Below are 113,450 nucleotides of genomic sequence, written 5' to 3' on the forward strand. Positions count from 1 at the left end.
TCTCGTGGTATGATACCCATCCGGTTTTGCCCCTCCGACGCGAAAGGCCCTCCACATGCATGTAGATATATACACCGACGGTGCGGCGCGGGGGAATCCGGGGCCGGGGGGCTACGGCACGGTGCTGCGCTTCGTCGATTCGAAGGGCGCCGTCCACGAGAAGGAGCTGTCGCAGGGCTACGAGCGCACCACGAACAACCGCATGGAGCTCATGGCCGTGGTGGCGGGTCTCGAAGTGCTCAAGCGCCCGTGCTCCATCACGTTGTACTCCGACTCGCAGTACGTGGTGAACGCCTTCAACCAGCATTGGGTTGACGGCTGGCTCAAGCGCGGCTGGAAGAACGCGCAGAAGCAGCCCGTGAAGAACGACGATCTGTGGAAGCGTCTGCTGGCGGCCAAGGAGCCTCACGACGTGACGTTCGTGTGGGTGAAGGGGCATGCGGGCCATCCCGAGAACGAGCGCTGCGACGAGCTGGCCACGACGGCCGCCGACGGCGCGGGGCGCATTCGCGACGAGGGCTTCAACGGATAAGCGAGGATTCCGAAGCTGCACCCGGCTCACCCGAGGTTCGTATGATGTTCCTGTTCGATTTCCAAGCTGTTTCGTAGGCGAGCCATGCGATCTGATACACTAGCTCGCAATGTATACGAGCATCTGAGCGCAGGTGGAGGTTCCCACATGCAACAGCAAGCAATGCGCGCCCGCAAGGGCGTGTTCGCGGGAGCAGTGGCTGCGGCCCTCGCGGCGACTCTCATGATCCCTTCGTTGGCGTACGCCGATCCGACTGCCAGCGAAAAGCAGGCTGAAGCTCAGGCCGCGCTCGCATCGCTCAACAGCATGCAGAGTACGCTCAACCGAACCTCCGTCGTCTACGATGAGGCCTTGGCCGCGCAGAGAGAAGCCGAGGCCAAGCGCGACGAGGCGCAGGCGCGCATCGACGAGGCGAACGGCCAGATCGCCGACCTTCAAACCCGATTGGGATCTCGTGCGCGCAGCATGTACCGCACGGGCGGAAGCTCGTTCCTCGACCTGCTGCTGGGCGCCACCACCTTCCAGGAGTTCTCGACGGGTTGGGATATGCTCAACACCTTGAACGAGAACGATGCCGATCTCGTTCAGCAGACGAAAGATCTGCGTGCCGAAGTGCAGGAGCAGCAGGCCGCCTATGCAGAGCAGCAGCGCGTAGCCGCCGAGAAGGCCGATGAGGCGCTGCGCTCCAAGCAGGAGGCGGCGTCCACGATGTCCGCCATGCAGGCTACCTACGACAGCCTGAGCGCCGAAGCGGCCGAGCTGCTGGAGCAGGAGCGCGCTGCGCAGGCAGCCGCCGATGCAGCTCAGGCCCAAGCCGTGGTGGAAGCGTCTGCGCGTCAGGCCCAAGAGAACGCGAACGCTTCGGGCAATGTTGCTCCGGGCAACGATCCCTCGCCTTCTCCGTCGCCCGCTCCGAGCGAGCCTTCCGGACCCTCCTACAATCCTGTGACGGGCAATGCTATCGTCGACCGGGCGTACGGTTGCATAGGATTGCCATATTCGTGGGGTGGGGTAGGACCGAGCTCGTTCGATTGCTCCGGCCTGGTAAGCTATGCCGTGACTGGAAGCTTCTCCCGATGGGGAACCACGAACACGTTCATGGGCATGTCGCAGGTAGGTGATCCTCAACCTGGCGATATCGCCACCAGCTGGGGCCACTGCGGTATCTACATCGGCAACGGCCAGATGATCCATGCTCCAACCTTCGGCCAGACGGTGTGCATCAGCCCGGTGCAGGGTGACATGATCATCGTTCGCCCGTAGCCCCGGATTCCTCAAGCGAAAGAAAACGGCCCTTCGGGGCCGTTTTCTTTCGGGTGCATGCTGTGGCAGCGCCTACCGCACGCTGTTCTTGATGAGCGAGCGCAGTTCGTCGATGCCGGTGCCCTTCTCCGACGAGCACACCACGAGCGGCACGTCGGCCCCCAGCTTCAGCTGCTTCTTCAGGGCGGCCTTCTGCTTCATCTGCTGCTGACGGCTGAGCTTGTCGGCCTTCGTCAGCACCACGGCGAACGGCAGCTCGGCCTCCTGCAAAAAGCCGATCATGTTCACGTCGAGGTCGGACGCCTCGTGGCGGATGTCCACGAGCGAAACCACGAGCGCGAGGTCGCGATCCTGGTTGAAGTAGCCCTCGATGAGCTCCGACCAGCGGCTCTTGTCCGACTTCGACACCTTCGCGTAGCCGTAGCCCGGCAGGTCGACGAAGCGCACGCCGTCGCAGGAGAAGAAGTTGATGGTGGCCGTCTTGCCCGGCGTCTGCGACACCTTCGCCAGCCCTTTGCGGTTGAACAGCTTGTTCAGCAGCGACGACTTGCCCACGTTCGAGCGTCCCGCAAACGCGATCTCGGGCATGGTCGAAGGCGTGAGCTGAGACGATACGCCGAATGATCGCTCGAATACCACGTTGTTGATGTTCATGGGACGCTCCTTGCGGCCGTGCTGTTCGTCATGCTCCTCATGGTACCCGAACCGCGTCGGGGATGCGGGCGGAACCCGGCAACCCCCTCGCATTCCCCACGGGATGCGTCAGACGCGCTTGCGTCCCGTGTACAGCGCCAGCGCCATGCAGGCGAGGCTCGCCCATGCCCAGAATCGATGCTGCTTCATGTCCGACCTCCTTCGCTTCGATGTCGACGATACTAGTTAATCATGATTGACTTTATCCGACAACCGCATTATCCTTGATAAGTTAGATTCGTGCAACTTCAAATCGAAGCGCGCGGATGGGGAACCAACGAGAGAGAGGCGAAGCGATGGGATTCAAGAAGAAGAGCGGGCTGCTGGTGGGCGCGGGCTTTCTGCTGGGCACGGTGGGCGTGAAGGCGCTGACCAGCACCACCGCCAAGAAATGCTACGTGCAGGGCGTCGCGCAGGGGCTGCGCGCGAAGGCGACGTACGAGAACATCGTCGAACAGGCGAAGGCCGAGGTTGACGACATCGTGGCCGAGGCCACCTACATCAGCGTCGTCGGCAAGGACGGGGAGCGCCCTGCCGAGCCCGCCGTCGAGGCCGACGACCAGCCGGCGAAGTAGAACGCGATGGACTACGTCATCGCGAGCGAGGTTCCCGGCCGCTTGCGCGTGCGGCTGGTCGGTCCCGTGCCCGCCGACGATCTCGACGCGCTCTACCGCGTGCTGGGCGCGTGCCCGGCGGTGGAGCGCGCGAACGTCTACCCTCGCATCGGCAGCATCGCCGTGCGCTACCGTGCGGCGGACGGCGCGCGGCAGCGGGTGCTCGATCACCTGGACGCCATCGACGCCGAGGCCATCGCCGAAGCCCGTTCGAGCTGCGGGCTCGAACTGGCACCGCGCACCCAGTCGCTGCTCATGGACATCGCGGTGCTCGTGGGGTCGTACTTCGCGCGCCGGTGGTTCCTGCCGAAGCCCGTCGCGGCCCTCGTCACCGCCTGGCGCTACCGCGGCTTCCTGGCGGCGGCGGTCCGCTCGCTCGGGCGGGCGCGGCTCGACGTGCCCGTGCTGGACGCTGCCGCCATCGGCATGTCGTTCGTCAAGCGCGACCCGCGCACGGCGGGTGAGACGATGCTGCTGCTGAACCTGGGCGAGACGCTGGAGGAGTACACGCGCTCGCGGTCGGAGGGGGCGCTCGTGAACGCGTTGCTCGACCTCCCGGAAACCGCGCAGCTCGTCGAGGGCGACCAGGAGGTCCAGGTGGCTGCGTCGGACCTCAAGCCGGGCGACTGCATCGCCGTGCGCACCGGCATGCCCGTGTGCGTCGATGGCGAGGTGGTGCGCGGCACGGCCATGGTGAACCAGGCCGCCCTCACCGGCGAGCCGCTGGCGGTCGAGCGCGGCGTGGGCGACAACGTGTTCTCGGGCACCGCGGTCGAGGACGGCGAGATCATCGTGCGCGTGACGGCGGACGCGGGCGAGACGAAGCTGCGCTCCATCGTGGCGCTCGTGGAGCAGGCGGAATCCTTCAAATCGGAAACCCAGTCGCGCATGGAGCAGCTGGCCGATCGCATCGTGCCCTGGAACTTCCTGCTGGCAGGCGCCGTGGCGCTCACCACGCGCAGCCTCGTGAAGACGTCGGCGGCGCTCATGGTGGACTACTCCTGCGCCCTCAAGCTCACCGGCTCCATCGCCGTGCTGGCGGCCATGAGCCAAAGCGCGCAGGCGGGCTTCACCGTGAAGGGCTCGAAGCACTTCGAGGCCATGGCGGCGGCCGACACCATCGTGTTCGACAAGACCGGGACGTTGACCGAGGCCACGCCCAACGTGGCCTGCGTGCTGGCGCTCGACGGGTGGAACCGTCGCGAGGTGCTGCGGCTGGCCGCTTGCCTGGAGGAGCATTTCCCGCACCCGGTGGCCCGCGCCGTGGTGCGCGCGGCCGCGGAGAAGAACCTTCGGCACCGCGAGCGCCACGCCGACGTGGAGTACCTCGTGGCGCACGGCATCGCGTCGTCGCTCGACGGCAAGCGCGTGGTCATCGGCTCGGAGCATTTCGTCGTGGAGGACGAAGGCGTGTCCCTCACCGAGGAGCAGAAGCGCCGCGTGGCCGACGAAACGGAGGGGCTGTCGCCGCTGTACCTGGCGGTGGACGGCGAGCTGATCGGCGTCATCGGCATCGAGGACCCGCTGAAGGCCGGGGTGCGCGAGGCCATCGCCGACCTGAGGATGCTCGGGTTCAAGCGCGTCGTCATGCTCACGGGCGACGGCGAGCGCACGGCGGCGCGCATCGCGGACGCCGCCGGCGTGACGGAGTACCGCGCCAACCTGCTGCCCGAGGACAAGTACGCCTTCGTGGAGCGGCTGAAGGCGGAGGGGAGCAAGGTGGTCATGGTGGGCGACGGCGTGAACGACGCCCCGGCGCTCTCGCTGGCCGACGTGGGCATCGCCATGGGGCAGGGCACCGCCGTGGCGAAGGAGGTGGCCGACATCACGCTGACGGGAGGGCACCTGAGCGCGCTCGTGACGCTGCGGACGCTGAGCGCGGGGCTGACCGCGCGCCTGAACGCATCGTTCAAGGAGGTCATCGCCATCAACTCGGCGCTGCTGGCGGCGGGCATCGGCGGCCTCATCACGCCGCAGACCTCGTCGCTGCTGCACAACGCGTCCACGGTGGCGCTCAGCGTGAGGAACGGCGGGACGTACCGCGCCTAGCGTCAGGCCGTCGGCGGCGCTGCGAACGCCTCCTCGAAGGCATCGCCGATCGACGCGAAGCCGTGCAGTACGGGCTCGTCCGAGAACAGGTCGAGCAGCAGGGAGCGCTGGGCGGCCGGGAGGTCGAGGTCGTCGAACCAGGGGAGCTTCGCGTGCCGCCTGCTGCGCACTGCGGCGGGGCTCGCGTACAGCAGGAACAGCAGCACGTCGGCGAGCCCGGCGCGATCGGATGCGGTCGCGGCCGGGCTCGCCGCGTTCCGGTCGAAGAAGCCGGCCAGCCCGAAGTCGACGAGCGACACCGTTCCCTCGGCGTCGATCAGCAGGTTCGCCGGCCGCACGTCGCCGTGCGCCACGCCGCGGCCCTCCAGGTGCGCGAGCGCGTCGATGACCTGGCGGCCGATGGAGGCGATCGCCGCTTGGTCGAACGACCGCCGTTGCCGGAACAGCAGGCGGTCGAGGGAGGTGCCGGGCATGAGGCTTTGCGCCATGAAGCAGCGCCCGCGGTCGCGCGCGTCGTCGCGCTCGCGCACGATGCCGAGCCAGCGGGGGACGGCGGGGTGCGCGCACAGCGACAGCGCCTTCGCCTCTCTCCAGAGGGCGTCGCGGTCGAGGGACCCCTGCTCGGGTTTGATCAGCTTGAGGGCCGCGCTGCGGGGCTCGCCGCTTGCGCGCGAGGCGCGAAAGCACGTGCCGAACCGGCCTTGGCCCAGCACGGCGTCGAGCCGCCATGCGCCGAACGTGCGGCCGACGAGCCTGCGGTCGCCGGCCGCGGTGGCGAAGCGCGCTAGCCGCGCGGCGTGCCGCATTCGGGGCAGAACTTCGCGCTGGGAGGCAGCGTCGCGCCGCATTGCGCGCAGAACCCGCCGCCCAGCTTCTCGCCGCATTCGAGGCAGAACTTGGAGCCCGCCGGCACCTGCGCGCTGCACTTCGGGCAGGAAAGGGCGCCTGCGGCCGAGGCGGCACGCGGAGCCTGCGCCTGCGCTTGGGGTGCGGCCTGCGCCTGGCCGGGGATGGGCTGCGCGTTCTGCTGGGGGTAGCCGTGGCCGTAGCGCTTGCGGTCCGAGCTGCTGAACGAGCCCACGAAGCCGCCGAGCTTGCCCATGAATCCTTGCGGTTGATAGTAGCCGCTGCCTTGGTTGGTGCGGTGCTTTTTGCGACCGCTCATGGAGAAGAGCCCCATCGGGTGGTCCTTTCGATCAGGTGGGTAGCTGCGCCCCAGGATACCGGATGCGATCGGGCTCCGCCGCTTCCGCCGCCGACTCCCGGAAAAAACCAAGGGGCACCGCTTCGCTTGCCCCAAGCCCGTCCCCAAGCTCCAACTCTCAATGCAACCAAGTATCTGTCAATGACAGCCGGGCATGCGAATTCGCCCATGCTAACCATTTTTTTCGTTTTGCGCGCGATTTGGCGCTTCGAAGCGTCCTTGGACACCGATCCTCGAAAGTGGTTTTTACGTTTCCGCAGGTCGCGTGATTCGTGTTCGATCGCTACGGGTCAGCATGTCCCCTAAACGGGACAACGCGCACCCCTGAACGAATGCAAAACGAAAAAAAATGGTTAGAACTCGACGTTTCGCGTGCCGCGCCACTATTGACGTGAACCGTCGTTCACCCGTTGATCAGTGTGCTCTATTTCGGGGCAACCCGTCCGCAAGCCTCTTCACCAAGCTAGAGCGTACCCGTAGGAGCCGCTTGGTATGCAGCCAGATACCCGTCAATGGTGGTTGAACGGCAGACCTTCGGCTGTATGACCGGAGCGTTGCGTGTTCGGAACGCTTCCGGGGCCGGCCTTTTCCGCCGCTACACTTGAAGCGTCCGTCGCCGCGCCGCGTCGGGCGCAACGAGGAAACGGACGAGGAAGGGCGGTCGGATGGGCAACGCGAAGAAGCGAAGCGGAAGCGTGGCGAGCATGCTGCCCGTGCTGCTGGCGTGCTCGTTCACGGCCTCGTTCGGCCAAAGCATGATGAACGTCGCCCTGCCCGAGCTGGCTGAGCGCTTCGGCGTCACGCTCTCCATCGCGAACTGGGTGATCGTGGGGTACATGGTGGTCGCGGCGACGGCCATCATGCTGTCGGCGTTCATGCTGAGGCGCCTCGGGCTGAGGCGCGTGTTCTTCGTCGGCGCGGGGGCGCTCGCGCTCGGCAGCGCGTGCGCGCTGCTCTCGCAGGACTTCCCGATGCTGTTCGCCAGCCGCCTCGTGCAGGCGGTGGGCACGGGCCTGTTCTTCCCGTCGGTGACGAGCGTCATCATGACGAACTCGCCGGCCGCGGTGCGCGGCACGCGCCTCGCGCTGAACAGCGGCGTCATCGCCGTGGGCCTTGCCATCAGCCCGACGGCCTCGGGATTCGCGCTCACGCAGTTCGGCTGGCGCGCCATGTTCGTCGTATCGCTCGCCATGTCCGTCGCGCTGCTCGCGGTCGGCTTCTTCCGCATCCACGGCGGCCCCTCGACGAAGCGCGTTCCCATCGACGCGCTCAGCGTGATGCTCGGGCCGCTCGGGTTGGCCGCGTTCCTGTACGGCTTGGGCGAGGTCACGCGCGATCTCGCCCCCTCCCTCGCGGCGCTCGCGGTCGGCGCGGTGCTGCTCGCCCTGTTCGCCTGGCGGCAGTTCGCGTTGGAGAGCCCGCTGCTCGACCTGCACCCCCTCGTCCACCCGCGGTTCGCCGTGGGCATCCTGCTCGTCATGGTGGGCATGCTCACGTCGTTCTCCATGAGCATCCTGCTGCCGCTGTGCTACGAGGGGGCGCTGGGGTACACGGCGTTCTTCGCGGGCCTGCTGCTGCTAGGCCCCGTGCTGGTCAACGCGGCGTTCACGTTTTTGGGCGGCCGGGTGTTCGACAGGCACGGCGCGTGGCCGCTCATACCGGCGGGCCTCGTGCTCGTGCTCGTCGGGCAGGCGACGGCGTTCTTCTCGGCCGAGAGCATGATCGCCATCCTGATCGTCCTGTCGTCGGCGGCCGTGTACGCGGGCGCCGGGTTCGTGGTGGCGCCGTCCAAGACCGCGGCGCTCGGCACGCTGCCGCCCGCGACGTACTCCGCCGGCGCGTCCATCAACTCCACGGCCGTGCAGATCGCCTCGGCCATCGGCTCGTCGCTGTTCGTCGGCGTGCTGTCGGCCGACGTGCTCAGGGACACGGCGGCGGGCGCGGCGAAGGCGTCGGCGTACGCCGCGGCGTTCGAGCACACCCTCTCGATAGCCGTCGTCATCGCGGCGGCGGGGCTGCTCGTCGCGTTCTTCTACGCCCGCGCCATGCGCAAACCGGCCGGTAAGCAGCGGTGACAACTTCCGGTTGTCGAGAAAAACCGTGAAAAGCATCCGAAAGTTGGTTGAGGGAACCGCGGTTTCGGTGCATGCTGTAGAGAGAAGGCAAGCGAGAGGAGAATCCTATGAGCTTCCGAGACAACCTCCAGCATCTGCGCGGAACGCGCGATTTGAGCCAGGCGCAGCTTGCGACGCTGCTCGGCGTGAGCCGTCAGTCCGTGGCGAAGTGGGAAGCCGAGAAAAGCTACCCCGAGATGGACAAGCTCATCAAGCTGTGCGACCTGTTCGAGTGCTCGCTCGACGACCTCGTGCGGGGCGACTTAACCGGCTGCGCGACGGCGAACGAGGCGATCGTGGAGGCCGAGCCAGCCTCCGCAGCCACGCCTGTCGATAAGGACGGCTACGACGAGCACATGCGCCGTCGTGCGTGGGACGTCGCTGCGGGCGTGGCGGTGATCGTCATGAGCTTCGGGGTGGCGATGTTCGTGACGGGTGGCGGTTACAACAGCACGACGGTTTCGGCGAACATCGTCGTCCACCTCGTAGGGATCGCGCTCGGCCTGTGCTTTTTCGTTCCGGCGTATCGCAGCCATGCGGCGTTTCGCAAGGAGTATCCGGTGGTCGAGGACTGCTACACGCCGGAGGAGAAGGCGGAAGCGCGCCGTCGGAAGCTGTTCGGCGTCGGCGGCGGTGTCGCGCTGCTCGTCTTGGGCATGTTCATGCCCGGCATGCTCCAATCGATTCAGATGTTCTCGTTCGTGCCGTTGGCGCTGTTCGCTTGCTTCGCCGCCGCGGCCGCTCTGCTCGTCCACTCCGTCATGATGGATCGCCGCGTCGACGTGTCCTTCTACAACGGCGCCCCCGATTTCACGATCCAATCCCTCCTTCGAGGGCGTCGTACTGACGCCTGATCTCGTCGCGCAGCTCGTCTTCGGCTTGAACGTGGGCGCCGCCGTCGGCCGGCCGTGAATTCGCCGTATCCGCTCGCAGTTGTGGGCAACCGCGCACAACTGCGTCCTTTTGCGCTTTCCGCTTGCAAACGCTCGGGGGCGTGGTATACTTCTGCAGTTTCTAAATACGCATGCTTGCGCGACCCGATCCGCTAGTGGCCAACTGAAAAAGGCTGCGGATCTCGGGGATGACCGCAAGCAGAGGACTAACGAATGGAGAGAGTCATGACGAAAGTCAGCATTACTTCGCTGCTCGATGCGGGCAGCCACTTCGGCCATCAGACGCGCCGTTGGAACCCCAAGATGAAGCCGTACATCTTCGGCAGCCGCGGGGACATCTACATCATCGACCTCAAGCAGACGCTCGTGGGCCTCGACCAGGCGTACACGTTCGTGTCCGAGCTGGCCAAGAAGGGCGGCACCGTGCTGTTCGTGGGCACGAAGAAGCAGGCCCAGGAGGCCGTCGCCGACGCTGCCAACAAGTGCGGCATGCCCTACGTGAACGCTCGCTGGCTCGGCGGCATGCTGACCAACTTCGTGACCATCCGCTCCCGCGTGAACCGCATGGAGGAGCTGGAGGCCATGGAGGCCGACGGCCGCATGGCCGTGCTGCCCAAGAAGGAGCAGATCCTGCTGCACAAGGAGCTGTCCAAGCTGCAGACGAACCTCAACGGCATCCGCAACATGAAGCGCACGCCCGACGCCGTGTTCGTGATCGACACGAACCGCGAGGCCATCGCCATCCATGAGTCCCGTCGTCTCGACATCCCCGTGGTGGGCACGCTCGATACGAACTGCGATCCGGACGACGTCGATTTCGGCATCCCCGCTAACGACGACGCCATCCGCTCGGTCCGCCTGCTGGCCGACTTCATCGCCGACGCCGTCATCGCCGGCGTGGGCGTGCCGGTGACCGCTGCCGACATGGCTGCGCCCGCCGAGGCTGCCGAAGCCGTCGCCGAGGCCGCCGTCGAGACCGCTGCCGCCGAGGTTGCCGTCGAAGCCGTCGCCGAGGCTGCCGTCGAGGCCGCTGCGCCTGCCACCGAATAAGCTGCTTCGCGCATCTACCGCACTGAACGCGCCGCCCCGCTCACCCAGCGCGGCGGCGCTTGACACCCCGCCGCGTCCCAAGGCCGCGGCATCGTGAGAGAAAGGATCAACGTGGCTGCTGTTACCGCTTCCATGGTCAAGGAACTCCGTGAGATGACCGGCGCTGGCATGATGGAGTGCAAGAAGGCGCTCGTCGAGGCCGACGGCAACATCGACCAGGCCGTCGACGTGCTGCGCACGCGCGGTCTCGCCGCCGTCGCCAAGAAGGCCGGCCGCGCCACCAACGAGGGCACCGTCATGGCCATCGTCTCCGACGACGCCACGTCCGGCGCCGTCGTCGAGCTCAACTGCGAGACCGACTTCGTGGGCATGAACGACAAGTTCAAGGCCTACGCCGAGAAGATCGCCCAGGCCGCCCTGGCCTCCAAGCCGGCCGACCTCGAGGCCCTCAAGGCCGCCGACGCCGCAGGCGAGACGGTCGAGGCCGTGGTGACCGACGCTATCCACACGCTGGGCGAGAACATCCAGCTCGCCCGCTTCGCGGTGGTGGAGGGCGGCGCCGTGTCGTCCTACATCCACGGCGGCGGCAAGATCGGCGTGCTCGTGCAGTTCGACGTCGAGGGCATCGACCCCGCGTCCGACGGCTTCAAGCAGTTCGGTCGCGACGTGGCCATGCAGGTCGCCGCTGCGGCTCCGGTCGCCGCGACGCGCGAGTCCGTCGACCCGGCCATCGTCGAGCACGAGAAGGCCATCTACATGGCGCAGGCCGCCGAGTCCGGCAAGCCCGAGGCCATCCAGGAGAAGATGGCCACCGGCCGTCTGGAGAAGTTCTTCAAGGAGAGCACGCTGACCGAGCAGCCCTTCGTGAAGAACCCGGACCAGTCCGTCAGCGAGTACGCGGCTGAGGTCGCCAAGAACCTCGGCGGCGAGATCAAGATCGTCGACTTCAAGCGCTTCGTGCTGGGAGAATAGTTTTGTTCCGGCGGCCTGACGGCCGTCGGAACCGCTCGACGCTGCGAAGCCCCCTCGCACCGATCCTCGGCTCTTTTCGCTTGTCTTCGCGTACCGAAGTACGCTCAGCCGCGAAACGAGCCGACTATCGGCACGAGGGGGCTTCTCGCTGTCTTGCTGCGCCAACCTGCGTTCTTCGTTTCGGTACCAGCAGCTATCGGCCCTTCTGCTTTCGTTGTGATGATGGTGGGCGCGCAGCCTCCCTGTTCTTATAATGGTGGGTACCGCGAAGGGCGCCTCGGACGGCGTCCGCCACCCAATGAAACCAACGCCCGGACCCTCGTCGTCGCGGGCGCGGAGGATGCTTCCATGGCTGAAGAGATCATCATCGTACAGGGCAACAACACGCTGGCCGGCGACGTCGCCGTGTCGGGCGCGAAGAACTCGGCGCTCAAGCTGATCGCCGCCGCGTTGCTGGGCCAGGGGGAAACGACCATCCATAACGTCCCGCTCATCTCGGATATCAGCATCATGTCCGACGTGCTGCGCTGTTTGGGCGCGCGGGTGGAGCGCGACGGCCATACGCTGACGGTGGACACCTCCGCCGTCGACAAGCACGAGACCCCCTACGAGCTGGTGTCGAAGATGCGTGCGAGCATCTCGGTGCTCGGCCCGCTCGTTGGCCGCTTCGGATGCGCCCGCGTGGCCATGCCGGGCGGCTGTCAGATCGGCGCTCGCAAGATCGACATGCATCTTGTCGGCCTCGAGGCTATCGGCGTGGAGTTCTCCATCGACCACGGCTTCCTTGAGGCCAGCACGCCCAACGGGCTGCACGGCGCGCACGTCGTACTCGACTTCCCCAGTGTGGGAGCAACCGAGAACCTGCTCATGGCCGCCGTGGCGGCCGAGGGCTCCACGGTCATAGAGAACGCCGCGCGCGAACCCGAGATCGTGGATCTTGCGAACATGCTCGTGTCCATGGGGACGCGCGTCACAGGCGCGGGCTCGGACATCATCGAGGTCGAGGGCGTGCCGCTTTCTTCGCTGCATCCTTGCGAGCACACGACGGTGGGCGACCGCATCGAGGCCGGCACCTTCCTGGCCGGAGGCGCGCTGACGGGCGGTCCCGTCACCGTGCACGGCATCGATCCGTCGTATCTGCGCGTTGCGCTCATGAAGCTCCGCGCCATGGGCTGCGACGTGGAGACGGGCGACGACTGGATCACCGTGGGCCGCACGCGCCCGCTGGCTCCCATCGACTTGCAGACGCTGCCGCATCCCGGGTTTCCCACCGACCTTCAGGCGCAGTTCATGCTGCTGGCCGCGTTCGCCGACGGCATGTCCGTCATCACCGAGAACGTGTTCGAGAACCGTTTCATGTTCGCCAGCGAGCTCATGCGCATGGGCGCGGACATCGCCATCGAGGACCATCACGCCCTCGTGCGCGGCGTGGACGTGCTGCAGGGCGCCGACGTGTCGTCCACCGATCTGCGCGCCGGGGCGGCTCTCGTGCTGGCCGGCATTGCGGGGGAGGGCGAGACTCGCGTGCACAACATCGGCCATATCGATCGCGGTTACGAGGACTACGTGGGCAAGCTGCGCGCTCTCGGCGCCGATGTCGTGCGCGCTGAAACCGAGCAAGCCCAGACGTCCCGGTAGCGAGCTCCCATGGTCAACAAACGCAAGCAGGGCCTGACGCAGGCTCGTGCGAAACTTACGTCGCATCGCATGAGGTCGGCAACGGTCGGCACCCATGTGCCGCGACGCTCGTCGCGTCATATGAACGGCGAGGCGGTGGGATTCTCCAGCCCGCGCAAAAGGAAGCGCGCGGCTCGCGGCATCGTGGAAACTATTCTGCCCGTCACATCGTCGGGCGAGAGCTCGTCGCAATACGCCCGTCGCGTCAGCCGTCGCGAATTCGCCCAGGACATCCAACGTAAGGCGCGCATCCGCCGCATCGTCGCGATCGCGGTCTGCCTGCTCGTGGCGGTTGCCGTCGCCGCCGCCGTCGGCGTGGCGACGTTCTTCGGGTCGCTCGATGCGAAGCTCGGGCTCAAGGATTCCGATGCAGCGTCGGCGCTCGTTGCTCCCAAGGCCGATGCGAAGGCGTTCTACACGGTGGTGTCGGCCGACCTCGATGCGCCGGGCTCGGCGAATGCGACGGACGGCCCCGACGCCATCGCGCTGGTGCGCGTCGACGAGGAGACCCGCGCCGTCACCGTCGTCTCGATTCCGCCTACGCTGCAGGTATCGCTGAAGGACGGCAAGAAGCACCCGCTGCGTGAGGCTTCGACGCAGGAGGGCGATGCCGCGCTCGTGTCGGCCGTGGCCGACTTCGCAGGGGTGAACGTGGCTCATTACGTGAAGACCGACGCCGAATCCATCGTGCGCCTCGTGGACGTCCTCGGCGGCGTCGAGGTGAACGTGGCCGAGGAGGTGGACGACCCGAACGCGGGCGATGCCTACCTGCCGGCGGGCGCCCAGACGCTCGACGGCGCGCAGGCGCTCACGTTTTTGCGCGCCAGCAACTTCTCGAACGGCCTCGAAGTCCAGGCGGCGAACCAGCGCGAGCTGCTCACGGCACTGTCGCTGCGCCTTCTGGGGGAAGGGCGGCTGAGCTTCCTCGCCACGCTCGACAACGTGGGAGGGTCGTTCCAGACCGACCTTTCGGCTGCGGCCGCGCTTTCCGTCGCCGATGCGCTTCGCGGTGTGGACTCTTCCTCGGTGTACGGGGCGCTTGTGCCCGGCTACGAGACCGCGCGCGATGGCGCGAGCTCGTATGCGGTGTCTTCCGATGCCTGGAAGAGCATGATGGAGCTCGTGGCGGCCGGTTCCGAGCCCGTGGTGGAGCAAACGGCGCCCCAGGTGGATCCGGGCAGCTTCACCATCACCGTACGCAACGGCTCGGGCGTGACGGGCGGAGCCGGCCAGATCGCCGACGCGCTGAAAGACCGCGGCTTCGACGTGACCGAGACGGGCAACACCGACACGTACGTTTACGACGAGACGCTCGTCGTGTACAACGACGACGCGTTCGAGGCGGCGGCGGAAACCGTGGTGGCATCGCTCGGCCTGGGCCGTACGGTGCCCGGGGCGGGTTTCTACACGTTCGATACCGACGTGTTGGTGGTTCTCGGCAAGGATTGGAAGCCCACATCGTAGACTGTGGTAGAATCGGCACCTGAAAGCAAGATGTTCAAGTTCAACGAAGGAGCTTTACCATGGTAGACAAGAACGATGTGGCGGCGGTGCTCGAGCTCATCCGCCCCAGCCTGCAGGCGGACGGCGGCGATGTGCGCCTCGTCGACGTGAACGAGGACGGCGTGGTGTCGGTGGAGCTGCAGGGTGCCTGCAAGGGCTGCCCCATGTCCCAGATGACGCTGGCCAACGGCGTGGAGCGCATCCTCAAGGAGCGCGTTCCCGGCGTGACGAAGGTCGTTCCGGCCGACCTGTAAACCGGATCGATTTCGAAGGCGAAGGAGGCGGATATGGCGCAGTGTTGGGAACGCCGCGGGTGCGACGAGGAGATGATGTCGCGCTGCCCGCACAACATCCCGGGCGAGCCGTGCCCTGCCGATTGCCGCTTCGCCGCATGCACGCGCTCGACGCACGAGGTGTGCCAGGATTTCAACAAGCTGCTGAATCCCGAGCGCGATTACGACGCGGCCGTCAAGGAGGTGTGTCGCTTCTGCGAGCACTTCCTGGAGCACGGCCCTGGCGTGGCCGAGCGCACTGGCGAAGTCACGAGGCAGGGCAATCCGAACCGGTTTCTGCTCTAGCAGGGCGAACCGGTTCGAAACGCGCGCATCCGCGAGGAGCGCGCGACAATCGCAGCGAGCAACCGCGGCCGTGCAGGACATCTGCGCGGCCGCGCGCTACCCCCATACCAGCAAAGAACCGACGAAAGGGAGACGATGGCAGAGCAGGCTCACGGCACGCTGAAGGTGAAGACCGGGTTCGCGGAGATGATGAAGGGCGGCGTCATCATGGACGTCGTGAACCCCGAGCAGGCGAAGATCGCCGAGGACGCGGGCGCGGTGGCCGTCATGGCTCTGGAGCGCGTTCCCGCCGACATCCGCGCGCACGGCGGCGTGGCCCGCATGAGCGACCCCACCATGATCGAGGGCATCGTGGAGGCCGTGTCCATCCCCGTCATGGCGAAGTGCCGTATCGGGCATTTCGTGGAGGCGCAGGTGCTGCAGAGCCTGGGCGTGGACTTCATCGACGAGAGCGAGGTACTCACCCCGGCCGACGACGAGTACCATGTGAACAAATGGGACTTCGACGTGCCGTTCGTGTGCGGCGCGCGCAACCTGGGCGAGGCTCTGCGCCGCATCGCCGAGGGCGCGGCCATGATCCGCACGAAGGGCGAGCCGGGCACGGGCAACGTGGTGGAGGCCGTGCGCCACATGCGCACCGTGACCACCGACATCGCCCGCATCAAGGGCCTGCGCGACGAGCAGCTGTTCACGGCTGCGAAGGACCTGCAGGCGCCCTACGAGCTGGTGAAGTGGGTGGCCGAGCACGGGTGCCTCCCCGTGGTGAACTTCTCGGCCGGCGGCATCGCCACGCCCGCCGACGCGGCGCTGATGATGCAGCTGGGCTGCGACGGCGTGTTCGTGGGCAGCGGCATCTTCAAGTCGGGCGATCCAGCCAAGCGCGCCCGGGCCATCGTGGAGGCCACGACGAACTACGACGACCCCGACACCATCGCCCGCGTCTCGCGCGATCTGGGCGAGGCCATGGTGGGCATCGAGATCTCGGACATTCCCGAGAACGAGCTCATGGCCGGCCGCGGCTGGTAAGGCGGGTTCCGGCGGCTTGCCAGCCGCCGGAACTGCTCGACGCTGCGGCGCACCGAGGTGCCCCGCCTTCGCGCGATGTCGAAGGTTTGCGTACCGAAGTACGCGGCGCCTCCGCCATCCCACGAATTCGGGGCGCCTCGGCGCCCCTCGCTGACTTACTACGCCAACCAGGGAGGTGTCAATGGAACCTGTGAGAAAGACGATCGGCGTCCTGGCCTTGCAGGGCGCCTTCCGGGAGCATCGGCGGATGCTGGAAGGCCTGGGGGCCGACACGCGCCTCGTGCGCTGGCCATCCGAGCTGGAAAGGCTGGACGGCCTGGTGATCCCGGGCGGCGAGTCCACGGCCATCGCGAAGCTTCTGGCCATCCACGGCATGTACGGGCCGTTGCGCGCCGCGCATGCGGCCGGCATGGCCGTGTTCGGCACGTGCGCCGGTGCTATACTCATGGCGCGCGACATCGAGGGGGCCCGCTCCGACCAGGAGCCGTTGGCGCTGATGGACGTGCGTATCCGCCGCAACGCCTATGGGCGGCAGATCGACTCGTTCGAGACGACGGTGCCGTGGGCGGGCATCGAGGGCGACCCGGTGAAGGGCGTGTTCATCCGCGCCCCGCGCTTCGCCGATCTCGGCGAGGGCGTGGAGGTGCTCAGCACGTCCGAGGACGGCGAGCCGCTGGCCGTCCGCGAAGGCCGCGCGCTGGCCGCGGCGTTCCATCCCGAGCTCACCGACGATTCCCGCGTGCATGCTTTCTTCCTGGAGCGCGTCGTCGGGTCGTGAGGAGCCTCTCCTGCGTTGCCGGGGCGTTTCCAATCGCGGGAGCGCGCTCGACGAGTTCTGCTACAATGAAGACGAAGGAAGGCGGGCGACGAAGCGAGAGGAGCGTGAACCTATGAGCAAAGGCGTGACCTGTCCTGCGTGCGGGGCGGTCGGTTTGGACGTGTGCCGTTATGAGTCCATGATGGTGGTGCGCGCCGATCTCGCGATGTTCACGCTGCGCTGCCCGCACTGCAAAGCCACCGTGTCCAGCATGCAGCCCATTCCGCCGCAGCTGTACGAGGAGGTGCGGTTCGCCGCCCTCGAAGTGGGCGCCGGCATGGGCCTTGAGTAGCGGTTCCGTCGGCATCGTGCCGGCGGAACTTTTTTCTATGCGGTTCGAACGACAACCGAATGCCCGTGCCGCGCGGGCTGCGAAGGAACGACATGCTCAACGACATCTACCAATCCATCGATCCCGTCCTGTTCGCGTTCGGCCCGTTCACCGTGCGCTGGTACGGCGTCGCCTACGTGCTGGGCTTCGTTTTCGCGGGCCTCGTCATCTGGCGCGTCGCGCGCCGCTGGCGCGTGCGCGTGGATGCGGATTCACTGCTGACCATCATGTTCTGCGTCATCATAGGCGTCATCGTGGGCGGACGGCTGGGTTACGTGCTGTTCTACGGCGAGGGGTACTATTTCCAGCATCCCGAGCAGATCCTCGCGTTCAACAAAGGCGGTATGAGCTTCCACGGCGGGCTTATAGGCGCGCTTTTGGCGGGCATCGCGGCTGCGAAGCTCACTCGTATCCCGTACCTCACGTTGGCCGACCTCGGCTGCATCGGCGCGCCGCTGGGCCTGCTGTTCGGCCGCTGCGCGAACTTCATCAACGGCGAGCTGTGGGGCGCGCCCACCGACGCCGCCTGGGGCGTGGTGTTCGGAGGCGCCGCGGGCACGATGCCGCGCCATCCGTCGCAGCTTTACGAGGCCTTTCTCGAGGGCGTCGTCATCTTCGCCGTGCTGTATCTGCTGTCGCGACGCATGCCGCCGCGTCCGCGCGGCACGTTTCTGGGCACGTTCCTCGTCATGTACGGATGCTTCCGCTTCCTCGTCGAGTTTGTGCGCGAGCCCGACGCGCAGCTGGGCTATCTATGGGGTGGCTGGCTTACCATGGGGCAGCTGTTATCGGTGCCGCTGATCCTCGTGGGCGCCGGCGTGCTGGTTTATGCGCTTGTCGTGAAAAAGCCCCAAAAAGGGCTTCCTGAAATGAAACAATCTGAGTAACATATAAGGGAATCGAACGCACGGCTCCTCGAGGCTTCGACTCGCTAAGCCGTGCGATTGGTTACGGTTCGGCGGCAACCTTGCCTGCGGTAACGGTTTGCTTGCCGGGCGAAGCTAAACTGGCAACAGATCATATTGGCTGCAAGTTTTATCAGACGACGAAGGGGGACTTCCCATGGATCTCAAGTTCTACAAGTGCATGCACTGCGGCAACATCGCCATCAAGCCGTTCGACGCGGGCGTGCCGCTGGTGTGCTGTGGCGAGAAGATGACCGAGCTCACTGCCAATACCACCGATGCCGCGGTCGAGAAGCACGTGCCCGTGGTGCGCGTCGACGGCTCGAACGTGCACGTCGAGGTGGGCAGCACGCTGCATCCCATGACTCCGGAGCACTACATCACGTTCATCTGCCTGGTCACGAAGAACGGCTACCAGATCGTCGAGCTGACGCCGGAGGATGCTCCCGTCGCCGACTTCGCCATTGCCGAAGGCGATGAGGCTCTCAAGGTGTACGAGTACTGCAACCTGCACGGCCTTTGGGTCGCTGAGGTGTAGACGGCCCTGCGTTTCGCGCATGACGCGCCCGTCCCGCTTCGCGGGGCGGGCGTTTTCGTTTGCGTTGCGGTCGGCGCGCGTGTTACCGCTGCGGATGTTTCACGTGAAACATTTGTGCTGAATGGGCGTTTAGGCACTCGTTCGGTCGCGTTTGGCGTTTTGCCCGCGCGGCGCGGCTGCGCGGGGTTCGCATCATGCGTCGCGCTTGCCGCCCGAGCGGCCCATCCCCGCATCCGTCTCGCCCGCGCGCCATGGCCTCCGAGCTTCCGACGGCTCCTCGGATGGCGAAAAAGCATCGAATTCGGAAGTCCCCGACGGTGCTGCGGGTTCGTCGGGAGGCCTCCTCCTGTATCGCTCCTGTTCGCGGGCGTCTCTTCTTTCGCCGCCGCGCGCAGGGTCTCATCGGGGCGCTCGATTTCTTCCGAATTCGATGCTTTTTCGCCATCAGGGGAGCCTCCGTGCGTCTGCAAGCTGCTTGGGAGGTCGTCCGACGGGGCGTGCGATCCCTGGGGCGAGACGTTTCTCGGGAGGTCATGCGCCAGGCGTGCGGTCGGGACGTCTGCTCGGAAGGGAAGAGCATGCATGCCGCCATCCTGAGTTAGCGGATCTCCGTTCGCCATCCTGGGCGCGCGCAAGCGAGTCGAAGGATCTCGCGCAGCGCGCGAGGATCCGAAGGCGGCTTCGAAGCCCGTTGCCGCTCGGAGACGCCGCGCTTGTGTGCAGACTCGTCGGATTGGGGTGGCGCGACGGGGGCTCGCGGGGATTTCACGGTATGATGGATCCCATGGAACGGGCGCGATCGAGGAGGAGCATGGCAAGACGCACGAAGATCGTTTGCACGCTGGGACCTGCCGTCGACGACGAGACCGCCCTGCGCGGGCTGCTGTCCGCAGGCATGGACGTGGCGCGTTTCAACTTCTCGCACGGCTCGCACGACGAACACCGGGCGCGCATGGATCTGCTGAAACGCGTGCGTCGCGACCTCGGCTCGCCGTGCGCCATCCTGCTGGATACTCGCGGCCCCGAGATCCGCACGGGCTCGCTTGCGGGCGGACGTCCCGTGGAGCTGCGGGAGGGCGGTTCCCTCGTGCTCACCGAGCGCGTGGTGGACGGCACGGCGCAGCTGGTCTCGCAAACCTGCGCGGGGTTGGCGCGCGTCGTCGGGCCCGGCCAGCCCATCCTGCTGGACGACGGGCTCATCGAGCTTCGGGTGGAGGCGGTCGAAGGCTCGGACATCCGCTGCACGGTGCGCAACAGCGGGCTGTTGGGCGAGCGCAAGTCCGTCAACATCCCCGGCGCCAGCGTGCCGCTGCCCGTGATGACCGACCAGGATCGGGCCGACCTCGTCTTCGGCATCGATCAGGATGTCGACTTCGTAGCGGCCTCGTTCGTGCGCAACGCCGAGGGCGTGCGCGAGTTGCGGCGTTTCCTCGACGAGCACGGCGGCGAGGGCGTGTGCTTGATCGCGAAGATCGAATGCGCCGAGGCGGTGGAGAACTTCGAGGACATCATCGAAGCGGCCGACGGCGTGATGGTGGCGCGTGGCGACTTGGGCGTGGAGGTGCCGGCTCACAAGGTGCCGCACATCCAGAAGGAGATCATCCGCGCGTCGAACCGCGCGTCGAAGCCGGTGATCACGGCAACCCAGATGCTGGACTCTATGATACGCAACCCGCGTCCTACGCGCGCCGAGGTGGGCGACGTGGCGAACGCCATCTACGACGGCACCGATGCCGTGATGCTGTCGGGCGAGACGGCCGGCGGGCGCTACCCGGTGGAGGCCGTGCGCATGATGGCGCGCATCGCCGAGTCGAGCGAGCCCTACTTGTTCGACGAGCGCGCGCCCGACCGCAGCCGCGACAAGGCGCGCGTGGCGCTGGCCGTAGGGCTGGCCGCCGTGCAGACGGCCGAGAACGTGGGCGCCGCTTGCATCGTCGCGCCTACGATGTCCGGTCGCACGGCGCGACTCGTGTCGAACCTGCGCCCGCGCGTGCCCATCCTCGCGGTCACGCCGTTTCCGCGCGTCATGCGCCAGCAGCAGCTCAACTGGGGCGTGACGCCCATGCTCGGCGATGTGCAGGGCGACATGCGCCACGTCGTCGAGCAGGCGCACGACGCCGTGTTGGAGAACGGGCTCGTGCGACCGGGCGAGCTGGCGGTGTTCACGGCGGGCGATCCCTCCACGAGTCCCACCATCGGCGAGCCGGGCGACGGCGCGGCGGCCGCCACCAACGTGATGTACGTCGTGCAGATACGTCCCGGCGAAGGCGACGGCGGGCTATAGGCCGCGGCGGACGGTGCCGGCCGTATGCGGCGGATAACGGACGATAGGCTTCGGATAAGGAGTTGACCATGGGTTTCTTCGACAATGCGCAGGAAGTGCTCGACCGCGGCGTGTCGGCGGCGAAGGGCGCCGTCTCGGGCGTGGCGGTGGAGCAGCAGGCGTTCGTGAAAGGGTTCGCTCGTCTGTGCAGCGAGGGCTCGAGCCAGGGATGGCATGAGAGCAACGGCGGCAACGCGTCGTACCGGCTTGCGCCGGAGGACGTGGCATCCAGCCGCTCGTTCTTCTACGACAATCCCAGCTCGTGGGTGCCGCTAGGCGTGCAGGTCGCCAACCTGGGCGGTGAGTTCTTCCTGGTGACGGCCGCGGGAGCGCACATGCGCAACGTGGCGCTGGACCCCGACACGGGCGCGGGCATCGTGGAGGTCAACGCCGCGGGCGACGCGTGGCGCATCGTGTGGGGTTTCAAGAACGGCGGCGTGCCCACGAGCGAGTTCCCCAGCCACGCAGCCATCCAGTCGGTACGCAGGGAGACGACCGGCGGCACGGGCCGGGTGCTGTACCACGCCCATCCCGCAAACGTGGTGGCGCTGACCAACGTGCTGCCGCTCGATGCGCGCACGTTCACCCGTGCGCTGTGGAAGATGCTGATGGAGGCCATGATCGCGTTTCCGAAGGGCATCGGAGTAGTGCCGTGGATGGTGCCGGGCGGCCCTGAGATCGCCAGCGCCACGGCCGACGCCATGCGCGTCTACGACGCATGCGTTTGGGCTCACCACGGTCTGTTCTGCGCTGGGAACGACTTCGACTCGACGTTCGGGTTGGCGCAGACCATCGACAAGGCCGCGACCGTCTACGCGCAGGCGCGCGCGATGAACGGCGGCAGCGACCGGTTCGCCAGCGCCATTCCCGACGAGGGCCTGCGCGGCATCGCCGAGGCGTACCATCTTCCGGTGAACGAGGCGTTCCTCGCTTAGGTTGGGAATTTCCGGAGAAAACGCGTGCGTTGCGGCGTCGACTGTGCTATAGTGCAAAGGCTTGTCTTCGCCTTGGTCGGAAACCAAGGCCCGTAAAGGAGAACCATAATGAAACAGGGTATTCATCCGGAGTACGTGGACTGCACGGTCAAGTGCAGCTGCGGCAACACGTTCCAGACCCGTTCGACGAAGCCTGAGCTGAAGATCGACATCTGCAACGTGTGCCATCCGTTCTACACCGGCCAGCAGCGCTTCGTCGACACCGGCGGACGCGTCCAGCGCTTCGCCGACAAGTTCGGTGCCGCGAAGGAGACCGTTGCTGAGCGCGAGGCCGCCAAGAAGGCCGCGCGTGCCGCCGCCATCGCCGAGGTCGAGGCCAAGAAGAAGGCCGAGCGCGAGGCGAAGGCCGCCGAGAAGGCCAAGCGCGCCGAGGAGTTCGCCAAGAAGTCCGAGGCCGAGGCTAAGAAGGCCGCCGAGGCCGAGGCTGCCGCCGAGACCGCGCCCGAGGCTACGGCCGAGGAGGCCGCCGCGGTGGACGCTCTCGTCGAAGAGGCTCCTGCCGCCGAATAGCGCTTCTGCTGCAAGCACAGCGAACGCCCGGTCGATGACCGGGCGTTCGTGCGTCCAGGGACGATCCGCGCGCGTTGTCGCCCGAAAGCCGTGGTTTTCGCCCTCGAAGCGCGGCTTTCGGGCGACAACGGCATCGGCGGGGCCGCTTCAGGCGCTCCCTAGCCTTGATCGACGAACTCCTCGCCGCGCAGCAACTCCACGTCCAAAAGGTCGCCTTCGGCCCATCCCGCTTCGCCGAGGGGCGAGACGCGCTGCGCGTTCGACGTCATGCACGCGGCCAGCTCCCCGGCTTTGAAATCGAGGAAGTGTGCCGCGTAGCCCTCGTCGTCGCGCGTCACGTGTACGCGGGCTATGTTCGCCATCTTGGGGATGCTCGTCTTCGCGGCATCCGCCCGCGCCTGCACGACGGGGCGGCGGCGCAGCGGAATTCCCAGGATGCGCGCCGTGATCGCTTGCAGGCACCATTCGGAGCCGAAGTAGGCGGCCATGGTGGGGCCGGGCAGATCGACGACCGGTTTGCCGTCGGCTACGGCCAGCATGAGCGGCCGTCCCGGCACGGCGGCGATGTAATGGTGCACCACCTGCCCGCGGCGTTCGATCAGCTTCACGTTGAAATCCTCCTCGCCGAGGGCCGATCCCCCGTTGACCACCACGACGTCGGCGGTGGCGAGCGCCGCCTCGAAGGCGCGTTCGAGCTCGACGGGATCGTCGTGCACGAGGGGGAACACCACGGGTTCGGCACCGTACTCGATGAGGAGGTGCTTGCACATGAGGCTGTTCGTGTCCACGTTTTGACCTCGTCGGGGCTTGATGCCTGCGGGTACGAGCTCGCTGCCCGTGGGAATGAACGCCACGCGCGGTTTGACGCGCACGGGCACCATCGTGGCGCCGCCCATGGCGAGAGCGGCCAGGTCGGTGGGTCGGATAATGCTGCCGGCGCTCATGAGCGGCTCGCCCGCGCGCAGCGTGGAGCCGGCGGGCCGCACGCCCGAACCGGGCTCGACGGTCACGTCGTCGTCGAACGTTACCGATCCGTCCTCCCGAACGACCGCCTTCTCGATCATCACCACGGCGTCGAACGCGTCGGGGAAGTCGTCTCCGGTGTCGGCGCGCACGTAATCCACGCCGGGCTTCCAGCTGCTTGTGTCGGGCATGCCGTTCGCGAACGCTGCCGACTTCACCGCGATGCTGTCGAACGACGAGGCGCGCACCACCGGCAGCGTGTTCGTCGACGCCAGGTCGCAGGCGAGCACGCGTCCCACCGCGTCGTCGAGCGCCACGTACTCGACGCTCCTCGCCGGCTCCCATGCTGCGAAGAAGTCGGCCAGCGCCTCTTCGCGCGACGGGAAACCGTCCATGATCTTCTCTCCCATATGCATCTCCTCGTACCGTTTTTCGTTGATCATAGCAGGAAAGCCCGGCGCGCGCCGGGCTTTCCGTGGACGTGCGATCGATGCGGTGCCCTATGCCTTGGGCTGCGCGTTCGCGGCGATCTCGTTGAACTCGGACTCGCTCAGGTCGTAGCCGTAGAACGTCTTGAAGTAGCCTGCGACCGTCTTGTGCAGGTCGTTGTCGTACTGCTCGGGGTACAGCAGGCGCGGCAGCCACTGCATGCCCAGCACCTGGTTCACCGTCGGCGGGCTGTTCAGCCAGTTCCACGGCGTGCCGGGCACCTTGTAGTAGGAGCCGTTCTTGACGGCGGACAGGTCGGCGAAGGCCGCATCGGAGCCCACCGTGTCGTAGATGCTGTCCGGGCCGAACAGGATGACCGCAGGATCCCAGATAGCCAGCTGTTCCATGCCGATCTCGACGCCGGCGCCGCTGCCGGACACCTTGCCCAGGTCGGCGACGTTGTCGGCCACGAGGTCGATCACCTGGCCCTGGTAGGAGTTCTTCGCGATGGTGTTCGTCCCCTTGTCGCCGAGCAGGTACGCCACCTTCGCGCGGTCGCCCTCGGGAATCTTGCTCATGACGGATACAGTCTCGTCGTAGGCGGCCTTGCAGTAGTCGGACAGCTCCTTGCCGCGATCCTCCATGCCCAACAGCTCGCCGAGCTTCTCGTAGGCTGCGCCGTAGTCCTCCATCTTCGTCTCGATGACCACTACGGGGATGCCCAGCTGCTGCTGCATCGTGTCGAGGTCCTCTTTCATGCCGTCTTTGATCTCGCCGGTGTCGATGAGGATCTGCGCACCGGATGCGGCGACGGCCTCCTTGTTGAGGTCGCCTTTCGCTCCGAACGCGGCTCCTGTCACGGGCAGGTTGGCGTAGTCGCCTCCCAGGTACTTCGCCTGGTCGGCCGTGAGCTCCGTCGAGATCGTCACCAGCTTGTCCGGTGCCATCGTAAGCAGGACCTGCGTGGCGGTGTGGCCCGCCGGCGCGATGCGGTCGATCTTCGCGGGCACTTCCACCGTGCGTCCGGCCGAGTCGGTGAACGTGCGCGTCTCGTTCTGCGCCGCCTGATCGGTTTGCGCGGCGCCGTCGGCGCTTTCGGGTGCGTTCTGCGACGGAGCCTGCGAGCATCCGTTCAGCGCGAACGCCAGTCCCAGACATAGCGCGCCTACGACCAGCAGGCGTTTCGCCCGGGACATGTTCCTTGCGATGGTCCCTCCCATAGAATCTTCCTTTCTTCGACTTCGTTGCCTTGCGTTTACCGCTCTATCTCGCGTACGGGCACGCACACGCGCACCTTGTCGCCGTATAGGGAATTGACCTCCACGTCCACGTCGTAGATGGTGCTGACCAGCTCCTTGGTGATAACGTCTTTGGGGTTTCCGAAGGCGTGCACGCGTCCGTCGTTGATGACGAGCGTTTGGTCGGCGTAAAGAAACGCCTGATCGGGCTGGTGCGTCGATTGGACTATGCTCATGCCTTCGCGCGCGAGCTGGCGCACGGTGGACAGCACGCGCACGGTGTTGCCGTAATCGAGCGCGCTCGTGGGCTCGTCCATGATGATGGTGCGGGCGTTCTGCGCGATGGCGCGCGCGATGAGGACCAGCTGGCGTTCTCCGCCCGATATCTGCGTGTAGGGGCGATGACCCAGATGGGCGATGCCCACGCGCTCGAGCGCATCCCACGCCCGGTCGACGTGCATGCGCTTCGGCGTGGAGAACAAACCTATCCCGCCGCCCGCGCTCATCAGCACCACGTCGAGCACGTCGTAGGCGTAAGTGGACGAATGCGATTGAGGGATGTAGGCGACCTCGCTCGCGCGCTCGCGGATGGAGATCGAGCGCAGGTCCTTCCCGTTCACGCGGATGCTGCCCGTCCAGCTGTTGTTGAGGCACAGGATGCATCGGAACAGGGTCGATTTGCCTACGCCGTTGGGCCCCAGCACGTTCACCAGCGTGTTGTCGGGGATGCGGAAGCTCAGGTCGCGCAGCACATGGTGGCTGCCGTACGAGAAGCTGAGGTGCTCGACATCGATGCTCATAGCCCCTGCTTCCTCCTCGTGATGAGGTACAGGAAGAACGGCGCTCCCACGAACGCGGTCAGGATGCCGATGGGTATCTCGGAGCTGGCCACGAGGCGCGCCACGTCGTCGACGATGAGCAGGAAGCTGGCGCCCATGAGCATGCTGGCGGGCAGCAGCTTGCGGTAGTCGCAGCCGACGATCATGCGCGCGAAGTGGGGGATGACGAGGCCTACCCAGCCGATCATGCCCGAGATTGACACGCTGGCGGCGGTGACGAGGGTGGCGGCCAAGATGACGATGAGCCGCACGCGACGGGCGTTCACGCCCATGGTGGAGGCTTCGTCGTCGCCCATGGTGAGCACGTTGATGCGCCAGCGCAAGGCGAACAGCGCCGCGAGACCGATTGCGATGGGAGGCAGCGCGAAAGCCATGTCGCTCCATTTGGCGCCGGTGAGGCTGCCCATGAGCCAGTAGGTGATGGCGGCCAGCTGGTCGGTAGGGTCGGCGATGAGCTTGGTGAACGACACGCCCGCCTGGAACAGCGAGCTGACCATGACGCCGGCCAGCACCACGATGAGCAGATGGTTGCCCTTGGCGCGCGTGCCGACGGCCAGCACCAGCAGCACGGCGGCGATGGAGCAGGCGAACGCGAACAGCGAGATGCCGAGCGAGCCGAGTCCCAGCAGGATGGCCACTGCGGCGCCGAACGCCGCGCCCTGCGAAGCTCCGAGGATATCGGGGGAGACGAGCGGGTTCTGGAACGTGCCCTGGTAGGCGGCGCCGGCAGTAGCCAGGCTGCAGCCCACCATGAGCGCGAGCACGATGCGCGGCAGACGCACCTGGAAGAACAGCGTCTCTTGCTGGGAGGTCCAGAACGGGTCGATGGGGAGCGCCAGGTTGGCCAGCATGCCGACAGCCTCGATCGGGGTGATGGGGTAGCGGCCCAGCATGAGCGAGGCCAGCGTGCTCGCCAGGACGAGCGCGCCGAGCGCGACTAGGATGAGCGTGCCATGCCGCGCGCTTCGGCGGGAAGCGCATTGAGCCGCCGCCTTGTCGTCGCGCGGCCGAGGGGCCGGCCCCTCGGTGCTTCCGGCGCTCATAGCGCCGGAAGCACCGTCCCCATCCTCCAGCATGTCTTCAACAGCTTCTATTGCCCTCGTCCTTTAACATTCGTAAATGAGAATAATATTTAAATCAATATATACTAAAACGCAATTATTATCAATTGAGCATAATATAAAGACGGTATGAGGCGGGAAGGGCGTTTGAAGCTTGCGAGGGGCGGGCGATAGCCTGGCGCGCGGGCGGGGCGCATGCCGGTTCCGGTGGGTCGCACGGCGGGTCGACCGGAGAATGCGGGCGCGCGTCAACGCGGGCGGTAACGCTCTCGTACAGATGTTTCACGTGAAACATCTGTACGGTTTGCGAGCGGGGGCAGGAGGGGCTAGGCTCGGTCGCGTTCGATCATGGTCATCTGCAAAGCCTCGCCGAAGAACTGGCCGGCACCGTTCTTGATTGCGAAACGGGTCTTCTCCGGATCGGCCACCACGCTGCCGGCGAGCGCGTCGGCTCCCTGCTCGAACAGGACCGACGACATGACCACGCTCGGGCCTACAAGCACGGTGGTCGCATTGCGCGCGAGTTCGAGCAGGCGCGGCGCGGTCTTGTTGATGATGGTGACGCCGGTTATGAAAGCGAAGTCGGTATCGGGCAGCACGTACTCGCACGCGGGGTCGGGCGTGTCGAGCTCCTGCGAGCAGTTGCGTTCGAGCACGGTGAGGTTCGCGTACTCGGCGATGCGGTCGACGTGCGGGAAGTGCCCGACCACCGTGACGTTCTTGCGCTCGGACGCTTCGATACGCGGGCGGTACAGCTCGAAAGCGTCCATCTTGCGGACGGTGCCGTCGGGCAGTTCGATGGGTTCGTCGTAGGTTGCTCCCAACGGGTCGAGCAGCTCCTTGCGCGCGTAGTAGGCGTTGAGCGCCGCCACTCCCAGCGTGGCTTCCTCGAAGCACCACGACTTCGCCAGCTCCGCCATCTCGCGCAGCCCCGTGCCGCGCAGATCCTGCTTGCACGCGCGCCGGGATCCGCCTTTGCAGGTGAAGCTCACGCCCATGCCGCAATCGGCCTCGACGTAGGACCAGTGCGTTCCCAGACAATAATCGCGTACGGCGATATCTTCCGGAATGCCCTCGATCAGGCGGTTGTAGAGCTTCCACGGCGTTGCGTCGTCGCGCGTGTCGGGGCGGCGGACGGCTTCGTTCTCGGAGCGTTTCATGGCAGCCTTCTCTCCTCGAGGCGGCGTGTTCCGTCGCGCCGCCATTCTTCAATATGCGGTAGAGTATAATATACGTTCAAGAATAAACAACCGGGAAGGGGCTGGCGCTGCGATGCTGTTCTTGTTGACGGGCGACGTGCAGATCGGCAAGACGCGCTGGCTTGAGCGCCTTGCCGCCGAGCTGTCGGGTGACGGCGTGCAGGTTGCGGGCGTGCTGGCACCTGGCGTGTGGCGCGTGCGGGAGCCGCACGAGGTTCCGGGCGAACGGGGGCTGGCTGGCGAGGGTCGCTTCGAGAAGCTCGGCATCGACAACGTGCTGCTGCCCGGCGGCGAGCGCGTGCCGTTCGCGCGGCGGCGAGACCTGGCGCTGGCCGAGGGATCGTTCGATCCGACAAGCCAGAGCGCCTCCGCCCAGCTGGCCTGGGAGATCGCGGACGAGGCTATCGCGCGGGTGAACGCGCACTTCGATCGCATCGCGGCCGAGCTGGCTGCGGTTCCCGCGGGAGCGCCGGCTTTGCCGGGAGAAGCGGGCTCCCGGGGCTACGCGCCCCTCCCCGTCGATCCGGCGGCGGGAATGTTTCACGTGAAACATTCGTTCGCGCAAACATATGTTTCACGTGAAACATCTGGAGCGGAGGCGGGCGAGACCCCGGCCGATCCAAGTACGGGAGGTTCGCGCATCGTCGTTCCGGCGGACGAACCCGACGCGGAGGGCTCCGTTACCGTTGGTGCGGAGGGCGGTTTGCTCGTGGTCGACGAGCTGGGGCGGCTCGAACTCATGCGCGACGGCGGGCTCGTTTCTGCGGTGGCGCTTCTGGAGCGCGGGCCCTCGGCGCGGTTCCCCCATGCGCTCGTTGTGGTGCGTGATTGGCTGTGCCCGAGGGCGGAGGAGCGCTTCGCCGGCGCCTGGGATGGGTCGCGCATGCTTTCGCCGGGCGACGACGCGCGCGGTCTCGTGCGGGCTTCGTTCGGCCTTTCCGGCTGAGATCCGTGCTCGTTGTCGTTCGAAAAACACGCTTCGTCCTGCGATTCCGTGTTTTCGGGCGACAATGCGCCGCTCGCTTGTTGGCGTTCGGCTACTGTGCGTCCGGTGCGTTCGACCATGCGGCCAATTCGACCCTTGCTTTCCTTAATGAGAATGATTATCATTAAAATAGAAGAAAACGAGAAGAGGGAAAGGTGTCCGCATGATCGATCAGACCGCGTTCTTCAGCTTGAGCTACGGGCTCTACATCGTCGGCGCGACGGACGGCGAACGTCGCGCCGCCTGCGTCGCTAACACGTTCCAGCAGGTCACGTCGTCGCCGTTGCAAGTAAGCGTGGCGCTGAACAAGGAGAACGCCACCACGGACGTCATTCTCGACTCCGGCCGCTTCACCGTGTCGTGCCTGGCGCAGGACGCCACGATGGAGCTCATCGGCACGTTCGGCTTCCGTTGCAGCACCGACCTGGACAAGTTCGCCTCTTGCGAGACGGGCGTCGACGCGGCGGGCGTGCCGTTCGTGGCCGAGCAGTGCGTGGCGCGCTTCTCGGTGCGCGTTGTGCAGGCGGTGAACCTGGGCACGCACATCCTCTACATCGGCGAGGTGGAGGAAGCCGAGAAGCTGTGTGCGGGCGATCCGATGACGTACGCCTACTACCACCTGGTCAAGGGCGGCAAGACGCCGCCGAAGGCATCGAGCTACCTGCCCGACGCGCCCGATGCGGCGCCGGCAGCCGCGGCAGCGGCCGGCGAGGGCGACGCGGAGGCTCCGAAGCCCAAGTACGCCTGGCGCTGCAAGGTGTGCGGCCACATCGAATACGGCGACGAGCTGCCCGATGACTTCACCTGCCCCGTGTGCAGCGTGGGTCCCGACATGTTCGAGCGCATCGAGCTGCAAGGCGCGCGAACGGCATAAAAGGGCGGTATAAAGTGAACTGCGCCCCGGTTCTTGGACAAGGAAAATAAAGGTGGCTATGCTGCTAAGGACTGGTTCCGGAATTCCTCCGGGGTCAGTCCTTTCAGTTTAACCTGCCTTCGCCTCGTGTTCCAGTGGACGATGTACGCCTCGAGCCTCTCCTTGAACTCCTCGAAGCTCTCGAAGCTCTGCCCGCGGAAGAACTCGTCCTTGATATGGCCGAAGACCTGCTCGGTCGCGCCGTTGTCGATGCAGTTGCCCTTTCTCGACATGCTCTGGACGATGCCCGCCTCCTCGAGCGTCTTGCAATAACCGTCGTGCTGGTACTGCCATCCCATGTCGGAGTGCATGACCGGGCTCGCGGCCTCCGGCATCTTCGCCAGCAGGCCTTCCAGCATCTCCTTTTGCTGCGCCATGTTCGCAGACCGCGATATGCTCCAGGACACGATCTCCTTGCTGCCGAAGTCGTACGCTGGGGCAAAGTAGGCCCTGCCCCACGGGGCCTTGAACTCGGTGACGTCCGTGCCGAGCTTCTGCCAGGGTTCGTCGGCTGAGAAGTCCCTGTCCAGGACGTTGTCGAACGCCCTGCCGACAACGCCTTTGAACGAGTTGTACCTGTGGTAGTCGCTCTCGCGCCGGATGCCGCAGCTGATGCCCATCTCGTGCATGATCTTCAGTGCGGTCTTGTCGGCTATCGCCACGTCCTCCTCGGCGCGCAGGGCCATGGCGACCTGCCTGTGTCCGCAGCCGTTGGCCGTGCGGGAGAACACCTCCGCCACCTTCTCCCATAGCTCCGGCCTCGTCGGCCTCGGCGGGTGCGAGCGGGCGCGGTAGTAAGTCGATCTCGGGAGCCCGGCGGCTGCCAACAGGTCGGAAAGAGCGTGGCCTTGCCCTGAAAGCATCTCGATCACTTGGGACTTCTCCCAGCTCGAGACTTCTCCGCCTCCAGGGCGCGGACTTTTTTTAAGTAGGCGTTCTCGGCTTCGAGCCTGCGCACGCGCGCCTCGAGCTCTTGCTCGCGCGTCTTGGGCGCGCTTTGAGCCGCAGATCCCTTCGGCCTGCCCTTGGGCTTGGGCCTGAGAGCGTCGGCCCCGCCTTCGCGGTAGAGCCGGCACCAGGAGTCGAGCGGGGTCCTCGACGCGATGCCGAAGGCGGCCATGGCCTCGGGCTTGCCCATCCCCTCGTCCACGACGGCCCGAGCTGCGGCGACCTTCGTCTCCCAAGCGTATCTCGTTTTCCGGCTACCCATGCAGAGCAGCACCTCGCTTCCGACCGACCTGTACGTCAGAAGCCATTTTTCCACGATGCTGGCCGACATGCAAAGCCTCGCGGCGACGATGTCCCTGCCGTACCCCTCGTCGAACAGCTCGACCGCTAGTTCGCGCATCTTCCTGTCATGCTTCGGCGGCATAAAGAAGCCTCCCATCTCTCGAACTTTACTTTCTTGTCCAAGAAATGGGAGGCAGTTCAAAGGGGACCGCCTCTTTCTATGCCACCTTTCTGTGTCGGAGCGCGTCCCGAACGGCGATCGGCCGTTCGGGACGCGCTCTACTTGTTCCAAGCGATGAACGCCCAGGTGACCGTTCGGGGCTCGCGCAGGCGCAGGGACTTCTCCGGAAGCCCCTTCTTGTCGGGCTGCCCGGCGCGCTCGTTCGGCACGAGGTTCTCTTCCAGCCAGCAGCGCAGGCGACCGAACGCCTCCGCGCGCTCTTCGGCTCCGACGGTCGCGCCCACGGCATCGTCCGCCATGCGCGCGAACGCGTCGTAGGCATCGTCGAGCGAGTCGAACGTGTCGGTGCGCTCGCTGTCGATGTAGGAAACCTCGGGGCGCAGTCCCTCGTTCGCCAGGATGTTGAACGCATAGAGGTAGTCGCGGCCGAGCACGCTGGAAAGGCCCATGGCGTTGAGGATGCGCTCGTCGGTGCGCGGCGACGAGCCGGTGGCCAGCGTGACGCATACGCGGCGGCGCGCCACGTCGGTGAGGCGCAGCAGCGAATCGCGCAGATCGGCGGTCGCGACGGAGCGCGAGGCGAGCGCCACATCTACCATGCCCGGGCGCACGCCGAGGCTGGGCCAATCGTCGGCCCAGCTCATCTGCTTGGGGAACACCGTGCGCACGCCCTCGCGGTCGAGCGCTTCCCGCAGCTGGCCGAGCATGCCCTGCGAGAAATCGGCGGCCACCACCTTGTGGCCCCGTTTGCCCAACGGCACCGACAGCGCGCCTGTGCCGCAGCCCATGTCGAACACCGTCTCGCCCTCGCGGATGCCGGCTAGCTCGAGGAACCGCTCGACGTAAGGGTTCGGCGCGTCCTTCGTGGTGAACGTGGCCGACCGCTTGTCCCAGTAGCTCGCGTCGTCGAAGCGGCGTCGTGCCTGCTGGAGCCGCTTCCACTCCTCGTTCCAATCGCGGGCGGTCAGCGGGTTGACAAAGGACTCGGACGTGTTGTTTTCGGGCATGGCGCGCCTCTCGCTTTGATGGTTGCGGGCTTTTAGGTACTATACTAGCGAAATGAAACGCCTCTGTGCGCGCGATCCGCCGAATTTATCCCGAAACGAGGAGCATTCATCTTATGCAAGTCGAACTGCTGTACCACACGCCCGACCCCGAGCGCGCGATCGCCACGGCGGCGCGCCTGTGCTACGCGCCCGTCGGCGCGGCCGAGCTGATGGAGGCCATGCCGGAGGAGCGCGTGAAAAGCGTGCTGTCCACCATCATGAGCGCGGGCCATACGTCCACGCTCGAGCACGCCAGCTACACGTTCGCGGTGGACGGCGTCTCGCGTGCCCTTACGCACCAGCTGGTGCGCCACCGCATCGCCAGCTTCAACCAGCAGAGCCAGCGCTACGTGAAGTTCACCGACGGCCTGGCCACTGTGAAGCCTGAAAGCGTTGCCGCGAACGAGGAGACGAACGCGGTGTTCGACGAGGCTATCGCGGCCGCCATCGAGGCGTACGAGAAGCTGCTGGCCGCGGGCGTTCCCGCCGAGGACGCGCGCTACCTGCTGCCGAACGCGGCTGAGACGAAGATCGTTATCACGATGAACGTGCGCGAGCTGCTGCATTTCTTCAGCTTGCGCTGCTGCAACCGCGCGCAGTGGGAGATCCGCGAGATGGCGCACCGCATGCTGGAGCTGGCGAAGCCCACGGCGCCGTTCGTCTTCATGGACGCGGGCGCGCCCTGCATCCGCGGCAACTGTCCCGAAGGCAAGATGACCTGCGGGAACCCGTACCCGCGCGTGAAAAGGGCCTAGCATGGCCGAGCAGAAGAGCGACCTGTCGCGGGCGTTCTCCGAGGACGGTGCGCTGAAGACGCACGTAGGCGGCCAGGCGCTCATCGAGGGCATCATGATGCGCGGCAAGTACAACTGGTCGGTGGCCGTGCGGGAGCCCGACGGCGGCATCTACGTGGAAGAGCATGACCTGGCCTCGGGGCGCAAGAAGAACGGTTGGATGTACTGGTCGCTCGTGCGCGGATGCCGAGCTATGCTGGAGTCGCTCGTGCTGGGCTACAAGGCGCTCGAGATCGCGGCGCTGCATGCGTTCGCGGAAGAGGGGGAAGACGAACCTGCGGCGGCCGAGGAGGCGGGAGGGGTCTGCAGCTCGGACAGTCCTGCTCGCACTAACAGTCCGCTGGACTGTTCGGCTCGTGCGGAACTCGCCTCAGACCCCTCCCGCCCCCTCGGCGATGGCATCGAATCTTCTGCCGACGCCGACGCTGACGGCGGCGACGATGCGCGCCTTGAACCCGTTCTTGCTGCAGAAGCCGAGGAGGAGAGGGCTTTCTCCTGGAAGGAGGATTTCGGGCGGCCGGATACGATGATCGATGCGTTGGGGGCGCAGCGTTCCCTCGAGGTGGTTTCCGAGCCGGAATCCTCTCCCGAGTCCCAGTCCCGGCCCGAACCCGCCAAGAAGTCCTTCATGGACGAGGAGGTGGAGTTCGGCAAGAAAGAGATGGCCGTGTCGATGGTGCTGGGCCTCGTGCTGGGCGTGGTGCTGTTCATCGTGGCGCCGGCGTTCATCACGAACCTCATCGTGGGCGAGTACGACCAGAACACCGTGCTGTGGAACATCGTGGACGGCTTGCTTCGCGTGGGCGTGTTCGTGTTCTACCTGTGGCTGATCGGCCGCATGCAGGAGATCAAGCGCATGTTCGGCTATCACGGCGCGGAGCACAAGACCATCCACTGCTACGAGCACGGCCTGCCGCTCACGCCCGAGAACGCGCGCAGCTTCCCGCGCCTGCACGTGCGCTGCGGCACGGCGTTCCTCATCATGGTCATGGTCATCGCCATCTTCGTGTACACGGTGACGCCCATCAACGGGCTCATCGAGCTGTGGGGCGTGCCGGACGGCGCGCCGAAGCTGGCGCTGGTCATCCTCGTGCGCATCCTGCTGATGCCCGTCATCGCCGGCATCTCCTACGAGATCACGGTGAAGTGGGCGGGCAGCAACCCCGACAACCCGCTGGTGAAGGTGGTGTTGTGGCCCGGCATGCAGATGCAGTACCTCACCACGAACGAGCCCGACGACGGCCAGATCGAGTGTGCCATCGCCGCCATGCAGAAGGTGCTCGAGCGCGAGGAGGCCGAAGAGGCTGGCGAGAAGGCGGCAGCCGGCGCGCCCGATAACGCCGACGAGCCGGCGACGGCGACCGCGTAGAGCGCTCGATCGGGGGTGCGGGCGGAAAAACGCTTGCCCCCCCCCCCTCGCTGTTATACTCATGCGGAACCGTTCCCTATCCGACTCAAAGAGGTGAGCCGATGGAATATGCCATATCCGCACGAGGTCTGCGGAAGTCTTTCAAGCTCTCGGCCAAGCAGCGCAAGCTCGAACGCACCGACGCGCGCGTGAAGACCGCGGTGGACGGCTTGTCGTTCGACGTGGCGCCGGGCGAGATATACGGGCTGCTCGGCCCGAACGGCGCCGGCAAGACCACGACGCTGCGCATGTTGGCCGCGCTCGTGAAGCCTGACGAGGGCGACGCGCTGATCGAGGGCGTCTCCGTCGTGGACGATCCCGCGGGCGTGCGCAGCCTCATCGGCTTCCTCACGAGCGAGCTCAAGCTGGAAGACGTCTTCTCGCCCGACTACCTGTTCGACTTCTTCTCCGAGCTGCACCATGTCGACGCGCCCGTGCGCGACGAGCGCAAGCGCCAGCTGTTCGCGCGCTTCGGCATCGACCGCTTCGCGCAGACGAAGGTGGCCGACCTGTCCACCGGCATGAAGCAGAAGGCATCGCTGGCCATCTCGCTCGTGCACGATCCGCGCGTCATCATCTTCGACGAGCCGACGAACGGCCTGGACGTGCTCACGGCCAAGACGGTGACCGACTTCTTGCTGGAACTGGCGGCCGACGGTAGGACGGTGCTCTTGTCCACCCACATCTTCAGCCTGGTGGAGAAGGTGTGCGACCGCGTGGGCGTCGTCATCGACGGGCGCATGGCGGCCTCGGGAACGCTGTCGGAGGTGGCGGGGGAGCGCTCGTTGGAAGACGCGTTCTTCGACCTGTACGCGGCGAGCGTGAAGGAGGCATCGTGAAAGGCAACGCGTGGGCCATCGCGCGCAAGGAACTGGCGCGCTTCTTCAGCAACAAGGCCTCGGCGCTCGTGTCCATCGTGCTGCCGGGCCTGCTCATCTTCCTCATGTGGACGTTCATGGGCGATGCGATGGGCGGTATGTTCAAGACCGATATGAGCAAGCCTCCGACGGTGGCTGTGGTGAACGCGCCCGAAAGCGTGAAAGCGCTTGCGGCGGATTCGATCGTCGACATGCGGGACGAGCCTTCGCTGCCCGGCGCCGATGAGATGCGCGAACGCATCGAGCAAGGCGACGTCAAGGCGTTCGCGGTGTTTCCGGAGGGCTTCGACGAAGCCGTGGCGGCGTATGACCCCGCATCGGGCGTGCCGGCGCCGCAGGTGGAGATCTACTTCAACTCCACCGACCCCGATTCCAGCCAAGCGCGCTCGACCTTCGCCGCGATGCTGGACTCCTACGAGTCGTCGCTGTCGAACCGCTTCGACGTCAACGCGGGTGGAGCCGGCTACGACGTGGCCGAGGAGCGCGACGTCGCGGGCATGCTCGTGGTGTCCATCGTGCCGCTTCTGCTGCTCATCCTCGTGTTCAGCAGCGTCATGTCCATCGCGGCCGAGTCGGTGGCGGGCGAGAAGGAGCGCGGCACCATGGCCACGCTCCTGGCCACGCCCATCAAGAGGCACGATATCGCGCTGGGCAAGGTGCTGGCCATCACCGTCATCGGCCTGCTCATCGCGGCGTCCAGCGCCATCGGCATCTTCTCGGGGCTGCCCGGCATCATGCAGGGCTCGGTCGACATCAACGTGTACGGCCCGGTCGAATACGTGTTGCTGGCGCTGGTCATCCTGTCGATGACGCTCGTCATCGTCGCGCTGATCACCGTGGTGTCCACGCTGGCGAAATCGGTCAAAGAGGCCACCATGTTCCTGACGCCGCTCATGATCGTGGTGATGCTCGTGGGCGTCCTCGGCATGTTCGGCGACGCGAAGGCCGAGGTTGCGTACTACCTCGTTCCGCTGTACAACTCGGTGCAGTGCATGATCGGCATCTTCTCGTTCGATTTCCAGCCCCTCAACGTGGCAGTCTGCGTGATCGCCAACCTCGCGTACGCCGGCGTCGGCGTGCTTGCGCTGCAGCGCATGTTCGACAGCGAGCGCCTCATGTTCGCGCGCTAGGCCGGCGCCGCTCGCGCGCTATCGAAGAAAGAAGGTTGGTCATGAAGATGATTTTCAAGAACAAGCATGGCATGGTGCGATCCGGATGGATCATCGCGCTGTGCATGGCCGCGTTCTACGCTCTCGGCTATGCGTTCTCCGCCCTGCTCATCGATGCTTTGCGCATGATTCTTGATGCCGCCAGCCTCGATGCTGCGTCATACGATGCGCTCGTCGATTGGATGAGCGCATCGGTGCTGCCCGTTGCCCTGCAGTTCTTGACGGAGGGCATCATGCTGGCCGTCCCCTTGGCTGCGTGGAGGATCATGAGGTATCGTTGGGAAGACCTCGGCCTCCGTGATTTTCGCGCCCGGTTCAAGAAAGACGGCGTTGTCGGGATGGCGCTGGGTTTCGCGGCGTGCAGCGCCATCTTCCTGCTGCTGCTCGCCACCGGCAACGTGGTAGTCGAGGGGGTCAATTCGCCGTTTTCTCTCTCGCTTTTCGCCTGGGTGCTCGTGTTCGTTGCGGTGGGCATCGCCGAAGAGGTCATGAATCGCGGGTTCATCATGTCGGTTTTGCGGAGGACGAACAGCAGGTTCCTGGTGATCGTCGTGCCGTCGCTGATCTTCGGGTTGATCCATCTCACCAATCCGAACGTCACCTTGCTCTCGGTCGTCAACATCGTATTGCTTGGGATCGCCCTTTCCCTCATGTACTACAAATCGGGCAATGTATGGATGTGCATAGGGTTCCATATCGCTTGGAACCTGTTCCAGTCGGTCGTGTACGGCATGCCGGTGAGCGGCTTGGATGTTCCCGCGTTCCTGGTGAGCGCCTACCCGGTTGGAAACCTGCTCAACGGGGGCGGTTTCGGCATCGAGGGCGGCGTGCTCACCACTGTTGCCGCCGTGTCCGTCATGGCGTTCACCCTTTTCTATTACCGCACGTCCGAGTATCGTTTCTTCGGCGACCACGCGAATGCGCCGCAGAGCCCGGCGGCGGTCGGGCAGGACGAGGAGGCTCCCGCGATTCGATAGGAGGCGCGGACCGGTTTCGTATGGAACGCGACCGATTCCGCTATCGTCAAGCTCCCGTAACCTTCCTGCCATCTGGGATGATGGGGCGCATGCTAGACTGAACGATGCATGTTGTCACTGTCAGTCGACCGCGGCGCCCCTCGAAGATCGCGGCCTGGAACCTTTACGGGAGGCGTCAAGCGTGGCTCAAGCGATCACGGTTACGGACATTCGCAAGAACTTCGGCGCGGTCGAGGCGCTTAAAGGCGTTTCGCTCGATGTGGCCGATGGAGAGAAAGTCGTCGTCATCGGGCCGTCCGGCTCGGGCAAAAGCGTGCTCATCCGTTGCATCGACGGTCTTGAGGTGCCCGATTCGGGCACGGTGGTGGTCGAAGGCATGAACCTGTCGGACCGCAAGGTGAACGCCCGTGCGCTGGCTCGCGACGTGGCCATGGTGTTCCAAAGCTACAACCTCTACCCGCACAAGACCGTGCTCGAGAACGTGACGCTGGCACCCATCAAGGTGCTGAAGGTGCCGCGCGAGCAGGCCGAGCGCGACGGGCGCGCCTATCTGGAGCGCGTGGGGCTTTCCGACAAGGTGGACAAGTACCCCGACCAGCTCTCTGGCGGGCAGCAGCAGCGCGTGGCCATCGCCCGCGCCCTCAACATGCATCCCAAGATCATGCTGCTGGACGAGCCCACGAGCGCGCTCGATCCCGAGATGGTGCAGGAGGTGCTCGACGTCATCAAGTCGCTGGCCGAGACGAACATGACCATCGTCATGGTCACTCACGAGATGGGTCTGGCGCGCGAGGCGGCCGACAAGGTCGTATTCATGGAGAACGGCCTGGTGGTAGACCAGGGCACGCCCCATTACTTGTTCGACGAGACCGACAACGCTCGCGTCAAGAGCTTCCTGTCGAAGATCCTGTAGGCGCGGCCATGATCACGAGAAGAACGTTCATACGCTCCTCGGCGCTGGTTGCGTCGACACTCGTGCTGGGCGGGGCGACGGGCGGCCTCGCCGGTTGCGCCGGCGGCGCAGACGTGCTGCGCGTGGGCACGAAGATCGACGTGCCCGGCTTCGGCTTCCAGAATCCCGAGACGGGCAACATCGAGGGCATGGAAGTGGACATCGCGCGCGAGCTGGCGAAGCGCATCAAGGGCAGCCCCGACGCGCTGCGGGTGACCGGCGTGAACGTCACCACGCGCGGCGCGATGCTGGACAACGGCACGCTCGATGCCACGCTGGCCACGTTCACCATCACCGAGGCGCGCAAGAAGAGCTACAACTTCTCGCGCCCGTACTACACCGATCACATCGGCGTGCTGGTGAAGAAGTCCTCGGGTATCGTCGATCTCAAAGACCTCGACGGAAAGACCGTGGGCGTGGCGCTGTCGGCCACGACGCGCGACAAGCTGACCGCCGCCGGCGACGAGATCGGCATCCACATGAGCTTCGCCGAGTACTCGACGTATCCGGAGATCAAGATCGCGCTGGTCACCGGCCGCGTGGACGCGTTCTCGGTGGACCGCTCCATCCTGAATGGCTACGTGGACGACTCCACCATGCTGCTGGACGCGCAGTTCGCGCCCCAGGAGTACGGCGTGGCCACGAAGAAGTCGAACACCGAGCTTGCCGACCAGGTGGACGCCGCCATCGGCGCTATGGCCGACGACGGCACGCTGACGGCGCTGCAAGAGCGGTGGGGGCTCTCGACCGAGACGCCTGCCGGCGAGGAAGAGGGAGGCGAGGCGCATGCTTGACATCTTCGCCCCCTACAAGTGGGAGGCGCTGTTCGAGCGCTGGCCCGACATCCTCATGGCGTTCGGCACCACCGTCGGCATCTCGGTGCTCGCGCTGGTCATCGCGCTGGCGCTGGGCATCGTGTTCGGCGTGCTGTCGGTGTCGCGCATCCCCGTGCTGCGCGGCATCACCCGCGTGTACGTGGAAGTGGTGCAGAACGTGCCGCTGCTTCTGCAGGTATTCGTGTTCTACGCCATCTTCCCGCTGCTGGGCCTGTCGCTGGCCGCGTTCTGGATCGGGGTCCTGGCCATCGGCATCTACCACGGCGGCTACATCTCCGAGGTGGTGCGCAGCGGCATCGGCTCCATCCACCGCGGGCAGTTCGAGGCGGCGAAGAGCCAGGGCTTCTCGTACTGGCAGTCGATGTTCGTGATCATCCTGCCCCAGGCCATCCGCATCATCATGCCGCCGCTTGCCGTGCAGGCGGCCAACCTGGTGAAGAACACGTCGGTGCTCGCGCTCATCGCGGGCGGCGAGCTCATGTACTTCTCGAACTCGTTCGCGGGCGCGACGAGCTACTACGGGCCGGTGTACGTGGTGGCGGCGCTGCTGTACTTCGCCATCTGCTTCCCGCTGTCGCGTCTGGCTCTGTACCTGGAGCATCGCACGCGCTCGCATAGGCATCTGGCCACCGGCGACGCCACCGAGGCGTTGGCCGAGGACACGATGGAGGTCACGCCGGGCACGCACGACATCACCGGGCGCGCGGCGGCCGACACGATGGCGGGCGGCGTGCAGACCATGTACGGCACCGTGGACATCGCCCCGGCGCGCGTGGCGCCCTCGCCGCGCCATCCGCTGCACGCGCTTGCCGAGGACGCGCTGGAGCCGGGCGTGGCGCCGGAGGACCCGTACGACCAGACGTTCACCGGCAACCAGGCGGCCGAGATCGCCGACGAGATCGGGCGCGAGATCGCCCAGGAGATCGCCGACGAGTACGGCGACGACGAGCGGGCGGCGCGCGCCATGCGCACGAAGTCCGGGCGTTTGAAGGCGCATCGGCGCCTCGAGCGCCGCGTGGCCGCGCGGCGCGGCGTGGAAGGCGCGCGCGAAACCGGCGCGGCGGTGCCCGTCGCGCCGAGCGCCGCCGCCGAAGGCGAGCGGGACGAGCGGGCGAGCCGTCGCAGCCCCGAGGCCGACGAGGCGCTGGCCTCGCGCGCCGAGACCGTGACGAGCGACCGTATCACGCGCGACGTGAAGCGTCGCGTCGACGAAAGCGCGCGGGCGCGATCCGCGCGCGACCGGGTCCGCGATGAGGCGGAGCTGGGAGAGGAGGCTTTCTTGGATAACGACTACCTGCCGGGCGAGCTGGAGCAGCCCGATGAGCGCATCGCGCAGGTGCGCAGCCCTCGCGACGAAGCCGATCTCGATGCCGAGGCCGAGAGCGCTACGGCGCGGGAAGACCGTCGCGAGCTTCGCGAGGAGCGCCGCGAACGCCGCGAACGCCGCGAGGCGCGCGAGCGGGCCGACCGGACCGGCGGTCCCCAGACCGTGCAGCCCGACGACGTGCGCCTCGACGAGGAGGCGGATCGGGCGCTCGAGGACGCCGAGGAGGCCGCCGAGACCGACGAGCGTTCCATGGACGTCGAGCGCGCCGAGCTGGCCGAGGGCGAAGAGGCGGCCACGACCGACGACGGGCGGAAGGATCGCTGATGAGCGATATCGCCGCGCTGTTCACCTGGGTCAACATGCGCTTCCTGTTGCAGGGGCTCGGCATGACGCTGCTCATATCCGCTTTGGCCATCCTCTGCTCGGTGGTGCTGGGCACGGTCATCTCGGTCATGCGCACGTCGAACGCCCGCGTGCTGCGGGGCATAGCCACCGTGTACATCGAGATATTCAAGAACACGCCGCTGTTGCTGTGGATCATGTTCACGTTCTTCGTGGCGCAGTTGCCGCCCATCGGCGCGGCCGTGCTGGCGTTCACCCTGTTCACAAGCGCGAGCGTGGCGGAGATCGTGCGCGGCGGCCTGGCCAGCGTGCCGCACGGCCAGTACGAGGCGGCGCGTTCGCAGGGCTTCTCCACCGTGCAGACGTACGTGCTGATCATCCTGCCGCAAGCGCTGCGCAACATGGTGCCCGCGCTGCTGTCGCAGTTCGTGACCACCATCAAGGACACGAGCTACCTGTGGGGCGCCATGGCGTTGCAGGAGCTCATGGGCCGCGGCATGATCCTCATGAACAGCTACAACTCCACCGCGCAGATCTTCGCCATCTTCGGCATCATGGCGCTTATCTACTTCATCGTGTGCTTCACGCTGTCGCAGATCGTCCGCGCCTACCAGCGCAGGCTGAAGGAAGCCCGCGCCGCGTAGGGAGGGTTGCACGAGCGCGTTTCCCAGCCATCCCGAGCGCAGCGCGAAGTCGAAGGATCCCCCTGCGCGTCATCCGAACGGCGTTCCGCCGACCGGGGCCGCCGCATGCGACAACAGCGGCGGGCCTATGTGCGGCAAAATCGGGCTTTTGGCAGCACGGAAACGAGCTTCTCGCGGAGGCGGTCGGGCGATCAGGCGTTTTCCCGACAGCTTGGCGATCGGGCGTCTTCTTGCGGCGTTCGAAACGTGAAAACGCTGCCAAAAGTTCGATTTTGCTGCAGATCGATCCCTGGAAACGTGCGCGAGACGGAATTTGCGCCATGCGGCGAGCCGTTCTATCCCGCACCGCTTGCCTCGGCTGCCGACGCTACTGCACGTAGGCGAGGTAGGGGAGGTAAGCCTGCGCGCTTTCGGGGACGGCGAGCGTGACCGTCTGGCCGTAGACCTCGACGGAGACGTAGCCGGGATCGTCGTAGGTGGTGACGGTGCCGTTGATGCCGAGGGCGTTACCGTCGATGGTGCCGGTGGCCGTGGCGGTGGAGGGCAGCGAGGCGGCTTGCCATCCGTCGATGTCGAGCTGCTCGATGGCTTGATCGACCTGGCTTTCGCTGAGGCCGGTCGCCGCGGCGATGCTCGCTTTGCTGCCCTCGAGGGCGCTCTTGGCCTTGTCCTTGAGGCCGGTCGCGTCGATGGCCGCGTTCGCGGCGGCTGCCTTCGCGTCGTTCGCCAGGTCGCTGGCGGGGCCCGATCCGGTGCCCGAGAAGGCGAACACGCCCACGATGCCTACGATGATGAGGGCGATCAGCCCGAGGAACACGCCCAGGACTCGTTTCATGCGTAACCTCCCGTATCTCGACCCAGAGGGCCGTTGCGTTCGGCGGGACGCCGCCGCTGCTGCGTTCGTGGTGCGTGCGGAGCGGGGCGGTGGGTCGTTTCGGCGGCTCATCCCTTGCGATCAAGGGTACCCGAGAACGGGGCGCTTCACAAAACGACCCCAGCATCTTCAACCCGCGGTAACGAAATAACCACTCGATTTCCGGAAGTGCGCATGCGACGCGTGCGCGAGGAGTGCGCCGCCGCTCTGCCGGTACAAACGGGATTGGGAAGAGAGGCGGCCTTTATGACCACGCTCAGCGAATACCATGCGGAGCAGATGAAAGACCCGGAATACGCCGCTGAATACGAGCGTTTGCGGCCGGAGTACGACATCATCGATGCGATTATCGCGGCGCGTGCCGAAGAGAATCTCACTCAGCGCGAGCTCGCGCAGCGGTGCGGCATGAAGCAGAGCGCGTTCGCCCGGCTGGAGTCCGGCAACGCCAACCCCACGCTCGAAACGCTCAAGCGCGTGGCCGAGGGTCTCGGCAAGCAGCTGCGCATCAGTTTCGTCTAGCGCGTCCGTTTTCGCCAGCTTGGCAATTTCTCTCGCGCGGCGCGGAAAATCGTGTATGCTAACACCTGCTGTGCCCGAACGGCGCGGCGCATGCGCGCTTGACGGCGCGCCCATCCCCGCACACGTTAATAAATAGGTGGGGCAACCGTGTGAACGAAACAAGGCTGCGGGAGGCGGCCGGAAAGAACAGGAGGGAACCGCGTGAAGCTGGTGGTAACCGAGAAGAACGACGCGGCTCAGAAGATCGCCGATTTGCTTGGCGTGAAGAAACCCAAGGCGGACAAGGTGTACTCGACGCCGGTGTACCGCTTCGACGTGGACGGCGAGGAATGGGTGACCATCGGCCTGCGCGGCCACATCCTGGAGCCCGACTTCGCGCCGACGATGGTGTACAAGAAGCGCGGGGGATGGCAGGGCGTCACCGAGGAGGGCGAAACGCTTCCGGCGGAGCTGCCCGCGTCGCTGCCGAAGCCCCCGTTCAAAAAGAAGAAGCCCTTCACCGAGGACGGCGTGGAGCTGAAATCCTGGAAGATGGACGCGCTGCCGTACCTCGTGTACGCGCCCATCAACAAGCTGCCCAAGGAGAAGGAGATCATCCGCTCCCTGAAGAACCTCGCGAAGAAGGCCGACTCGGTCATCATCGCCACCGACTTCGACCGCGAGGGCGAGCTCATCGGAAGCGACGCGCTCAGCTGCATCCAGGAAGTGAACCCCACGGCGCCCGTGTCGCGCGCCCGCTACTCGGCGTTCACGAAAGAGGAGATCACGCACGCCTTCGACAACCTCGTCGAGCTCGACGTGAACCTCGCCTCCGCCGGCGCCTCGCGCCAGGACATCGACCTCATCTGGGGCGCGGTGCTCACGCGCTACCTGACGCTCGTGAAGTTCGCCGGCTACGGCAACGTGCGCTCGTCGGGTCGCGTGCAAACTCCCACGCTCGCCCTCGTCGTGGCGCGCGAGCGCGAGCGCCTCGCGTTCGTCCCCGAGGACTACTGGGTGATTCGCGGCGCGTTCGGTGCCGATCCCGACTCGTTCGAGGCCCCGCATGCCACCGCGCGCTTCAAGGCGGAGGCCGAGGCGCAGGCCGTCATGGCCCATGTGGAGGGCGCCACGCGCGCCACGGTGGCGTCCGTCGAGAAGAAGAAGCGCACCGTGCAGCCGCCCGCGCCGTTCAACACCACCTCGCTCATGGCGGCGGCGTCGGCCGAGGGCCTGAGCCCCGCGCGCACCATGCGCATAGCCGAGAGCCTGTACATGGACGGCTACATCTCGTACCCCCGCGTGGACAACACGGTGTACCCGAGCTCGCTCGACCTCGCCGACACGGTGAAGGCCATCTCCGGCAACCCGGCCTACGCGCCGTACTGCAAGGAGCTACTGGCGAAGGGCAAGCTCACGGCCACGCGCGGCAAGAAGGAGACGACGGACCACCCGCCCATCTACCCGACCGCCAAGGCCACGCCCGACGATCTGGCTCCCGCCGACTACAAGTTGTACAACCTCATCGCGCGGCGCTTTTTGGCGACGCTGTCCGAGGCGGCCGTCATCGAGGGCACGAAGGTCACCCTCGACGTGAACGCCGAGCCGTTCGTGGCGAAGGGCGACGTTCTGGTGAAGCCGGGCTACCGCGCTATCTACCCCTACGGCCTCAAGAAAGACGAGCAGCTGCCCGCGCTTTCCGAGGGCGAGACCGTCGCGTTCAACGGCGCCGTCTGCACGAAGAAGCAGACCGAGCCGCCCGCGCGCTACAGCCAGGGCAAGCTCATCCAGGAGATGGAGAAGCTGGGCCTGGGCACGAAGTCCACGCGCCATGCCATCATCGAGCGCCTCTATGCGGTGAAGTACTGCATGAACGACCCCATCGAGCCCAGCCAGCTGGGCATGGCCGTGTGCGATGCGCTGGACAAGTTCGCCCCGCACATCACGCACCCCGAGATGACGGCCGAGCTGGAAGAGGAGATGGACAACATCGCCGAGGGCCGCACGACGAAGGCCCAGGTGGTGGACACGAGCCGCAACCTTTTGTCCGAGCAGCTGGCCAGCCTGCTGCCGCACTCCGAGGAGGTGAAGGAGGCCCTGGCCGACGCCGTGGCCGCCGACGCCTACGTGGGCCCGTGCCCGAAATGCGGCAAGGACCTGCAGCTGCGCGCCTCGCAGAAGACCCGCAGCATGTTCATCGGCTGCGCCGGCTGGCCCGACTGCGACGTCACGTACCCGCTGCCGAAGGGCAAGGTGGAGGCCGTCCCCGAGCCGTGTCCCACGTGCGGCATGCCCCAGGTGAAGGTGACCGCGTTCCGCAGCAAACCGCGCACCATCTGCATCGACCCGCATTGCTCCACGAACCAGGAGCCCGACGTGGTGGTGGGCGAGTGCCCGGCCTGCAAGGAGAAGGGCATCCAGGCGAAGCTGATCGCGCAGAAGAACCCGCGCACCCTGAAGCGCTTCATCCGCTGCGAGAACTACGATGACTGCGGCACGGGCTATCCGCTGCCCCAGTACGGCGCGCTCACGGCCACCGAGGAGGTGTGCGAGCACTGCGGCGCCCCGATGGTGATCGTCACCACCGCGCGCGGCCCGTGGAAGCTGTGCCCCAACTTCGACTGCCCCGGCAAGGAGCAGAAGGAAGACGAGAAGGGTGCCAAGGGCGCCAAGGGGACGGCGGCCAAGAAGCCGGCGGCGAAGGCTCCCGCGAAGAAGCCCGCGGCGAAGAAAGCCCCGGCCAAACGCGCGCCCGCCGCGAAGAAGGACTAGGCGAAAGCGCGGAAGGCGTGAAGAAACCGTCCGCTTGGCCCGCCGAGAAAACACAGCGACGGGCCAAGCGGTACAATCATGCGAAGTACGATCAACGAGCGAGGAGAGCTATCACATGCCCAAGGTAACCATCGTCGGCGCCGGCAACGTCGGTGCCACCGCAGCCCACATCATCGCGTCCAAGAACCTGGCCGACGTCGTGCTCATCGACGTGGCCGAGGGCCTGCCGCAGGGCAAGGCGCTCGACATGATGCACATGCGCAGCGTCGAGCAGTTCACGGTCAAGGTGATCGGCACGAACGATTACGCCGACACGCGCGATTCCGACGTGGTGGTCATCACTGCCGGCATCGCCCGCAAGCCCGGCATGACGCGCGAGGACCTGCTCGGCGTGAACGCCGGCATCATGAAGTCGGTGATCGGCCAGGCCATGGAGGCGTCCCCGAACGCCGTGTTCATCTGCGTGACGAACCCGCTCGACGTGATGACGACGCTGGCGTTCCGGGAGTCCGGCCTGCCCGCGAACCGTCTCATGGGCATGGGCGGCGTGCTGGACTCCTCGCGTCTGGCGTTCGCGGTGTGCGAGCAGCTGGGCTGCGCGCCGGCCGACGTGACCGCCTGGGCCGTGGGCGCGCACGGCGAGGGCATGGTGTGCTGGCCGCGCTTCACCACGGTGGACGGCACCCCCATCACTGAACTCATGGACGAGGCGGCCGTGGCCAGCGTGGTGCAGCGCTGCGTGAAGGGCGGCGCCGAAGTGGTGGCCTTCCTCAAGACCGGCAGCGCCTACTACGCGCCCGGCGCGTCCATCGCGAAGATGGTGGAGGCCATCCTCACGGATTCGCACGAGGTGATGAGCGTGTGCGCGCACATCGACGGCCAGTACGGCATCGAGGATCTCTACATGAACGTTCCGGTGCGCCTCGGCAAGAACGGCGTCGAAGAGGTCGTGGAGTTCGACCTGAACGATGACGAGCTGGCCGCGCTGCGCGCCAGCGCCGACAGCGTGCGCGCGGGATTGGCGAACCTGCCGGAGTAGCCGATCTGCGAGACGGGGGAGGGAGCCGCGCAGAACTTCCCGCACGCGCAGCGATTGCTGCCGTACGGACTCCTCCTGTCCCTGCCGGTTGAGAGGGTCGGCGTAGGTTGCGATAGTGCGGATCGGGGGAGCGTCGCTTGGGCGGCGCTCCCCGTCGTTAAGGGAGGGGTTGCGCTCCCCCTGGGAAGGAAGGGCTCAGCATGCTGGTCGAGATCGACGAGAGGTACTGTATCGGGTGCGGGCGCTGCGTGGACGATTGCGTGGGCGCGAACCTTGAGGTAGAGGGCGTCACGGCGCGCGTGAAAGGGCTCTGCATCCTGTGCGGGCACTGCGTGGCCGTGTGCCCCACCGGGGCGGTGTCCATTCCAAGCTACGATATGGCTGACGTGGAAACATGCGTGCCCGCCGGCGCGGCTGTCGATCCTCGCACAATGCTTCGGGTCGTCAAGTCGCGTCGCAGCGTACGCGACTACCTCCCGAATACGATCGAGCAGGACACGCTGCGCCTCGTGCTAGAGGCGGGACGCTACACCGCCACGGCGAAGAACGCCCAAGGCTGCCGCTTCATCGTGGTGCAGGACGAGCTCGACGAGTTCAAGCGCCTCGTGTGGGACGGCATCGAGGGCATGCTGGCGCCCCCTGCCGCCGACAAGCCGCGCTGGGTCAAGCTCTACAAGCCCTTCCTGGTCGACGCGCGGGCGGGGCGGCAGGACTTCCTGTTCCGCAATGCGCCCGCCGTCGCGTTCGTGGCGGCCGAGCGCGCCGACGACGCGGGGCTGGCCGCGCAGAACATGGAGCTCGTGGCGGCATCGCTCGGCTTGGGCGCCCTGTTCAACGGCTACCTGTGCCGCGCGGCCGAGGAGCTTCCCGCCGTGAAGGCGTTCCTCGAAGCGGAGGACAAGCCGCTGCAGATATGCATGCTGCTGGGCCATCCCGCCGTCTCCTACCGGCGAACCGCGCCGCGCCGCGCCGGCGACTTCGTGATGAAGTAGCGCATGAAGGTTGTAAGCGTCGAGCAGGCGCGACGGCATCGTTTGCGCGCGCATCATCTCGATCGCGCATACGGCATCGAAGACGCGGCGGAGCTTGCGGGCGCGTGCGGAATGCAGAACACGCCGCCGGGCGCATGGGAGACGGCCTTGTTCAACCGCGCGCCGGCCTGTCGCAGGGAAGATGCCGAGCGCCTGCTGTACGGGGAGAAGACGCTCGTGCAGGCGTGGAGCCTGCGCGGCGCGCCCGTGGTGTTCCCCGCGGCCGAAAGCGCGGCGTTCCTGTCGGCGCTCGTTCCGGCGAAGGGCGAGCCGTGGGCGTACACGAAGGGCATCGGCCTTGCGCTCGATGCGCTGGGCATGGAGTTCGACCGGCTGCTCGAACTGCTCGTGCGGGCGATGCCGCGCCTCGACGACGAGGCGATCGCGAGCAAGGTGGCGCTCGATCAAACGTTGGCGGATTGGGTCGAGCCGCTGCTTCCTGCGAACAAGCGCGCGGCGTGGCGACAGCCGTCGATGTACGGCAGCCCCGACAAGCAGACGGTGGGAGGAGCCGCGGTGTCGTTCTTGCTGCGCCCGTGCTCGTTCATGGGCCTCGTCGTGTTCGGCGAGCGCGCCGGCGCAACGCCCACGTTCACCTCGTACCGAAGGTGGACGGGCGGCGCGCTGCAGCCGGACGCTGACGCCGCCGCGCGTCTGGTGCGGAAGTTCGTCCATTGCTACGGGCCGACGAGGCCCGATGCGCTCGCGGCCTGGACGGGGTGCTCGGGCGCGCAGGCGCGCCGCATGTGGAAGGGCATTGCGGACGAGCTGGAGCCGGTGGAGTTCGGCGGCAAGAAGGCATGGGCGCTGGCGGCCGACCTCGATGCGCTCGCATCGGCGGAGCCGCCGGAGCGCGAGGTGCTGCTGCTTGCCGGCCACGATCCCTATCTCGATCAACGCGACCGCGCCACCTTGCAGGTCGACGTTTCGTTGCAGCGGCGTATCTGGAAGACCGTTGCGAACCCCGGCGTCGTCGTGCGCAACGGGGAGGCCGTGGGCACGTGGACGGCCAAGAAGAAGGGTGCGGGCCTGTCCGTCTCGCTGGCTACGTGGGTTGCCTGCTCCGAACAGAAGCTGCGCGACCTCGCCGAGGCCTACGCCGCCTTTCGGGGTTTGAAGCTGTTGGGCGTGAGCTTCGAGTAGCATCTCGGCTCGTCCCGAGAAACATCGCGAATGCACGGTTTCCGGACTCCATGTGCGGCAAAATCGTCGTTTTGGCACGTCGAGCTCGTTCGGAAGCCGTGTTCCGGAACACCGTCGGAACGCGAGCTGGGGTTTCGCCTGGCCGATTCCCAGAAAAAGGCGTCGAAGCCCGTCGAGACTGCCAAAACGACGATTTTGCCGCACATCGCCTTAAGGAAAGGTGCGGCGGGACGCCGGATGCGGGCGAGCGTATGCGTTCATGGGAAGATTTGCCGAAGCGATCGACGGGGGCGGGGAAGGAGTAACGTGCTTGCGGTATAATCTCTCCTTATGGAAACCATCATCACGAAATCACAGGTCGCGGACGCAGTCTACGCGGCCATCCCGAAGCTGGCCTGCGTGCTGCCGGCCGATATCGAAGCGGGGCTCGCCGTGGCGCGGGAGCTCGAGGGCAATCCGCGCGGGCGCGCGGTTCTCGACCAGCTAATTGAGAACGCGGCGATCGCCGCCGAGGATCGCGTGCCTATCTGCCAGGACACCGGCACCGTGTGGGTCAGCCTCGAGATCGGGCCTGACGTAGCTGTACGCGGCGACGTGTTCGCCGACGTGGACGACGCCGTCGCCCGCGCCTACGACGAGGCGCGCCTGCGCAAGTCGGTGGTGCGCGATGCCGTCCTCGACCGCGCGAACACGGGCGACAACACGCCTGCGTTCTGCGACGTCCATCCCGTGGACGAGCCGGGCGCGGCGCGGCTGCACGTTATGCTGAAGGGCGGCGGCTCGGACAACGCGAGCCGCGTGGTCATGCTGGTTCCGGGTGCCGGCAAGCAGGGCATCGTCGACGAGCTCGTACGCTGCGTGCGCGAGAAGGGCGCCAACGCCTGCCCGCCGCTCGTGGTGGGCGTCGGCATCGGCTCCACGTTCGACAAGGTGGCCGGCTTGGCGAAGCGGGCGCTCATGCGGCCTGTGGACGAGCCCGCGGCCGACGACCGCCTGCGCGCGCTCGAAGAGGAGCTGCTCGCGGCCGTGAACGCCACGGGCATCGGACCCGGCGGCCTGGGCGGCCGCACGACGGCGCTGGCCGTGCGCGTGGCCACGGCGCCGTGCCACATCGCGGCGCTGCCCCTGGCCATCAACATGGGCTGCTCGGCCATGCGCAGGATCACGGTTCCGCTGGCTTGCCAGCCAGCGGAACGGCTCGACGCTGCGGCTTCCCGCCGTACCCGATCTTCGCGCGATGCCGCAGGCTTGCGTACCGAAGTACGCGGCGCCTGCGCCATCCCCCGAATCTCAGGCACTGCGGAAACCCTCGCTGACTTCGCTGAACCTGCGTCTGATCGTTCGCGCTGTGCGCGAAGCGCCGCGGATGCGGGCGAGGAGGTGCGCCATGGCTAGCGCTGATCGCATCCGCCTCGCGTTGCCGTTCGACCGCGCCGCGCTGGCCCGGTTGGAGGCGGGCGACTCCTGTCTGCTCACCGGCCCTTTGTACACGCTGCGCGACGCGGGACACGTGCGCCTCTTGGCCGAGCTGGAAGCCGCCGGCGGCGCGCTGCCCTACGGTCTGGACGGTCAGGCCATCTTCTATGCGGGTCCCACGCCCGAAGCGGCCGGGCGCCCCTTCGGCGCGGTCGGGCCCACCACGGCCAGCCGCATGGATTTCGCCGCCCCCGCGCTGCACCGCGCAGGCGTCGCGGCGACGGTGGGCAAGGGCCGCCGCTCGTCCGAGGTGCGCGATGCCTGCCGCGCGACGGGTTCCGTTTATTTCGTGGCATGCGGCGGGGCCGCGGCCTATCTGGCGAAGTGCGTGGCATCATCGGAGACGGTGGCGTACGACGATCTGGGAACCGAGGCCCTGCGCCGCATCGACGTGGTCGATTTCCCCGTCTTCGTCGGCGTCGACGTACGGGGCCGCGACGTGTACGACCTCGTCTAGCCAGGGCACGCTTTCAAAGGGAGAGGGAACGACCATACCCGTGATACACGAATCCGCACAAGCAACCGATGCCCTGCGCGGCATCTTCATCACGTTCGAGGGCGGCGAGGGCGCCGGCAAGACGACGCATATCCGCTTTTTGTCCGAGACGCTGCGAGCGCACGGCCGCGAGGTGCTGTGCCTGCGCGAGCCCGGCGGCACCGAGGTGGGCGAGCAATTGCGCGCCGTGGTGTTGGACCCGGCGAACGGCGGCATGTCCGACGAGGCCGAGCTGCTCATCTACGAGGCCGCCCGCGCGCAGCTGATGGCGCAGGTCATCGCGCCCGCGCTGGCGCGAGGGGCCGTGGTGCTGTGCGACCGTTTCACCGATTCGACGGTGGCCTACCAGGCCTACGGGAGGGGCTTGCCGCGCATGTTCGTCGACCGCGTGAACGAGTTCGCCTGCCAGGGCGTGCATCCCGACCGCACCATCCTCATGGCCACGGGCGGCGAGGCGAACGTGGGCCTCGTGCGCGCGACGCATCGGGGGGCGGCCGACCGCCTCGAGCAGGCGGGCGAGGAGTTCCATGCCCGCGTGAACGAGGCGTTTCTGGAAATCGCCCGGCGCGACCCCGAGCGCGTGCGCGTGGTGGTCTCCGACGGCAACAAGTCGCAGACGGCTGCTGCGGTGTTCGCCGAGCTGGCCGACCTGTTCCCCTGGATGGCGCAGGTCGTCGACGACGACCCTGCCTTTTTCGACCGCCTCGACGTGAAGCGTTCGAAAGTGGAGGCGTAAAGCCGTGGCCGACGCGTTCGAGAACATCCTCGGCCAGCCGCAGGTGCGCGAATTCTTGCGCGCCACGGTGGCGCAGGGCAAGGTGAGCCACGCCTACCTGTTCACGGGCCCGGCCGGGTCGAACAAAACGATGGCCGCCTACGCGTTCGCGCAGGCCGTGCTGTGCCCGAAGGGGGCCTCCGGCCCGCGCGGAGGCAACTGCGGCGCATGCGACGCCTGCCGGCGCATCATGCGCAAGAAGCATCCCGACGTGCGCTACTTCGCGCCCGAAGGCGCGGGCGGCTATCTGGTCGAGCAGATCCGCGACATCGTGGCCGATACGTCGATGGCGCCCATCCAGGCGCACAAGAAGGTCTACATCCTCGATCGCGTCGACCTGCTGGGCGTGCAGGCCGCCAACGCGTTCCTCAAGACGCTGGAGGAACCGCCGTCGGACGTGGTGCTGATCCTGCTCGCGCGTACGCGCGAGAGCGTGCTGCCCACCATTCTGTCGCGTTGCCAGGTGGTGCCGTTCCGCACCATCCCGGCAAGCGAGGCGGCCGGCATCATCGTGCAGAACACGGGCGCGTCGCGCGAGCAGGCGCGCATGGCCGTCGAGGCCTGCGACGGCTCCATTACGCGTGCCGTGGAGTTCTTGAAGTCCAACGAGCGCCTGGCGTTCCGCACCCGCGTGCTGGAGGTGCTGGGCTGTCTGCGCAAGGCAGACGACTGGGACGCCGTCGGGTTCGCGAGCGAGCTCGTGGTGCTGGTGAAGGCGCCGCTGGACGTGGCGCGCGCCGAGCAGGAGCAGGAGCTCGCCGAGAATGCGGACTTCCTGGCGAAGTCGGCCATCCGCCAGATCGAGGCGCGCAACAAGCGCCAGCTGACGGCCAAGACCTTCGAATCGCTGCGCCAGCTGACGGCCATCGTGCGCTCGTGGCTGCGCGACGTGATGGCCGTGTGCGCCGAGACGCCCGAGCTCGTCATCAACGTGGATGCCCGCGCCTCCGTCATGGAGGCGGCCGAGGCCACCGATGAGGCGCGCGCCGCCGCCGCGCTAGCGGCCGTGCGCCGCTGCGACGAGGCGATCTCGTATAATGTATCACCGGAAACGTGCATCGACGCGATGCTGTTCGAGATAAGAGAGGTGCTCTATGGTTCGCATAGCGCCGATTAACCTGTATTACAACCCCAAGACGCTGTGGTTCGACGCCGGCGACCTGGACGTGCGCGCCGGGGACGGCGTGATCGTGTCCACGGCCCGCGGCACCGAGTTCGGCCGCGCGGCCCACGACGTGTTCGAGGCCGACGAGGCGCAGATCAAGAAGCTGAAAAGCCCGCTCAAGCCTGTCAAACGCATCGCGACGGACGAGGACGAGGCGCGCGCGGCCGAGCTGGAGGCGAAGAGCCGCGAGGCGCTGCCCGTGTTCAAGGAGATGGCTGCCGAGGGCAACGGCGACATGCACCCCGTGTCGGTGGAGTACCTGTTCGAGGGCGACAAGGCCATCTTCTACTTCGAGGCGGAGGAGCGCGTGGACTTCCGCGAGCTCGTGCGCAAGCTGGCCGCGCACTTCCGCGTGCGCATCGACATGCGACAGATCGGCGTGCGCGATGAGGCCCGCATGGTGGGCGGCCTGGGGCATTGCGGCCAGGAGCTGTGCTGCAAGCGCCTGGGCGGCGAGTTCTGCCCCGTGTCCATCCGCATGGCGAAGGAGCAGGACCTCTCGCTGAACCCGCAGAAGATATCGGGCGTGTGCGGACGGCTCATGTGCTGTCTGCGCTACGAGTTCGACGCGTACAAGGACTTCAAGAGCCGCGCCCCGAAACAGAACGCCACGGTGGAGACGCCCGATGGGCCGGCGAAGGTGGTGGATCTCGACGTGCCGCGCGAGATCGTGTCGCTGAAGATCATGGGCGAGAAGCCCGTGAAGGTGCCGCTGGCCGACTTCGACCCGCCCGAGGAAGGCTCGAACCGCCCGAACCGCGTAGGCGAGGAGGCGTGGCAGGACGCGACGACGGCCGACCCTATCGGATTTGCGGGCGAGTCGGCGCTGTTCGGCACCACGACGCAGCTGACCGGGCAGGACAAGCTGGCCGATCCGGGTTCCGTGCGCCGCACGGGCCGCGGCGGTCAGAAGCCGTCGAAGGGCGGCGGCTCGAACGGCGGCCGCGCGGGCGGCGGCCAGAAGGGCGGCGGCAACGGCGGCCAGAAGGGCGGCAAACAGGCCGACGCGCAGGCGCAGAGCGCGCGCAAGCCGCGCAGGAGGCGCTCGACGAAGGTCGGCGGCGAGGGCGCTGCCGCCCCCGAGGCGGCCGAGACGCAGAAGCGCAAGCAGAAGCAGCAAGGCGGCGGCTCGCCGAAGGGCGGGCAGGGCGGCCAGCAGCAGAAGCGCCGGTCGGGTCAGGGCGGTCAGAGCGGCAACGGCGGCTCCAAGAAGCAGCAGGGCCAGCGCCAGGGAGGCGAGGGCGCGAAGAAGCAGGGGCCGAAGGGCATGCAGCCCTCGAAGCCTCGTCCCGGCCAGAAGTCCTCAGGCCTGCGCCAGGGCCAGAAGCCGCAGCAGCCGCGCCAGGACAAGGCGCCCCGCCCCGAGCGCTCGGGGGCTCCGAGCGGCGAGGGCGGCCGCCCGACGGGAGACGGCGGGCATCGCCGCGCCCGTCGCCGCAGCCACAAGGCGGGCGGCTCGGACGGCGCGGGCGCGCCCGGAGCGGGCGGCGCGGCGCCGAGCGGCGAATAGCGGACGTACGGAGGAGGCTCATCGGGAATGAAGATCGACTACGCGCTGTTGACTGACCTGTACCAGCTCACCATGGCGCAGGGCTATTGGGAGACCGGCCAGGGCGACACGCAGGCCTGCTTCCACATGTACTTTCGCGACTACCCGTTCAAGGGCGGCTACGCCATCGCGTGCGGCATGGCGCAGCTGGCCGACCTCGTGGACGAGTTCTCGTTCTCGGACGAGGACGTGGCCTACCTGGGCTCGCTCGACGCGCCCGGCGGCGGCAAGCTGTTCAAGCCGGAGTTCCTCGACTACCTGCGTACCTTCGAGCTGCGTGTGGACATCGACGCGGTGCTCGAGGGCACCGTCGTGTTCCCGCACGAGCCGCTGGTGCGCGTGACCGGCCCCATCATGGATTGCCAGCTCATCGAGACGGCGCTTCTGAACTGCGTGAACTTCGAGACGTTGATCGCCACGAAGGCGGCGCGCGTGTGCCTGGCGGCGCAGGCTCCCGTGGCGGAGTTCGGCCTGCGGCGCGCGCAGGGCGCGGGCGGCGGCTTGTGGGCCAGCCGTGCGGCCGTCGTGGGCGGGTGCGCCTCCACGTCGAACGTGCTGGCGGGCAAGCTGTTCGACATCCCCGTGTCGGGCACGCACGCGCACTCGTGGGTCATGTCGTTTCCCGACGAGCTCACGGCGTTCCGCGCGTACGCCGAGGCGTTCCCGAAGAACTGCGTGCTGCTCGTGGACACCTACGACGTGGAGCAGGGCATCAAGAACGCCATCACGGTGGGACTGGAGATGCGCGAGCGCGGCGAGCGCCTGAGCGGCATCCGCATCGACTCGGGCGACTTGTCGTGGCTCGCGCGCATGGCGCGCGCCATGCTGGACGAGGCGGGCCTGACCGACTGCGGCATCGTGCTGTCGAACGATCTGGACGAGTTCACCATCCAGTCCATCCGCGACGAGGGGGCCCAGGTGACCTCGTGGGGCGTGGGCACGAAGCTGGCCTGCGCCTACGACCAGCCCACGCTGGGAGGCGTGTACAAGCTGTCGGCCACGCGCGCCTCGGGGGAGAGCGAGTGGACCGACCGCCTGAAGATCTCCGAGTCGGCCGCCAAGCTGACCACGCCCGGCGTGCTGGACGTGCGCCGCTACTTCTACTGCGGCAGCGGGCGCTTGGCCGGCGATATGGTGTTCGACGTGAACGCGCCCGGCGACAAGCTGCGCGAGGTCATCGTCGACCCGTCCGACGACCTGCGGCAGAAGAACCTCTCGGGGCTGTGCTCCGAGACGCTGCTCAAGCCGCTCGCGCGCGACGGCCGCACGGTGCTCGACGCGTCCGAACGCGACGCATGGGCGGCTCGCGAGCGTGCCCAGGCGGGCCTCGCCACGCTCGACGAGAGCCAGAAGCGCATGCTGAACGCCCACACCTATCCGGTAGGCCTCGAATATGGTCTTTTTGAGCGCCGTCGCGATCTGGTTGTGAAGCTGCGGGGCATCGCGTAGTGTACGAGGGTACGTCATCGACTGGTTCGGGCGCCTGTGCCCCATGTCAAGGAAGGATGTCATGATCAAGATACTCACCGATTCGGTCGCCTCCATTCCCGCCGACGTGGCGCGCGAAGCCGGCATCGACGTGGTCACCCTGTTCGTGAACCGCGAGGGATGCGAATACGCGGACTCTGAGATGGATTTGGACGCGTTCTACGCCGACATCTATGACATGGTAGACAACATCCCCACGTCCAGCCAGCCGTCCCAGCACACGCTGGAAGCCGTGTTCGAGGAGGCGGCGCGCGCGGGCGACGAGGTGCTGGGCATCTTCATCTCGTCGGAGCTGTCGGGGACCTACGAGGGCGCCGTGCGCGCAGCGCGCGCCGTGAAGGCGCGCAACATCGACTTCACCTACGTCATCGTGGACTCCACGTCGTGCGGCTACGACGAAGCGTGGCCGGTGTTCGACGCGGTGGCCGCGCGCGACGCGGGCGAGGACCTGGCGGGATGCGCAGCGGCGGCGCTGCGCGGCATCGAGTCCACCCGCTTCCTGTTCACGCCCGAAACGCTCACGTTCCTGCAACGGGGCGGGCGCATCGGCAACGCGGCGGCGCTGCTGGGCAACCTCATCCAGCTTTCGCCCGTGCTCACGGTGAGCGACGGCAAGGCCGACACGTTCGCGAAGGTGCGCACGCGCAAGAAGGCGCTCGACCGGATCGTGACCGAGTTCAAGAAGGATGTCGAGCAGCACGGCCTGAAGCACGTCGTGGTGCACTACATCGGCGACAAGGCGCCGGCCGTCGCATGGGCGCGCGAGGTCGTCGAGCCGCTCATCGGGCGCACGGTGAGCGTGTTGCCGGTGAGCCCCGTCATCGGCCTGCACGTGGGACCGGCCGTGGGGCTTGCCTATGAGTGCGCAAGCGCCCTGGCCGGCAAGATCAGCGGCCCGGTGCAGGCGCGCGCCTGCGCTTCGTAGAGTCGCGCGATCGTCCGATACCGTATGCAAACCGCTCAGAAAGCGAGAAACGCTCATGCAGCATAAGTGCAACCTCATCATCGATTCGTGCTGCGACCTGCCGTTCGAGGTCGTCGACCGGGAAGGCGTCGAGCTTATCAGGTTCCCCTACATCATGAGCGACGGCGAGCATGCCGACGATCTGTACCAGACCTCGTCGGCGCACGATTTCTACCAGGCGATGCGCAACGGCGAGGAGCCTACCACCGCGCAGGTGCCCGTGCCCGTGTTCCGCGACGCGTTCGAGCGCGCCATCGCAAGCGGGGTGCCCACCGTGTACTTGAGCTTCTCCAGCGGGCTGTCCGGCAGCTTCGATGCAGCGGCGCTCGTGCACGACCAGCTGATGGCCGAGCATCCGGACGCCGAGCTGTACATCGTGGACACGTGCTTGGCCTCGGTGGCCGAGGCGCTGCTGGTGTACGAGGCGCTGCGTCAGCGCGACAACGGCATGACGGCGCAGGAGCTTGCGCGCTGGGCCGAGGAGGCGCGCTACTTCGTGGACGCCGAGTTCATGGTGGACGACCTGGAGGCCCTGCGCCGCGGCGGCCGCATCCCCAGCTCGGTGGCGTACGCGGGCTCGAAGCTGGACGTGAAGCCGCTGCTCACCATCACCGTCGACGGCAAGCTGTCGCTGGCGGGCGTGGCGCGCGGGCGCAAGAAGGGCATCAAGCAGCTGGCCGAGTACTACAACAAGCGCAAGGCCGACTCGCGGCCGGGTCGCTGCGTGGTCATCGGCAACGCCGACTGCCCGAAGGACGCCGCTCGCCTGCAGGAGGCGCTGGGCAAGGGCGACGACAGCATCCTGTTTCTGGAGAGCAGCATCGGGCCGGTCATCGGCAGTCACGTGGGGCCGGACATGATCGCGGTGGTGTTCTGGGGCAACGACAAGCGCGAGGAGCTGTCGGTGGCCGACCGCATCGCGAAGAAGGTCAAGGGCGGCGAGTAGCCCGCGCGCGAGCGGCTCGCGACACATGGAATTCGAACGCATCGGGAAAGGTGCTTAGATGGAACTTTCGTTCGTATACTCCGGCAACGAGACGGTGGGCGCTATGGTGGTGTCCCGCCTGGAGGCGGCCGGCTGCACGCGCACCGACGACGTCGCGCATGCCGAGGCCATCATCACGTACTGCACGTCGCAGACGGCGCTGGAAGACGCGTACTTCGACGAGCAGGGGCTCGTGCAGGCGGCGGGGAAGGGCGCGCTGCTCATCGACCTGTCGGCGTCGACTCCCAGCTTCGCGCGCGAGCTGAACGCCGTGGCCGTGGTGAGCGACCTCATGTCGGTGGAGGCGCCGCTCGTGGTGGTGGACGTGGCCCGCGCCGACGCGTTCGGCGACCGCGACAACCTGGTGTGCTTCGTCGGGGGCGACGAGGAGGCCGTGGCGGAGGCGCGTCCCGTGCTGGAAGCGATCGCCGGCACGGTGCAGGAAACGGGCGGGGCGGGCTCTGCGCAGCTCGCGCGCGCCGCGTACACGCTGCAGACGACGGCGCAGGTGATCTCGGCCGTGGAGGCCGACGCGCTGTACCGCGCCGTGCGTCGCTCGTCGGCCTCGCTCGACCAGGCGACGGAGCGCGTGGGTGCGGCGACGCCCGTGGCCGAGCAGGTGCTGGCCGCGGTGAACACGGGGCGTTTCGACGGCATGTACACGGTTGAGATGTTCATGGCCGAGCTGTCCGCCGCGCTGACGGCGGCCGACGACGTGGACCTCATCCTACCGCAGGCCGAGGCGTGCCTGCACCTGCTGGAGCTGCTCGCCGTCATCGGCGGCTCCGACAAGGCGCCTGCAGCGCTGGCGCTGGTGTACGGCGAGGAGAAGACGTGCGCCGAGCAGGGCCTCGACTGGACGCGCGCTGAGCAGGCCTACGGCGACGTCGCCGAGGGCTTCGACGATCTGGACGACGACGGCCACGACCACGGGCACGACCACGGTTCCTTCGGCGATTATCCCGGCTACGGCGCGTATTCGGCCAATTAGGGTTCCGTCGGCCTACGGCCGACGGACCTTGCCGACGCTGCGGGCGGCTGTGGCACCCGATCTCGCCGCGAAGCCGAGGACTCGCGTACCGAAGTATCCCCTGCGGGGACTTCTTGCAGGATGCGCTTCGTCCTCGCCTTCCTCACGATCTCGGACACCACAGCCGCCCTCTCTGACATTATTGGACCGGTGAGTCTATGAATCTGGCATTATCAACATGCGACCTCTGCCCCCGCTCGTGCGGGGTCGATCGGGCGGCGGGGGAGCGCGGGGCGTGCGGGGCCGACGGGCGCCTCGTGGTGGCGCGTGCGGCGCTGCATTTCTGGGAGGAGCCTCCCATCAGCGGGTCGCGCGGCAGCGGCACGGTGTTCTTCGCGCACTGCCCGCTGCGCTGCGTCTACTGTCAGAACGCGGTGATCGCCGCGGGCGAGGCGGGCGCGGAGGTGAGCGTCGAGCGCCTGGGCGAGATGTGCCTGGAGCTGCAGGAGCAGGGCGCGCTCAACGTCAACTTCGTCACGCCGACGCATTACGCTCCCGAGGCGCGCGCAGCCGTCGCCTGGGCGCGCGAGCGAGGGCTGGCGCTTCCCGTCGTATGGAACACGTCCGGGTACGAGACGGTCGCCGCTGTGCGGGCGAACGCGGGCACGGTCGACGCGTACCTCGCGGATTTCAAGTACGCCGACGCCGAGCTGGCGCGGCGCTACTCGCATGCGCCTGATTACCCCGAGGTCGCCCTGGCGGCGCTCGAGGCCATGGTGGAGGAGGCGGGCGGACCGACGTTCGACGAGGTGGACGGCGAGCAGCGTCTGACCGGCGGCGTCGTGGTGCGCCACCTCATGCTGCCGGGCGCGCTGGAGGACTCGAAGCGGGTCGTGCGCCTCGTGCACGAGCGTTTCGGCGACGCGGTGCTGCTGTCGCTGATGAACCAGTACACGCCCGTGCTGGCGGACGCCGCGAAGGCGGGCGACGCGCGAGCCGCGGCGACGCTCGACCGCTGCCCCGAGCTTGCCGAGCGCGTCTCCGACGACGAGTACGAGCTTCTGCTCGATTACGCCGACGAGCTGGGCGTCGAGGACTACTTCTGGCAGCAGGGCGGAGCCGCCGAGGACAGCTTCATCCCCGCGTTCGACCTGTCCGGCGTGCGGGAGCCCGATCGCGCGTAAGGCGGGCTCTACCCTCCCTCCCTCGGCCGTCCTTGGGCGCATTCCTCCGCTCCGAATGGCGAAAAGAGGTTGAATTCGGAAGCATCGAAGAGGGTTGCGCGTGCGGAGGCGCGCTTGCTTTGGCATCGCCGCAGGTCGTGGAAGCGGCTGGATTCCAACGAGGCGCACCGGGCGGGTTCGATGAGCCTCGTCCTTCCGAATTCGATGCTTTTTCGCCATTCGGAGCGCGGGGGGATGCATGGGCTGACGTTGCCGGGACGCCGCCCCTGCCGTATTTTGCCTGGGCTTGTCTGCTTTGCGCAGCAGAGCGATGGTTGGAACAAATGTTTCACGTGAAACAATCTGGCGAAGACCTGCGGCTGGAAACGGCATTTCGAAAGACCCGCCTTCGGGTATGCGGGGGCGGTTGATGGATTCATCGCGGTTGTTCCGACGGGGAAACGGGTCGGCGCCGCGTTGGCATCTTGACCGTCGACGCGAATTCGGGGTTCGCGCGCGAGGACGGCCTGCCTGCGGTTAGCCGTTGGCGGAAAGAGGGGGCGGCCGCTTCGCAGGGACGCGCGGACGCTAGCGCGGGGAGATTTCCTTTCCGGGGAGGTCTTCCTGCATCTCGGTGATGTTCTTCCAGAAGCGCTTGGGCATGAACTGGCGGCGCAGCTCGGGGTTGTAGCGGGCCTCGACGGCCACGGTGTCGTAGAAGCGCTTCCAGGCCTGCTGCATGAGGCGTTCCTCGGACGCGCGGTCGGGCAGGTCGACGTTCTCCGTCTGGACGAGGTACCAGTCGCGCCCTTCGTAGACGCCGGCAATGTTGTGCGCCTCGTCGAAGATGATGAAGGGCTGCGTGTTGAAGCGCCCGCTGAACCAGTCCATGAGCAGCGGGATGACCGAGGCTGCGGGGTTGCAGCGCGCGAACCACACGCCGTTCTCCAGATGCTCGAAGCGGAGGAACTGCAGCATACGATGCCGCTCGTTCATGACGGAGCGGGCGAGGCGGTGGAGCGGCTCGACGGCAGGGTGGGCGAGGTCGCCCAGCACGCTGCGGCGGGCCTTGCCCGTGCAGGCGAACTTCCCGCACGCGCCGCCGCATGATCCGCGGCGCTTGCAGCCGGAGCAATCGTGCGGCCTGTTCTGCGCCATGGCGTAGCGGATGAAGCGGTACACGATGGTGCCGGCGTCCGGGTGGTCGCTGAGCGAGGCGTGCTTGACGGCATCGTAGGCGGCGTCTCCGCACGCCCTCCTGATGCCGCGCCGAACGCGCACGGCATGCTCCTCGTTCGTCTCGATGACGCGCACGGTTTGGCCGAGCCGCGGCTGCAGGACGTCGGCGCGGGCGATGTCCTGCGGGTCCTCGCGGCGCGCGTACGCCTCGAACACGGCGGACAGCAGGCCCTCGAGCGAGCCGTCGTGGCAGTAGGCGACCTCGGCCAGGGGTTCTTCGGGGAAGAGGGGCTGGTTCTCGGCGGGCTTTCGGCTCATGCGCACACGGCTTCCGGCGTTTCGAGGGCTCGCTGCCAACCGTACGTCCCGTCGGCGCTCGCGGCGCGGCCGGACGACGACGCCGCGTTCGAGGAGCGCTCCGCATCGCTGCAAGACGCCGCTGCGGTCGCATCGCCGCTTTCCAGCGCGCGTGCGCCCGACCCGCCCGCGATGCGGGCCTTCTCGGGCGTCTCGACGCTCTCGAACAGGCTCATCTGACCCGGTGTGGTCTTGTCGGCGCGCCGCCCGTGGTTGCCGCCCTTGATGGGCGCGGCAAGCTGCGCGCGCAGCCCTTCGCGCGAGAAGTCGACGCCGCGCCCCGAGTAGCTGCCGCTGCACGTGATGAAGAAGCGGGCGCGCTTGTACGCGATGCCCAGCTTGCGCAGCTCGGGCTCGCGCAGGCAGGTGGTGCGCCGCGCGCGCACGATGAGGTTCGCTCCGCGCACGCCGATGCCGGGCACGCGCAGCAGCGCCTCGAGCGGAGCGGTGTTCACCTCCACGGGGAAGAAGTCCAGGTGGTTGATGGCCCAGTTCGCCTTCGGGTCGAGGTCGGGATCGAGGAAGGGGTTGTCCTCGTCGATGATCTCGGTGACGTCGAAGCGGTAGAAGCGCAGCAGCCAGTCGGCCTGGTACAGCCGATGCTCGCGGTTGAGCTGGACGGCGTCGGTGCCGGGCAGGCGCTTGTCGTCGTTCACCGGCGTGTAGGCGCTGAAGAACACGCGCTTGAGCGACAGCGTGCGGTAGAGCGCGGCCGACAGGTTGAGGATCTGGAAGTCGCTTTCGGGCGAGGCTCCTACGATCATCTGCGTGGACTGCCCGGCCGGCACGAAGGCGCGCTCCTTCTTCTTGGGGCGGATCTGCCTCATGTAGGTGGTCTGCTTGCGCACGAGCGCGCGCGTGTCCTTGTCCACGGCGATGTTGTCGCGGATCTGGCGCATGGGCGCGATGATGCGCTGTTTGTCCTTCTGGGGCGCGAGCAGCTGCAGGCTCTTCTGGGAGGGCAGCTCCATGTTCACGCTCATGCGGTCGGCCAAGTGCCCCAGCTGCTGCACGAGCTCGGGCGAGGTGCCGGGCACCGCTTTCGCGTGGATGTAGCCGCGGAAGCCGTGCTCCTCGCGCAGGATGGACAGCGTCTGTATCATGAGCTCGGTGGTGTAGTCGGGGTTGCGGATGACGCCTGAGCTGAGGAACAGGCCCTCGATGTAGTTGCGGCGGTAGAACGCGATGGTGAGGTCGGCCAGCTCGCGCGGCTTGAACGCGGCGCGCGGCACCTCGTTCGACGCGCGGTTCACGCAGTAGGCGCAATCGTACACGCAGACGTTGGTCATGAGCACCTTGAGCAGCGTGATGCAGCGCCCGTCGGCCGCGAAGCTGTGGCAGCAGCCGGCGGCCAGCGTGTTGCCGAGCTTGCCCTTCTGGGCGTCGCGGTCGATGCCCGAAGACGTGCAGGCAACGTCGTACTTAGCAGCGTCGGCGAGAATCTCGAGCTTGGCAACCAGATCCATTCGTCCATCCGTTCGTCAGATCAAATGTTCGCGGGAATGTTTGTTCGTATATGGTACGCATACGAGTGTTCGAAGTCAAGGGTAGGGAAGAGGAGTCGAACCCGGATTCTTCCGCTCCTTGCGGCATGCGGCGGCTGTGCTGGTTTTCGGAGCTGCTGGAGCGGCATCTCGCATGGAGCGTGCGGATCGGTTTTAGTTGTCCGAGGGCGCTTCATGCTTTCCGACGAACCTGCACGCCGTGCATTCTCGCGTTTTCCCCTGTCTCTCGACGGCTCGGAGGATTCGCTTCGCGACGAGCAAGGGTATACTGATGCTTGCATGATATAGAAACGAGTGCGAAGGAGCGGGCGATGGTGGCGGTGCTGTGCGTGGGTTTGGGCGGCTTCATCGGATCGGTAGGGCGCTATCTGCTGGGTCTCGTGCCGGTCGAGGGCGACTTCCCGCTCATGACGTTCGCCGTCAACTTTGCGGGCGCCGTGCTCATCGGGGCGGTGTTCGAGGCCGCCACGGAGGGCTCCGGCTTGCCTGACAACGCCGTGTTGTTCCTCAAGACCGGCGTGTGCGGCGGCTTCACCACGTTTTCCGCGTTCTCGCTGGAGACCCTCGCCTTGCTCGAACGCGGCAAGTACGCGACGGGCGCGCTGTACGCATGCGGAAGCGTGCTCGCTTGCCTTGCCGGCGTCGTGATAGGGCGGCTGGCCGTGCGCGGCGTGCGCGCCGCCCTGACCGGCTCGGCCGCGGCGTAGGGGCGGGCGCCGCGCTCTGCGCGCACGCCCCTACGCCCTTCGATCTCGCGCCCGCCGAGCGGGTCGCGCTATTTCGCGCGGGTCGCGTTGCCCGGATCGATGGACATGCTCTGGAAGCGGTTCTCCATGTACTGGTTGTCGAAGTGCTCGGCGAAGAAGTGCGCCACGGCCGTCTCGGGAGGTTTTCCAGCCTCGCGCTGGTACCAGCAGTCGAGCGACAGCAGCGTCATCGCCCCGTCGACGATCATGAGCGCGGCGCACACCGTGGTGACCGCGTAGCGCCAGTTCCAAGGGATGAGGTTCACCAGCTTCAACATCCAGGGAAGAAGCAGCTTGATCCACACCACGCCCAAGACGCCCCACATGGCCATGAACATGCCGTTCGTGCGCCCGTCGATGGACAGGAACGTGCCGGAGTAGTCCCACGCCACGATGCCGAAGGCGAACTGCATGAACCAGCTGGTCAGATACTCGAACGCCCCGCCGATGACGGCGCTCACCAGGAAGATGAGCACGACGTTCTTGTCGTGGAATCGGTTCAGGGCGACCGTCATCAGCACCGCGCCGAAACCGTAGATGGGCGAGAACGGGCCGAACAGCAAACCCGCGCGATCCTGGTAGTGCCCTGGATTCACGACGAGGAAGTGGTATACCGTCTCGATCATGAGTCCCAGCACGCAGCACACGACGAAGATCCAGAACAGGTTGAAGAAGTTGAGCGCGATGAAGCCCTTGCCGGTCTCGTCGCGGCCGAGCGTGCCCTCCTCGGCCGCCTCGCGCGTTTCCATATCGCGCAGTTTGCGGCGCAGCTCGCGCTCTTCGGCTAGCGACGGGTCCACGTAGCTCGATAGCGCGACGAGCACGACCAGCACCACGCCGTAGGGGATGAGATCGGGCGTGAGGCCGCTCAGCATCATGTCGCAGAGGATCACGAGGATGAGGATGACGATCATGACCTCGGCGATCTGGGCCGTGCGACGCCGTTTGTCGCGCAGCAGTCGGATGCCCAGGATGACGAACATGGCGGACAAAACCGTCATGAGCACCGCGTCGGAGACGAAGATGACGAGGGCGGCGGCGGACAGCTCCTCGACGATGGCGCCCTGTTGCAGGGCCATCACCATGCCGACGATGAGCAGCGCGAGCACCGGCACGAGCGCTGCGCCGCTGACTATGCACAGGATGCCGAACACCTTGAGCGGAAGGGGGATCTTGCTATTGGACGCAGGCGCGCCTTCGTCGAGGTCGAGTCCGTTCTCGACGCGGTCGTGCTTACCCATGGCGATGTTCTCCTCGAATGCGCTTCTATCTGTCGCGTCAAAGTATAGCCGAAGAGCGGGCGCCTCGCGCGGCGACTACGACGAGGGGCGCGGCTCGTCGGGGGCGACCTCCTCTACGAACCAACGCGGACCCTCGTAGAACAGGTACTTCTCGCGGCCGTTCACGGACACGAGGTAGCGGATGCCCGTGCCGCCCACGCGCTGAGAAGCGCGTCGAATGGCCTCGTGCACGCGGTCGATGGCGAAGATGCGGCCGTCGCGCCAGACGATCTCGAGCGGCGTGAGCCGTCCGTCAACGTCGATGCGCGCCGTCACCTCCACATATGTTTTCCGAAAAGCCATGACCGCAGGAAACCACGCCGAAGCGCGGCGCGCCAGGGGCCGCTCCGAGCTGTAGCGCAAGGGATGGCGACGCGTAAGCGAGCGAGGGCGCCAACGCGCCGCAGGAGCGGGAAGGGGCGCTCGACGCGCCCCTTCCCGCTCCCTCTTCTTTTTCGATGCGTTCGATCCTCTACTCGATGTCGTTCAATTCCTTGCCGGCGTACTCGTGCGCCGTGAACAGCAGGATGATGCCCGCCACAAGGCAGATGCCCATCATATAGTACGCGGGCATGAGGCCGTTGCCCGTGGCGTCGATGAGCGCGGTGGCCACCATCGAGGCCGTGCCGCCGAACACCACGTAGGCGATGTTCGACCCCAGCGCGGCGCCGGTGTAACGCACTTCCGTGGGGAACATCTCCGCCTGGTAGCAGGCGATGTTCGCGTCATTGAACGAGAGCGTCACGCACATGATGAGCTCCGCTGCGATGACGATGGGCAGCTGAGCCGTCTCCAGCATCATGAAGGCGGGGATGCTGAGCAGGATGAACGCCACGCACGAGCCCAGCAGCATTTTCTTACGTCCTACGATGTCGGATATCTTTCCGGCGCCGAAGATGATGAAGATGTACGTGACCAGCGCGATGTCGGTGGCAAGCTGGGCCGCCGAGGCTTCCATCGCCGTGTAGCTGGTCAGATACGTGGGCAGGTAGGTGAGCACGAGGTAGAAGCCGACCGAGTTCACCATGGTCGCCGCGATGCTGGTCGCAAGGCGCTTCTTGTACTTCTTGAACACGAGGCGGGTAGGCCGCGGGGCCTCTTTGGCCGGATCGGCCGTCGAGGTCATCTGCTGGTAGGTGGGGGAATCCTCGAGCTTCGTGCGGATGTAGTGCGCCACGAGCCCCAGGGGTCCGGCCAGCAAGAACGGAATGCGCCATCCCCATGAGATCACGTCGGCTTCGGGCAGCAGCGCCTTGATGATGAGCGCTGCGGTGGAGCCCGCCAACAGGCCCGCCGCGGTGGATGCCGGCACGAGCGAGCAGTACTTCCCGCGATGGTTCGCCGGCGCGTACTCGGCCAGGAACACCGCTGCTCCCGAGTACTCGCCTGCAGCCGAGAATCCCTGCACGCTGCGCAGGCACAGCAGCAGGATGGGGGACAGCAGGCCGATCGTCTCGTACGACGGCAGGCAGCCGATGAGGAACGCCGCGCCCGTCATCATGAAGATGGACAGCGACAACGACCATTTGCGCCCCTTCTTGTCTCCCATGCTGCCCCAGAACGCCGCCCCTAACGGCCGGAACACGAACGACAACGCGAACACCGCGAACGCGAGCAGCGTGGAGTTCACCGCCGACTCGGGGAAGAACACGATGCCGATGGTGATGGCGAAATACGTATAGGTGGCGTAGTCGAACCATTCGATGAAGTTGCCCAAAAACGAAGAGATCGCCACCTTGAACGGCACTTTCGGTTGTGCCTCCGTTACTGCTGCCGCGCTCATCGCGACACCTCCTTCATCGATTCGTCGAGGCCGGCTCCGTCGGGGACGTCGACCTCCTCATGCCGCGTGAGCCATGCCTTCTCGGCTTCGCGCGCCTCCCTCTCCTCGTGCCACTGACGCAGCTGCCGGGCCGCAAGCGAGTCTTCGGGAAACGGCTCGGCCAGGCCGCGTTCCACCAGCTGCTCGTCGTGCTTGACCCATTTGAAGAACTGGACGCCCATGAGGATCACGATGACGCTGAACGGGATGCCGCCGGCGATGGTGGCGAATTGGATGGTGCTGAGGAAGTCCTGTCCGGCCGTCACCATGAACAGCACGGCGAGCGCCGTGATGCACAGCGCCAGCAGCGCCTTGAAGCCGCGGCTCTGGCGCGCGGCGGGAGACACGAAGTTCGACAGCGCCATGACGCCGGAGTCCACCGAGGTCACGATATAGCCGCCGATGAGGATGGTTGCCAGCACGGTCAGCACGCCGCCGATCAGAGGTACGCTGTCGATGGTGAGGAACAGCCCCATCGAGGAGTCGGCGTTGGTCTGCGCCACGATGCCGGGGTCGGACATGGCGGCCCACACGCCGGTGCCGCCCACCACGCACGTCCATACGATGCATACGGCCGCGGGCACGAACACCACGCCGCCTACGAACTCGCGCAGCGTGCGCCCGCGGGAGATGGTGGACACGAAGCCCGCCGTGAACGTGGCGAACGCGAAGCACCAGCAGAAGATGAAGAACGACCAGAACGCCTGCCAGGAATCACCGTACGAGGCGATGCCCGCGCCCAGGTTCACGGCTTCGGTGAACCCGCTCATCAGCATGAACTGGTCGATGAACACGCTGAGCGACTCGGGCAGCACGCCCAGGATGTACAGCGTGGGGCCGAAAATGAACACGGCAGCGACGAACACGATGGACATGACGGCGTTCGCGTTCGAGATCTTCTTGATGCCCCTCACCACGCCGAACCACACCGACATCGTTGCGATGGATCCGAACAGGATGACGAACGCCACCTGCAGGGCTTGCCCCGTCTGGATGTTGAAGATCTGTTGAATACCGCTGTTGAACTGGTACGATGCAAGTCCGAGCGACGTGGTCAGCCCAAAGATGGTGGCGATGACCACGAGGATCTCCACCACGATGCCGACGGGCCGCTTCGCGCGGGCGGGGAACAGATCCTCCACCGTGCCGCGGAACGTGGTGTCCTTGTGCATGTTGTAGCGGGCGTAAGCCATGAAAAGCGAGACGATGGCGTAGATGGCCCACGCCGGGATGGCCCAGTGGAAATACGTCCATGCAAGCGCCGTGTCTCCGGCGAACAGGGGGTCGGGGGCGTTGAACGGGGTGCCCCCGTACATCATGATAGGCTCGGCCACCGCCCAGAACACCAGGCCCACGCCCTGCCCGGTGGCGAACAGCATCGCGAACCAGGAGAAGTACGAGAACGCGGGCTTGGCGTCCTTGCCGCCCAGGCGGATCGAACCGAGCTTCGTCACCGCTACGAATATGCATACGGCGAAGCACAAAAACGCGCACAGCACGATCCACCAGCTGCAGTACTGGGTGACGAACGTGCGCAGCACGCCAACCGCGTTGATGAACGTGTCGGCGCTGACCAGCGCGATGCCTAGCACGACGGCGACGATGGCCACCGACGCGGCTCGGATGACATGGTCATGCCTGACCGTGCGTCCGAGCCGTGCGGCCTGGGCTTCCTTCGGCTCCGGATCCACTTCGCCCGACTCGTTCTCCACCTCCATGGGGTGGACGTGCTTGCGCGCGTCGTCGTCCGAGCTCTTAGACCTCATGGTAGTCACCCTCGCCCGAGAACTCGTGCTTCACGGCTTCCACCATGTGCTTCACGGCGACGTTGCGCAGGATCGCCCCCTTCTCGCGCGAGGATTCCACGGGCGAGGACAGGCAGCCCGACGGCGGCGTGTAGCCGGGCACGATGGGCAGCACGTCGTAGTTCGGCAGCTCGGCCGGCAGCCCCTCGTACAGCGGGTCGTCGGTCTTGCCCAGGTCGACGAGGTCGGGGTGGAACAGCAGCATGAGCGACGTCTCCATGACGCCGGCGTGCTCCAGATCCCAGCCGGTGAAGCCGTCGGGATACAGGGCCTCGATGGTCTCGTCGTCGACGAAGTCCCAGTACGACAAGAGTTGGATTTTCACGTCGCGGATGCCGTTCTCGCGCGCTTTCTCCAGCGCCAGCTCGGCGCCTTCGAAGATGAACTGGTAGTTCTCGTAATGACCGTTCATCAGCACGATCTTGCGCGCACCATGCAGGATGAGGCCGAACACCACGTCCTTCGCCAGCGCGATGAGCGTCGTTCCCGACAGCGACGTGGTGCCCGAGAGGTGGAAGCCGCCGCCCGAGCGCTGCTGGGAACGGTAGCCGTAGTTGATGGGCGCGGCCACGACGGCTTCCATTGCGCCGTCCGTGTCGGCGACGAGCGCCTCGGCGGTGGCGCCGGCCATCGCCTTGGTCAGCGCGGCGTCCACGCACATGGCCATGTGGGAGCCGTGCTGCTCCAGCGCGCCGACGGGGATGAACACCACGGCATCCTTCGCCAGCTTCTCGCGGTAGGTGAACGCGTCCATTTCCTCCATGTACACAGTGGGTTTCATAGCTTGTCCCTCCTCGAATCGGAAGGAGCCCGCCATGCGCGGCGGGCTCCGATGTCGTCAGCGCTTGGATCAGTAGTCTTCCAGCAGGTCGACTTGGGCCTTGCTGGCGCGCAAGATGAAGTTGCGCTTGGCTTGGGCGCCGCCCTGCGCCAGCTTGCGCAGGATGAAGCGCTTGAGGCGCGGGTAGTCGCTCATGCCGTACCAGGCGAACGCGGTGCCGCCCGTGTAGGCCTCCACGATGCTGTGGACCGGCAGGCCGGCGTCGCGCTTCGCGTCGAGGGCCAGGTACTCCTGGATCTCGGCCGCGCACACGTCGCGGATGACCTCGGCGCTGATCTCCAGGTCGCGCGCCAGCTGCCTGAGCTGGTAGGCCACCTCCGCGTCGTCGGCGTGCGGGAAGTACGTCACGTCGTAGGTCACCGCGGACAGCCCGGACGCCTTGGCGAAGCCCAGCAGGCCGTCAAGCGACATCATCTGGACGTGGTCCTCCGTGCGCTCGGCGATGTCGAGCTCGGCGGCGAAACCCTGCACGCCGCTCTTCTGGAACACCTCGCTCAGCTGGTCTTCGTTCAGCGGAGCCTCGAACTCGACCTCGGTGGCGATGTGGGTCATGTTGCTCGTGATCTTCATAGGTGCACGTTCCTTTCCTAGCGGTCGGCTCGGCTAGCTGAGAGCTTCCCGCTCTTGCTCTTGGTCGAGCCGCGCTTCAAGGTTCTCGCGGATCTCCTCTTCCTTCTCGATCTTCTCGCCCTGCTTGCTTGCAGCTGCAGTGGAGAAGAAGATCTGGGCGACGCCACCGCAGACGATGAGCGCGCCGCCGATGATCTGGAAGGTGGTCATGGTCTCGCCGAACATGAACAGGCCCAGAAGCGACGCCATGATGGTCTCCTGGTAGGAGATGGCGGCCAGCTCGCCGGCCTTAAGGCGTTTCGTGGCATGGGTGAGCAGGTAGAACGCGCCGAAGCCGGTGATGAGCGCTGCGGCGATGAGCACGACCCAGGACGAGCCGGGCATCGTGAACATGTTCCACGCGTGGGTGATGATCTGGCCCGAGGCGTCGAACTGCGTCACGCCGTTGACCTTCTCGGTGTAGGACAGCGGCTGCAGGAAGAAGTGGTGCCAGACGAGCAGCACGACGATGGACAGCGAGCCGAACAGGAAGTTCCACCAGGAGCGGACGTTGGAGTCGCAGTCCTCGCGGTAGCGCGAGAAGAACAGGTACAGGCCGTAGGCCACGCCGGAAGCGAAGGCGATGGCGTTGCCGAAGGTGTACTTCGGATCGAGGTCGAGGGTCAGACCCTCGGGCGTGACGATGCCGACGATGAACAGCATGCCGACGACCACGGCGGCGATGCACAGGACGCCCTTGATGTTGAGCTTTTCCTTCAGGAAGATCGCTGCCAGGATGGTTGAGTAGATGGGGCCGGTGTAGATGAGGAACGATGCGTTCGCCAGCGTGGTGTACTGCGTAGACAGGCAGTACAGGCCAGAGAGCAGGCCCAAGAACACGCCGGAGAGCAGCATCATGCCGGAGAAACGGGTTTCCTTGATCTTCTTCCAGCTTCCGCCGACGAAGCAGAAGATGAGGGAGAGGGCGATCAAGCCTGCGAAGTTGCGCCAGAACGACACGAAGTCGCCGGGTGCGTCGATGAAGCGGGTGAAGGCTCCGATACCGCCCATCAGCGACGATGATGCGAACATCATGATGAAGCCGATAAGCTTGTACTTTGCTTGTTGGTTCATGTATCCCTCCTTGGAGCGGAGTCGTGTCGACCGGGTCCTTGACGGGGACGCCTTGCCCGTTTGCGGGCGAAAGGGTAGGGGTACGACGAGGCACGCGGACGCTGCGGCGCCGCTTTCGACATGAATGTGATGATACGGGAGCAAATCGGCCGGCCTCTGGGAGACGCTTCGTGCAAGGAACGCCGTCGCATTGCACGAGACGGGATCCTCGGAGGCCGGAACTTCGGGATGAACCGGGGCTCGCTGCAAGGGAAGCGAGCCCCGGTATGGGCTACGCGACTAGTCGTTCCACATCTCCGGGCGAACCAGGGTCGGGTCGGCGACGCGGTTCGGGAAGTAGTCGAGGCACTCGCCCTCGCGGTAGACGTCGGCCGTGGAGCAGTGCAGGCCGCCGCCGAAGGCGTAGGCGCCGCGCAGGTCGACGGGGATGACGTTCATGCCGAGCTTGTCCATCTCCTCTTGCTGGTAGACCTCGGAGGCCTCCACGATGACCGTCTTCGGGTCGAGCACCAGGCAGTTCATGGACAGCCACACGGAGCTGTAGCAGAACTCGGGCGGCTCGGAGTGGGCCGGCTGGGCGGCGTCGACGATCTGCCAGTCGTTGGCCTCGAAGATCGCGCGCTGCTCCTCGGGCAGCTTGCGCTGCGGGTTGTTGATGATCAGGCCGGGGCGCAGCGGCACGAAGGTCGCGTCGATGTGGATCGGGTAGGGGTCGCCCGGGAAGTTCACGGCGTGCACGCGGTGCTCGGGGTAGTAGCGCTGGAACCAGTCCATGGCCGTGCGGTTCGTGGTCAGGCCGTGCTGGATGAACAGGTCCTTGCCCATGCGCATGACGTCGGCGGCGTCCCACATCGGCTCGACTTCCGTCGTGACGAAGTCCTTGTTGGCGGTGCGCACCAGGCGCTCCTCCAGCGAGATCTTCTCGTCGTAGTAGTTGTGCTTGTAGGACTTGTCGGTCAGGCGCGGGCGCGGGGCCTGGGTCCACAGGAAGTCCGGGTCCTCGTCGAAGTACTGCTTCATGAGCGGCCAGTAGGCCAGGTACTCGAAGTAGCGGCAGCGGAAGGAGTTGGCGGAGGCCATGATCTCGTTGCCCATGGTGAGCAGGATGTCGCGGGGCGGCATGCAGGTCATCATCGAGTCGTTGCGGAAGTCGGGCGTGCCGATGGCCTGGTTCCACTGCAGGGGCGTCGGGCGGTCGACGACCACGCCGCGCTCCTCGAGCGCCTTCACGAGGTTCTCGAGGCAGGCGTTGCCGACCTCGACCGTGCGCAGCGGGCGGAGACCCCACATGCCGCGCATCTCGGAGTCGACCGGCACCTTCTCGGAGGTCGCGGGCTCCTCGGGCGGGATGACCGAGTTGTCGCACAGGCCGACGATCACGCGCTTCAGCGGATCCCAGTCGTTCCAAGAATTGACTATCTTCGCCATGACAGTCTCCTTTCTCCGGCAGCGCTTCCGGCGCCGCCTTCAAGGTCTTCGGGTGGCGTGTCCACCTCTCTGTGAAGATATTGTGATGGGCTGGGAAACGCTATTCAAAGGGCGCAGTCCGTTCGGTGTCGCGGTGCCGTTGCACAAGGTCATCCGTATGTCCGAGTTGCGGAATTAAAGAATATGATTGTCAACTATGCCGGACAATTGTGCAAGAATGTAACGTGCTGTCAGGCGTTTCGGTGCGGTATGTTTAATTCGGTTGACAGGTTTCTTGCAGGTTCAAGTCGGGGTGCTCTAAGAGGAGGCTTTGTATGCTGCCGGATCTTGCTCATGGACAGGACATCTTCGGATCGCCCGAGCTGCGCACGAAGATGAAGATACTGCATGCCGTCGACAAATCGCTCGATCGCATCACGATCGCCGAGATATGCGAGAACGCGGGAATATCCCGGCAGACGTTCTACCGCCATTTTCAAAGCAAATACGACATCCCTTGGTGGCATTCCATCTTCTGCCGGCAGTTCTACCTCAACGAGATAGGGCGCACCATCGATTGGAAGACAGGGTACTATCATCATCTCCGGCTTATCGCGCAGGAGCGCGATTTCTACCGCAAGTCCATCCAGTACAGCATCAACACGCCCTTCGGCCAGACCGTTATGCCCGAGAACCGCAAGACGGTGCTGTTGGAGACGCTCGAGAAGTACCGCCATGTGACCGTGAACGACAACATGCGGTTCATCGTGGAGATATTCTCGAAGCTGGAGTGCGAGGTGCTGAACGACTGGTTCCGCTCGGATGCGCCCACCGACCTCGTGCGTTGGACCGACGATCTCGTGAGCCTCGTGCCCGACCGCCTGTACCGCGCGCTGAGGATCGACGAGCCGGGTGGAACCTCGGCTGGTTAGGGGCGCCGACGTCCTGCGGACGCAGCGGGGGAGGGTTTGGCGCAGCGGGCGCGCATCATCGCTCGAAAAACACGTTTTCGGAAGCGATTCCGTGTTTTTCGAGCGATGATGCCCATCATGCTTGTGGGCGTTGCGGGAAACGCTTTTCCGGAAGCGCATGATGTCGTACAATACGCACGCACGCGATTCACGCGCACGCCAGTGTGGCGCAACGGTAGCGCAACAGTTTTGTAAACTGTGGGTTGCAGGTTCGATTCCTGTCACTGGCTCCACGGAACACCAGGCCACCGGCTCTTTCGCTGGTGGCCCTTTTCGTATCTAGGGGTAGAACGCCCCTAAGCGCGAACTGTTCGCGGGTTTCACAGAGCCTTCTGCTTGCCGGCGCGCTATACTCTTTCGAACGAAATGCGTAGGGGGACGGTGAGCAAGCCGTCTCGGCCTCCGAGGCTTTCGCTCGGGAGGCAGGCGAGAGGAGTGCGATGAACCCGCTGTTCGACGAAGCGCTGTCGTTCGTGAGCGACACGGTGCGCCGGTTTTACGCCGGAACGGGCATCGAGCAGGTGGTTGAGCGCTTTTCCGACGATCTCTCGTGGATAGGAGCGGGCGAGGTGGAATTCTCGACCAGCGCCGAAGAGATCGTGTCGTATTTGACGAAGCGCGCGCCGCTTGCGCCTCCGTGCGAGGTTTTCGACGAGGAGTTTTACCTGGTGAACGTCACGGAGTGCAGTTGCACCGTGATAGGTCGCTACAATGTGCGCACGCGCGAGGACTCGCAGCTGGTGATCGAAGAGCGCCAGCGGTGCAGCTACGAGCTGGTGGATGCGGGCGGAGAGCTCAAGATCCGCCATGTCCATGCGTCGAATCCCTATCGGGCGATGAGGGACGAGCGGTACTTCCCCTTCGAGGCCGGCAGGCAGACCTACGAGTACTTGCAGCAGCTCGTGCGCGAGAAAACGGCCACCATCGATCTGCTCACCGATAACATCACGGGCGGCCTCAAGATGAGCGAGGACGACGACGTGTACACGCTGTCCTACGTCAACGAGGGTCTGGCGCGCATGCTCGGCTACACCATCGAAGAGCTGATGGAGGTGAGCGGCGGCACGGCGGCGGGCATGGTGCATGCTCCCGATCGCGCGCAGGCGCTCGCCGATGTCGCGCGCTGCTTCGCCGAGGGGCCTACGTACGAGACGGAGTACCGCGCGCGCCGCAAGGACGGTACGCTGGCGTGGGTGCTCGATTCGGGTCGCAAAGTGCAAACCGAGGACGGTGCGGTGAAGATCGGCAGCGTGCTCGTGGACATCACGTCGCGCAAGGAGGCGGAGATCGCGCTCGCGGTGGAGCGGGAACGCTACCGCATCGCGCTGCGCAGCGTTACCGACGTGCTGTTCGAATACGATATCGAGCGCGACGTGCTGGTCGAGTACGAGCGAGCGCCCGGCGCGGACGGCAGCGCGCTTCCCGAGGAGCGTCGGATCGAGCGCTACACCGAGATGATCGCAGAAGGCGGGCGCATCCATCCCGACGACTGCGAGCGCCTGGCCGAGGCGCTGCAGGGCGGCGAGTCGGTGACGCTCGACGTGCGTCGTCTTTTCGGGGGCTCGCCGGAAGGCGACTGGCGTTGGACGCGCATGCACGCCATGATGCTGTACGACCGCAACGGAGCGCCCGTGCGCACCATCGGCAGCTGGCGAGACATCACCGCGGAGCGTCGTCAGCTTGAAGACCTCGCCGACCAGGCGCGACGCGATCCTCTGACCGGGCTGTTCAATCAGAGCGCCACCTCCGAGCTCATCGACCCGCTGTTGCGCACCGGTGCGAAACGCGGCGTGGGAGCTCTGCTCGTCATCGACATCGACGACTTCAAAGGCGTGAACGATACGTTCGGCCATCTGGCCGGCGACGAGCTGCTGTCGAACGTGGCGCGGTCGCTTGAAGAGGCGTTGGCGTCGGACGACGCCATCGTTGCGCGTATCGGCGGCGACGAGTTCGTCGCGTATCTGCCGCACGCCGATCTCGTTCAGGCGCAGCGGGCTGCTCTGCGGGTGAACGGGCAAAGATGCGAAGGCCGCGCGCTCGTCACGCTCAGCGTGGGCGGAGCGTTGGCCGGTATCGACGGAGGAACGTACGAATCGCTGTTCGACGCGGCCGACCGTGCGCTGTACGAGGCGAAGCGCAAGGGTAAGGATCGCGTCAGCTTCGCGGGCGAAGCGCGTCCTTGAACGCGGCGGCATCGTCGGGCGTGGTCTTGATCGCGCGCACGAGGCGGGGCTTTCCGGTGAGGCCGCGCACTTCGAGGGGTTCCGCCAGCTCGATCCACAACGCCTGCCCGCCCATGGCCGCCAGGTTCAGAAGCTCCCTCTTCGGGACAGCGGGATCCTGGGAACCGACGCGCGCGATGCGGTCGAGGGGGATGCGCTCGCAGACGAGCATGCCCCAGCGCGCCACCAGCTCGACATCGTCCACCAGAAGCGGGTTCAGCACGACGGCGCGGGCTTCGGCGATCATCCAGAGGATCGTGTAGAGGGAGAGTGCGGTCAACACGCATGCGGCCGCGACGCTGAACCGTGCTGCCAACAGGTGCGCGGCGACCGTCTCGACGGCGATGAGAACCAGCATGACGCCGACCGCGGCGACGTAGCCGCTTTGCCGGTGGGACGAGAACGCCCGGTAGCCGTGCGGCACGTGCGGCGCGCGGCGCCACGAAGCCGACGCGTAGTACCACATGACGCATTCGAGCGCCGCCATGCGCGCGACCCGCTCGTTGCGAGCGAGAGCGGAAAACGCGTCCGAGAACCAGTCGAGCGGGTTGTCCGAGGACGCTTTCGCCGTGCGGAAGCGGCGGACGAGGCGGAGGACCTCGCGCGCGGCGATGCCCAGCTCCACTCCGACGGCGCACAGGCCGAGCGGCGCCAGCAGCGACGGCTTGCCGGGCGCGGCGAACTGCAGCGACACGAGGCCGCCCAGCCAGATGACCGGCAGCACCAGCAAGGGCGACAGCCTGTAGCGTCGCACCACGAGGAGGTAGAAGACCGCCGGGACGAAGACCATGAGGTCGAACGGCACCGCAAAGCCCGACGCGAAGTCGAATCCGGTTGCGGGGACGGTTGCCATGCAGGCGAGGTCGATGCCGTATAGAGCAAGGCAGGCGAGCAGGGCGATCGCCATGCGCGGCAGGGCGCGGGAGGGCGGCGCGGGGGTTCCAACGGGCGCGAACGGCATGGGGCCTCCTGACGTGTGCGTGACGATGCTGCTCTTCGCATGGTAGACCATGACGCAGCGTCGGGGTCAACGGGGATACGCCGTCGGTGGCTGCGGAATCGCGGAAAACGTTTCGGTCTTTAACGAATCTTTATAAACCGGGCGCATCCTGTTCTCAGGCAAGAGAAAGGGCAGGCTCTATGGGATTCATGGTGGAAACGAACGATCTCACGAGGACGTTCAAAGGGCAGAAAGCGGTCGACCGGGTGTCGCTGCATGTGCCGGAAGGATCGGTGTACGGCCTTTTGGGGCCGAACGGCGCGGGGAAGTCGACGCTGCTCAAGATGCTGTGCGGCATGCTGCGGCCCACCTCGGGCGAGATCGCTTTCGCGGGTCGTCCGTGGACGCGCGACGACTTGAACGATATCGGGGCGCTCATCGAGTCGCCCCCGCTGTACGACAACTTGACGGCGCGGGAGAACCTGCGCGTGCGCACGTCGCTTCTGGGCGTTCCCGAAAGCCGTATCGACGAGGCGCTGGCCACGGTGGGACTTCCCGAAACGGGCAGGAAGCGCGCGGGCCAGTTCTCGATGGGCATGAAGCAGCGTCTGGGGATCGCGCTCGCGTTGGTGGGTCATCCGAGGCTGCTGATCCTGGACGAGCCGACCAACGGCCTTGATCCGGTGGGCATTCAAGAGCTGCGTGCCCTCGTCCGCTCGTTTCCGGAGCACGGCATCACGGTGGTGCTGTCGAGCCATATCCTGAACGAGGTGGAGCATATGGCCGATCTTGTGGGGATCATCGTGGAGGGCCGTCTGGCCTACGAGGCTCCACTCGGCGAGGGCGTCGATTTGGAGCGTTTGTTCATGGACGTGTGCCTGGGGAAGGCGGTGGCATGATGGAGGCGCGGACGAGGCCGTTCTTCTCGGTGTTCAGAGCGGAGGTGCTGAAGGGCCGCCGCGGGGCGCCGCGCAAGGTGGCGCTGATCGCGCCGTTGCCGTTCTGCGCGCTGGGCGTGCTGTCCTCGGGCGTCATTCCTGGCACGGGCGCGACCGGGGGTGTCGCAACGTATTTGTGGAACTTCTGGTACGTGCTCATGATGCCCGTCGCCATCGCGCTCATCTGCGTCTCGGTGGCGAACATCGACGCTCGGCAGAAGCTGCGTTCGGTGCTGGCGCTGCCGTTTCCCCCGGCGCGCACGTGGTGGGCGAAGGTGTGCTACGCGCTGGCGCTGGCGTTCGCTGCGAACCTCGCGGTGCTGGTCTGTTCGACGGCGCTTGGAGCGATGGGCGTTGATGCCCCCGGTTTTGCCGAGGGGCTGGCCGCGGCGACCATCTTGACGGTTGCGAGTTCGTGGATGGTTCCTGCGGCGCTGGCGCTGACCGTGCGGTTCGGGACGCTTGCGGGCATCGCAATTCCGGTGCTGTTGCAGCTGGGCGCGGGTATCGCGCTGTACTCGTCGGCGGCGTGGTTCGCGTTCCCGCCGGCGACGACGCTCTGCGCCGTGTCGCCGCTTCTGGGCGTGGCGCCGTCCGGCGTGCCCTTGGAGGCGGGCGAGGCGCTGGGCGCGTTCGGTTGGGAGGCCGTGGTCGGCATCGTCGTGGCCGCGGTGCTGTTCGCCGTGCTGGCATGGGCTGGGGCGACGTGGTTCTCGAAGCGTGAGGCTGCTTGATGGCCGGGGCGGAGGCGCGCGCGAAGGCGCGCGAGGCCGGGACGCGAACTTGCGAGGCGGAGCCCGGTCGGGCGCGCGTGACGTTTCGGCGCGCGCTGCGCTCGGAGGCGGTTAGGATGCGCCACTCGCCGCTTGTGGTGCTGCATGTGGCGCTGGCTGTCGCGCTCGGCGCGCTGGCGGGTGCGTACTTCGCGTTCTCGGCATGGGATTCCCTGCTGGGAACCGACGCGTTCTTCCAGCTGCTCGGCGCGGGCGCGCCGCTTCTGGCGGGCATATCCTGCGGCTTGGCGGCGGATGCCGAGCAGCGGGCGGGCGAGGGCGCGAACGTGCTGGGCGTGTCGTCGAGGCGCGGCGCGCTGGCGGCGAAATTGGCGGCGCTGTTGGCGCTGTGCCTGATGGCTGCCGCTATCGCAGCCGCATTGTTCTGCGGCTCGCTGGCGCTGGCGGGCCGTTCGCTTCCCGATACGGCTGCGGTGGCGCTTGCGACGGCGGGCATCGCGCTGGGCAGTTTGTGCTCGTACGTCATCCTGTGGTGCGTCGCGCTGCGCTTCGGTCGCAACGCCTCCATCGGGATGGGGACGCTCGGCTTCATCGCGGCGCTGACGCTGATGGGAGGGCTGGCGAACGGCTTGGTCACCGGCACGTTCAGCGGAGCGTTCAGCATCGGGGCGGCCGCGTTTGTGCCGTTCGCGTGGCCCTCGCGTCTGGCTTCGCTTCCCTTGGAGCTGTCCATCGCCGCGGGCATGGGAGCGCAGGCGCAGGTCGAGGCTCTGGTCGCGGCGTACGCGACCGTGACGTGCGCATGCACGGCTATCACGGCGGTCGTGCTGGCGGTGGCGCTGGCGGCCGCGAACCGCTTCGAGAACCCGCGTCGCAGCGGCGAATAGGAACGGACGACCTGAAGGAACGGGGCCGATGCCTCATGCTACACTCGTGCGAGACGGAAGGAGGAACGATGGCCCGCATACTCGCGGTCGACGACGACGAGGCGATCCGCAACCTGCTGGGACGCGTGCTGGGCAAGGACGGGCACGACGTGCGCTGCGCCGCATGCGCCGAGGAGGTGCTGGCGCTGAAGCTCGACCGCTACGATCTGGTGCTGCTGGACGTGATGATGCCGGGGACGGACGGGTTCGAGCTGTGCCGCGCCATCCGCGGCTCGGTGGACGCGCCCATCGTGTTTCTCACGGCACGAAGTTCCGAGGACGATGCCGTGTACGGCCTGGGCCTGGGGGCGGACGACTATCTGCGCAAGCCCTTCGGCGCGGCCGAGCTGCGCGCGAGGGTGGCGGCGCACCTGCGGCGGGAGCGGCGCGAGCGCAAGCACGCGCTGTCGTTCGGCGCGCTGCGTCTCGACCTCGCGTCGCGCGAGGCGTACGTGGGCGAGGCCACCGTGCCGCTGACGAAGACCGAGTTCGACGTGTGCGAGTTCCTGGCGCGCCATCCCGGCCAGGCGTTCTCGCGCGACCAGATCGTGGAGAACGTGCTGGGATGGGACGCGGAAAGCGCCGCGTCGACGATATCGGTGCATGTGGCGAACGCGCGCGCGAAACTGAAGGCGGCGGGCGCCGAGCCCATCGACACGGTGTGGGGAGTGGGGTACAAATGGACGGCGTGAGGCGGGACGCGCGGACGCATGGAGCGCTCGGCGCGAGCCGCGGCCGCGGACGCAGGTTTCCCTTGGGCGCGCTCATCCTGCGCTACTTCGCCTACGTGCTGGCCGCGCTGCTGGCGCTGGCGCTGGCCGCGTACGCAGCGTTCGGCTTGCTCGTCGGAAGCGGGACGGTGCTTCTGGCGAACTACGGCGATACGGCCCTGGACGAGACGTCGGCGCAGCTCGCCGCGCTGCCCTCCGCCGATGCCGACGCGATCGACGCCGCCGTGCCCTCGGCGTACAGGTGGGCGCTGTTCTCGCCGGACGGCGCGTATGCGGCCGGCGACGTTGCCTCGGGTGCGGTCGACGATGCCCGCGCGGCTGCGTTCGACGGCCTGGCCATCGATTACGAGACGTTTGGCATGACGCGGTACGAGCCGGTGACCTTGGCCGACGGCTCGGTATGCGTGCTCGTGTACCAGTATCTGCCGCAGTTCGCCTCGAAGGATCTGCGCGACGCGCTGCCGAACCCGCAGAACCTGCTGCTGGGCGCGCTCGCCGTGCTGTCGGTGCTGACGCTGGTGGGCATCGCCGCGCGCGCCGCACGGGTGATCTCGCGCAAGATGGAGCCGCTCGCGGACGCCGTGCGGCGCATCGAGGAGCGCGACCTCGACTTCGAGGTTGCCTCGTCGCGCGTGCGCGAGATCGACGACGTGCTGGCCGCGATGGACGGCATGCGCGCCTCGCTCAAGGACTCGCTGGAGGCGCAGTGGCGGGGCGAGCAGGCGCAGCGCGAGCAGATCGCCGCGCTGGCGCACGATTTGAAGACGCCGCTCACCGTGGTGCGCGGCAACGTCGACCTGCTGTTGGAGGGCGAGCTCTCGGGCGAGCAGCGCGCGTGCGCGGCCGACGTCGCCGAGGGCGCGCGCCAGATGGGAACGTACGTGTCCGCGCTCATCGACGCGTCGCTGGGCGTGGGCGCGTCGTTCGCGCCGAAGGAGGCGCGGCTGCGGCCGCTGCTCGAGCGCTTGCGAGCGCAGGTCGAGGCGCTGGCGGCGGCGAGCGGCGTGCGCGTCGCCTGGAGCGAGGGCGCGGACCTGCCCGCGATGATGCTGTTGGACGAGGCGCTGGTGGAGCGGGCGGTGGCGAACGTGGCGGCGAACGCCGTCGAGCATGCGCCGGCCGGGTCGTCGGTTGCGGTGGACGTGCGGGCAGACGTCGCCGCCGGCTGCTTGGCGCTGAGCGTGGCCGACGAGGGTCCGGGCTTCTCGTCGGAGGCTTTGCGCCGCGGCTGCGAGCGCTTCTACCAGGGCGATGCCGCACGCGCGGCGCGCGGCCACAGCGGCCTCGGGCTCCACGTCGCCGCCGAGACAGCCGCGCGCCATGGCGGCTCGGTGGAATTGGCCAACCGCAGCGCCGCCGAGGGCGGCGGCGCGCGGGCGACGTTGCGGTTGCCGCTGGGCCATGCGACGCCGCAGGAGCCGGCCGGGCCGACGGGCTACGCGGAGTAGAGCCCGTCCTTGTTGAAGCGGTACCACGACTCGACGGCCTCCTCGGGCTTCCTTGCGGGCAGCGCGTCGGGCTGGAAAGGCGAAAAACTATCGAATTCGGAAGAGGTCGCGCATTTCGTGAGGGGCGGCCTCGCTCTGTCGGAAAAGCCCCCTTCTATGAGCAGGCGTTATGGAGAAGAGGGTTTTTCGGCGCCCCGCAGGTTGGCCCGCAGGCTTCCGAATTCGATAGTTTTTCGCCATCGCGTGCGCTGCCGGATGCTCGGGCGCGCCGGCGCTCGGTTAGTCGGCGGGCTCGACCTTCCGTGCACGGTTTTCTACGAAATGCTGCAAGCTTCCTTTGCGTGCCTTCCGCATTCTTCCGGTTGCGAACGTTTCCCCAGGTCGCGTTTGTCGTGTCGCTCCGCGCGTCTTCAGCTCTCTCGAAAACGCAACATTTCGTTCGAAACCGTGCACGAGCCGGGAGGGCGGATTCTTCCGATCGGGCGCCGAGGTCCGAGGGCGGGGACAAGGCTCGGAGGAGGGTCTTTCGCACTCGCTCGGTTGACGCGCGCCCGGGAAAGTCAACCGATGCTCGCTTGCGTCAACCGATCGCGTTCCCCATACTGTAGGGCAGGGCGCGCCGAGCGGGAGAAGGAGCCTTGCATGGACGACATTAACTTGGGAGCCGCCATCGCGCGCGAGCGCCGTGCGGCGCAGGTGACGCAGGGCGAGCTGGCCGCGCACCTGGGCGTGACGAAGGCGGCCGTGTCGAAGTGGGAGCTGGAGCAAAGCATGCCCGACCTGGCTCTGCTGCCGCGCATCGCCGCCTACTTCGACCTCACGCTGGACGAGCTGTTCGACTATCGGCCGCAGCTGGTGGGCGACAATCTGCAAGGCGCCTACCTGAGGCTGCTCGCGCAGTTCGACGAAGATCCCGAAGCCGCTTTCGCGAACGCCGAGGACCTCGTCCGTTCGCACTACTCCTGCTGGCCCGCGCTGCAGCAGATGGGCATGCTCTACGCGCAGCGCGCAACCCTCGACCCCGACCGCGCCGAGCCCTTGGCCGCGCGCGCAGCCGAGCTGTTCGAGCGCGTCGAGCGGCATGCCGACGACGTGGAGCTGGTGCGCGCCGCGCGGATGATGCGCGCTTCCGTCATGAGCGTGCAGGGTGACTTGGACGGATGCATCGCCCTGTTCGAAAGCCTCAAGCCCGACAGGACGACGGCGAACATCGATCTCATGCTGGCCAGCATGTACCAGCAGAGAGGCGACCTTGACGCCGGCTTGAAGCTGTTCCAAGAATCGATGGGCTGGTGCGTGATGAACGCCATAAGCTGCGTCTCGGCGCAGATCCCGCTGTACGCCGACGACGCCGAGCACCTGGAGGCGCTCCTGCGGGCCGGCGAAGGCGTGCTTTCCGGGTTCGATTTGCAGAACCAGAGCCCGATGACGGTGCTCACGTTCTGCACGAACGCATCTTCCGCGTGTTTGCAGGCGGGCGACGAGGATCGAGCCGCGAGCTATCTCGAGCGCTTTACGTCTTTGCTGGAGGAGCTTGACGCGCGCATGCTGGTGTACGGCCGGAACCAGAGCGCGCTGTACGATCGGGCGCCCGAGCTTTGGAGCGTCGATCCCGGCCAGGAGCATATCGCGGAAACCCGGTTTGGCGCGATCGACTTCAGGCGGCAGTGCGCGCAGATGGTGGCAGCGCAGCCCGTCTGGGCCGAACGTGCCGGCGATTCGCGTTTCAAGCCGCTGTTCGATCGACTGGAGGCCCTATGAGCGAAGCGGACGTGCTGTATGTGGAGGACTTGGCCTATCGCTATGGCAAGACGGAGGTGTTCGCCGGCGCGTCGCTTTCGTTGCGGGCGGGCGAGGTCGCGTTTCTCACCGGGCCGAACGGGGCAGGTAAGTCGACGCTTCTGCGCTGCCTGGCCGGCTGGGACGCGCCTGCCGAGGGGCGGGTGGAGCTGTGCGGGAAGCGCTTCGACGGCGCGGATCGCGCGCAGCGAAGCCTGCTGGCCTTCGTGCCCGACGTCCCCTCGTTCTACGACGACCTTACAGCGGGCGAGCATATCCGCTTCGTGCGGCAGGCGAACCGTATGAGCGCCGACGACGACCCGTCGGAGCGGCTCATGGCTCTCTTCGGCCTCGACGGCCATCGCGACCAGCTGCCCTCGGCATACTCGCGCGGCATGCGTCAGAAACTGGCGCTCGTGCTGGCCTTCGCCCGCGCGCCGCGCTTGCTGCTGCTCGACGAACCGTACGGGCCGCTCGACCCGGACGCCTCCGGGGTGTTGAGCGGGCTTATCGAGGAAGCGCGCAGCGCCGGCGCGGCCGTGCTGGCCAGTTGCCATCATGACGTGCCCAATCTGCGGCCGGACGCGCTGCTGCGTCTGGAAGACGGCCGCCTCGCCGTGCTCGATGCGCGTGACGGAGGCGAAGACCGCATGGTGCGGAACGCGTTCGGCGCGAGCTTCGGAGGCGACGATGCATGACGTTCGCCTGCTGCTGTGGCTGAGAGCGCGGCATGCGCGCTCGGCTCTGAACCGAACCTTGCACCTCGTGGGCGCCGGCGTCGACGACGGCGGCTGGGGAGAGCGCGCTTACCAGCTGTACGCGGTGGGCATCATGCTCGTGTGGGCCGCGCTCATGGCCGCAGCGCTCGTCGATGCGATCCAGGGGGTCTTCGTCGGCCTCGCCGCCGCCGTATGCTCGCTCGCGGTTCAGGGGGCGCTGCTCGCGGTGGCGCTCGTCCTGCTGCGCGTCGGCATCGCGGGCGCGCGCACGACGCCGTTGAAGCTGTCGCATCCCGACATAGCCTATCTGGCGGCCAGCGCGGTGAGCGCGCGGGCGCTCGCGGGCGTGTCGGCCGGAGTGCAAGCTTTCGCAGGCGCGGCTGCCGGGGCGGCGCTAGGGTTTCTGCTGGGCGTGGGGTTGGAGAGCGCGTCCGTGCTCGCGGGCGCGCCGGCCGCGGTGGCGCTCGCAGGTGCGGCGCTGGCTGCGGCCGCGGTTGCGCTTGGCTGGGTCGTAGGTTTCGTCCGGCTGGCAAGCGACGGCTGGAGCGGATGGCGCACGGCTGCGGCCGCATTCGTTCTCGTGGCGTTTGCCGTTTCCTGGTGCGGCGTCGCGCTGGCCGCGGGCGCTGATGCGCTGTTGGCTCCTGCGACGTTCGCGGTTCTTTCCGTGGGCGGATTCCTCGTCCTCGCCGTCGCGGCGATCGCCCTCGCCTTGCTTGCGCCGCGCGTGGATATGACGCGCGTCATCGACGAGAACTCCCTGCATGCCGATCTCTGCCGGTTCGGCATGCTGTCGCCCCTCGACCGCAACGACATCGCCGAATACCAGCGTCGCCGCAAGCTGGCCGACCGTCCCGTGCGGTTCTCCCTGCCGCGCGGGGAGGGCCGCCTCGCCCTCGTGCAGCGCGCCGCGCTGTCGCATGCACGCCAGTACGACGGCTTTGCGAGCCTCGTGATGCAAGGGGCGTTCGTCGTGCCGCTCGGGGTGCTCGCGCTCCTCGGCGCGGGCGGCCCCGTGCTGTTCGTGTTCTGGCTGCCGGTGGCCGTTCTCATGCCGCAGGGCGTGCGCGAGGCCACGCGGGCGTTTCGGGACGACGCGCGCAATCGCCTCGTGCGCGACCGTCTGCCGTTCGGCGTGCTCGAACTGCTGGCATTCGACACGCTGCCCGCGTTCGCCGCCACGACCTTGCTCGCGTGCGGCGCCGTGGCCGCGACGCTTCCCGCCGGCACGTCGCTTCCTCTCGCGCTTGCGCTTGCGGTGCTGGTCGGCGCCGCATCGCTGCTCTGCTGCGGCCTCGATGCCGTGCGTCTGTTCCCGGGCGGCCCGCGTTTGTGCTACGAGTACGGCGCGCTTGCGCTGGTGGGCGTGGGATTCGCGCTTTCGCTGTTCGCGTCGGCGGCCGTCGCGGCGATGGGTATGGCGCTCTTTGCCGCGGCGGTTGCCCTCGTCGTGCGCTTCGGTTCGGAATGCATGCGCTGAACGCGTCCCCGTCCTGGATGGGATTCCGCATACGACCCCCAAGCGCAGGCGAGCGGCGGCGCGCTGCGAGCTCGAGTTCGGCCGACGACGACCCTCCGAGCCGCGCTCGCGCGCCGAGGTCGTCGAGCGCGATCAGCGGCGGGGCGCTTCTCGCCCAACGCGTCGCGCGGCCGCCGCGAGGCGCCGGGCGCGGCACCCGGCGCCTCGCCCTTCGCCGATGTCCGACCTGCGCCCTAAGTGGGGCAGCTGCGAGATCACGATGCCGGCCAGGATGGCAACGACGCCGGCGACCTGGAGTGCTTCAACCGGCTCGCCCAGCACGAGCGTCGACAGGGCGATGCCGCAGGGAAGCTCGGAGGATGCCATGATGGCAGCCAGCCCCGGTGTCAGGTGCGGCGTGGCGATGCCGAACAGCGCTACCGGCACGAACAGCGCGCATAGTCCCAGAACGAGGCCGAACTTCCAGATGCCGTCCTGCAGAACGCCGCTTGCGAAGTAGTCGGGGCACAGCGCGAAGCCCAGCGCGCACGCGCCCAGGCACACGACGAGCCCGCGCTGAACGGACGGCATGCCGCGCCCGACGCGGCTCGAGAAGAACATGAAGAAGGTGCAGCTGACGGCCGAGAGCAGCCCGCATGCGATGCCGATGGGGTCAAGAGCGCCCACCGATTCGGAGAACATGCCGCTGGCCATGAGCGTTCCGCCCAGGATAACAGCCGCCGCTGCCGCCTCGGCCGCACGCGGGCGTCTACGCATGACCACCAGCTGGACGACGATGCCCATCCAGGTGAACTGGAAAAGCAGCGTGATGGCTACCGAAACAGGCAGCAGGGTGAGCGCGTAGTTGTACAGCACGGTGCCGATGCACGTGTTCAGTCCCAGAGCCAAAAGAGCTATCGTCTGTTTGAGGGAAAGCGGGACCAGACGCTTGCCGCGCGCTCGCTGCACGAGCAGCGCGACTGCGAACAAAAGCGCTGCGAACAACGCCTGGCTCGCTACCACCTGGGTCCAGGTGAAGCCTGCGGCGTACGTTATCTTCACCGTGGTCGTTTGGGCGCCGTAGCTGGCTCCGGCCAAGAATACGATACCGGAGTATCTCAAGGTGTTCTTTTCCATGAGGCCATTCTAACGTACGGCGAGACCTTTCAAATGCTCGATGCCTCGCACGTCGTCGGGTACAATGAAACGCGGACTAGAAGGAACAGGGAAGACGAAGGAGAGCGAATCATGGCATCGTTTGCAATCGAACCGGCGTTTTGGGAGCTGTTCCCCCAGGCGGAGATCGGCATTGTGGTGGCCCGGGGCATCGACAACGCGCACGAGTCCAGCGAGGACGTGAAGGCGGCGCTGGCCGAGGCGAACAAAGCGGCGCTCGCCCACGTGCCCGATCCCACCATCAGCAAGAACCCCGCAGTAGCGGTGTGGCGCGAGGCGTTCCAGCAGTTCAAGACGAAGAAGGGCGCGCGCTCGTCCATCGAGGCGCTTCTGAAGCGCGCGAGCGGCGGCCGAGAAGTGGGCTCCATCAACCCGCTCGTGGACATTTACAACACCGTGTCGCTGACGTACGCGCTGCCGTGCGGCGGCGAGGACATCGACACGTTCGCCGGCGACCTGCGCCTCACGGTGACGCAGGGCGGCGACGCGTTCCGCGCGCTGGGCGACGAGGCCGATTCCGAGACGCTGCCGGGCGAGGTGTGCTACCTCGACGACGCCGGCGCGGTGTGCCGTTGCTGGAACTGGCGCGACGGCGTGCGCACCATGCTCACCGAGAGCACGACGAACGCGTTCCTCATCCTGGAATCCGTCGACCCGGCGCGCCACGACGACCTCGCAGCGGCCCTCGACGATCTTGCAGCCCGCACCCAGGCGGCCCTCGGCGGCGAGATGGAATCCCGTATCGTGACGAAGGACAGCCCGGCGATCGCCCTGTCGTAAGCGCGCTCGTCGCTTCCGTGCAACCCTGCGGTTCTGCCGCCTTTCCGGTGCGACCGCAGGGCTGCACGCTTATATATCACCTGATCAATAGGTATATCTCGTCGCTGAAACTCCATGGTCTGTTCGCTTGTGCGCCGCGCTTCAGTGTGCGAACATTCGTTCTCCAAAGAGATCGAGACACGGTGCGGAAGGCGGCGAGGAGCTATGGCGGCGACAGGAGAGGTGCGGGTTCCCGAGACGTTCGGCGGCCGCGTGATCGGCTCGCCCGAAAGCGCCGGTGCCCGCCGGGTGATCTTCCATTCCGACATGAACGCGTTCTACGCGAGCGTCGAGCAGGCCGAGCGGCCGGAGCTGCGGGGCGTGCCGCTCGTGGTGGGCGGGCACGAGGAGCTGCGCCACGGCATCGTGCTGGCGAAGAGCGCGCAGGCGAAAGCGGCGGGCGTCAAGACGGGCGAGGCGCTGTGGGAGGCGCGCGCGAAGTGCCCGGGGCTCGTGGTGGTGCCGCCGCGCTACGAGGTGTACCAGGCGTACTCGGCCATGGCGCGGCGCATCTACTACCAGTACACCGACCTCGTGGAGCCGTTCGGCCTCGATGAGGCGTGGCTCGACCTCACCGGCTCGCTGCCGCTTCTGGGCGGTGACCCGGCGCGCACGGCCGCCGAGATCAGCGGTCGCATCAAGGCCGAGCTGGGCTGCACGGTGTCCGTCGGCGTGTCGTGGAACAAGATATTCGCGAAGTTCGGCAGCGACTTCCGCAAACCCGACGCCATCACGTTCATCACGCCGCAGAACTACCGATGCCGGGTGTGGGAAGCTCCGGTGAGCGAGCTTCTGTACGTCGGCGCCGCCACGCGCGCCAAGCTGCACTCGTCGGGGATCGACCGCATCGGCGAGCTGGCGTGCGCCTCGCCCGAGCTGCTGCGCCGCCGCCTGGGCAAGATCGGGCTCGTGCTGCGCGCGTTCGCGCGGGGCGAGGACGCGACGCCTGTGAAGCCCTACGACCAGGCCAGAAACGAGGTGGACCGCACGGTGAAGAGCTTCGGCAACGGCCTGACCGCGCCGCACGACATCGTGAGCGCGTCCGACGCGAAGGCGCTCGTCTACCTCTTGTCCGAGTCCGTGGCACAGCGGTTGCGCGAGGCGCGCTTCCGCGCGTCCACGGTGTCCATCGGCGTGCGCAGCGCGCGCGACCTGGCCAGCTACTCGCGCCAGACCACGCTGCGCCGCGCCACGAACGTGACCGGCGTCGTGGCGCGCACGGCCTGGGGGCTGCTCGCGGCCAACGAGCCGCTGGACGGCGAACACCCTTTGCGCGGGTTGCACGTGCGCGCCTCGAACCTCGAGCCGTGCGATGCGCCGCAGCAGCTGGAGCTGGCCTTCGACGCGCGCCGGCGCATGTTGGAGGACTTGGACGAGACGATCGACGACCTGCGCCGCCGCTTCGGCAACACCTGCATCCAGCGCGGCGCGGAGCTGCTGGACGAGAGCCTGCTGGGGCTGGATATCAAGAAGGAGAACGTCGTGCATCCCGTGGGCTACTTCTACGACTGAAGGGGGGCGAGGGGCGGGTCGTCCTCCTGCGCGGAGGCCGTGCCCTGCCTGTCATCCTGGGCAAGCGAAGAGGTCTGCGGCTTCCGCTCAGGATGACGACCTGCGGCCCCTTCGACGCGCGACGGGCCGAAGCGGGAGCAAAAGGGGAGCCCTGGCAGTTTTTCAAGGGCTCGTCGACATCGAGCGGACGACTCGTTTTCGCCCGTCAGGCGTTTCTCGGGCGGCGGGGAGGCCGTGCGACGGTTTTCGGTCGTGAGATTGTCAGGGCTCTCAATTTGCGCCCAATCGGGCCGGCCGCCGACGAAGCGTCGGGCGAAGAGCGCGGATCGGCAGGATGGAGAGGGGAGCGGGGCATGGTGCAGGGCATAGCGGCGCGGCGGAAGCGGTATGTGGAGGTGGAAGCGACGTTCCTCGAAGATGGGCGCATCGTGCCGCGCGCCGTAATTTGGCATGACGGACGGCGCTTCCCCGTGCGCGCCGTGCTGGGCGTGCGGCGGTGCGCGTCGCTCAAGGTGGGCGGCGAGGGCGTGCGCTACGACGTGCTGGTGGGCCATGCGCATACGTTCCTGTTCCACGAGGAGCCCCGCTGGTTCGTGGAGGAGATCGTGTACGAGCCGCTCGACCCGCTTCTCGACGGCGGGGCGTGCGCCTGGGGTGCGGACTGAGGGTTCGCCGGTTCAGCGGGCTACTTCGGCGGCGGGTGAGGCGAAATCCGGTCTCCTGCGGTAAAAATCGATCGGTTTGGTAATCCTGGCGGGGCCCGAACCGTCGCTTCAACGGTCGACGAGTTCCGCCTTCGCGCGTTTGCCCAGGTCGGACGTTTCATCAGAAAATGAAATCGAAATGGTGGGATTACCAGACCGCCTCGTTTTTACCTCTCGGTCGCGATTTTCGCCGCATCGAACTTGGAGGCGGGTGGCGCCGCTGCGCCCTGGTCGCGTAGAATGGAATCGTCAGAGGGCTGGGAAAGGAGCGAGCATGCATATCGAAACGCCGGGCGAGCGCTCGTCCGAGCTGGTGGCCGCACTGGTGGACGTGTGGGAGCGCTCGGTGCGCGCCACGCACGACTTCCTCGCCGAGGACGATATCGTGGGGCTGCGCCCCGAGGCGGAGTCGGGCATCGCGGGCGTCGAGCGGTTGACGGTGGCGTACGACGGCGGTGCGCCGTGCGGGTTCGCGGGGTCGCAGGACGGCAAGCTGGAGATGTTGTTCGTCGCGCCGGAGGTGCGCGGGCGCGGTGTCGGGCGCGCGCTGCTGGCGCATGCCGTGGAGCATGCGGGCGTGCGCACGCTCGACGTGAACGAGCAGAACCCCCAGGCCGTCGGGTTCTACGAGCACGAAGGGTTCGTCGTGGCGGGCCGCTCGCCCGTCGACGACGCCGGCCGTCCGTTCCCGTTGCTGCACATGCGCCGAGCCTGCGACGACGAAGAAGGGGAGCGGTCGTGATGGAGCCTGCCGCCGAGCCGCTCGCGCTCATCGCGGGCGGGCATACGGCGCTCGCTGCGTGCGCTGTGCTGTATCTTGCCTGGTGGTGGCTTTTCTTCAAGCCCGGCGCGCCGAAGCCTCGCGGCGGGCGGTACGGCGCGGGCGTCGCCTGCATCGTGGGCGCCGCCGTGCTGGGCATCGCGGGAGCGGCGCTGCTCGTGGCGGGCATCGCGGGCCTGCTGCCCGCCGGATCGCAGCCCGTCGTCCTCGGCGGCATGGCCGCCTGCGGCCTCGCGCTGTACGCCGTGCTGCTGACGGGCACGGTGAAGCTGTTCAAGCGCCCGGTGACCACGGAGCTTCTGCTGTTCACGGCCTGGGCCGTGCTGGAGCTGGGCGTGCTCGACGCGCTGTTCGCCGCCCATGCGCTCGCCGCGCCCGCCGCCATCGCGCTGGGAGCGCTTGCGGTGGCCGTGCTGCTGACCAGCCTCGCGTGCTACCTGCTGTACTACCGCTTAAAACCGCGGCGCGCCTACGTGGCCGGGGCCGTTCCGCTGGCCGCGGTGGGCCTGTTCGCCGCGGCGATGGCCGTCGTGGCGGCGTTGATTCGATAAACGGTGGAGGCTCGCAGACGCGGAGGCGAGCTCACGGGCGCTTCGGTATACTGGTCGTGCGAAGAAAGGAACCCCGCATGACCGAGTCCGCACGCCGATCCGCCGATACCCGGCCGCCCCGTCCGGCCCGTCCCGACATTCCGGGCGAGCTGACGGAGGTGGACGACCTCGCCGGCTGGATCGAGCGCGACAACGGCGGCGACCTGCGCGTGTCCCATGTTCTCGTGCGCAGGGACGCGGCCGAGGGGGCCGACTTCTCCCTCGTCGAGCTGACCGAGTCCCGCGTGGAAGGGTGCTCGTTCGTCGGCTGCGATTTCGATCGGGCCATGGCGTCCGACGTGGCGTTCTCGAACTGCGATTTCTCAAATTCCACGTTCTCCCAGGCGAACTTCACGCGCTGCACGTTCTCTTCGTGCAAGTTCACGGGCGCCGACCTGCTGGAGGCGGTGCTGTCGCGCGTGGAGGTGCGCGATTCCACGTTCGCCTACGCGTCCGTCGCGAAGGGGAAGCTGGAAGACGTGAGCGTGAGATCCACCGACTTTTCCGGCGCTGACTTGGCCGAGCTGCGACAGCGCCGCGTCGAACTCGACGACGTGCGCTTCGCGGGCACTAGCTTCTTCCGTGCGAGCTTGGACGGTGTGGATTTATCCTCGTGTCGATTGGCCGATATCGTGCTGTCGGATACGATGGAGGAGCTGCGCGGCTGCTCGATGGACCTGTTCCAGGCTGCCGGCATCGCGCGTCGACTGGGCGTGAACGTCAAAGACTAGCGAATCGCGCGGCGCCGGGCGCCCGCGCAACGTGAGGAGTTTCGAAGCATGGACGAACAGGTGCAACCGCGCGGGCTGAGCGCGGCAGAGGTAGAGGAGCGGGTTGCCCGCGGCGAGGTGAACGTGGATGCCGGCGTGCACACGCGCTCCGTCCGCCAGATCGTGCGCGAGAACACGCTCACGCTGTTCAACGCCATCAATGTGATCCTGGCCGTGTTCGTGCTGGTCACCGGTTCGTACAAGAACATGCTGTTCATGGTGGTCATCGTGTGCAACACGGCTATCGGCATCGTGCAGGAGATTCGCTCGAAGCGCACCACTGACCGTCTGTCCATCGTGGCCAGCTCGAAAGCCACCGTGCTGCGCGACGGCGCGCGGACGGAGCTGCCGCTCGACCAGTTGGTGCGCGACGACGTCATCGAACTGGGGCGTGGCGACCAGATCCCCGCCGACGCCGAGGTGGTATCGGGCACGTGCGACGTGAACGAGAGCCTGCTCACCGGCGAGAGCAAGCTGGTGAAGAAGCGCCCGGGCGACGAGCTGATGAGCGGCTCGTTCGTGAACGCGGGCATCGTCCTGGCGCGCGTGGTGCACGTGGGCGCTGAGAACTACGCGGCGAAGATCAGCGCCGAGGCCAAGCAGCACAAGGCCGTGAACTCCGAGATCATGAACAGCCTGAACCGCATCATCCGGTTCGTCAGCTTCGTCATCTTCCCGCTGGGCGCGTTGCTGTTCGCGCGCCAGCACTTCCTCGGCGGCGTCGAGACCAACGGCGCCATCCTATCCACGGTGTCGGCGCTCGTGGGCATGATCCCCGAGGGGCTCATCCTGCTCACGTCCACGGTGCTGGCCGTAGCCGTGGTGCGTTTGGCGAAGTCGAAGGTGCTCGTGCAGCAGCTGTACTGCATCGAGACGCTGGCACGCGTGGACACGCTGTGCCTCGACAAGACGGGCACCATCACCACAGGCAAGATGGAGGTGGAGGCAGTGTGTCCGGTGAAGGGCGTCGGGCAGGACGCGGTGGACGCGGCGTTCGCCTCCATCGCCCGTGCGGACGATGATCCGAACGACACGGCGCTTGCCATCGTCGAGCACTATGCGCGAAGCGGCGTCGGCTCGCTGCGGCCCGTCCGAACCGTCCCGTTCTCGTCCGACAAGAAGTGGTCGGGCGCGACGTTTGCGAACGGGGAGAGCTACGTCATGGGCGCCGGTCAGTTCATTCTGGGCGATGCGTTCGTCGAAGTGGCCGAGCAGCAGGAACGGCTGGCCGCCGACGCGCGCGTGCTGTTGCTGGCGCGCGTGGAGGGCTTCACCGAGGACGGCGATCTGGTGGGGAGGCCCGAACCGCTGGGATTCGTGGCCATCCACGACCAGATCCGCGCGACGGCCGCGCAGACCATCGGCTACTTCAAGGAGCAGGGCGTCGACCTCAAGGTGATCTCGGGAGACGATCCGCGCACGGTGTCGGGCATCGCGTCTCAGGTGGGCGTGCCAAGGGCCGAGGCGTACGTGGACGCGACCACGCTGGCCGACGACGCGGCCATCGCCGAGGCCATCGAGCGCTACAGCGTGTTCGGCCGCGTGAAGCCCGAGCAGAAGAAGGCGTTCGTCGTGGCCCTCCAGGAGAAGGGTCACATCGTGGCCATGACGGGCGACGGCGTGAACGACACGCTGGCGCTCAAGCAAGCCGATTGCAGCGTGGCCATGGCGGCCGGTTCGGACGCGGCGCGCAACGTGGCGCAGCTCGTGCTCGTGGACAACGACTTCGCTGCCATGCCGAAGGTGGTGGCCGAGGGGCGGCGCTCCATCAACAACCTGCAGCGATCGGCGTCGCTGTTCCTCGTGAAGACGCTGCTGTCCATGACGCTGGCCGTGCTGTTCATCCTGCTGCCGTGGCAGTATCCGTTCCAACCTATCCAGATGACGCTGATCAGCGCGTTCACCATCGGGCTGCCGTCGTTCGTGCTGGCGCTCGAGCCCAACAAGGACCGCATCAAGGGGCGCTTTTTGGAGAACGTCATCGTGAAGTCCATCCCCGGCGCCATCTGCGCGGTGCTCACCATCCTCATCGTGAACACGGTGGGCTACAACGTGCTGCACCTCGATTACGAGCACGTGTCCACGCTGTTCGTGCTGCTGACGGCCTGGATCGGCGCGCTTCTGATCGTGCGTCTGTCCATCCCGTTCACGCCCATCCGCGCGGCGCTGCTGGTCGTGGTGGTGGGCGGCACGGTGCTCGGGGCCACGGTGCTGCACGGCCTGTTCGGCATCGAGCCGTTCACCTTCGGCATGACCGTGCTGTTCACCGTCCTCGCCATTGGCGTGACGGGCCTGTTCCACGTGCTGTTCGGCATCTTCGACGCCTGGCATGCCAAGCGCCTCGCGAACATGGTGTAGAAAAGCGGCTGACGGCTTTTCGATCGTCCTGCGGCATATAGTGATTGCATTACGTAATGCAATATGTTAGCATGAAGGGGAACGGAGCGAAGGAAGGCGGTGAGGCTATGGCGGCTACGGCGACTTTGAACGTGCGCCTGCCAGAGGATCTGAAGGATCGCGGTGCCCAGGTGCTCAGGCGCGAAGGCGTGTCCGTTTCCGATGCGGTTCGCGGCCTGTACGAGTACATGGAGAAGGAGCAGCGGCTCCCCGAATTCATCAAGCCGGCGAACGAGGATGCCCGTCGCTCGGCGGTGGAGCGGAAACGATCGACTTTGCGCGACATGGCAGGAGTCCTGTCGCCATCGCCTTGCACCGAAGCTCGGGACGAGTGGCGCGAGCATCTTGAATGGAAGACCCGTCCAGGCGTTCGCACATGAAGGTGCTGTTCGACGTCAACGTCATCATCGACGTCTGGGGCAAGACCGAGGATTTCGCTTACTCGTTCGAGGCGATGGACGTGGCCATCGTGCGCGAATTCGAATTGTGCATCACGGCGAGCATGACCCCCAGCATCGTGTACCTCTTGTCCGCGCGGAAGCTCATGTCTCGGAAAAAGGCGCACGAGGTTTTCGGGAACTTGGCCAGCTTGGTCGACATTCTCGACGTGACGGAGTCCGATTGCCTTCGTGCGCACGAAACACTCCAAGGCGATTACGAAGACGATCTGATCGCCTGTTCGGCGAAGCGCAACGACGTCGACGTGATAGTCACGCGCAACAAACGCGATTTCGCGAAATCGCCGGTGCCCGCGCTCACGCCCGAGGAGTTCGTGAGCGCCTACAAACCCGTCGACATGGAATACGAGCTGGTGGAGTTCTGATAAGCTGCTAGCGCCTGCGGCCGAAGCCGCTTGCGCCGTTGCGGCGCAGGGAGCGCGAGAACGCCGCGCTGCCCACCGTCGCCTTGGGCACGAACTGGCTTGCGAGCGCCTTCTCCGCCTCCGTCGCGTCGTAGCCGTCGATGTCCAGCGTGGGGATGCGCTCGCCCAGCAGCTTCTCGATATCGAGCAGCTGCGCCTTCGCCTCGGGGCTGACGAACGAGATGGCGTAGCCGGTCTCGCCGGCGCGGCCTGTGCGGCCGATGCGGTGCACGTAGTCCTCGGGGCTCTCGGGCAGATCGTAATTCACCACGTACTCGATGTTCGACACGTCGATTCCGCGGGCCAGCACGTCGGTGGCAACGAGGACGTCGATGGCACCTTTGCTGAAGCCCTCGAGCGCCCGCTTGCGCTGCACCTGCGTCTTATCGGAATGGATGGAGTCCGCGCGGAAGCCTGCACGCTTCAGCTGGCCGGTGCATATCTCGGCGCGCGTCTTCGTGTCGGCGAACACGATGACGCGCTTGCTGCCGCGCTGCTGGAGCACGAGGCGCAGCAGCGCGGGCTTCTTCATCGGGCCGACGGGGATCATGAACTGGTCGATGGTGTCGGCGGTCTCGCCTTTGTGGGACACCTCGACGAACGCGGGATCCTTCAAGATGGAGGACACGCTCTGCATGACCTTGCGGTCGAGCGTCGCCGAGAACAGCAGCGTCTGGCGCGAAGAGGGCGTGGCGGCCACGACCTTCTTCATGGTGGGCCAGAAACCCATGTCCAGCATGCGGTCGGCCTCGTCCAGCACGAGCACCTCCACGTCGCGCAGCTTGACGACGCCGCGTTCCATGAGGTCGTACAGCCTGCCGGGCGTGGCCACGAGGACGTCGATGCCGCGGTCGAGCTTCGCGATCTGCCCCTTGTACTTCGTGCCGCCCATCACGGTGAGCATGCGGCGGTTCGACGCTTTCGCCAGCTGCGTGCAAGCGGCGTCGATTTGCTGGGTCAGCTCGCGCGTGGGGCTCACGACGAGCGCCCGCGGCGATCCCGGGCGCTTGGCACGGCCGATGCGCTCGAACAGGGGCAGCGCGAACGCGGCCGTCTTGCCGGTGCCGGTGGTCGCGGCGGCCACGACATCGCGACCTTCGAGGACCAACGGGATCGCTTGCTCCTGCACGGGGGTGGGGGCGGTGAAACCCATCCGCTCGACGGCGGACAGGGTCGTCTCGGACAGGCCGAGGTCTTGAAACGTCGAACTCAAAGCGTATCTCCAAGCATCATTGCGGGATTCGCGCGACGCGCCGGCGGCTCTCATCGCGTGCGGCGCGGATGTGGGTGCGCGCCGATCACCTGCGTCTATGATAGCCTATCATGCGCGTTTGCGGGAGGTTCCGCGCGAATACCCCGCAACCTGAGGCGTTGCCGACGCGACGGGCTGAGCAGGGGAGTGCGCCTGGGCTTGCTAGTTTTCGAGGGGATGCGGGCTTTTCTCGCTCATGCACGCTTTTGTCAACCATTTCTTGGCATTTGAGGCCATTTTGGTTGACAAAAGCGTGCATGAGCAGACCTTCGCCGTGTTGTTCGCAGGCATCGAGCGGGATGGATCACCGTGCAACAGGAAGCCTTTTCGCAGCGTTTGACGGGGAGAAGGGGCCCTGGCTACCTCGACTCGCGGACAGCCGCGGCAGTGATGGCGGCCTCGGCGGCGATTTCGACGCTGCGACGCGCGGTCATGCGCACGAGCGCCAGCGCCAACGCGGCGGCGGTCAGGGCGAACAGCGCGCCTGCGGGGCCGGTGGCCAGAAGCCCGCCCGCGTTCATCACGAGGCCGCCCGCGAACGAGCCCAGCGCGATGCCCGTGTTGAACGACATGGGATGCAGCGACGCCGAGAACGTGAGCGCGCTGGGGTAGTCGGTGCGCGCGACGCTCTGGAACAGCATCTGCACGGTGGAGTTCATCACGTACATGAGCAATCCCACCGCGAGGATGTTCGCGATACCGACAGCGCCTGCGGGCAGACTCACGGCCAGCAGGGCCAGAAGCGCCGCGTGGGCGGCGAAGGCGACGGGCAGCGCGCGCAGCCCGAAGCGTCCGGCAATCCAGCCCGACAGCAGGTTCGATCCCACGCATGCCGCGCCGAACAGCAACAGCACGAAGCTCGATCCTGCGGCGTCGAGGCCGGCGATGTCGGCAAGGATAGGGGCGAGGTAGGTGTAGAACACGTAGGTGGACGCTACGCCGGCGAGAATCATGGCGATGTTCGTCAGCACGCGGCTGTCGGCGAGCAGGCGCAGCTGCGAGCGGAGAGTGGGGGCGGCGTCTCCCGTATGCGCGGGAGTGCGGGGCAGCGTCGGCAGCAGGACGACGCTCGCCGCGAGGCCGAGCGCGAACACGCAGGCGTAGGCGGCCTTCCAGTCGAACAGGCCGGCCAGCGCCGTGCCGATGGGCACGCCGACGACGCTCGACACCGAGAAACCGGCAAGCACGAGCCCCAGCACCGCGGCAACGCGCTTGGGCTCGACGATGTCGGGCACGTAGGTGAGCGCGAGGGCCAGAAGCGTGCCGGACGTGACGGCGGGCAGCACGCGCGAGACGAGCAGCAGCGCGTAGCCGTCGGCGAACAGGGTGAGCAGGTTGCCGGCGTTGAACACCACCAGCAGCGCCGCCATCACCTTGAAACGGGCGGCGCGCGCCGTGGCGAGCGCTATGACGGGCGTGGCGACGGCGCAGGCCAGCGCGTAGTAGCCCACGAGATCGCCGATGAGCGTGAGCGGCTCGCCCAGCCCTTCGGCTACGTCGGGCACGATGCCTATCAGCACGAACTCGGCGAACCCGAGTGCGAACGCGAGGGTCGTCAGCAACGCGGTTGCGAACGCGTTGCGCTTGCGGCTCGTGCGGTTTTCGGTGTCCATGGCGACCTCCAACAGGGGTAGTGCGAACAGTGCGTGTTTCCGTCCCTTACCGTACCGCCGGCCTCGCCGAATAGCCAATGCTTATAATGAAAGCTTCCCCATGCCTGAAAAGCATGGAGATGCTGAGGCCGCTGTGGAACCTTTGACATGCAGGTGCTTTCTGGTCCTGACGCAAGGGGCCGATATGAAAAAGGTTCGTCAAGCGTTAATCGGCCTCGGGCCGCTTTTCTTGCCCCTTGTCCTCCCATATCATTATATGAGTAATATAGTCATGGACAAAAACATGCCCGAATCTGCACTTTTAATGAGTCGTGTAGATGCGGATGCGCTCTCTACCAGGCGTTTTTGTAACTAAGACTTTTTGAAGCCCGCAAAACTCTGCAAGAATTACCGAATACCAGCCCTTTTTGTCCATGATGGTTTTAATCATATGTAAATGCCGTGACGGTCTGGGGGTGTGCGAGAGGCGTCAAAGGGACGGGGATATAGCATGTGGGGAGGGGCCGCATACGTCGTATCCACCGCCTTCCCTGACGCGTTGAAAGGAGCGCCGGGAGGGGGCGCTCCTTTCGCGTTGGGAGGAGGGTGTGAGGAAAAGAGGAGGCTATTCCTTGCGCAGCCATTCGCCGCCGCCGTCCGAGCATTTGCTGCCCGGCCGGTAGCTGGCGATCTTGGCGTCGAGACGCTTCGCGGTGGCCTGCATCTCATCGAGTTTCGCGACCAGCTTCGCGCGCTGCTCTTCCAGAATCTCGAGGCGAGCGGCGGCGGTGTGCTCGCCCTCTTGGAACAGCGCCACGTACTCCACGAGCGCCTCGATCTGCACGCCCGATTCGCGCATGCAGCGGATGAACTCCACCCAGCCGCAGTCGTATTCGGTGAAGTCGCGGATGCCGTTGGGTAGCCGGGTGACGTGGGGGACGAGCCCGATGCGCTCGTAGTAGCGAATGGTGTCGACCGTGATTCCGTAGCGTTTCGCGACTTCGGCGATTTGCATAGCGCGCCTCCTAGCAGGTCGTGGGGAAGTCCGTTTATCCTGCTATCAACATACCGCGCTGCTCAACCGATGGCCAATGCCTACATTGAAAGGTTCACCATGCTTGGGAGGCATGAAGAACCTCAAGCAACCCTTGAGATGGCCGGCGGCCGTGCGTCGCCTAAACCCCGCACCCCATGAGGCGTGCGCGGTTGACTTCGTGCAGGCGCTTCTCGATGGCGCCCGGCGCATCGACTCCTGCGGCAGTCACCACGCCCACGAGGCGTGCCTGCTCGAAGCAGTCGACCCAGCCTTGCAGTCCCTTCGTCGCCCCGTCGAACGCATGGGCGTCCTCGTCGGCCGCCGTGGCCAGCAGGTACACGTCGCGAAACGCAGGATCGGCAGCGTAGGCCGGGTTGCTGCGGTCGAGCAGGGTCTTCATCTGACCAGCCATCTCGAAGAAGTAGATGGGCGTGGCGAACGCGATGGCGTCGGCCGCCACGATGCGCTCCACGATGGCGGCCGCATCGTCGTTCAGCGGGCATGCGGCGCCGGCTTGGCAAGCCAGGCATCCGCGGCAGAACTCGATGCGCTTGCCGCGCAGGCTGACCGTCTCCACGTCGTGACCTGCCTCGCGCGCCCCTTCGGCGAACGCGAGCGCGAGGGCGTGCGAGTTGCTGGTCGGGCGCAGGCTGGCCGATACCACTAGGACGTTCTTTCCCATGGGGTTTCCTCTCGTCGTATGCGATGCGTCGATCGTCTTGTCGCGTTCCAGTGTGCCCCTTGGAGCAGGCTCCAAGTCAAATGGAGGTTTCGTGGCGACGCGAGGAGGGGCGGGAGAGAAGAATCTTTCGCCGCATCCGCGCAGGCCGCTGCCGGACTTCGGGAAACGCCGATACGGTTGCGTGCGGTCTACGAGATGCCCGCATCGTCGCCCACATGCCTCGCGCATACGCGTTCCATGGCGTCGAGGAACGCCTGCGTCTGCTTGTTGGGCATGGAGGACCGCCAGACGAGGCCCTGGTGAGCCTCGAAGCGCGGGGCGAAGGGGACGAAGCGAAGGTCGCCGTCTTCGCTCGTGTCGAACAGGCCCTCGTAGGTGAGCATGCATCCCATGCCCTGACGCACGAGATAACGGCCGTTCGAGGGCAAGTTGAACGTAGCGACGACATCCATCCGGTCGAGCGCGTCGCCCGCCCAGTCGCGCAGCGTTCCCGCAAGCGCCTGGCGCGAGACGATGATGCCTTGTCCTGCCAGGTCGGAGGGCGCGATGCCTTCGAGCCGCCCCACGGCGCTGTCGCGCAGCGCAAGCGCGCCCCATACGTCGGTCACCGGCAGGCGCATGGCGTTCATCTTTGCATGCTCGCGCATCTCGCATTCCAGCATCACGTCGTAGAACCCGCGCACCAGCCCGTCCTTCAGCTCCGCAGTGGTTCCGCTGTGGATGGCGAAATCGACGGCGGGGTAGGTGCGCCGCACCTCGTCCATGGCCTGCGCGATGAGCGCCATGGCCTGGGATTCGCCCGCCCCGATATGGACGGTGCCGCCGATCGACCGCTCGGAGGGCAGCATGTCCTCCTCGGCCTTGTGCGCCAGCTCCACGATGGACTCCGCGTAGCGGCAGAGGATGGAGCCCTGGTCGGTCAGTTCGATGCCCTTGGGGCCGCGCGTGTACAGCTCGCGCCCGAACTCCTTCTCGAGCGACGACAGCTGGCGCGAGAGCGTCGGCTGGGTGATGTGCAGGGCTTTCGCCGCGTTCGAGATGTTGCCTTCGCGCGCGACGGCCAGGAAGTACTCCAGGGTCCTCAGTTCCACGACGTCCTCCTTTCGCTCGTTTCCAAGCTATGCAAAACCGGTATGAAGAACAATTCATTATAGGCATTTTTCATAGCGTCCCACCGGTTTTAGTATCGGCAGCAGAGAGAAGCCGTGCAACTCAAGGAGAAAGGGGAGCATATGTCCCTGCTCGACAAAAGCCTGAAGCGACGTGATTTCCTGAAGGGGACGGCGGCGGCCGCTGCGGCGACGGCGGCGTTCGGGCTGTCCGGCTGCTCGACGGGCTCTGCGCAGGCCGCCGGGTCCGACGGCGCGCACGTCGTGGCATCCGACGCCAGCATCCTGGCCGACGCGGGCGAGTGGATGCCCATCCACTGCCACCAGAACTGCAATCAGATGTGCCTGAACATGGGCTATGTGGTGGACGGCGTGGTCGTCCGCCAGAAGACCGACGACGCGCGCGAGGACAGCTTCGACTGCCCGCAGCAGCGCGGCTGCCTGCGCGGGCGGTCCCTGCGCCAGCAGGTGTACAACGCCGACCGCATCAAGTACCCCATGAAGCGCAAGAGCTGGCAGCCGGGCGGCGCCGAGAACGCCCACGGCGAGCTGCGCGGCAAGGACGAGTGGGAGCGCATCAGCTGGGAAGAGGCGCTCGACTACATCGCGGACGAGCTGAAGCGCGTCTACGCCGAATACGGCCAGGACGCCGTCATCTGCAACGGCTGGCGCTGGGCGCCCGGCTCGGCCATGTTCCCCGTCATCGGCGGCGCGGTATACGACACCGAGACCGAGTCGTTCGGCTGCTGGGCATTCCAGACCGAGGCGCTGGGCCTGTACTCCTGGGGCGACCACCCCGATATCATGATGGGCCCCGACAAGTACGACCTGCCGAACGCCGACACCATCGTGTTGTACGGCTGCAATCCCGCCTGGGCTCAGCACTCCAGCATGTACTGGCTGAACAACGCAAAGGAGTCCGGCACCGGGTTCGTGTACGTGGGCCCCAGCTACAACGTGACCGCCGCGCAGCTGGGCGCGCGCTGGATCCGCGTGCGGCCGGGCACCGACACGGCGTTCTTGCTGGCCGTGATCTACGAGATGATCCGTCTGGACGGGGAGCGCGGCGACATCATCGATTGGGACTTCGTGAACGAGCGCACGGTGGGCTTCACGCCCGAGACCATGCCCGAGGATGCGACGACCGACGAGAACTACCGCGACTACATCCTGGGCGCCTACGACGGCACGCCGAAAACCCCGGAGTGGGCGAGCGAGATCTGCGGCACGCCGGTCGAGGACATCACGTGGTACGCGGAGCTCGCCGCCAAGGACAACAAGGTGATCTTCTTCCACAGCTACGCGGCCTCCCGCTACCTGGGCGCCGAGAACCTGCCGCAGGCGTTCATGACCGTGTCGGCGCTGGGCGGCCATTACGGCAAGTCGGGCCACGGCTCGGCCGCCATCTACACGTGGGACGCCGGCGACTCGGGCTACCGACTCATCCAGCACGCGGGCGGCGAGTACGCCTACATCGACAACTTGGTAGGCTCGCCGGGCGCTACCGGTCCGAACCGCTGCATCGAAGGCAACTCGTGGTGGAGCTCGCTGGCCGAGGGGAAGTACTTGTCCACGTCCGAGGGCCCCTACGACCTGGGGTCGGGCGACGATCCGACCAAGCTGCGCGCGAACACGCCCACCTACCATGCGGCGCGCGAGATGCCGGTGAACCCGCGCCTCATGTTCGCCACGTGCAGCAACTTCATGCAGACGCGCGGCAACCTGCCCACCGCCATCGAGGTGATGCGCGCCGCCGACACCTGCATCTCGCTGGAGATCAAGTACTCACTGACCGCCTCGTTCGCCGACATCATCCTGCCGGTGGCCACCCACTGGGAGGGCAACGACGACGAGAGCTGGGGCGAGCTCTGCTGGCCGAGCCCCTTCGGCGACGGCAACGGGCAGAAGCAGCGCAAGGACGCGCTTCTGGCTTGGCGCCCGTTGGTGAAGCCGATGTACGAGGCGCGCGAGGAGAAGCGCATCTGCCGCGACATCGTCGAGCGCATGGGCTTCGACGCGGACGACGCCTATCCCAAGAGCAACTACGACCAGTGGCTGGGCTACTTCCTGGGGATGCGCGAGCTGTCCGAAGACCTCTCCCGTTGGGAGCCGGTGATCACCTGGACGGCCGATGACAACCGGAAGCACCATGCGAACTACCCGGAACAGCAGGGCAAGATCTCGTTCGACCAGTTCATGGCCGACGGCTCGTACGTGGTGCGCCGTTCGCCCGACGACAGGCGCAACTACATCGGCTACCGCGACGACAAGCTGCGCATCGGTGAGAACGGCGAGGTAGTCGTGGCCGACACCGCGTGGCCGCGCCCGTCGCGCTCGGGCAAGCTGGAGATATACTGCCAGTTCAAAGCCGACAACGTGAACCGCACGGGACTCAATCCCGAGCCCATCAAGCCCTACGCGAACTACTTCGTGCCCAATCGCGGCTACCAGGACACGTTCGCCGACTGGGACGCCAAGGTGAAGGGCGCCTATCCTCTGCAGGCGTACACGCCGCATTACATGCGCCGCGCGCACACCTGCTACGACAACATGACGTGGACGCAGGAGGCGTTCAGGAACCCGGTGTTCATGAACGCGCAGGATGCTGAGGAGCGCGGCATCGAGGCGGGCGACACGGTGGTGTGCTACAACGACTTCGGCCGCATGCTGCGCATCGCCCAGCCGCTGCAGGGGATGATGCCGGGCACCGTCGGCATCCCGCACGGCGTGCGCTCGCTGTTCGACGAGAGCGACCCCGCGGGCATCGTCGATCGCGGCGGATCCGAGCAGATGCTGTCCGACGGGCAGCAGTCGAACTACTTCCCCCAGGTGGACGGGTACAACAGCCTGCTCATCGAGATCGAGAAGTACGACGGCGAGGCGCTGGTGGAAGACTGCGACCGCGGCCCGTTCCTGGCTGCCGGCATCGACGCCGAGGGAACGCCCGCCTACGTCGCCGAAGGCATGTACGAAGGCAAGGAGGCTTAAACCATGAGCTTGGGATTCTACGTTGACGTGCAGCGCTGCATCGGCTGCCGAACCTGCCAGGTGGCGTGCAAGGACCGCCACAACCTGCAAGCGGCGGGCCCTCGCACCCGGCGCGTGGGAAGCTTCGAATGCGGGATGTACCCGGAGGTGGGCATGTTCCATCTGACGGTGTCGTGCAACCACTGCGACGATCCGGCCTGCGTGGCGGGGTGTCCCACCGGCGCCATGTTCAAGTCCGACGACGGCACGGTGCAGCATGTCGACGACTGCTGCGTCGTGTGCCGCAATTGCATGATCACGTGCCCCTACGGCGCGCCGCAGTTCGACGAGGACGAGAACATGATCGTGAAATGCGACGCCTGCAAGGCGCTGCGCGAGGACGGCCGCAACCCGGTGTGCGTGGACGCGTGCCCCATGCGCGCCATCGAGTTCGGCGACGTGGACGAGCTGCGCGCGAAGCACGGCGACGCCGTGAGCGAGCTGCCGGTGCTGCCGTCGGCGGCGACCACGCAGCCGAACCTGCTGCTGCACGCGTCGCCCGAGGCGCAGCGCAGCGACTTCAACGAGGTCGTGCTGTGAGCGCGCCGACCGACCCGGCGGGCGAGTCCGTCGCGCTCGAGGCCCTGCTGCTCGCTCGCGCGCGCCTGTACGCGCTGTTCCACAAGCTGTTCGGCGCGGCTCCGGATGCGGCGGTGCTCGAGGCCCTGCTAGGCGGGGCGACGGCCGACGCGGTGGACGAGTACGCGGAGGACGACGAGACCATGCACGGCTTCGGGCGCTTCCTGTCCGAGGTGGCCGCTGCGGAGGGGCGCGCCGCGCTCTTGGAGGCGGCGCGCGACGAGCACGTGCGCGTGCTGGTGGGCCCCGGCGCGTTGCCGGCGATTCCATGGGAGGCGCCGTACCGCACGGGCGAGCCGACCGTGTTCCAGGAGGACACTCTGGCCGTGCGCGCCGCGTATCGGGCGCGCGGCGTGCAGCCGAGGAAGATGCAGCGCGTACCCGACGACCACGTGTCGCTGGAATGTGCGTTCATGGCGCGCGAGGCGCGTTTCTCGCTCGCGCAGCTGATCGCGGGCGACGTGTGCGCGCTGGCGGCCGGGTTGCGCGCGCAGCAGTCCTTCGTCGTCGAGCATATGACAGCGTGGCTGGGAGAGTACGCGAAGGGTCTGCGCCGCTCTGCGACGGCGGTGCTCTACCCGCAAGCGGCCGAGGCGCTGGTTGCGTTCGTTGCCCTCGATGCGACGTTCTTGGCCGAAGCGGCGTTGTGGGCCGAGGAGGTTTCGGCGTCGGGCGAAAGGTTCGAAGCGCTGGGTGCGGTCGTCGGATCGCCCGAGGGGCTGGCCTTCGCCGCCGCCGAGGAAGCCCTGGCGGCGCTCGAGGAGACGCGCCCCTTCGGCATCGAGGACTACGAGCTGGCGGCGTGCGAGGGTTGAGGCCCTGTCAGGAAGAGTCGGCGCGGCGGGTCGTCCGCCGCGCCCGGATCCAAGTGAGGACGGATGATGACGATGATCTCTGAGTTTCCCTTGTTCTTGTTCACGACGCTGGGCGGGCTGGCGGCCGGTGCGTACGTGGCGGCGGCGATCTTCCCGGACGTTGATCGTAAGCCGAAGCGGCCGTGGCTGTTCCCGCTCGCGTGCCTCGCGCTCTTGGGCGTCGGGCTGCTGGGCGTGCTCGGGCACCTCGGGCGACCCGAGCGCTTCCTGCTGGCGATGAGCAACCCGTCGTCGATGATCGCCGAAGAGGCGTACTGGTCCATCGCGTTCGGGGTGCTGATGCTGGTCGATTTCGTTCTGCTGCTGCGCCGGGGCACCAGCCCGGGCGCGGTGCGCGTCGTGGCCGCCGTGGCAGCGGTCGGCCTCATGTGCATCATGGGATGGGCGTACTTCACGAGCTACGGCAACCCCGCCTGGGCGACGTGGCAGACGCTGCCGCTGTTCGTACTGGGCGATCTGGCGATGGGCGCCGCGCTGTGGGGGTTGATGCGCGAGGGTTCGTATCGCTCGGGCGCGTTCGCCGCGGCCTTTGCCATGCTCGGCGCGCTGGCCGTGGCATCGATCGCGCTGGCGGCCGCGCACTTCGCAGGTCTCGGCCATAACGCGCTGCCGTTCGCGGCCGCCGTCGTGCTGGCGGTGGCGGGCGTGGCCTTCGGCCTGCTGGCATGGAAGGGCAAGCTGTCCGGCGCAGCCCCCGCGCTCGCTTTCGCCTGCCTGTTCGCTGGCGTGGCCGCAGCCCGCTACGCTTTCTATGCCGCGAGCATTTTGTAACGGATCGAACGTCCTCGAAGGGGCAGCCCCCTTTGAGGACGCGTCAGCCTTTTCGTCGGAAGAAAAGCTAGAAAAGGCCCGAAACCCTCATACCGGCTGATGTTTTCGTCAGCTTGCGAAGCGTATGCTTCCCTGTATGAATGCCCTCGGAAGAGCAGCCGAGGGCTGCGCAGAGCCGCGGGAGCGGACGGGTTCGGGAATCTTCGAAGGCGCGTTCGTGCGCCAAAAGGGGGTGCCCCCTTTATGTTGCCTGCTTATTGCAGGCAACATAACCCGCTCTCGAGGCACGATGATGGCGAGAGGGAGACGGCATGGAGAAGGCGTCCATCGGCAGAAGGCTTGCGACGGCGGCGTTGTGCACTTGCTTGGTCGCGATGGGGATCCCGGCGGCGGCGCTGGCGCAGGGCGACCCCTCGACGGGCGCGGACGCGCCTGCGACGAACGACCCTGCAGAGGGCGTTTCCGCGACGGAAGCGGGCGCGCTTGCAGCCGACGGGCTCGCGGCGGGCCAGGGGGAGGCTTCTCGATCCGATCCCGTCCTCCTTGCATCGTTCGAGGATCCGGATCCGGCGTCTTACGACGTCGCGGCGGGCGAGGACCTGCCGAACCTTCCCGGCTCGCTGCTCGCGCGGGACGATGCCGGCGGGCAGGTCGCCGTGGAGGGCGTCTCGTGGGAGTGCGCCGACGCCGACCCGGTCGCACCCGGAACCCATGTGTTCGCGGCTGTGCTGCCGGCGGGCTACGAGGTCGCGCCCAGCGCGCGGTTGCCCCAGGTGACCGTGAACGTGGCCGCGCCGCAGGCGCCCGCGCCCGAGCTTGTGGCCGCCGCGCCGCGGGGGGGCCTCTTCCGGTGCGCTCGGGAACGGGGCGTCGGGGGTGCTCCATGTCACCTTCGACGACGGCGGTAAAATGTCGGACGCCATCGACGAGGCGCTCGAGGGCGAGAACAAGGGCGACGTGATGGACATCGTGATGGCCGGCAACGCGACGGAGATAACCGGCGACGACTGGATGGCGCTCAAGTACTGCTTCAAGACCGGAAGCGACTGGTCCAGCCTGTCCGGTTTGGACCTGTCCGGGATGGGCAGGCTGAAGGAGGTTCGGGGACTCGACGGTGGCAACGATGCGTTCGACAGGCTCACCACCCTGAAGCTCCCGGACAGCCTCGAGACCGTCGGCGCCTATACGTTCTTCAACTGCGAGAACCTGGCCCTATCGGAGATTCCCGCGAAGGTGTCCTCCATCGGCGAGCGCGCGTTCTCCGGTTGCAAGAACCTCGAGAGGGTGTCCTTCCCCTCCGGCCTGAAGTCCGTCGGCAAGAGCGCCTTCGAGGGCTGCTCCAACCTCAAGGAGCTCTTGTTTGGGAGCGACGCTCCGCCGAAGCTGGGCGCGGACGCCTTCAAGGACGTCGCCGTCGGCGGCACGGTGTACTGCCCGGACGCGGATGCGTACGAGACGAAGTTCGGCGCCGACGGGCCGAGCGGTTGGACGTACGCGTCCCTCTACGAGCTCCAAGTCGAATTCAACAACGGCACCGCCATGCAGGACGCCATCGACAAAGCGCTCGAGGGCAAGGACAGGGGCGGCGCGAAGGACATCGTGGTGACCGGCGACGCGACGGCGATAGCCGGCAACGACTGGACGGCGCTCAAGGACTGCTACAAGGATGGCAGCGCTTGGACCAGCCTGTCCGGTTTGGATCTGCTCAAGATGGACGAGCTGGGCACGGTGTCGGGGGTCGACGGGGGTGGCGCCGCGTTCGGCAGGCTCGCTCACGTGTGGCTCCCGGATACCATGGGTTCCATCGGCGACTACGCGTTCTCCGGCTGCACCAGCTTGCGCCTCGAATACCTGCCCGAGGGCGTCACGTCCGTCGGTGCCGGCGCGTTCCAAGGTTGCACTAGCCTGGCCCTCGGTTCGCTGGTCGAGGGCGTCAGATATGTCGGCGAATCCGCGTTCGAGGGCTGCACCAGCCTGGTCTTGGGCAGGCTCCCCGACAGCATCGAGTTCATCAAAAAGTCCGCGTTCTCCGGCTGCGAGAAACTGGACTTCTCGGAGATTCCCGCGAACGTGCTCGCCATCGAACCTAAAGCGTTCTCCGGCTGCAAGAACCTCGAGAGGGTGTCCTTCCCCTCCGGCCTGAAGTTCGTCGGCGAGAGCGCGTTCGAGGGCTGCTCCAACCTCAAGGAGCTCTCCTTCCGCAGCGAGAACCCGCCGAAGCTCGACGCGGACGCCTTCGAGGGCGTCGCCCAGCTCGGCGCGGTGTACTGCCCGGACGCGACGGCGTACGAGACGGCGTTCAAGGACAACGGGCCGAGCGGGTGGAGGTACGAGCCCTTCTACACGCTCGAGGTCGTCTTCAACGGCGGCGACGGCAGCGGCACCGCCATGCAGGCCGCCATCGACGCCGCGCTGGCCGACGTCGGCAAGGGCAAGATCGGCGCGAAGGACATCGTGGTGACCGGCGCCGCGACGGAGATAACCAAAAACGACTGGGGCAATCTCAAGCGCTGCTACCAACGCGACAGCGAGTGGGCCAACCTGTCGGGCCTGGACCTGTCCGGCATGGGCGAGCTGACGGCGGTGGGCGTCGATAATCCGTCCATCCAAGATCCCTATTACAACAGGCTTGTCGACTTGAAACTCCCGAGCGGCCTCGAGACCATCGACGAATACGCGTTCCTAAACTGCGATAAACTCGTCCTCGACGAGCTTCCGAGCAGCCTCGAGGCCGTCGGCAAAAACGCGTTCGACGGATGCTCGAACCTGGCCCTCGACGAGCTTCCGAGCGGCCTTACCTCCATCGGGGCCTATGCGTTCAATGACTGCGGGAACCTGGCCCTCGAGGAACTTCCCGCCGGAGTCGAGGACGTTCCCGACTGCGCGTTCCAGGGCTGCATTAGCCTGGCGCTCGCAAAGCTCCCCGCGAACCTTTCCTCCATCGGGCAAGGGGCGTTCAACGGCTGCAAAAAGCTGGCTATCTCGGCGCTCCCTGCGAAGGTGTCCTCCGTCGGGTCCTCTGCGTTCTCCAAATGCGAGGGTCTCAAGGCGATGGCCCTCCCGTCCGCCTTGCAGTCCATCTACAAGTACGCCTTCGAGGGCTGCACCAGCCTCGCGGAGCTCTCGTTCTACGGCGAGAACCCGCCGACGTTCGGCGCGAGCGCCTTCGAGGACGTCGCCGTCGGCGGCACGGTGTTCTGCTCGAACGAAGCCGCCTACAGGACCGCGCTGCAGGGAACCAAGCTGCCGGCCGACTGGGCGTTCGACGATCTGCCCGCCTGCACGCTGGAGGTTTCCTTCGCCGACGGCGGCGACATGCGGAAAGCCATCGACGACGCCCTGGCCGCCTCCGGGAAGGAGCGCTACCAGGTGACGGACATCAGGGTGATCGGCGACGCGAAAGCGATAGCCGGCGGCAACTGGGATGCGCTCAAGGAATGCTACAAGGACGGCGGTGCATGGCCCATCCTGTCGAGCCTCGATCTGTCCGGCATGGGCGGCTTGAAGGAGGTGTCGGGGACCGACCCCGGCTCCGATACGTTCGGCGAGCTCGTCAGCCTGGCTCTCCCGGACGGCCTCGCGACCGTCGGCCCCTCCGCGTTCCAGGGCTGCACCAGCCTGACCCTCGGCAAGCTGCCGGACGGCGTCACCGCCATCGGCCACCACGCGTTCTCCGGCTGCGTCGGCCTGGCGCTCACGGCGCTTCCCGAGAAGCTCGGTGCCATCGAGTCCGGCGCGTTCCAGGGCTGCTCCAACCTGGCACTCGACAGGCTGCCGGACGGCATCATCTCCGTCGGCGAGCGCGCGTTCTCCGACTGCGTCGGCCTCAAGGAGATGTCGTTCCCCTCCGACCTGAAGTCCGTCGGCGCGAGCGCGTTCCAAGGCTGCTCCAACCTGGCGGCGCTCGAGTTCCGCGGTTCTGCGCCCTCGCTCGGCGCGTCCGTCTTCCTCGGCGTCCCCGCCTTCGGCGAGCTCTATTTCCCGCAGGGCGAGAACTACGTCCAGGGCGACTTCGGCGGCGACGATCTGAAAGGCTGGGGCTTCTACGGCATGGCCCGACGCACGCTGGTCGATGCGGTCACGGGCGCGAAGGTGTCCGGCGTGCTGTCGTCCAACGCGGGGCTGCTCGCGCAGAAGGGCGGCCTGCACCAGGCAGGAGCCTGCAAGGCCTGCGATGCGATGCGCAAGCGCGAGGCCGAGGGCGTGACGCTCGCGGAGCTATGCCTGTCGCTGTCCGGCGGGCGCCTCTGGGGCGGCGTCGACGTCTCGATCCCGGTAGGAGCCGACAACGACGGGCGGGGGGTCGCCGTGCTGCACTGCGCCGGCGACGTGCTGGAGGAAGCGGCCGCCACGGTGGCCGGCGGCTATGCGACGGGCGCTTTTTCGGGCCTTTCGCCCTTCGCCGTGGTCGCGTCCAAGCCCGGCCCGACCCCGGTGCCGGGACCCGATCCGGATCCGGTGCCGAAGCCCGACCCGGTTCCGGAGCCCGACCCGACCCCGGTTCCGAAGCCGGTCCCGACCTCGGGATCGGGCTCGTCCGCCATCGCCGCGACCGGCGACGGTCCGGGGGCGGCCCCGTGGATCGCGCTGGCGACGGTCGCGGCCCTCGTCGCCGCAGGGGCGGCGGCAAGCCGAAAGCGCGCGCGGCGATAGGCGCCGCGCCGGCGGTGTCTAAACGAGGACGGGCACTTTAGGCATTCTTCCGAAATGATCCACGATCGGGAATATTCGGTGCTCTAATGCTTGATTATTCCCGATCGGTAATGATATCATTTCAGTCTTAACATCGTTACCGATCGGGAATGTGGTGCCAATGACGCGCGTGTCGAAAACGGAAGACTTGGGGAAGGCCCTTCGCGCTCGGCGCAGAGAGCTGGGGTACTCCCAAAGCGAGCTCGCAGGTTTTTGCGGCTGCGGCACGCGCTTCATTTCGGACTTGGAGAACGGCAAGGAGAGCATCCAACTCGGAAAGGCCCTCGACGTGGCGTCCATGATGGGGCTCAACGTGTACGTCGAGCGCAGGGGCGATGCCAGCGACTAGAACAGGCGTTTTCGCCGCATGCGCTCCTTATGCGTTCAGGATGCGCGCGGCGCCGTCTTCTACGTAGATGGCCTGCTTGTCGTCGAAGGGGCGAACGTCGAGGATGCCGGCGTATTCCCGAACGATCTGCTCGGCGGCGGGGTCGAGCTCGCGGTTGCGCTCATGGGGCACCGGGTAGAAGTCGACGAGGCTGAGCCCGGCGAAATCGTGCAGGTCGGGTGCCCGGTCGGGCCGATCCATCGCGCGCGAGTACGCGATGTCGGGAGCGGCTACGATGGCTCCCGCCGATTCGCCGATGCAGAGCTTGCCTGCGCGCACCGCTTCGCAGAGCAGCTTGTCCGCCCCAGATTTCCGCAGTTCCTGCAGCAGGTAGAAGGTGTTGCCGCCCACGATGAAAACGAGGTCGTTGCCCTCGAACGCGCGGCGCATGGCCTCGTAGGGCGCCGTGGAAACGTCGACGGCGTCCACGCGCAGCCCCATGCCGCGTAGCACCCATCGGCTCATGCGGGCGAGGAACCCGAGGCGTTCGACCCGGCTGGCCGTGGGGATGTACGTGACGGTTTTGCCTTCGAGGTCGGGCTCGATTTCCTTCAAGAGGCCCGTGACGTTCTGGAACATCGACACGAGAAGCAGCCTTTCCATGCGAGCCGTCCTTTCCCCTTGACTTGAAGCGCGCTCCAACCGGTATGGTACCAGAGAAACGACGGCGAAAGGAGCTGCGATGGAAGAGGCCCGCATGGATCGGCGCACCTTCGTCATGGGGGCGGCCGCCATCGGCGCGGCGGCGCTAGCGGGCGGGGTGCTGGGCGGATGCTCGGATGGGGAAGAGGCTGGGACGATGACGGAACCTGTTCCCGCTGCACCTTCGCCGACGCCCGAACCCGCCCCCGGGCCGCTGCCGTACGATTCCGTCTTCCCGCCGCACGAGCCTTTGGGCCGCGGCGTGGGAGCCATGCCGGGGCGCGTCGCCTGGGTGCGCGACGCGGCGGCCGTGACTTGGGACGGATCGGGCTACTGGTGGCAGCGCGAGCATTTCAACGAGGACGCGGTTCGGCGCATGGTGGACGACGGCGTTGCCGCGGCGGCGGGCGCGGACGATGCGGCGGCCGGATGGCGCGTGCTGTTCGAGGCGCACAACACGCGCGTCGGGCGCGCGGGCGGCTATCGGGCGGGTCAGCGGATCGCCGTCAAGGCGAACATGAACGGCGCGGGCACGTTCGGCACGGACGAGGACAGCGCCATGAGCTATACGACGCCGGTTCTTTTGCGTGCGCTGCTGCTGTCGCTCGTGGAGGACGCGGGCACAGCGCCGGGCGACATCGCGGTGTACGATGCGTGCCGCATCTTCCCGGCGCATATGATGGAGTTCTGCTCGGAGGGCGCGCTTGCCGGCGTGCGTTTCCGCTGTTACGACGAGGGCGGCCCGAACGACGCCGTGGGCGACGAAAGCGCGCCCGTCATCTGGTCGGGCGACGTGGCGGGAGCGGCGAACGTGGTGCCCGCCTGCGTATCGGAGGCCGACTACCTGATCAACCTCGCAAGCCTCAAGGGGCATAGCTACGGACTCACGCTGTGCGGCAAGAACCACTTCGGATCGCTGGTCAACTCCAACCGCCTGCGCCCGCCCGAGGCCGCCGGCATCCACCGCTACGTGTCGGGTCAGACTATGGGCATGTACACCGTGCCCGTCGATTTGCTCGCCAACCGCCTGCTGGGCGGCAAGACCATGCTGTGGATGCTGGACGGCCTGGTGACGGCCGTCTCCGAAGGAGCGTCGGTCACGCGCGAGGCGGCGCTGTGGGAGGGCGCGCCCTTCGACGGCGGGTTCGCGGCCAGCATCTTCCTGTCGCAGGATCCGGTGGCCATCGACTCGGTGGGCGCCGATTTCCTCATCAACCAGCCGGCGGTCACCAGCCGCAACGCCGCGCTCGAGGGCAACCTGGACGTGGAGAACTACCTGCATGAAGCCGCGTTGGCATCTGCGCCGCCATCGGGAG

General features: G+C 66.7%; 103 protein-coding genes, 1 tRNA gene and 1 pseudogene (1 of these 105 only partly in view). 75 read left to right on the forward strand and 30 right to left on the reverse strand.

What is annotated here, in order from left to right:
• The first annotated feature begins 55 nt into the window (after window positions 1–55).
• Window positions 56–532, forward strand: a complete 477-nt coding sequence (gene rnhA, locus ELEN_RS05445) for a ribonuclease HI (protein WP_009304774.1) — start codon at window positions 56–58, stop codon at window positions 530–532.
• A gap of 147 nt (window positions 533–679) precedes the next feature.
• The gene (locus tag ELEN_RS05450; protein ID WP_009608859.1) at window positions 680–1,795 is read left to right on the forward strand and encodes a coiled-coil domain-containing protein; all 1,116 of its coding nucleotides are present in this window, start codon (window positions 680–682) and stop codon (window positions 1,793–1,795) included.
• Between the two features lie 72 nt (window positions 1,796–1,867).
• On the opposite strand, the gene yihA is transcribed toward ELEN_RS05450, so the two are convergent.
• Window positions 1,868–2,449 carry a ribosome biogenesis GTP-binding protein YihA/YsxC gene (gene yihA, locus ELEN_RS05455; protein ID WP_009304772.1) on the reverse strand — a complete coding sequence of 194 codons (582 nt, stop codon included), beginning with the start codon at window positions 2,447–2,449 and terminating at the stop codon, window positions 1,868–1,870.
• A gap of 335 nt (window positions 2,450–2,784) precedes the next feature.
• Between yihA and ELEN_RS05460 the strand changes: the two genes are divergently transcribed.
• Together ELEN_RS05460 and ELEN_RS05465 are read left to right on the forward strand one after the other, a co-directional pair.
• Window positions 2,785–3,063: a DUF6110 family protein gene (locus ELEN_RS05460; RefSeq protein ID WP_009304771.1), complete on the forward strand. Its 279-nt coding sequence runs from the start codon at window positions 2,785–2,787 to the stop codon at window positions 3,061–3,063.
• A 6-nt stretch (window positions 3,064–3,069) separates the two neighbouring features.
• On the forward strand, window positions 3,070–5,151 hold the full coding sequence (locus ELEN_RS05465) for a heavy metal translocating P-type ATPase (RefSeq protein WP_009608875.1): 2,082 nt from the start codon (window positions 3,070–3,072) through the stop codon (window positions 5,149–5,151).
• 2 nt (window positions 5,152–5,153) lie between these two features.
• On the opposite strand, the gene ELEN_RS05470 is transcribed toward ELEN_RS05465, so the two are convergent.
• Window positions 5,154–5,957, reverse strand: a complete 804-nt coding sequence (locus ELEN_RS05470) for a protein kinase family protein (RefSeq protein WP_015760395.1) — start codon at window positions 5,955–5,957, stop codon at window positions 5,154–5,156.
• On the reverse strand, window positions 5,936–6,316 hold the full coding sequence (locus ELEN_RS05475) for a zinc ribbon domain-containing protein (RefSeq protein ID WP_226844051.1): 381 nt from the start codon (window positions 6,314–6,316) through the stop codon (window positions 5,936–5,938). The genes ELEN_RS05470 and ELEN_RS05475 overlap by 22 nt, the downstream gene beginning before the upstream one ends.
• Before the next feature lie 704 nt (window positions 6,317–7,020).
• Between ELEN_RS05475 and ELEN_RS05480 the strand changes: the two genes are divergently transcribed.
• From ELEN_RS05480 to rpmE, 16 genes are all read left to right on the forward strand, one after another.
• Window positions 7,021–8,430 (forward strand): MFS transporter, encoded by a 1,410-nt coding sequence (locus tag ELEN_RS05480; protein WP_015760397.1) that lies wholly within the window; start codon window positions 7,021–7,023, stop codon window positions 8,428–8,430.
• A 107-nt stretch (window positions 8,431–8,537) separates the two neighbouring features.
• Window positions 8,538–9,323 carry a helix-turn-helix transcriptional regulator gene (locus ELEN_RS05485; RefSeq protein ID WP_015760398.1) on the forward strand — a complete coding sequence of 262 codons (786 nt, stop codon included), beginning with the start codon at window positions 8,538–8,540 and terminating at the stop codon, window positions 9,321–9,323.
• Window positions 9,324–9,587: 264 nt separating this feature from the next.
• The gene (gene rpsB, locus ELEN_RS05490; RefSeq protein WP_035586237.1) at window positions 9,588–10,412 is read left to right on the forward strand and encodes a 30S ribosomal protein S2; all 825 of its coding nucleotides are present in this window, start codon (window positions 9,588–9,590) and stop codon (window positions 10,410–10,412) included.
• Between the two features lie 111 nt (window positions 10,413–10,523).
• Window positions 10,524–11,384 (forward strand): translation elongation factor Ts, encoded by an 861-nt coding sequence (gene tsf / locus ELEN_RS05495; protein WP_015760400.1) that lies wholly within the window; start codon window positions 10,524–10,526, stop codon window positions 11,382–11,384.
• A gap of 348 nt (window positions 11,385–11,732) precedes the next feature.
• Window positions 11,733–13,022, forward strand: coding sequence for a UDP-N-acetylglucosamine 1-carboxyvinyltransferase (murA, locus tag ELEN_RS05500; protein ID WP_009304763.1), 1,290 nt, complete (start codon window positions 11,733–11,735; stop codon window positions 13,020–13,022).
• Between the two features lie 9 nt (window positions 13,023–13,031).
• Window positions 13,032–14,525: an LCP family protein gene (locus tag ELEN_RS05505; RefSeq protein WP_009304762.1), complete on the forward strand. Its 1,494-nt coding sequence runs from the start codon at window positions 13,032–13,034 to the stop codon at window positions 14,523–14,525.
• A gap of 59 nt (window positions 14,526–14,584) precedes the next feature.
• Entirely contained in the window at window positions 14,585–14,818 is a 234-nt protein-coding gene (locus ELEN_RS05510; protein ID WP_009304761.1) for a NifU family protein, read from the forward strand.
• Between the two features lie 33 nt (window positions 14,819–14,851).
• Window positions 14,852–15,142 (forward strand): hypothetical protein, encoded by a 291-nt coding sequence (locus tag ELEN_RS05515; protein WP_009304760.1) that lies wholly within the window; start codon window positions 14,852–14,854, stop codon window positions 15,140–15,142.
• Window positions 15,143–15,277: 135 nt separating this feature from the next.
• Complete coding sequence (pdxS, locus tag ELEN_RS05520; RefSeq protein WP_009304759.1) at window positions 15,278–16,168, forward strand: pyridoxal 5'-phosphate synthase lyase subunit PdxS; 891 nt, start codon at window positions 15,278–15,280, stop codon at window positions 16,166–16,168.
• 181 nt (window positions 16,169–16,349) lie between these two features.
• Window positions 16,350–16,946: a pyridoxal 5'-phosphate synthase glutaminase subunit PdxT gene (pdxT, locus tag ELEN_RS05525; RefSeq protein WP_009304758.1), complete on the forward strand. Its 597-nt coding sequence runs from the start codon at window positions 16,350–16,352 to the stop codon at window positions 16,944–16,946.
• Between the two features lie 112 nt (window positions 16,947–17,058).
• Window positions 17,059–17,277, forward strand: a complete 219-nt coding sequence (locus tag ELEN_RS05530; RefSeq protein WP_009304757.1) for a hypothetical protein — start codon at window positions 17,059–17,061, stop codon at window positions 17,275–17,277.
• A 92-nt stretch (window positions 17,278–17,369) separates the two neighbouring features.
• Complete coding sequence (gene lgt, locus ELEN_RS05535; protein ID WP_009304756.1) at window positions 17,370–18,203, forward strand: prolipoprotein diacylglyceryl transferase; 834 nt, start codon at window positions 17,370–17,372, stop codon at window positions 18,201–18,203.
• 175 nt (window positions 18,204–18,378) lie between these two features.
• Window positions 18,379–18,759, forward strand: a complete 381-nt coding sequence (locus tag ELEN_RS05540) for a desulfoferrodoxin family protein (protein ID WP_009304755.1) — start codon at window positions 18,379–18,381, stop codon at window positions 18,757–18,759.
• Between the two features lie 811 nt (window positions 18,760–19,570).
• Entirely contained in the window at window positions 19,571–21,043 is a 1,473-nt protein-coding gene (pyk, locus tag ELEN_RS05545) for a pyruvate kinase (protein WP_015760401.1), read from the forward strand.
• A 68-nt stretch (window positions 21,044–21,111) separates the two neighbouring features.
• Window positions 21,112–22,017, forward strand: a complete 906-nt coding sequence (rhaD, locus tag ELEN_RS05550; protein WP_015760402.1) for a rhamnulose-1-phosphate aldolase — start codon at window positions 21,112–21,114, stop codon at window positions 22,015–22,017.
• A 108-nt stretch (window positions 22,018–22,125) separates the two neighbouring features.
• Entirely contained in the window at window positions 22,126–22,587 is a 462-nt protein-coding gene (gene rpmE, locus ELEN_RS05555; protein WP_015760403.1) for a 50S ribosomal protein L31, read from the forward strand.
• Window positions 22,588–22,745: 158 nt separating this feature from the next.
• Here rpmE and ELEN_RS05560 read toward each other — a convergent pair whose 3' ends face one another.
• The 5 genes from ELEN_RS05560 to ELEN_RS05580 all read right to left on the reverse strand — a co-directional run bounded on the left by ELEN_RS05560 (window position 22,746) and on the right by ELEN_RS05580 (window position 28,277).
• On the reverse strand, window positions 22,746–23,960 hold the full coding sequence (locus ELEN_RS05560) for a molybdopterin molybdotransferase MoeA (protein WP_015760404.1): 1,215 nt from the start codon (window positions 23,958–23,960) through the stop codon (window positions 22,746–22,748).
• A gap of 90 nt (window positions 23,961–24,050) precedes the next feature.
• The gene (locus ELEN_RS05565; RefSeq protein WP_015760405.1) at window positions 24,051–25,199 is read right to left on the reverse strand and encodes an ABC transporter substrate-binding protein; all 1,149 of its coding nucleotides are present in this window, start codon (window positions 25,197–25,199) and stop codon (window positions 24,051–24,053) included.
• 35 nt (window positions 25,200–25,234) lie between these two features.
• Window positions 25,235–26,017, reverse strand: a complete 783-nt coding sequence (locus tag ELEN_RS05570) for an ABC transporter ATP-binding protein (RefSeq protein WP_015760406.1) — start codon at window positions 26,015–26,017, stop codon at window positions 25,235–25,237.
• Complete coding sequence (locus ELEN_RS05575) at window positions 26,014–27,132, reverse strand: FecCD family ABC transporter permease (protein ID WP_015760407.1); 1,119 nt, start codon at window positions 27,130–27,132, stop codon at window positions 26,014–26,016. The genes ELEN_RS05570 and ELEN_RS05575 overlap by 4 nt, the downstream gene beginning before the upstream one ends.
• 311 nt (window positions 27,133–27,443) lie before the next feature.
• Entirely contained in the window at window positions 27,444–28,277 is an 834-nt protein-coding gene (locus ELEN_RS05580; protein WP_015760408.1) for a DUF364 domain-containing protein, read from the reverse strand.
• Window positions 28,278–28,389: 112 nt separating this feature from the next.
• Between ELEN_RS05580 and ELEN_RS05585 the strand changes: the two genes are divergently transcribed.
• Both ELEN_RS05585 and ELEN_RS05590 read left to right on the forward strand, forming a co-directional pair.
• Entirely contained in the window at window positions 28,390–29,262 is an 873-nt protein-coding gene (locus ELEN_RS05585; RefSeq protein ID WP_009608838.1) for a P-loop NTPase family protein, read from the forward strand.
• Window positions 29,263–29,464: 202 nt separating this feature from the next.
• Window positions 29,465–30,175 carry a flavin reductase gene (locus ELEN_RS05590; protein WP_009304745.1) on the forward strand — a complete coding sequence of 237 codons (711 nt, stop codon included), beginning with the start codon at window positions 29,465–29,467 and terminating at the stop codon, window positions 30,173–30,175.
• Window positions 30,176–30,231: 56 nt separating this feature from the next.
• Here the strand turns inward: ELEN_RS05590 and ELEN_RS05595 are convergent, their stop codons facing one another.
• From ELEN_RS05595 to ELEN_RS05605, 3 genes and pseudogenes are all read right to left on the reverse strand, one after another.
• Window positions 30,232–31,290 (reverse strand): IS3 family transposase, encoded by a 1,059-nt coding sequence (locus ELEN_RS05595; protein ID WP_227791323.1) that lies wholly within the window; start codon window positions 31,288–31,290, stop codon window positions 30,232–30,234.
• Window positions 31,239–31,601: pseudogene (locus tag ELEN_RS16665) on the reverse strand (helix-turn-helix domain-containing protein); the annotation flags it as partial. The pseudogene ELEN_RS16665 and the gene ELEN_RS05595, both read right to left, overlap by 52 nt.
• A 122-nt stretch (window positions 31,602–31,723) precedes the next feature.
• A complete protein-coding gene (locus ELEN_RS05605; protein WP_015760411.1) occupies window positions 31,724–32,632 on the reverse strand; it encodes a class I SAM-dependent methyltransferase in 909 nt (302 codons plus the stop codon).
• Window positions 32,633–32,745: 113 nt separating this feature from the next.
• Here ELEN_RS05605 and thyX point away from each other — a divergent pair, with 113 nt between their 5' ends.
• From thyX to ELEN_RS05650, 9 genes are all read left to right on the forward strand, one after another.
• Window positions 32,746–33,426 (forward strand): FAD-dependent thymidylate synthase, encoded by a 681-nt coding sequence (gene thyX, locus ELEN_RS05610; protein ID WP_009304741.1) that lies wholly within the window; start codon window positions 32,746–32,748, stop codon window positions 33,424–33,426.
• 1 nt (window position 33,427) lies between these two features.
• A complete protein-coding gene (locus ELEN_RS05615; RefSeq protein WP_015760412.1) occupies window positions 33,428–34,834 on the forward strand; it encodes a DUF1385 domain-containing protein in 1,407 nt (468 codons plus the stop codon).
• 101 nt (window positions 34,835–34,935) lie between these two features.
• Window positions 34,936–35,712, forward strand: a complete 777-nt coding sequence (locus tag ELEN_RS05620) for an ABC transporter ATP-binding protein (RefSeq protein ID WP_009304738.1) — start codon at window positions 34,936–34,938, stop codon at window positions 35,710–35,712.
• Window positions 35,709–36,881: an ABC transporter permease gene (locus ELEN_RS05625; protein ID WP_015760413.1), complete on the forward strand. Its 1,173-nt coding sequence runs from the start codon at window positions 35,709–35,711 to the stop codon at window positions 36,879–36,881. Before ELEN_RS05620 ends, ELEN_RS05625 begins: the two co-directional genes overlap by 4 nt.
• A 41-nt stretch (window positions 36,882–36,922) precedes the next feature.
• Window positions 36,923–37,897 (forward strand): CPBP family intramembrane glutamic endopeptidase, encoded by a 975-nt coding sequence (locus tag ELEN_RS05630; protein ID WP_015760414.1) that lies wholly within the window; start codon window positions 36,923–36,925, stop codon window positions 37,895–37,897.
• A 181-nt stretch (window positions 37,898–38,078) separates the two neighbouring features.
• Entirely contained in the window at window positions 38,079–38,810 is a 732-nt protein-coding gene (locus ELEN_RS05635) for an amino acid ABC transporter ATP-binding protein (RefSeq protein WP_015760415.1), read from the forward strand.
• Between the two features lie 8 nt (window positions 38,811–38,818).
• Window positions 38,819–39,643 carry a transporter substrate-binding domain-containing protein gene (locus ELEN_RS05640; RefSeq protein ID WP_009608904.1) on the forward strand — a complete coding sequence of 275 codons (825 nt, stop codon included), beginning with the start codon at window positions 38,819–38,821 and terminating at the stop codon, window positions 39,641–39,643.
• Window positions 39,636–41,336, forward strand: a complete 1,701-nt coding sequence (locus ELEN_RS15905; protein WP_015760416.1) for an amino acid ABC transporter permease — start codon at window positions 39,636–39,638, stop codon at window positions 41,334–41,336. The genes ELEN_RS05640 and ELEN_RS15905 overlap by 8 nt, the downstream gene beginning before the upstream one ends.
• The gene (locus ELEN_RS05650; RefSeq protein ID WP_009304731.1) at window positions 41,336–41,998 is read left to right on the forward strand and encodes an amino acid ABC transporter permease; all 663 of its coding nucleotides are present in this window, start codon (window positions 41,336–41,338) and stop codon (window positions 41,996–41,998) included. Before ELEN_RS15905 ends, ELEN_RS05650 begins: the two co-directional genes overlap by 1 nt.
• A 367-nt stretch (window positions 41,999–42,365) precedes the next feature.
• Here ELEN_RS05650 and ELEN_RS05655 read toward each other — a convergent pair whose 3' ends face one another.
• Complete coding sequence (locus ELEN_RS05655; protein ID WP_009304730.1) at window positions 42,366–42,833, reverse strand: hypothetical protein; 468 nt, start codon at window positions 42,831–42,833, stop codon at window positions 42,366–42,368.
• Window positions 42,834–43,046: 213 nt separating this feature from the next.
• Here ELEN_RS05655 and ELEN_RS05660 point away from each other — a divergent pair, with 213 nt between their 5' ends.
• The 15 genes from ELEN_RS05660 (at window position 43,047) to ELEN_RS05730 (ending at window position 60,407) form a co-directional block, all read left to right on the forward strand.
• Entirely contained in the window at window positions 43,047–43,391 is a 345-nt protein-coding gene (locus ELEN_RS05660) for a helix-turn-helix domain-containing protein (protein WP_227111477.1), read from the forward strand.
• A gap of 201 nt (window positions 43,392–43,592) precedes the next feature.
• Complete coding sequence (locus ELEN_RS05665; protein ID WP_009304728.1) at window positions 43,593–46,142, forward strand: DNA topoisomerase I; 2,550 nt, start codon at window positions 43,593–43,595, stop codon at window positions 46,140–46,142.
• Window positions 46,143–46,257: 115 nt separating this feature from the next.
• A complete protein-coding gene (mdh, locus tag ELEN_RS05670) occupies window positions 46,258–47,181 on the forward strand; it encodes a malate dehydrogenase (RefSeq protein ID WP_009304727.1) in 924 nt (307 codons plus the stop codon).
• A gap of 200 nt (window positions 47,182–47,381) precedes the next feature.
• Entirely contained in the window at window positions 47,382–48,173 is a 792-nt protein-coding gene (locus ELEN_RS05675) for a nitroreductase family protein (RefSeq protein ID WP_009304726.1), read from the forward strand.
• Between the two features lie 3 nt (window positions 48,174–48,176).
• Complete coding sequence (locus tag ELEN_RS05680; RefSeq protein ID WP_015760417.1) at window positions 48,177–49,355, forward strand: winged helix DNA-binding domain-containing protein; 1,179 nt, start codon at window positions 48,177–48,179, stop codon at window positions 49,353–49,355.
• A 330-nt stretch (window positions 49,356–49,685) separates the two neighbouring features.
• Window positions 49,686–50,750: a fumarate hydratase gene (locus ELEN_RS05685; protein ID WP_009608243.1), complete on the forward strand. Its 1,065-nt coding sequence runs from the start codon at window positions 49,686–49,688 to the stop codon at window positions 50,748–50,750.
• Entirely contained in the window at window positions 50,743–51,288 is a 546-nt protein-coding gene (locus ELEN_RS05690) for a fumarate hydratase C-terminal domain-containing protein (protein ID WP_009304722.1), read from the forward strand. Before ELEN_RS05685 ends, ELEN_RS05690 begins: the two co-directional genes overlap by 8 nt.
• A gap of 40 nt (window positions 51,289–51,328) precedes the next feature.
• Complete coding sequence (gene tmk, locus ELEN_RS05695) at window positions 51,329–52,063, forward strand: dTMP kinase (RefSeq protein ID WP_009304721.1); 735 nt, start codon at window positions 51,329–51,331, stop codon at window positions 52,061–52,063.
• Between the two features lie 4 nt (window positions 52,064–52,067).
• On the forward strand, window positions 52,068–53,219 hold the full coding sequence (gene holB, locus ELEN_RS05700; protein ID WP_009304720.1) for a DNA polymerase III subunit delta': 1,152 nt from the start codon (window positions 52,068–52,070) through the stop codon (window positions 53,217–53,219).
• The gene (locus ELEN_RS05705) at window positions 53,197–54,777 is read left to right on the forward strand and encodes a PSP1 domain-containing protein (protein WP_009608240.1); all 1,581 of its coding nucleotides are present in this window, start codon (window positions 53,197–53,199) and stop codon (window positions 54,775–54,777) included. The genes holB and ELEN_RS05705 overlap by 23 nt, the downstream gene beginning before the upstream one ends.
• Before the next feature lie 27 nt (window positions 54,778–54,804).
• Window positions 54,805–56,265 carry a nicotinate phosphoribosyltransferase gene (locus tag ELEN_RS05710; RefSeq protein WP_009608238.1) on the forward strand — a complete coding sequence of 487 codons (1,461 nt, stop codon included), beginning with the start codon at window positions 54,805–54,807 and terminating at the stop codon, window positions 56,263–56,265.
• A gap of 61 nt (window positions 56,266–56,326) precedes the next feature.
• Window positions 56,327–57,229 (forward strand): DegV family protein, encoded by a 903-nt coding sequence (locus ELEN_RS05715; protein ID WP_009304717.1) that lies wholly within the window; start codon window positions 56,327–56,329, stop codon window positions 57,227–57,229.
• 55 nt (window positions 57,230–57,284) lie between these two features.
• Window positions 57,285–58,214, forward strand: a complete 930-nt coding sequence (locus ELEN_RS05720; protein WP_009304716.1) for a DegV family protein — start codon at window positions 57,285–57,287, stop codon at window positions 58,212–58,214.
• Between the two features lie 58 nt (window positions 58,215–58,272).
• Window positions 58,273–59,244 (forward strand): NAD(P)-binding domain-containing protein, encoded by a 972-nt coding sequence (locus ELEN_RS05725; RefSeq protein WP_009304715.1) that lies wholly within the window; start codon window positions 58,273–58,275, stop codon window positions 59,242–59,244.
• Window positions 59,245–59,441: 197 nt separating this feature from the next.
• Entirely contained in the window at window positions 59,442–60,407 is a 966-nt protein-coding gene (locus ELEN_RS05730; RefSeq protein ID WP_015760418.1) for a radical SAM protein, read from the forward strand.
• Window positions 60,408–60,974: 567 nt separating this feature from the next.
• Here the strand turns inward: ELEN_RS05730 and ELEN_RS05735 are convergent.
• Window positions 60,975–61,883, reverse strand: a complete 909-nt coding sequence (locus ELEN_RS05735; protein ID WP_015760419.1) for a TIGR03915 family putative DNA repair protein — start codon at window positions 61,881–61,883, stop codon at window positions 60,975–60,977.
• On the reverse strand, window positions 61,880–63,388 hold the full coding sequence (locus tag ELEN_RS05740; RefSeq protein ID WP_015760420.1) for a putative DNA modification/repair radical SAM protein: 1,509 nt from the start codon (window positions 63,386–63,388) through the stop codon (window positions 61,880–61,882). Before ELEN_RS05740 ends, ELEN_RS05735 begins: the two co-directional genes overlap by 4 nt.
• A gap of 350 nt (window positions 63,389–63,738) precedes the next feature.
• On the opposite strand from ELEN_RS05740, the gene crcB reads away from it, so the two are divergent.
• Window positions 63,739–64,134, forward strand: coding sequence for a fluoride efflux transporter CrcB (gene crcB / locus ELEN_RS05745; protein ID WP_015760421.1), 396 nt, complete (start codon window positions 63,739–63,741; stop codon window positions 64,132–64,134).
• Between the two features lie 68 nt (window positions 64,135–64,202).
• Here the strand turns inward: crcB and ELEN_RS05750 are convergent, their stop codons facing one another.
• From ELEN_RS05750 to ELEN_RS05785, 8 genes are all read right to left on the reverse strand, one after another.
• On the reverse strand, window positions 64,203–65,414 hold the full coding sequence (locus ELEN_RS05750; RefSeq protein WP_015760422.1) for a putative ABC transporter permease: 1,212 nt from the start codon (window positions 65,412–65,414) through the stop codon (window positions 64,203–64,205).
• A gap of 75 nt (window positions 65,415–65,489) precedes the next feature.
• On the reverse strand, window positions 65,490–65,756 hold the full coding sequence (locus tag ELEN_RS05755; RefSeq protein ID WP_015760423.1) for a hypothetical protein: 267 nt from the start codon (window positions 65,754–65,756) through the stop codon (window positions 65,490–65,492).
• A 169-nt stretch (window positions 65,757–65,925) separates the two neighbouring features.
• Window positions 65,926–67,236: an MFS transporter gene (locus ELEN_RS05760; protein WP_009304708.1), complete on the reverse strand. Its 1,311-nt coding sequence runs from the start codon at window positions 67,234–67,236 to the stop codon at window positions 65,926–65,928.
• Entirely contained in the window at window positions 67,233–69,041 is a 1,809-nt protein-coding gene (locus tag ELEN_RS05765) for a BCCT family transporter (RefSeq protein ID WP_009608245.1), read from the reverse strand. The genes ELEN_RS05760 and ELEN_RS05765 overlap by 4 nt, the downstream gene beginning before the upstream one ends.
• Window positions 69,031–69,861, reverse strand: a complete 831-nt coding sequence (locus ELEN_RS05770; RefSeq protein WP_009304706.1) for a creatininase — start codon at window positions 69,859–69,861, stop codon at window positions 69,031–69,033. The genes ELEN_RS05765 and ELEN_RS05770 overlap by 11 nt, the downstream gene beginning before the upstream one ends.
• A gap of 69 nt (window positions 69,862–69,930) precedes the next feature.
• On the reverse strand, window positions 69,931–70,491 hold the full coding sequence (locus ELEN_RS05775) for a hypothetical protein (protein ID WP_015760424.1): 561 nt from the start codon (window positions 70,489–70,491) through the stop codon (window positions 69,931–69,933).
• A gap of 33 nt (window positions 70,492–70,524) precedes the next feature.
• Window positions 70,525–71,604, reverse strand: a complete 1,080-nt coding sequence (locus ELEN_RS05780; RefSeq protein WP_015760425.1) for a DMT family transporter — start codon at window positions 71,602–71,604, stop codon at window positions 70,525–70,527.
• A 279-nt stretch (window positions 71,605–71,883) separates the two neighbouring features.
• Window positions 71,884–73,032 carry a serine/threonine protein kinase gene (locus ELEN_RS05785; RefSeq protein WP_009307323.1) on the reverse strand — a complete coding sequence of 383 codons (1,149 nt, stop codon included), beginning with the start codon at window positions 73,030–73,032 and terminating at the stop codon, window positions 71,884–71,886.
• 314 nt (window positions 73,033–73,346) lie between these two features.
• On the opposite strand from ELEN_RS05785, the gene ELEN_RS05790 reads away from it, so the two are divergent.
• The 3 genes from ELEN_RS05790 (at window position 73,347) to ELEN_RS05800 (ending at window position 76,165) form a co-directional block, all read left to right on the forward strand.
• Complete coding sequence (locus ELEN_RS05790) at window positions 73,347–73,943, forward strand: TetR family transcriptional regulator (RefSeq protein WP_009304701.1); 597 nt, start codon at window positions 73,347–73,349, stop codon at window positions 73,941–73,943.
• Between the two features lie 197 nt (window positions 73,944–74,140).
• Window positions 74,141–74,215, forward strand: a tRNA-Thr gene (locus ELEN_RS05795).
• Between the two features lie 207 nt (window positions 74,216–74,422).
• Window positions 74,423–76,165 carry a sensor domain-containing diguanylate cyclase gene (locus ELEN_RS05800; RefSeq protein ID WP_015760426.1) on the forward strand — a complete coding sequence of 581 codons (1,743 nt, stop codon included), beginning with the start codon at window positions 74,423–74,425 and terminating at the stop codon, window positions 76,163–76,165.
• On the opposite strand, the gene ELEN_RS05805 is transcribed toward ELEN_RS05800, so the two are convergent.
• Window positions 76,137–77,165 (reverse strand): hypothetical protein, encoded by a 1,029-nt coding sequence (locus ELEN_RS05805; RefSeq protein ID WP_015760427.1) that lies wholly within the window; start codon window positions 77,163–77,165, stop codon window positions 76,137–76,139. The two genes, ELEN_RS05800 and ELEN_RS05805, sit on opposite strands and share 29 nt — an antisense overlap.
• A gap of 179 nt (window positions 77,166–77,344) precedes the next feature.
• Between ELEN_RS05805 and ELEN_RS05810 the strand changes: the two genes are divergently transcribed.
• The 8 genes from ELEN_RS05810 to ELEN_RS05845 all read left to right on the forward strand — a co-directional run bounded on the left by ELEN_RS05810 (window position 77,345) and on the right by ELEN_RS05845 (window position 85,899).
• The gene (locus ELEN_RS05810) at window positions 77,345–78,043 is read left to right on the forward strand and encodes a lantibiotic protection ABC transporter ATP-binding protein (protein WP_015760428.1); all 699 of its coding nucleotides are present in this window, start codon (window positions 77,345–77,347) and stop codon (window positions 78,041–78,043) included.
• Window positions 78,040–78,816 (forward strand): lantibiotic immunity ABC transporter MutE/EpiE family permease subunit, encoded by a 777-nt coding sequence (locus tag ELEN_RS05815; RefSeq protein WP_015760429.1) that lies wholly within the window; start codon window positions 78,040–78,042, stop codon window positions 78,814–78,816. Before ELEN_RS05810 ends, ELEN_RS05815 begins: the two co-directional genes overlap by 4 nt.
• Window positions 78,816–79,703 carry an ABC-2 family transporter permease gene (locus tag ELEN_RS05820; RefSeq protein ID WP_015760430.1) on the forward strand — a complete coding sequence of 296 codons (888 nt, stop codon included), beginning with the start codon at window positions 78,816–78,818 and terminating at the stop codon, window positions 79,701–79,703. The genes ELEN_RS05815 and ELEN_RS05820 overlap by 1 nt, the downstream gene beginning before the upstream one ends.
• 68 nt (window positions 79,704–79,771) lie before the next feature.
• Entirely contained in the window at window positions 79,772–80,434 is a 663-nt protein-coding gene (locus ELEN_RS05825) for a response regulator transcription factor (protein ID WP_015760431.1), read from the forward strand.
• A 62-nt stretch (window positions 80,435–80,496) separates the two neighbouring features.
• Entirely contained in the window at window positions 80,497–81,921 is a 1,425-nt protein-coding gene (locus tag ELEN_RS05830; protein WP_114513125.1) for a HAMP domain-containing sensor histidine kinase, read from the forward strand.
• Window positions 81,922–82,563: 642 nt separating this feature from the next.
• Window positions 82,564–83,682 carry a helix-turn-helix transcriptional regulator gene (locus ELEN_RS05835; protein WP_015760433.1) on the forward strand — a complete coding sequence of 373 codons (1,119 nt, stop codon included), beginning with the start codon at window positions 82,564–82,566 and terminating at the stop codon, window positions 83,680–83,682.
• Window positions 83,679–84,398 carry an ABC transporter ATP-binding protein gene (locus tag ELEN_RS05840; RefSeq protein WP_015760434.1) on the forward strand — a complete coding sequence of 240 codons (720 nt, stop codon included), beginning with the start codon at window positions 83,679–83,681 and terminating at the stop codon, window positions 84,396–84,398. Before ELEN_RS05835 ends, ELEN_RS05840 begins: the two co-directional genes overlap by 4 nt.
• On the forward strand, window positions 84,391–85,899 hold the full coding sequence (locus ELEN_RS05845) for a hypothetical protein (protein WP_015760435.1): 1,509 nt from the start codon (window positions 84,391–84,393) through the stop codon (window positions 85,897–85,899). Before ELEN_RS05840 ends, ELEN_RS05845 begins: the two co-directional genes overlap by 8 nt.
• Window positions 85,900–86,031: 132 nt before the next feature.
• Here ELEN_RS05845 and ELEN_RS05850 read toward each other — a convergent pair whose 3' ends face one another.
• Window positions 86,032–87,015 carry an EamA family transporter gene (locus ELEN_RS05850; protein ID WP_015760436.1) on the reverse strand — a complete coding sequence of 328 codons (984 nt, stop codon included), beginning with the start codon at window positions 87,013–87,015 and terminating at the stop codon, window positions 86,032–86,034.
• A gap of 111 nt (window positions 87,016–87,126) precedes the next feature.
• On the opposite strand from ELEN_RS05850, the gene ELEN_RS05855 reads away from it, so the two are divergent.
• The 9 genes from ELEN_RS05855 to ELEN_RS05895 all read left to right on the forward strand — a co-directional run bounded on the left by ELEN_RS05855 (window position 87,127) and on the right by ELEN_RS05895 (window position 95,450).
• On the forward strand, window positions 87,127–87,834 hold the full coding sequence (locus tag ELEN_RS05855) for a B3/B4 domain-containing protein (RefSeq protein ID WP_015760437.1): 708 nt from the start codon (window positions 87,127–87,129) through the stop codon (window positions 87,832–87,834).
• Window positions 87,835–88,038: 204 nt separating this feature from the next.
• Entirely contained in the window at window positions 88,039–89,385 is a 1,347-nt protein-coding gene (locus ELEN_RS05860; RefSeq protein WP_015760438.1) for a Y-family DNA polymerase, read from the forward strand.
• A 353-nt stretch (window positions 89,386–89,738) separates the two neighbouring features.
• Window positions 89,739–90,050 carry a hypothetical protein gene (locus ELEN_RS05865; protein WP_015760439.1) on the forward strand — a complete coding sequence of 104 codons (312 nt, stop codon included), beginning with the start codon at window positions 89,739–89,741 and terminating at the stop codon, window positions 90,048–90,050.
• A 313-nt stretch (window positions 90,051–90,363) separates the two neighbouring features.
• On the forward strand, window positions 90,364–90,831 hold the full coding sequence (locus ELEN_RS05870; RefSeq protein ID WP_015760440.1) for a GNAT family N-acetyltransferase: 468 nt from the start codon (window positions 90,364–90,366) through the stop codon (window positions 90,829–90,831).
• Window positions 90,831–91,421 carry a hypothetical protein gene (locus tag ELEN_RS15720; protein WP_015760441.1) on the forward strand — a complete coding sequence of 197 codons (591 nt, stop codon included), beginning with the start codon at window positions 90,831–90,833 and terminating at the stop codon, window positions 91,419–91,421. The genes ELEN_RS05870 and ELEN_RS15720 overlap by 1 nt, the downstream gene beginning before the upstream one ends.
• A gap of 77 nt (window positions 91,422–91,498) precedes the next feature.
• The gene (locus ELEN_RS05880) at window positions 91,499–92,191 is read left to right on the forward strand and encodes a pentapeptide repeat-containing protein (protein WP_009304685.1); all 693 of its coding nucleotides are present in this window, start codon (window positions 91,499–91,501) and stop codon (window positions 92,189–92,191) included.
• A gap of 48 nt (window positions 92,192–92,239) precedes the next feature.
• Window positions 92,240–94,588, forward strand: coding sequence for a cation-translocating P-type ATPase (locus ELEN_RS05885; RefSeq protein WP_015760442.1), 2,349 nt, complete (start codon window positions 92,240–92,242; stop codon window positions 94,586–94,588).
• 107 nt (window positions 94,589–94,695) lie between these two features.
• Window positions 94,696–95,007, forward strand: a complete 312-nt coding sequence (locus ELEN_RS05890) for a type II toxin-antitoxin system RelB/DinJ family antitoxin (protein WP_015760443.1) — start codon at window positions 94,696–94,698, stop codon at window positions 95,005–95,007.
• Complete coding sequence (locus ELEN_RS05895) at window positions 95,004–95,450, forward strand: PIN domain-containing protein (protein ID WP_015760444.1); 447 nt, start codon at window positions 95,004–95,006, stop codon at window positions 95,448–95,450. The genes ELEN_RS05890 and ELEN_RS05895 overlap by 4 nt, the downstream gene beginning before the upstream one ends.
• A 7-nt stretch (window positions 95,451–95,457) precedes the next feature.
• Here the strand turns inward: ELEN_RS05895 and ELEN_RS05900 are convergent, their stop codons facing one another.
• The 5 genes from ELEN_RS05900 to ELEN_RS05920 all read right to left on the reverse strand — a co-directional run bounded on the left by ELEN_RS05900 (window position 95,458) and on the right by ELEN_RS05920 (window position 101,142).
• Window positions 95,458–96,702, reverse strand: a complete 1,245-nt coding sequence (locus ELEN_RS05900) for a DEAD/DEAH box helicase (RefSeq protein ID WP_015760445.1) — start codon at window positions 96,700–96,702, stop codon at window positions 95,458–95,460.
• Window positions 96,703–97,100: 398 nt separating this feature from the next.
• A complete protein-coding gene (locus ELEN_RS05905; RefSeq protein ID WP_015760446.1) occupies window positions 97,101–98,354 on the reverse strand; it encodes an MFS transporter in 1,254 nt (417 codons plus the stop codon).
• 604 nt (window positions 98,355–98,958) lie between these two features.
• The gene (locus tag ELEN_RS05910) at window positions 98,959–99,348 is read right to left on the reverse strand and encodes a MerR family transcriptional regulator (protein ID WP_015760447.1); all 390 of its coding nucleotides are present in this window, start codon (window positions 99,346–99,348) and stop codon (window positions 98,959–98,961) included.
• A 160-nt stretch (window positions 99,349–99,508) separates the two neighbouring features.
• Window positions 99,509–100,051: a flavodoxin family protein gene (locus tag ELEN_RS05915; protein WP_015760448.1), complete on the reverse strand. Its 543-nt coding sequence runs from the start codon at window positions 100,049–100,051 to the stop codon at window positions 99,509–99,511.
• A gap of 188 nt (window positions 100,052–100,239) precedes the next feature.
• Window positions 100,240–101,142, reverse strand: coding sequence for a LysR family transcriptional regulator (locus ELEN_RS05920; RefSeq protein ID WP_015760449.1), 903 nt, complete (start codon window positions 101,140–101,142; stop codon window positions 100,240–100,242).
• Window positions 101,143–101,283: 141 nt separating this feature from the next.
• Here ELEN_RS05920 and ELEN_RS05925 point away from each other — a divergent pair, with 141 nt between their 5' ends.
• The 7 genes from ELEN_RS05925 to ELEN_RS05955 all read left to right on the forward strand — a co-directional run bounded on the left by ELEN_RS05925 (window position 101,284) and on the right by ELEN_RS05955 (window position 111,453).
• Window positions 101,284–104,148, forward strand: a complete 2,865-nt coding sequence (locus ELEN_RS05925; protein ID WP_015760450.1) for a molybdopterin-containing oxidoreductase family protein — start codon at window positions 101,284–101,286, stop codon at window positions 104,146–104,148.
• A gap of 3 nt (window positions 104,149–104,151) precedes the next feature.
• Entirely contained in the window at window positions 104,152–104,727 is a 576-nt protein-coding gene (locus ELEN_RS05930; protein ID WP_015760451.1) for a 4Fe-4S dicluster domain-containing protein, read from the forward strand.
• Window positions 104,724–105,581: a TorD/DmsD family molecular chaperone gene (locus ELEN_RS05935; RefSeq protein WP_015760452.1), complete on the forward strand. Its 858-nt coding sequence runs from the start codon at window positions 104,724–104,726 to the stop codon at window positions 105,579–105,581. Before ELEN_RS05930 ends, ELEN_RS05935 begins: the two co-directional genes overlap by 4 nt.
• A 72-nt stretch (window positions 105,582–105,653) precedes the next feature.
• The gene (locus ELEN_RS05940) at window positions 105,654–106,412 is read left to right on the forward strand and encodes a DmsC/YnfH family molybdoenzyme membrane anchor subunit (RefSeq protein ID WP_229079706.1); all 759 of its coding nucleotides are present in this window, start codon (window positions 105,654–105,656) and stop codon (window positions 106,410–106,412) included.
• Window positions 106,413–106,723: 311 nt separating this feature from the next.
• Window positions 106,724–107,320 carry a hypothetical protein gene (locus ELEN_RS05945; protein ID WP_015760454.1) on the forward strand — a complete coding sequence of 199 codons (597 nt, stop codon included), beginning with the start codon at window positions 106,724–106,726 and terminating at the stop codon, window positions 107,318–107,320.
• A gap of 1 nt (window position 107,321) precedes the next feature.
• The gene (locus tag ELEN_RS15725) at window positions 107,322–111,065 is read left to right on the forward strand and encodes a leucine-rich repeat domain-containing protein (RefSeq protein WP_015760455.1); all 3,744 of its coding nucleotides are present in this window, start codon (window positions 107,322–107,324) and stop codon (window positions 111,063–111,065) included.
• 160 nt (window positions 111,066–111,225) lie between these two features.
• Entirely contained in the window at window positions 111,226–111,453 is a 228-nt protein-coding gene (locus ELEN_RS05955; RefSeq protein WP_015760456.1) for a helix-turn-helix domain-containing protein, read from the forward strand.
• Between the two features lie 27 nt (window positions 111,454–111,480).
• Here the strand turns inward: ELEN_RS05955 and ELEN_RS05960 are convergent, their stop codons facing one another.
• Entirely contained in the window at window positions 111,481–112,095 is a 615-nt protein-coding gene (locus tag ELEN_RS05960) for a Type 1 glutamine amidotransferase-like domain-containing protein (RefSeq protein WP_015760457.1), read from the reverse strand.
• 79 nt (window positions 112,096–112,174) lie between these two features.
• Between ELEN_RS05960 and ELEN_RS05965 the strand changes: the two genes are divergently transcribed.
• A protein-coding gene (locus ELEN_RS05965; protein ID WP_015760458.1) for a DUF362 domain-containing protein crosses the window boundary here: on the forward strand, window positions 112,175–113,450 show its 5' portion. 137 nt of this gene lie beyond the right edge of the window; only the first 1,276 of its 1,413 coding nucleotides appear in the window; it begins with the start codon at window positions 112,175–112,177; its stop codon lies off the right edge, out of view.

Origin of the sequence: Eggerthella lenta DSM 2243 (assembly GCF_000024265.1) — a bacterium.
GTDB classification, from domain to species: Bacteria; Actinomycetota; Coriobacteriia; order Coriobacteriales; family Eggerthellaceae; genus Eggerthella; species Eggerthella lenta.

Coding starts and splice junctions, on each gene's coding strand:
- ELEN_RS05760 (WP_009304708.1), bottom strand. CDS start 67,236: ATGAGCGCGGCAGCAGTAACGGAGGCACAACCGAAAGTGCCGTTCAAG.
- ELEN_RS05945 (WP_015760454.1), top strand. CDS start 106,724: ATGGAGAAGGCGTCCATCGGCAGAAGGCTTGCGACGGCGGCGTTGTGC.
- ELEN_RS05735 (WP_015760419.1), bottom strand. CDS start 61,883: ATGAGCCGAAAGCCCGCCGAGAACCAGCCCCTCTTCCCCGAAGAACCC.
- ELEN_RS05630 (WP_015760414.1), top strand. CDS start 36,923: ATGAAGATGATTTTCAAGAACAAGCATGGCATGGTGCGATCCGGATGG.
- ELEN_RS05790 (WP_009304701.1), top strand. CDS start 73,347: ATGCTGCCGGATCTTGCTCATGGACAGGACATCTTCGGATCGCCCGAG.
- ELEN_RS05475 (WP_226844051.1), bottom strand. CDS start 6,316: ATGAGCGGTCGCAAAAAGCACCGCACCAACCAAGGCAGCGGCTACTAT.
- ELEN_RS05855 (WP_015760437.1), top strand. CDS start 87,127: ATGGCATCGTTTGCAATCGAACCGGCGTTTTGGGAGCTGTTCCCCCAG.
- ELEN_RS05775 (WP_015760424.1), bottom strand. CDS start 70,491: ATGAAGATCACGAGCAACATGACCCACATCGCCACCGAGGTCGAGTTC.
- ELEN_RS05585 (WP_009608838.1), top strand. CDS start 28,390: ATGCTGTTCTTGTTGACGGGCGACGTGCAGATCGGCAAGACGCGCTGG.
- ELEN_RS05840 (WP_015760434.1), top strand. CDS start 83,679: ATGAGCGAAGCGGACGTGCTGTATGTGGAGGACTTGGCCTATCGCTAT.
- ELEN_RS05465 (WP_009608875.1), top strand. CDS start 3,070: ATGGACTACGTCATCGCGAGCGAGGTTCCCGGCCGCTTGCGCGTGCGG.
- ELEN_RS05685 (WP_009608243.1), top strand. CDS start 49,686: ATGGAAACCATCATCACGAAATCACAGGTCGCGGACGCAGTCTACGCG.
- ELEN_RS05460 (WP_009304771.1), top strand. CDS start 2,785: ATGGGATTCAAGAAGAAGAGCGGGCTGCTGGTGGGCGCGGGCTTTCTG.
- ELEN_RS05810 (WP_015760428.1), top strand. CDS start 77,345: ATGGGATTCATGGTGGAAACGAACGATCTCACGAGGACGTTCAAAGGG.
- ELEN_RS05485 (WP_015760398.1), top strand. CDS start 8,538: ATGAGCTTCCGAGACAACCTCCAGCATCTGCGCGGAACGCGCGATTTG.
- ELEN_RS05570 (WP_015760406.1), bottom strand. CDS start 26,017: ATGAGCATCGATGTCGAGCACCTCAGCTTCTCGTACGGCAGCCACCAT.
- rpsB (WP_035586237.1), top strand. CDS start 9,588: ATGACGAAAGTCAGCATTACTTCGCTGCTCGATGCGGGCAGCCACTTC.
- lgt (WP_009304756.1), top strand. CDS start 17,370: ATGCTCAACGACATCTACCAATCCATCGATCCCGTCCTGTTCGCGTTC.
- ELEN_RS05590 (WP_009304745.1), top strand. CDS start 29,465: ATGATCGATCAGACCGCGTTCTTCAGCTTGAGCTACGGGCTCTACATC.
- ELEN_RS05540 (WP_009304755.1), top strand. CDS start 18,379: ATGGATCTCAAGTTCTACAAGTGCATGCACTGCGGCAACATCGCCATC.
- ELEN_RS05865 (WP_015760439.1), top strand. CDS start 89,739: ATGGTGCAGGGCATAGCGGCGCGGCGGAAGCGGTATGTGGAGGTGGAA.
- pyk (WP_015760401.1), top strand. CDS start 19,571: ATGGCAAGACGCACGAAGATCGTTTGCACGCTGGGACCTGCCGTCGAC.
- ELEN_RS05720 (WP_009304716.1), top strand. CDS start 57,285: ATGCAGCATAAGTGCAACCTCATCATCGATTCGTGCTGCGACCTGCCG.
- ELEN_RS05515 (WP_009304760.1), top strand. CDS start 14,852: ATGGCGCAGTGTTGGGAACGCCGCGGGTGCGACGAGGAGATGATGTCG.
- ELEN_RS05910 (WP_015760447.1), bottom strand. CDS start 99,348: ATGCAAATCGCCGAAGTCGCGAAACGCTACGGAATCACGGTCGACACC.
- ELEN_RS05850 (WP_015760436.1), bottom strand. CDS start 87,015: ATGGAAAAGAACACCTTGAGATACTCCGGTATCGTATTCTTGGCCGGA.
- ELEN_RS05845 (WP_015760435.1), top strand. CDS start 84,391: ATGCATGACGTTCGCCTGCTGCTGTGGCTGAGAGCGCGGCATGCGCGC.
- ELEN_RS05785 (WP_009307323.1), bottom strand. CDS start 73,032: ATGGCGAAGATAGTCAATTCTTGGAACGACTGGGATCCGCTGAAGCGC.
- murA (WP_009304763.1), top strand. CDS start 11,733: ATGGCTGAAGAGATCATCATCGTACAGGGCAACAACACGCTGGCCGGC.
- ELEN_RS05960 (WP_015760457.1), bottom strand. CDS start 112,095: ATGGAAAGGCTGCTTCTCGTGTCGATGTTCCAGAACGTCACGGGCCTC.
- ELEN_RS05620 (WP_009304738.1), top strand. CDS start 34,936: ATGGAATATGCCATATCCGCACGAGGTCTGCGGAAGTCTTTCAAGCTC.
- ELEN_RS05770 (WP_009304706.1), bottom strand. CDS start 69,861: ATGAAACCCACTGTGTACATGGAGGAAATGGACGCGTTCACCTACCGC.
- ELEN_RS05470 (WP_015760395.1), bottom strand. CDS start 5,957: ATGCGGCACGCCGCGCGGCTAGCGCGCTTCGCCACCGCGGCCGGCGAC.
- ELEN_RS05715 (WP_009304717.1), top strand. CDS start 56,327: ATGATCAAGATACTCACCGATTCGGTCGCCTCCATTCCCGCCGACGTG.
- ELEN_RS05755 (WP_015760423.1), bottom strand. CDS start 65,756: ATGGCTTTTCGGAAAACATATGTGGAGGTGACGGCGCGCATCGACGTT.
- ELEN_RS05870 (WP_015760440.1), top strand. CDS start 90,364: ATGCATATCGAAACGCCGGGCGAGCGCTCGTCCGAGCTGGTGGCCGCA.
- ELEN_RS05690 (WP_009304722.1), top strand. CDS start 50,743: ATGGCTAGCGCTGATCGCATCCGCCTCGCGTTGCCGTTCGACCGCGCC.
- crcB (WP_015760421.1), top strand. CDS start 63,739: ATGGTGGCGGTGCTGTGCGTGGGTTTGGGCGGCTTCATCGGATCGGTA.
- ELEN_RS05650 (WP_009304731.1), top strand. CDS start 41,336: ATGAGCGATATCGCCGCGCTGTTCACCTGGGTCAACATGCGCTTCCTG.
- ELEN_RS05800 (WP_015760426.1), top strand. CDS start 74,423: ATGAACCCGCTGTTCGACGAAGCGCTGTCGTTCGTGAGCGACACGGTG.
- ELEN_RS05505 (WP_009304762.1), top strand. CDS start 13,032: ATGGTCAACAAACGCAAGCAGGGCCTGACGCAGGCTCGTGCGAAACTT.
- ELEN_RS05905 (WP_015760446.1), bottom strand. CDS start 98,354: ATGGACACCGAAAACCGCACGAGCCGCAAGCGCAACGCGTTCGCAACC.
- ELEN_RS05530 (WP_009304757.1), top strand. CDS start 17,059: ATGAGCAAAGGCGTGACCTGTCCTGCGTGCGGGGCGGTCGGTTTGGAC.
- ELEN_RS05680 (WP_015760417.1), top strand. CDS start 48,177: ATGAAGGTTGTAAGCGTCGAGCAGGCGCGACGGCATCGTTTGCGCGCG.
- ELEN_RS05930 (WP_015760451.1), top strand. CDS start 104,152: ATGAGCTTGGGATTCTACGTTGACGTGCAGCGCTGCATCGGCTGCCGA.
- ELEN_RS05575 (WP_015760407.1), bottom strand. CDS start 27,132: ATGCTGGAGGATGGGGACGGTGCTTCCGGCGCTATGAGCGCCGGAAGC.
- rnhA (WP_009304774.1), top strand. CDS start 56: ATGCATGTAGATATATACACCGACGGTGCGGCGCGGGGGAATCCGGGG.
- ELEN_RS05510 (WP_009304761.1), top strand. CDS start 14,585: ATGGTAGACAAGAACGATGTGGCGGCGGTGCTCGAGCTCATCCGCCCC.
- ELEN_RS05955 (WP_015760456.1), top strand. CDS start 111,226: ATGACGCGCGTGTCGAAAACGGAAGACTTGGGGAAGGCCCTTCGCGCT.
- ELEN_RS05820 (WP_015760430.1), top strand. CDS start 78,816: ATGGCCGGGGCGGAGGCGCGCGCGAAGGCGCGCGAGGCCGGGACGCGA.
- ELEN_RS05765 (WP_009608245.1), bottom strand. CDS start 69,041: ATGAGGTCTAAGAGCTCGGACGACGACGCGCGCAAGCACGTCCACCCC.
- ELEN_RS05615 (WP_015760412.1), top strand. CDS start 33,428: ATGGCCGAGCAGAAGAGCGACCTGTCGCGGGCGTTCTCCGAGGACGGT.
- pdxS (WP_009304759.1), top strand. CDS start 15,278: ATGGCAGAGCAGGCTCACGGCACGCTGAAGGTGAAGACCGGGTTCGCG.
- ELEN_RS05885 (WP_015760442.1), top strand. CDS start 92,240: ATGGACGAACAGGTGCAACCGCGCGGGCTGAGCGCGGCAGAGGTAGAG.
- ELEN_RS05565 (WP_015760405.1), bottom strand. CDS start 25,199: ATGGGAGGGACCATCGCAAGGAACATGTCCCGGGCGAAACGCCTGCTG.
- ELEN_RS05480 (WP_015760397.1), top strand. CDS start 7,021: ATGGGCAACGCGAAGAAGCGAAGCGGAAGCGTGGCGAGCATGCTGCCC.
- ELEN_RS05805 (WP_015760427.1), bottom strand. CDS start 77,165: ATGCCGTTCGCGCCCGTTGGAACCCCCGCGCCGCCCTCCCGCGCCCTG.
- thyX (WP_009304741.1), top strand. CDS start 32,746: ATGCAAGTCGAACTGCTGTACCACACGCCCGACCCCGAGCGCGCGATC.
- ELEN_RS05560 (WP_015760404.1), bottom strand. CDS start 23,960: ATGGGAGAGAAGATCATGGACGGTTTCCCGTCGCGCGAAGAGGCGCTG.
- ELEN_RS05915 (WP_015760448.1), bottom strand. CDS start 100,051: ATGGGAAAGAACGTCCTAGTGGTATCGGCCAGCCTGCGCCCGACCAGC.
- ELEN_RS05815 (WP_015760429.1), top strand. CDS start 78,040: ATGATGGAGGCGCGGACGAGGCCGTTCTTCTCGGTGTTCAGAGCGGAG.
- ELEN_RS05705 (WP_009608240.1), top strand. CDS start 53,197: ATGGTTCGCATAGCGCCGATTAACCTGTATTACAACCCCAAGACGCTG.
- mdh (WP_009304727.1), top strand. CDS start 46,258: ATGCCCAAGGTAACCATCGTCGGCGCCGGCAACGTCGGTGCCACCGCA.
- ELEN_RS15725 (WP_015760455.1), top strand. CDS start 107,322: ATGTCGGACGCCATCGACGAGGCGCTCGAGGGCGAGAACAAGGGCGAC.
- ELEN_RS05580 (WP_015760408.1), bottom strand. CDS start 28,277: ATGAAACGCTCCGAGAACGAAGCCGTCCGCCGCCCCGACACGCGCGAC.
- ELEN_RS05725 (WP_009304715.1), top strand. CDS start 58,273: ATGGAACTTTCGTTCGTATACTCCGGCAACGAGACGGTGGGCGCTATG.
- pdxT (WP_009304758.1), top strand. CDS start 16,350: ATGGAACCTGTGAGAAAGACGATCGGCGTCCTGGCCTTGCAGGGCGCC.
- ELEN_RS05450 (WP_009608859.1), top strand. CDS start 680: ATGCAACAGCAAGCAATGCGCGCCCGCAAGGGCGTGTTCGCGGGAGCA.
- ELEN_RS05925 (WP_015760450.1), top strand. CDS start 101,284: ATGTCCCTGCTCGACAAAAGCCTGAAGCGACGTGATTTCCTGAAGGGG.
- ELEN_RS05890 (WP_015760443.1), top strand. CDS start 94,696: ATGGCGGCTACGGCGACTTTGAACGTGCGCCTGCCAGAGGATCTGAAG.
- ELEN_RS05605 (WP_015760411.1), bottom strand. CDS start 32,632: ATGCCCGAAAACAACACGTCCGAGTCCTTTGTCAACCCGCTGACCGCC.
- ELEN_RS05825 (WP_015760431.1), top strand. CDS start 79,772: ATGGCCCGCATACTCGCGGTCGACGACGACGAGGCGATCCGCAACCTG.
- ELEN_RS15720 (WP_015760441.1), top strand. CDS start 90,831: ATGGAGCCTGCCGCCGAGCCGCTCGCGCTCATCGCGGGCGGGCATACG.
- ELEN_RS05710 (WP_009608238.1), top strand. CDS start 54,805: ATGAAGATCGACTACGCGCTGTTGACTGACCTGTACCAGCTCACCATG.
- ELEN_RS05730 (WP_015760418.1), top strand. CDS start 59,442: ATGAATCTGGCATTATCAACATGCGACCTCTGCCCCCGCTCGTGCGGG.
- ELEN_RS15905 (WP_015760416.1), top strand. CDS start 39,636: ATGCTTGACATCTTCGCCCCCTACAAGTGGGAGGCGCTGTTCGAGCGC.
- ELEN_RS05780 (WP_015760425.1), bottom strand. CDS start 71,604: ATGAACCAACAAGCAAAGTACAAGCTTATCGGCTTCATCATGATGTTC.
- ELEN_RS05940 (WP_229079706.1), top strand. CDS start 105,654: ATGATCTCTGAGTTTCCCTTGTTCTTGTTCACGACGCTGGGCGGGCTG.
- ELEN_RS05835 (WP_015760433.1), top strand. CDS start 82,564: ATGGACGACATTAACTTGGGAGCCGCCATCGCGCGCGAGCGCCGTGCG.
- ELEN_RS05895 (WP_015760444.1), top strand. CDS start 95,004: ATGAAGGTGCTGTTCGACGTCAACGTCATCATCGACGTCTGGGGCAAG.
- ELEN_RS05655 (WP_009304730.1), bottom strand. CDS start 42,833: ATGAAACGAGTCCTGGGCGTGTTCCTCGGGCTGATCGCCCTCATCATC.
- ELEN_RS05675 (WP_009304726.1), top strand. CDS start 47,382: ATGCTGGTCGAGATCGACGAGAGGTACTGTATCGGGTGCGGGCGCTGC.
- ELEN_RS05880 (WP_009304685.1), top strand. CDS start 91,499: ATGACCGAGTCCGCACGCCGATCCGCCGATACCCGGCCGCCCCGTCCG.
- rhaD (WP_015760402.1), top strand. CDS start 21,112: ATGGGTTTCTTCGACAATGCGCAGGAAGTGCTCGACCGCGGCGTGTCG.
- ELEN_RS05740 (WP_015760420.1), bottom strand. CDS start 63,388: ATGGATCTGGTTGCCAAGCTCGAGATTCTCGCCGACGCTGCTAAGTAC.
- yihA (WP_009304772.1), bottom strand. CDS start 2,449: ATGAACATCAACAACGTGGTATTCGAGCGATCATTCGGCGTATCGTCT.
- rpmE (WP_015760403.1), top strand. CDS start 22,126: ATGAAACAGGGTATTCATCCGGAGTACGTGGACTGCACGGTCAAGTGC.
- ELEN_RS05660 (WP_227111477.1), top strand. CDS start 43,047: ATGCGACGCGTGCGCGAGGAGTGCGCCGCCGCTCTGCCGGTACAAACG.
- ELEN_RS05750 (WP_015760422.1), bottom strand. CDS start 65,414: ATGGGTAAGCACGACCGCGTCGAGAACGGACTCGACCTCGACGAAGGC.
- ELEN_RS05860 (WP_015760438.1), top strand. CDS start 88,039: ATGGCGGCGACAGGAGAGGTGCGGGTTCCCGAGACGTTCGGCGGCCGC.
- ELEN_RS05640 (WP_009608904.1), top strand. CDS start 38,819: ATGATCACGAGAAGAACGTTCATACGCTCCTCGGCGCTGGTTGCGTCG.